The 112,879-nt window shown below is 74.2% G+C and carries 108 protein-coding genes and 1 pseudogene (2 of these 109 running past the window's edge); 46 read left to right on the forward strand and 63 right to left on the reverse strand.

What is annotated here, in order from left to right; genetic code table 11:
- From M2302_RS02450 to M2302_RS02475, 6 genes are all read left to right on the forward strand, one after another.
- Positions 1-38, forward strand: the end of a protein-coding gene (locus M2302_RS02450; RefSeq protein ID WP_280836528.1) for a hypothetical protein. It extends 931 nt beyond the left edge of the window; 38 of the gene's 969 nt are visible here — the last part of the coding sequence; its start codon lies off the left edge, out of view; it ends in the stop codon at positions 36-38.
- The gene (locus M2302_RS02455) at positions 38-895 is read left to right on the forward strand and encodes a fused MFS/spermidine synthase (protein ID WP_280836334.1); all 858 of its coding nucleotides are present in this window, start codon (positions 38-40) and stop codon (positions 893-895) included. Before M2302_RS02450 ends, M2302_RS02455 begins: the two co-directional genes overlap by 1 nt.
- An 81-nt stretch (positions 896-976) precedes the next feature.
- On the forward strand, positions 977-1,675 hold the full coding sequence (locus M2302_RS02460) for a sigma-70 family RNA polymerase sigma factor (protein ID WP_088963279.1): 699 nt from the start codon (positions 977-979) through the stop codon (positions 1,673-1,675).
- The gene (locus M2302_RS02465; protein ID WP_280836335.1) at positions 1,672-2,451 is read left to right on the forward strand and encodes a zf-HC2 domain-containing protein; all 780 of its coding nucleotides are present in this window, start codon (positions 1,672-1,674) and stop codon (positions 2,449-2,451) included. The genes M2302_RS02460 and M2302_RS02465 overlap by 4 nt, the downstream gene beginning before the upstream one ends.
- 202 nt (positions 2,452-2,653) lie before the next feature.
- Positions 2,654-3,313, forward strand: coding sequence for a hypothetical protein (locus tag M2302_RS02470; RefSeq protein WP_154942917.1), 660 nt, complete (start codon positions 2,654-2,656; stop codon positions 3,311-3,313).
- Positions 3,314-3,536: 223 nt separating this feature from the next.
- Positions 3,537-4,535, forward strand: a complete 999-nt coding sequence (locus tag M2302_RS02475) for an endonuclease/exonuclease/phosphatase family protein (RefSeq protein ID WP_280836336.1) — start codon at positions 3,537-3,539, stop codon at positions 4,533-4,535.
- A 233-nt stretch (positions 4,536-4,768) separates the two neighbouring features.
- Here the strand turns inward: M2302_RS02475 and M2302_RS02480 are convergent, their stop codons facing one another.
- The 3 genes from M2302_RS02480 to M2302_RS02490 form a co-directional block, all read right to left on the reverse strand.
- Entirely contained in the window at positions 4,769-6,535 is a 1,767-nt protein-coding gene (locus M2302_RS02480) for a stealth family protein (protein ID WP_280836337.1), read from the reverse strand.
- Between the two features lie 61 nt (positions 6,536-6,596).
- On the reverse strand, positions 6,597-9,326 hold the full coding sequence (locus M2302_RS02485) for a CDP-glycerol glycerophosphotransferase family protein (protein ID WP_280836338.1): 2,730 nt from the start codon (positions 9,324-9,326) through the stop codon (positions 6,597-6,599).
- A 72-nt stretch (positions 9,327-9,398) separates the two neighbouring features.
- Complete coding sequence (locus tag M2302_RS02490; RefSeq protein WP_280836339.1) at positions 9,399-11,318, reverse strand: stealth family protein; 1,920 nt, start codon at positions 11,316-11,318, stop codon at positions 9,399-9,401.
- Positions 11,319-11,817: 499 nt separating this feature from the next.
- On the opposite strand from M2302_RS02490, the gene M2302_RS02495 reads away from it, so the two are divergent.
- On the forward strand, positions 11,818-12,738 hold the full coding sequence (locus M2302_RS02495; RefSeq protein ID WP_280836340.1) for a DNA-3-methyladenine glycosylase 2 family protein: 921 nt from the start codon (positions 11,818-11,820) through the stop codon (positions 12,736-12,738).
- 54 nt (positions 12,739-12,792) lie between these two features.
- On the opposite strand, the gene M2302_RS02500 is transcribed toward M2302_RS02495, so the two are convergent.
- Positions 12,793-13,296 carry a DUF1990 domain-containing protein gene (locus M2302_RS02500; RefSeq protein ID WP_280836341.1) on the reverse strand — a complete coding sequence of 168 codons (504 nt, stop codon included), beginning with the start codon at positions 13,294-13,296 and terminating at the stop codon, positions 12,793-12,795.
- 206 nt (positions 13,297-13,502) lie between these two features.
- On the opposite strand from M2302_RS02500, the gene M2302_RS02505 reads away from it, so the two are divergent.
- A complete protein-coding gene (locus M2302_RS02505) occupies positions 13,503-13,994 on the forward strand; it encodes a GNAT family N-acetyltransferase (protein WP_280836529.1) in 492 nt (163 codons plus the stop codon).
- Positions 13,995-14,005: 11 nt separating this feature from the next.
- On the opposite strand, the gene M2302_RS02510 is transcribed toward M2302_RS02505, so the two are convergent.
- Positions 14,006-14,215: a hypothetical protein gene (locus tag M2302_RS02510; protein WP_088963283.1), complete on the reverse strand. Its 210-nt coding sequence runs from the start codon at positions 14,213-14,215 to the stop codon at positions 14,006-14,008.
- Positions 14,216-14,351: 136 nt separating this feature from the next.
- Between M2302_RS02510 and M2302_RS02515 the strand changes: the two genes are divergently transcribed.
- Both M2302_RS02515 and M2302_RS02520 read left to right on the forward strand, forming a co-directional pair.
- Positions 14,352-15,467 (forward strand): ATP-dependent DNA ligase, encoded by a 1,116-nt coding sequence (locus M2302_RS02515; RefSeq protein WP_280836342.1) that lies wholly within the window; start codon positions 14,352-14,354, stop codon positions 15,465-15,467.
- A 99-nt stretch (positions 15,468-15,566) separates the two neighbouring features.
- Positions 15,567-17,084 (forward strand): alpha/beta hydrolase, encoded by a 1,518-nt coding sequence (locus tag M2302_RS02520; RefSeq protein ID WP_280836530.1) that lies wholly within the window; start codon positions 15,567-15,569, stop codon positions 17,082-17,084.
- Here the strand turns inward: M2302_RS02520 and M2302_RS02525 are convergent.
- The gene (locus M2302_RS02525; RefSeq protein WP_210779537.1) at positions 17,011-17,523 is read right to left on the reverse strand and encodes a potassium channel family protein; all 513 of its coding nucleotides are present in this window, start codon (positions 17,521-17,523) and stop codon (positions 17,011-17,013) included. The genes M2302_RS02520 and M2302_RS02525 overlap by 74 nt on opposite strands.
- Positions 17,524-17,596: 73 nt before the next feature.
- Between M2302_RS02525 and M2302_RS02530 the strand changes: the two genes are divergently transcribed.
- On the forward strand, positions 17,597-18,049 hold the full coding sequence (locus M2302_RS02530) for a GNAT family N-acetyltransferase (protein WP_179803777.1): 453 nt from the start codon (positions 17,597-17,599) through the stop codon (positions 18,047-18,049).
- Between the two features lie 446 nt (positions 18,050-18,495).
- On the opposite strand, the gene M2302_RS02535 is transcribed toward M2302_RS02530, so the two are convergent.
- The 6 genes from M2302_RS02535 to M2302_RS02560 all read right to left on the reverse strand — a co-directional run bounded on the left by M2302_RS02535 (position 18,496) and on the right by M2302_RS02560 (position 26,886).
- Positions 18,496-19,218, reverse strand: coding sequence for an ABC transporter ATP-binding protein (locus tag M2302_RS02535; RefSeq protein WP_280836343.1), 723 nt, complete (start codon positions 19,216-19,218; stop codon positions 18,496-18,498).
- Complete coding sequence (locus tag M2302_RS02540; protein WP_280836344.1) at positions 19,215-20,213, reverse strand: ABC transporter ATP-binding protein; 999 nt, start codon at positions 20,211-20,213, stop codon at positions 19,215-19,217. The genes M2302_RS02535 and M2302_RS02540 overlap by 4 nt, the downstream gene beginning before the upstream one ends.
- A gap of 1 nt (position 20,214) precedes the next feature.
- On the reverse strand, positions 20,215-22,968 hold the full coding sequence (locus M2302_RS02545) for an FtsX-like permease family protein (protein ID WP_280836346.1): 2,754 nt from the start codon (positions 22,966-22,968) through the stop codon (positions 20,215-20,217).
- Entirely contained in the window at positions 22,965-26,156 is a 3,192-nt protein-coding gene (locus M2302_RS02550; RefSeq protein WP_280836347.1) for an FtsX-like permease family protein, read from the reverse strand. The genes M2302_RS02545 and M2302_RS02550 overlap by 4 nt, the downstream gene beginning before the upstream one ends.
- 88 nt (positions 26,157-26,244) lie before the next feature.
- The gene (locus tag M2302_RS02555; protein ID WP_280836348.1) at positions 26,245-26,649 is read right to left on the reverse strand and encodes a hypothetical protein; all 405 of its coding nucleotides are present in this window, start codon (positions 26,647-26,649) and stop codon (positions 26,245-26,247) included.
- A 48-nt stretch (positions 26,650-26,697) separates the two neighbouring features.
- Positions 26,698-26,886, reverse strand: coding sequence for a hypothetical protein (locus M2302_RS02560; protein ID WP_179803768.1), 189 nt, complete (start codon positions 26,884-26,886; stop codon positions 26,698-26,700).
- An 88-nt stretch (positions 26,887-26,974) separates the two neighbouring features.
- Between M2302_RS02560 and M2302_RS02565 the strand changes: the two genes are divergently transcribed.
- Positions 26,975-27,271, forward strand: a complete 297-nt coding sequence (locus M2302_RS02565) for a hypothetical protein (RefSeq protein WP_280836349.1) — start codon at positions 26,975-26,977, stop codon at positions 27,269-27,271.
- A 24-nt stretch (positions 27,272-27,295) separates the two neighbouring features.
- Here the strand turns inward: M2302_RS02565 and ligD are convergent, their stop codons facing one another.
- Positions 27,296-28,333, reverse strand: a complete 1,038-nt coding sequence (gene ligD, locus M2302_RS02570; protein ID WP_280836350.1) for a non-homologous end-joining DNA ligase — start codon at positions 28,331-28,333, stop codon at positions 27,296-27,298.
- 47 nt (positions 28,334-28,380) lie between these two features.
- Between ligD and msrB the strand changes: the two genes are divergently transcribed.
- A complete protein-coding gene (gene msrB, locus M2302_RS02575; RefSeq protein ID WP_088963296.1) occupies positions 28,381-28,794 on the forward strand; it encodes a peptide-methionine (R)-S-oxide reductase MsrB in 414 nt (137 codons plus the stop codon).
- Positions 28,795-28,830: 36 nt separating this feature from the next.
- Here msrB and M2302_RS02580 read toward each other — a convergent pair whose 3' ends face one another.
- From M2302_RS02580 to M2302_RS02590, 3 genes are all read right to left on the reverse strand, one after another.
- Positions 28,831-29,442 (reverse strand): DUF305 domain-containing protein, encoded by a 612-nt coding sequence (locus M2302_RS02580; RefSeq protein WP_280836352.1) that lies wholly within the window; start codon positions 29,440-29,442, stop codon positions 28,831-28,833.
- A 23-nt stretch (positions 29,443-29,465) separates the two neighbouring features.
- Positions 29,466-30,206, reverse strand: a complete 741-nt coding sequence (locus M2302_RS02585; protein ID WP_280836353.1) for a lytic polysaccharide monooxygenase — start codon at positions 30,204-30,206, stop codon at positions 29,466-29,468.
- A 119-nt stretch (positions 30,207-30,325) separates the two neighbouring features.
- Complete coding sequence (locus M2302_RS02590; protein ID WP_280836354.1) at positions 30,326-30,601, reverse strand: isoamylase early set domain-containing protein; 276 nt, start codon at positions 30,599-30,601, stop codon at positions 30,326-30,328.
- Between the two features lie 158 nt (positions 30,602-30,759).
- Here M2302_RS02590 and M2302_RS02595 point away from each other — a divergent pair, with 158 nt between their 5' ends.
- Entirely contained in the window at positions 30,760-31,017 is a 258-nt protein-coding gene (locus M2302_RS02595; protein ID WP_280836355.1) for a Prokaryotic metallothionein, read from the forward strand.
- Between the two features lie 71 nt (positions 31,018-31,088).
- Entirely contained in the window at positions 31,089-31,565 is a 477-nt protein-coding gene (locus M2302_RS02600) for a GNAT family N-acetyltransferase (RefSeq protein ID WP_280836356.1), read from the forward strand.
- A gap of 56 nt (positions 31,566-31,621) precedes the next feature.
- Here the strand turns inward: M2302_RS02600 and M2302_RS02605 are convergent, their stop codons facing one another.
- The 7 genes from M2302_RS02605 to hemE all read right to left on the reverse strand — a co-directional run bounded on the left by M2302_RS02605 (position 31,622) and on the right by hemE (position 40,185).
- Positions 31,622-32,395: a hypothetical protein gene (locus tag M2302_RS02605; protein ID WP_280836357.1), complete on the reverse strand. Its 774-nt coding sequence runs from the start codon at positions 32,393-32,395 to the stop codon at positions 31,622-31,624.
- A 183-nt stretch (positions 32,396-32,578) separates the two neighbouring features.
- Positions 32,579-33,955, reverse strand: coding sequence for an extracellular solute-binding protein (locus tag M2302_RS02610; RefSeq protein WP_280836358.1), 1,377 nt, complete (start codon positions 33,953-33,955; stop codon positions 32,579-32,581).
- Entirely contained in the window at positions 33,952-36,534 is a 2,583-nt protein-coding gene (locus tag M2302_RS02615) for a trypsin-like peptidase domain-containing protein (protein ID WP_280836359.1), read from the reverse strand. Before M2302_RS02615 ends, M2302_RS02610 begins: the two co-directional genes overlap by 4 nt.
- A 25-nt stretch (positions 36,535-36,559) precedes the next feature.
- Complete coding sequence (locus M2302_RS02620) at positions 36,560-36,886, reverse strand: CU044_2847 family protein (protein ID WP_280836360.1); 327 nt, start codon at positions 36,884-36,886, stop codon at positions 36,560-36,562.
- An 87-nt stretch (positions 36,887-36,973) separates the two neighbouring features.
- Positions 36,974-37,675 carry a hydrogen peroxide-dependent heme synthase gene (gene hemQ, locus M2302_RS02625; RefSeq protein ID WP_280836361.1) on the reverse strand — a complete coding sequence of 234 codons (702 nt, stop codon included), beginning with the start codon at positions 37,673-37,675 and terminating at the stop codon, positions 36,974-36,976.
- On the reverse strand, positions 37,672-39,081 hold the full coding sequence (hemG, locus tag M2302_RS02630; RefSeq protein ID WP_280836362.1) for a protoporphyrinogen oxidase: 1,410 nt from the start codon (positions 39,079-39,081) through the stop codon (positions 37,672-37,674). Before hemG ends, hemQ begins: the two co-directional genes overlap by 4 nt.
- A gap of 6 nt (positions 39,082-39,087) precedes the next feature.
- Complete coding sequence (gene hemE, locus M2302_RS02635) at positions 39,088-40,185, reverse strand: uroporphyrinogen decarboxylase (protein WP_280836363.1); 1,098 nt, start codon at positions 40,183-40,185, stop codon at positions 39,088-39,090.
- 209 nt (positions 40,186-40,394) lie between these two features.
- Here hemE and M2302_RS02640 point away from each other — a divergent pair, with 209 nt between their 5' ends.
- Positions 40,395-40,967: a DUF3000 domain-containing protein gene (locus M2302_RS02640; RefSeq protein ID WP_280836364.1), complete on the forward strand. Its 573-nt coding sequence runs from the start codon at positions 40,395-40,397 to the stop codon at positions 40,965-40,967.
- Between the two features lie 16 nt (positions 40,968-40,983).
- On the opposite strand, the gene M2302_RS02645 is transcribed toward M2302_RS02640, so the two are convergent.
- Positions 40,984-41,742, reverse strand: a complete 759-nt coding sequence (locus tag M2302_RS02645) for a hypothetical protein (RefSeq protein ID WP_280836365.1) — start codon at positions 41,740-41,742, stop codon at positions 40,984-40,986.
- A gap of 173 nt (positions 41,743-41,915) precedes the next feature.
- Positions 41,916-43,100, reverse strand: coding sequence for a S1C family serine protease (locus M2302_RS02650; RefSeq protein ID WP_280836366.1), 1,185 nt, complete (start codon positions 43,098-43,100; stop codon positions 41,916-41,918).
- Positions 43,101-43,301: 201 nt separating this feature from the next.
- On the opposite strand from M2302_RS02650, the gene M2302_RS02655 reads away from it, so the two are divergent.
- The 5 genes from M2302_RS02655 to M2302_RS02675 all read left to right on the forward strand — a co-directional run bounded on the left by M2302_RS02655 (position 43,302) and on the right by M2302_RS02675 (position 50,244).
- A complete protein-coding gene (locus tag M2302_RS02655) occupies positions 43,302-44,609 on the forward strand; it encodes a ribonuclease D (RefSeq protein WP_280836367.1) in 1,308 nt (435 codons plus the stop codon).
- Positions 44,610-44,800: 191 nt separating this feature from the next.
- Complete coding sequence (locus tag M2302_RS02660; RefSeq protein ID WP_088963308.1) at positions 44,801-45,994, forward strand: thiolase family protein; 1,194 nt, start codon at positions 44,801-44,803, stop codon at positions 45,992-45,994.
- Positions 45,991-48,060 (forward strand): 3-hydroxyacyl-CoA dehydrogenase NAD-binding domain-containing protein, encoded by a 2,070-nt coding sequence (locus M2302_RS02665; RefSeq protein ID WP_280836368.1) that lies wholly within the window; start codon positions 45,991-45,993, stop codon positions 48,058-48,060. The genes M2302_RS02660 and M2302_RS02665 overlap by 4 nt, the downstream gene beginning before the upstream one ends.
- Before the next feature lie 199 nt (positions 48,061-48,259).
- Positions 48,260-49,237, forward strand: a complete 978-nt coding sequence (locus M2302_RS02670) for a hypothetical protein (protein WP_280836369.1) — start codon at positions 48,260-48,262, stop codon at positions 49,235-49,237.
- A 167-nt stretch (positions 49,238-49,404) separates the two neighbouring features.
- Positions 49,405-50,244, forward strand: coding sequence for a hypothetical protein (locus tag M2302_RS02675; protein ID WP_280836370.1), 840 nt, complete (start codon positions 49,405-49,407; stop codon positions 50,242-50,244).
- A gap of 55 nt (positions 50,245-50,299) precedes the next feature.
- On the opposite strand, the gene M2302_RS02680 is transcribed toward M2302_RS02675, so the two are convergent.
- The 4 genes from M2302_RS02680 to M2302_RS02695 all read right to left on the reverse strand — a co-directional run bounded on the left by M2302_RS02680 (position 50,300) and on the right by M2302_RS02695 (position 53,875).
- Positions 50,300-50,686, reverse strand: coding sequence for a VOC family protein (locus M2302_RS02680; RefSeq protein ID WP_154942882.1), 387 nt, complete (start codon positions 50,684-50,686; stop codon positions 50,300-50,302).
- Positions 50,687-50,848: 162 nt separating this feature from the next.
- Positions 50,849-51,961 (reverse strand): AEC family transporter, encoded by a 1,113-nt coding sequence (locus M2302_RS02685; RefSeq protein WP_280836371.1) that lies wholly within the window; start codon positions 51,959-51,961, stop codon positions 50,849-50,851.
- Positions 51,962-51,995: 34 nt separating this feature from the next.
- Entirely contained in the window at positions 51,996-53,210 is a 1,215-nt protein-coding gene (locus M2302_RS02690; protein WP_280836372.1) for a HAMP domain-containing sensor histidine kinase, read from the reverse strand.
- On the reverse strand, positions 53,207-53,875 hold the full coding sequence (locus M2302_RS02695) for a response regulator transcription factor (protein ID WP_280836373.1): 669 nt from the start codon (positions 53,873-53,875) through the stop codon (positions 53,207-53,209). Before M2302_RS02695 ends, M2302_RS02690 begins: the two co-directional genes overlap by 4 nt.
- Before the next feature lie 131 nt (positions 53,876-54,006).
- Between M2302_RS02695 and M2302_RS02700 the strand changes: the two genes are divergently transcribed.
- On the forward strand, positions 54,007-55,272 hold the full coding sequence (locus tag M2302_RS02700; protein ID WP_280836374.1) for a C39 family peptidase: 1,266 nt from the start codon (positions 54,007-54,009) through the stop codon (positions 55,270-55,272).
- Positions 55,273-55,331: 59 nt separating this feature from the next.
- Here the strand turns inward: M2302_RS02700 and M2302_RS02705 are convergent, their stop codons facing one another.
- Positions 55,332-56,618, reverse strand: coding sequence for a PQQ-binding-like beta-propeller repeat protein (locus M2302_RS02705; RefSeq protein WP_280836375.1), 1,287 nt, complete (start codon positions 56,616-56,618; stop codon positions 55,332-55,334).
- Positions 56,619-56,734: 116 nt separating this feature from the next.
- Between M2302_RS02705 and M2302_RS02710 the strand changes: the two genes are divergently transcribed.
- Complete coding sequence (locus M2302_RS02710; RefSeq protein WP_280836531.1) at positions 56,735-58,606, forward strand: hypothetical protein; 1,872 nt, start codon at positions 56,735-56,737, stop codon at positions 58,604-58,606.
- Between the two features lie 31 nt (positions 58,607-58,637).
- Here the strand turns inward: M2302_RS02710 and M2302_RS02715 are convergent, their stop codons facing one another.
- Entirely contained in the window at positions 58,638-60,551 is a 1,914-nt protein-coding gene (locus tag M2302_RS02715; RefSeq protein ID WP_280836532.1) for a hypothetical protein, read from the reverse strand.
- A 390-nt stretch (positions 60,552-60,941) separates the two neighbouring features.
- Between M2302_RS02715 and M2302_RS02720 the strand changes: the two genes are divergently transcribed.
- On the forward strand, positions 60,942-62,135 hold the full coding sequence (locus M2302_RS02720) for a hypothetical protein (RefSeq protein WP_280836376.1): 1,194 nt from the start codon (positions 60,942-60,944) through the stop codon (positions 62,133-62,135).
- A 288-nt stretch (positions 62,136-62,423) separates the two neighbouring features.
- Here the strand turns inward: M2302_RS02720 and dxs are convergent, their stop codons facing one another.
- The 4 genes from dxs to M2302_RS02740 form a co-directional block, all read right to left on the reverse strand.
- Positions 62,424-64,373, reverse strand: a complete 1,950-nt coding sequence (gene dxs / locus M2302_RS02725) for a 1-deoxy-D-xylulose-5-phosphate synthase (protein ID WP_280836377.1) — start codon at positions 64,371-64,373, stop codon at positions 62,424-62,426.
- Between the two features lie 70 nt (positions 64,374-64,443).
- Positions 64,444-65,604, reverse strand: coding sequence for an anhydro-N-acetylmuramic acid kinase (locus M2302_RS02730; protein WP_280836378.1), 1,161 nt, complete (start codon positions 65,602-65,604; stop codon positions 64,444-64,446).
- Positions 65,605-65,616: 12 nt separating this feature from the next.
- Positions 65,617-66,882: a TRAM domain-containing protein gene (locus M2302_RS02735; protein ID WP_280836379.1), complete on the reverse strand. Its 1,266-nt coding sequence runs from the start codon at positions 66,880-66,882 to the stop codon at positions 65,617-65,619.
- The gene (locus M2302_RS02740) at positions 66,879-68,951 is read right to left on the reverse strand and encodes an APC family permease (RefSeq protein ID WP_280836380.1); all 2,073 of its coding nucleotides are present in this window, start codon (positions 68,949-68,951) and stop codon (positions 66,879-66,881) included. The genes M2302_RS02735 and M2302_RS02740 overlap by 4 nt, the downstream gene beginning before the upstream one ends.
- A gap of 165 nt (positions 68,952-69,116) precedes the next feature.
- Here M2302_RS02740 and M2302_RS02745 point away from each other — a divergent pair, with 165 nt between their 5' ends.
- Together M2302_RS02745 and M2302_RS02750 are read left to right on the forward strand one after the other, a co-directional pair.
- Positions 69,117-69,782, forward strand: coding sequence for a TrkA family potassium uptake protein (locus M2302_RS02745; protein WP_280836381.1), 666 nt, complete (start codon positions 69,117-69,119; stop codon positions 69,780-69,782).
- A gap of 2 nt (positions 69,783-69,784) precedes the next feature.
- Positions 69,785-70,474 carry a TrkA family potassium uptake protein gene (locus M2302_RS02750; protein ID WP_154942869.1) on the forward strand — a complete coding sequence of 230 codons (690 nt, stop codon included), beginning with the start codon at positions 69,785-69,787 and terminating at the stop codon, positions 70,472-70,474.
- A 162-nt stretch (positions 70,475-70,636) separates the two neighbouring features.
- Here M2302_RS02750 and M2302_RS02755 read toward each other — a convergent pair whose 3' ends face one another.
- The 4 genes from M2302_RS02755 to dut form a co-directional block, all read right to left on the reverse strand.
- The gene (locus M2302_RS02755; RefSeq protein ID WP_210775261.1) at positions 70,637-71,314 is read right to left on the reverse strand and encodes a DUF3159 domain-containing protein; all 678 of its coding nucleotides are present in this window, start codon (positions 71,312-71,314) and stop codon (positions 70,637-70,639) included.
- Positions 71,311-71,691, reverse strand: a complete 381-nt coding sequence (locus M2302_RS02760) for an OB-fold nucleic acid binding domain-containing protein (protein WP_154942867.1) — start codon at positions 71,689-71,691, stop codon at positions 71,311-71,313. The genes M2302_RS02755 and M2302_RS02760 overlap by 4 nt, the downstream gene beginning before the upstream one ends.
- Before the next feature lie 277 nt (positions 71,692-71,968).
- Complete coding sequence (locus M2302_RS02765; protein WP_280836382.1) at positions 71,969-72,646, reverse strand: DUF3710 domain-containing protein; 678 nt, start codon at positions 72,644-72,646, stop codon at positions 71,969-71,971.
- Positions 72,647-72,671: 25 nt separating this feature from the next.
- Positions 72,672-73,199, reverse strand: coding sequence for a dUTP diphosphatase (gene dut / locus M2302_RS02770; protein ID WP_280836383.1), 528 nt, complete (start codon positions 73,197-73,199; stop codon positions 72,672-72,674).
- Between the two features lie 86 nt (positions 73,200-73,285).
- Here dut and M2302_RS02775 point away from each other — a divergent pair, with 86 nt between their 5' ends.
- Positions 73,286-73,786 carry a DUF3093 domain-containing protein gene (locus M2302_RS02775; RefSeq protein WP_280836384.1) on the forward strand — a complete coding sequence of 167 codons (501 nt, stop codon included), beginning with the start codon at positions 73,286-73,288 and terminating at the stop codon, positions 73,784-73,786.
- A 4-nt stretch (positions 73,787-73,790) separates the two neighbouring features.
- Here the strand turns inward: M2302_RS02775 and M2302_RS02780 are convergent, their stop codons facing one another.
- The 3 genes and pseudogenes from M2302_RS02780 to M2302_RS02785 all read right to left on the reverse strand — a co-directional run bounded on the left by M2302_RS02780 (position 73,791) and on the right by M2302_RS02785 (position 75,635).
- A complete protein-coding gene (locus M2302_RS02780) occupies positions 73,791-74,675 on the reverse strand; it encodes a hypothetical protein (protein ID WP_348529399.1) in 885 nt (294 codons plus the stop codon).
- Positions 74,649-74,846: pseudogene (locus M2302_RS33040) on the reverse strand (hypothetical protein); the annotation flags it as partial. The pseudogene M2302_RS33040 and the gene M2302_RS02780, both read right to left, overlap by 27 nt.
- Before the next feature lie 492 nt (positions 74,847-75,338).
- On the reverse strand, positions 75,339-75,635 hold the full coding sequence (locus tag M2302_RS02785) for a DUF4193 domain-containing protein (protein ID WP_046565779.1): 297 nt from the start codon (positions 75,633-75,635) through the stop codon (positions 75,339-75,341).
- A 433-nt stretch (positions 75,636-76,068) separates the two neighbouring features.
- Between M2302_RS02785 and M2302_RS02790 the strand changes: the two genes are divergently transcribed.
- Positions 76,069-76,584 carry a LytR C-terminal domain-containing protein gene (locus M2302_RS02790; RefSeq protein WP_280836534.1) on the forward strand — a complete coding sequence of 172 codons (516 nt, stop codon included), beginning with the start codon at positions 76,069-76,071 and terminating at the stop codon, positions 76,582-76,584.
- 258 nt (positions 76,585-76,842) lie between these two features.
- On the opposite strand, the gene M2302_RS02795 is transcribed toward M2302_RS02790, so the two are convergent.
- On the reverse strand, positions 76,843-77,664 hold the full coding sequence (locus M2302_RS02795) for an inositol monophosphatase family protein (protein ID WP_280836385.1): 822 nt from the start codon (positions 77,662-77,664) through the stop codon (positions 76,843-76,845).
- Between the two features lie 288 nt (positions 77,665-77,952).
- Here M2302_RS02795 and M2302_RS02800 point away from each other — a divergent pair, with 288 nt between their 5' ends.
- Together M2302_RS02800 and M2302_RS02805 are read left to right on the forward strand one after the other, a co-directional pair.
- Entirely contained in the window at positions 77,953-79,566 is a 1,614-nt protein-coding gene (locus M2302_RS02800; protein WP_280836386.1) for an RNA polymerase sigma factor, read from the forward strand.
- A gap of 247 nt (positions 79,567-79,813) precedes the next feature.
- Positions 79,814-80,047, forward strand: coding sequence for a hypothetical protein (locus M2302_RS02805; protein ID WP_088964796.1), 234 nt, complete (start codon positions 79,814-79,816; stop codon positions 80,045-80,047).
- Between the two features lie 220 nt (positions 80,048-80,267).
- On the opposite strand, the gene M2302_RS02810 is transcribed toward M2302_RS02805, so the two are convergent.
- From M2302_RS02810 to M2302_RS02820, 3 genes are all read right to left on the reverse strand, one after another.
- Positions 80,268-82,001, reverse strand: a complete 1,734-nt coding sequence (locus tag M2302_RS02810; RefSeq protein ID WP_280836387.1) for a DEAD/DEAH box helicase — start codon at positions 81,999-82,001, stop codon at positions 80,268-80,270.
- Between the two features lie 287 nt (positions 82,002-82,288).
- The gene (locus tag M2302_RS02815; protein WP_280836388.1) at positions 82,289-82,939 is read right to left on the reverse strand and encodes a TRIC cation channel family protein; all 651 of its coding nucleotides are present in this window, start codon (positions 82,937-82,939) and stop codon (positions 82,289-82,291) included.
- A gap of 42 nt (positions 82,940-82,981) precedes the next feature.
- A complete protein-coding gene (locus tag M2302_RS02820) occupies positions 82,982-83,200 on the reverse strand; it encodes a DUF3039 domain-containing protein (protein WP_154942858.1) in 219 nt (72 codons plus the stop codon).
- An 88-nt stretch (positions 83,201-83,288) separates the two neighbouring features.
- Between M2302_RS02820 and M2302_RS02825 the strand changes: the two genes are divergently transcribed.
- Positions 83,289-84,224 (forward strand): pseudouridine-5'-phosphate glycosidase, encoded by a 936-nt coding sequence (locus tag M2302_RS02825; protein WP_280836389.1) that lies wholly within the window; start codon positions 83,289-83,291, stop codon positions 84,222-84,224.
- Complete coding sequence (locus tag M2302_RS02830) at positions 84,221-85,120, forward strand: carbohydrate kinase family protein (RefSeq protein WP_280836390.1); 900 nt, start codon at positions 84,221-84,223, stop codon at positions 85,118-85,120. The genes M2302_RS02825 and M2302_RS02830 overlap by 4 nt, the downstream gene beginning before the upstream one ends.
- A 92-nt stretch (positions 85,121-85,212) precedes the next feature.
- On the opposite strand, the gene M2302_RS02835 is transcribed toward M2302_RS02830, so the two are convergent.
- Positions 85,213-85,569 (reverse strand): DUF3099 domain-containing protein, encoded by a 357-nt coding sequence (locus M2302_RS02835; RefSeq protein ID WP_280836536.1) that lies wholly within the window; start codon positions 85,567-85,569, stop codon positions 85,213-85,215.
- Between the two features lie 106 nt (positions 85,570-85,675).
- On the opposite strand from M2302_RS02835, the gene M2302_RS02840 reads away from it, so the two are divergent.
- Positions 85,676-85,987, forward strand: coding sequence for a hypothetical protein (locus tag M2302_RS02840; RefSeq protein ID WP_246158594.1), 312 nt, complete (start codon positions 85,676-85,678; stop codon positions 85,985-85,987).
- Positions 85,977-86,288 (forward strand): hypothetical protein, encoded by a 312-nt coding sequence (locus M2302_RS02845; RefSeq protein ID WP_280836391.1) that lies wholly within the window; start codon positions 85,977-85,979, stop codon positions 86,286-86,288. The genes M2302_RS02840 and M2302_RS02845 overlap by 11 nt, the downstream gene beginning before the upstream one ends.
- A gap of 7 nt (positions 86,289-86,295) precedes the next feature.
- Here M2302_RS02845 and M2302_RS02850 read toward each other — a convergent pair whose 3' ends face one another.
- The gene (locus M2302_RS02850) at positions 86,296-87,531 is read right to left on the reverse strand and encodes a low temperature requirement protein A (protein ID WP_280836392.1); all 1,236 of its coding nucleotides are present in this window, start codon (positions 87,529-87,531) and stop codon (positions 86,296-86,298) included.
- Positions 87,532-87,556: 25 nt separating this feature from the next.
- Positions 87,557-88,132, reverse strand: coding sequence for an HhH-GPD-type base excision DNA repair protein (locus M2302_RS02855; RefSeq protein ID WP_280836393.1), 576 nt, complete (start codon positions 88,130-88,132; stop codon positions 87,557-87,559).
- Positions 88,133-88,275: 143 nt separating this feature from the next.
- Between M2302_RS02855 and M2302_RS02860 the strand changes: the two genes are divergently transcribed.
- The 3 genes from M2302_RS02860 (at position 88,276) to M2302_RS02870 (ending at position 92,011) form a co-directional block, all read left to right on the forward strand.
- Entirely contained in the window at positions 88,276-89,334 is a 1,059-nt protein-coding gene (locus M2302_RS02860) for an iron ABC transporter substrate-binding protein (RefSeq protein WP_280836394.1), read from the forward strand.
- Positions 89,335-89,405: 71 nt separating this feature from the next.
- Entirely contained in the window at positions 89,406-90,938 is a 1,533-nt protein-coding gene (locus tag M2302_RS02865; protein ID WP_280836395.1) for an iron ABC transporter permease, read from the forward strand.
- Positions 90,935-92,011, forward strand: a complete 1,077-nt coding sequence (locus M2302_RS02870) for an ABC transporter ATP-binding protein (RefSeq protein ID WP_280836396.1) — start codon at positions 90,935-90,937, stop codon at positions 92,009-92,011. The genes M2302_RS02865 and M2302_RS02870 overlap by 4 nt, the downstream gene beginning before the upstream one ends.
- Before the next feature lie 173 nt (positions 92,012-92,184).
- On the opposite strand, the gene M2302_RS02875 is transcribed toward M2302_RS02870, so the two are convergent.
- Positions 92,185-93,405 (reverse strand): S8 family peptidase, encoded by a 1,221-nt coding sequence (locus M2302_RS02875; RefSeq protein WP_280836397.1) that lies wholly within the window; start codon positions 93,403-93,405, stop codon positions 92,185-92,187.
- Between the two features lie 188 nt (positions 93,406-93,593).
- Between M2302_RS02875 and M2302_RS02880 the strand changes: the two genes are divergently transcribed.
- Positions 93,594-95,078, forward strand: a complete 1,485-nt coding sequence (locus M2302_RS02880) for a methyltransferase (RefSeq protein WP_280836398.1) — start codon at positions 93,594-93,596, stop codon at positions 95,076-95,078.
- A gap of 49 nt (positions 95,079-95,127) precedes the next feature.
- The gene (dtd, locus tag M2302_RS02885; RefSeq protein WP_280836399.1) at positions 95,128-95,550 is read left to right on the forward strand and encodes a D-aminoacyl-tRNA deacylase; all 423 of its coding nucleotides are present in this window, start codon (positions 95,128-95,130) and stop codon (positions 95,548-95,550) included.
- 124 nt (positions 95,551-95,674) lie between these two features.
- Here the strand turns inward: dtd and M2302_RS02890 are convergent, their stop codons facing one another.
- Positions 95,675-96,463 carry a sporulation protein gene (locus M2302_RS02890; RefSeq protein WP_280836400.1) on the reverse strand — a complete coding sequence of 263 codons (789 nt, stop codon included), beginning with the start codon at positions 96,461-96,463 and terminating at the stop codon, positions 95,675-95,677.
- Positions 96,464-96,697: 234 nt separating this feature from the next.
- On the opposite strand from M2302_RS02890, the gene sigB reads away from it, so the two are divergent.
- Positions 96,698-97,702, forward strand: a complete 1,005-nt coding sequence (gene sigB, locus M2302_RS02895; protein WP_280836537.1) for an RNA polymerase sigma factor SigB — start codon at positions 96,698-96,700, stop codon at positions 97,700-97,702.
- A 92-nt stretch (positions 97,703-97,794) separates the two neighbouring features.
- On the forward strand, positions 97,795-98,202 hold the full coding sequence (locus M2302_RS02900) for a VOC family protein (protein ID WP_280836401.1): 408 nt from the start codon (positions 97,795-97,797) through the stop codon (positions 98,200-98,202).
- Positions 98,203-98,210: 8 nt separating this feature from the next.
- Here M2302_RS02900 and M2302_RS02905 read toward each other — a convergent pair whose 3' ends face one another.
- Genes M2302_RS02905 through M2302_RS02915 form a run of 3 tightly spaced genes read right to left on the reverse strand, consistent with a single transcriptional unit; the run spans position 98,211 to position 102,879 of the window.
- Positions 98,211-100,766 carry a bifunctional GNAT family N-acetyltransferase/acetate--CoA ligase family protein gene (locus tag M2302_RS02905; protein WP_280836402.1) on the reverse strand — a complete coding sequence of 852 codons (2,556 nt, stop codon included), beginning with the start codon at positions 100,764-100,766 and terminating at the stop codon, positions 98,211-98,213.
- A 28-nt stretch (positions 100,767-100,794) separates the two neighbouring features.
- Positions 100,795-101,976, reverse strand: coding sequence for an acetoin utilization protein AcuC (locus tag M2302_RS02910; protein ID WP_280836403.1), 1,182 nt, complete (start codon positions 101,974-101,976; stop codon positions 100,795-100,797).
- A gap of 45 nt (positions 101,977-102,021) precedes the next feature.
- Positions 102,022-102,879 carry a sulfurtransferase gene (locus M2302_RS02915; protein WP_280836404.1) on the reverse strand — a complete coding sequence of 286 codons (858 nt, stop codon included), beginning with the start codon at positions 102,877-102,879 and terminating at the stop codon, positions 102,022-102,024.
- A 94-nt stretch (positions 102,880-102,973) separates the two neighbouring features.
- On the opposite strand from M2302_RS02915, the gene M2302_RS02920 reads away from it, so the two are divergent.
- Entirely contained in the window at positions 102,974-103,657 is a 684-nt protein-coding gene (locus M2302_RS02920; protein ID WP_280836405.1) for a metal-dependent transcriptional regulator, read from the forward strand.
- 82 nt (positions 103,658-103,739) lie between these two features.
- Here the strand turns inward: M2302_RS02920 and M2302_RS02925 are convergent, their stop codons facing one another.
- The 4 genes from M2302_RS02925 to M2302_RS02940 all read right to left on the reverse strand — a co-directional run bounded on the left by M2302_RS02925 (position 103,740) and on the right by M2302_RS02940 (position 107,675).
- A complete protein-coding gene (locus M2302_RS02925; RefSeq protein ID WP_280836406.1) occupies positions 103,740-104,288 on the reverse strand; it encodes a hypothetical protein in 549 nt (182 codons plus the stop codon).
- Between the two features lie 152 nt (positions 104,289-104,440).
- Entirely contained in the window at positions 104,441-105,712 is a 1,272-nt protein-coding gene (locus M2302_RS02930; RefSeq protein ID WP_280836407.1) for an MFS transporter, read from the reverse strand.
- A gap of 119 nt (positions 105,713-105,831) precedes the next feature.
- Entirely contained in the window at positions 105,832-106,074 is a 243-nt protein-coding gene (locus M2302_RS02935; protein ID WP_179803716.1) for a DUF5522 domain-containing protein, read from the reverse strand.
- A 50-nt stretch (positions 106,075-106,124) separates the two neighbouring features.
- Entirely contained in the window at positions 106,125-107,675 is a 1,551-nt protein-coding gene (locus M2302_RS02940) for an alpha/beta hydrolase (RefSeq protein WP_280836408.1), read from the reverse strand.
- A gap of 208 nt (positions 107,676-107,883) precedes the next feature.
- Here M2302_RS02940 and M2302_RS02945 point away from each other — a divergent pair, with 208 nt between their 5' ends.
- Positions 107,884-108,450 (forward strand): dihydrofolate reductase family protein, encoded by a 567-nt coding sequence (locus M2302_RS02945; protein WP_280836409.1) that lies wholly within the window; start codon positions 107,884-107,886, stop codon positions 108,448-108,450.
- Between the two features lie 440 nt (positions 108,451-108,890).
- Positions 108,891-109,208: a TraR/DksA C4-type zinc finger protein gene (locus M2302_RS02950; RefSeq protein WP_280836410.1), complete on the forward strand. Its 318-nt coding sequence runs from the start codon at positions 108,891-108,893 to the stop codon at positions 109,206-109,208.
- Between the two features lie 85 nt (positions 109,209-109,293).
- On the opposite strand, the gene M2302_RS02955 is transcribed toward M2302_RS02950, so the two are convergent.
- From M2302_RS02955 to M2302_RS02970, 4 genes are all read right to left on the reverse strand, one after another.
- Complete coding sequence (locus M2302_RS02955; protein ID WP_280836411.1) at positions 109,294-110,229, reverse strand: DUF2332 domain-containing protein; 936 nt, start codon at positions 110,227-110,229, stop codon at positions 109,294-109,296.
- Positions 110,230-110,308: 79 nt separating this feature from the next.
- On the reverse strand, positions 110,309-110,494 hold the full coding sequence (locus M2302_RS02960; RefSeq protein ID WP_280836412.1) for a hypothetical protein: 186 nt from the start codon (positions 110,492-110,494) through the stop codon (positions 110,309-110,311).
- On the reverse strand, positions 110,491-110,709 hold the full coding sequence (locus M2302_RS02965) for a hypothetical protein (RefSeq protein ID WP_280836413.1): 219 nt from the start codon (positions 110,707-110,709) through the stop codon (positions 110,491-110,493). The genes M2302_RS02960 and M2302_RS02965 overlap by 4 nt, the downstream gene beginning before the upstream one ends.
- Positions 110,706-110,885 (reverse strand): hypothetical protein, encoded by a 180-nt coding sequence (locus M2302_RS02970; RefSeq protein ID WP_280836414.1) that lies wholly within the window; start codon positions 110,883-110,885, stop codon positions 110,706-110,708. The genes M2302_RS02965 and M2302_RS02970 overlap by 4 nt, the downstream gene beginning before the upstream one ends.
- 305 nt (positions 110,886-111,190) lie before the next feature.
- Here M2302_RS02970 and M2302_RS02975 point away from each other — a divergent pair, with 305 nt between their 5' ends.
- Together M2302_RS02975 and M2302_RS02980 are read left to right on the forward strand one after the other, a co-directional pair.
- On the forward strand, positions 111,191-112,042 hold the full coding sequence (locus M2302_RS02975) for a DUF5753 domain-containing protein (protein ID WP_280836416.1): 852 nt from the start codon (positions 111,191-111,193) through the stop codon (positions 112,040-112,042).
- An 18-nt stretch (positions 112,043-112,060) separates the two neighbouring features.
- A complete protein-coding gene (locus tag M2302_RS02980; RefSeq protein ID WP_280836417.1) occupies positions 112,061-112,261 on the forward strand; it encodes a DUF397 domain-containing protein in 201 nt (66 codons plus the stop codon).
- Between the two features lie 227 nt (positions 112,262-112,488).
- Here M2302_RS02980 and M2302_RS02985 read toward each other — a convergent pair whose 3' ends face one another.
- A protein-coding gene (locus tag M2302_RS02985; RefSeq protein WP_280836418.1) for a ThiF family adenylyltransferase crosses the window boundary here: on the reverse strand, positions 112,489-112,879 show its 3' end. It continues 1,355 nt past the right edge of the window; the window shows 391 of its 1,746 coding nt (coding positions 1,356-1,746); the start codon falls outside the window, past its right edge; its stop codon occupies positions 112,489-112,491.

Genomic DNA, 112,879 nt, shown 5'->3' on the forward strand with positions numbered 1-112,879 from the left:
TGACGATGGCCACCCGGGCCGGCACGGCGGGCCGCTGATGGGTCGCCGCCGTGGCGACGACCGGGTCGTCGCGCCGGTCGACACCGGCGAGGCCGAGCTGGTGCCGGACCCGGACCGGCCCCGCTCGTGGACCCTGCTGCTCGACGGCGCCCCGCAGTCGCACGTGGACCTGGCCGACCCGACCCACCTGGAGTTCGAGTACGTCCGCCGGATCGGCGCGGCGCTCGACCTGCTCGCCCCGGCCGGCGCGCCGCTGCGGGTGCTGCACCTGGGCGGCGGCGCCCTGACTCTGCCCCGCTACCTCCAGGCCACCCGCCCCGGCTCCACCCAGCGGGTGTCCGAGGTGGACGGCGCGCTCGTCGAGCTGGTGCGGCGGGCGCTGCCCTGGCCTACCGACCCCCGGCTGAAGGTGCGGGTCGCCGACGCCCGCGCGACCCTCGCGTCCACCCGGGACGCCGCGTACGACGTGGTGGTCGCCGACGTGTTCGCCGGCGCGCGCACCCCGGCGCACCTCACCTCGGTCGAGTACGCCGCCGAGGTGGCCCGGGTGCTGGCCCCGTCCGGCTGGTACCTGGCCAATCTCGCCGACGGTCCGCCGCTGCGGCACGCCCGGGCCCAGGTGGCCACGGTCCGCACGGTGCTGCCCCGGGCCTGCCTGGTCGGCGACGCGGCGGTGCTGCGCGGGCGCCGCTACGGCAACCTGGTGCTGGTCGCGGGCCGGATCGAGCCGCCGGTGCCGGAGCTGACCCGGCGCGCCGCCGGGGACTGGTTCCCCGGCCGGGTGGTGGCCGGCGCGGAACTCGACCGGTTCGCCGGGGGCGCCCTGGTGGTGCGCGACGCCGACGCGACCGACTCCACCCCACCGCCGCCCGGAATTTTTTCGGTACGTCGTTGATCCGCCGGGCCGACCCGCACGTATCACGGGGCGGCCCTCCCCGTGGGCCGGCTGATGTCGAGGGGACACCAGGAGGTCTGCATGCACGCGGTCGCGGCCGGCTTGCACGGCGAGATGGCCAGGCCAGGGTGGATGTTCGCCCGGGCCCAGCCCCAGTCCCGTGCCTCGAGGTCGGGCCGGGGGGTCGACGCGGGCCCCACCGATCGCCAGAATGGCCCGGTGACGCCGCGACCGGCGCCCGGACGCCACCAGGCGGCGTCCCCCGAGGCCAGCCATTCCGACCAGCTCGTCCGGCTGCTCTACGCCGAGCACGCCGGGCCGCTGCTGATGTTCGTGATGCGGCTGACCGGCGGTGACCGGCAGCGCGCCGAGGACATCGTGCAGGAGACCCTGCTGCGGGCCTGGCGCAACGCGCACCGCCTCGGCGTGCAGGGCCAGGGTTCGCTTCGGCCCTGGCTGGTGACCGTGGCCCGGAGGATCGCCATCGACGAGCACCGCAGTGAGCAGGCCCGACCGGCGGAGACGTACGACCGGGACCTGACCGCGTTCGCCGAGGCGGACAGCACCGACCGGGTGCTGCGCACCATGACCGTGGCCGACGCGCTGCGTACCCTGAGCCAGTCGCACCGGGAGATCCTGGTGGCCACGTACTTCCGGGGCCGCACGGTGCCGGAGGCGGCCGAGGAGCTGGGCCTTCCGCTCGGCACCGCCAAGTCGCGGGTCTACTACGCGCTGCGCGCGCTGCGCACGGCTCTGCAGGAGAGGGGGGTGACGGAATGAGCCGGGCAGACCACATGGACGTTGCCGCGTACGCGCTCGGCGTGCTGGACGAGCAGGACACCGAACGGTTCGAGGAGCACCTCGCCACGTGCTGGGCCTGCGCCGCGGAGCTGGAGACGATGGTCCCGGTGGTGGGGCTGCTCTCCGACATCGACGGCGAGACGATGATGGCGATGGAGCACACCGCCACCGACCCGGCCCTGCTGGACCGTACCCTGGTCGCGGTCCGCACCCACCGGCGTCGCGCCCAGTTCCGGCGGGTCTTCGCCACCGCCGCCGCGGTGGTGGCGGTCGGCGCGCTGAGCGGCCTGGGGGTGGCCGTCCTCGACGGCAACCGCGTCGGCGACCAGGTGGTCGCCGAGCCGACGGTGACCGCGACGGTGGACGGGCCGGCGAGCCCGCAGCCGACCCGCTCCGGGCCGGCCGTCGGCGGCAACGAGATCGAGGGCGACCAGCACGACGCCACCGACCCGAGCACCGGGGTGAAGGCCACCATGTGGCTGGCCCGCAAGGAGTACGGCACCTGGATCGGGTTCAACCTGACCCGGCTGCCCGGTCCGCGCACCTGCCGGCTGGTGGTGGTGCGCAAGAACTCCACCACCGAGGTGGTCTCCACCTGGTCGGTGCCGGGCGGCGGCTACGGCACCAACCTGAACCCGCAGGACCTCCAACTGGAGGCGTCCACCTCGGCGCCGCCCGGCGACATCGCCAAGGTCCAGGTGCAGTCGGTCGACGCGAACGGGGTGGCCAGCCCGCTGGTGACCGTCGTCCCCTGACCGGCGAACTCCCGATCGGCGCCGGCCCCGCGTGGGCCGGCGCCGTTTCGGCTTTGGCCGCGGCGACGCCGACGTGCCTGCACACGTACGTAGCCCCGGAACGGTTCAACGGGTTCGAGTGAAATTGCCCACTGTCAATCGTTCAACCTTGACAGTGGACCCTCCGTACTACTCGGTGAACTGCCAAGAATGAGGAGGGCACGTGGCACAGATGAAGCGAACCGTCATCGTCGCGAGCGCGATGGTCGCACTTACGGCCTGCGCTCCCGCGGGTTACGACGGGGCGAACTCCAGCGCTGCCGAGCCGGTCGCCGTCGCCGCGGCCGAGCCCACCGCGGCGGTCGAACCGGAGGCCTCCGCCTCCGCCGAAGCGCCGGCCGCCGAGCAGGCACCGCCCCCCGCGGACGTGCGCCTGACCGACGAACTGGTCGGCAAGAAGGTCGCCCGGATGGGCAACGTGGTCACCGACCAGGACGGCTGGATCCTCTACCGCTTCGACAAGGACTCCGACGATCCGCCGTCGTCGAACTGCGTGGACAAGTGCGCCCAGGTGTGGCCGCCCGCGCTGACCGACGGCAACCCGCAGCTGGAGGGCGTCTCCGACGACAAGGTCGGCACCGTCACCCGCCAGGACGGCACCCGGCAGATCACCATCGGGGGCTGGCCTGTCTACCGCTACATCGGTGACAAGAAGCCGGGCCAGTGGAAGGGCCAGGGCGTCGGTGGCACCTGGTTCGTGGTGGACCCGAACGGCAAGAAGAACCTGACCTGCCTGCCGACCGGCACCCCGAAGGCGGTCGCTCCGCCGGCGGCCGGCGACTCGGGCGGCGCGGACGCGGGCGGCTCCGGCTACTCGTACTGATCTCCCGCCACCATCCGGGACACGGTGGCCGGTCGCAGCCGGGGAGGGCGCGGCCGGCCATCGTCATGTACGCCGTCGTACCGGTAGCGCCTCTCGTCTCGCATGGCCCCTGCCTCCGCCACCGGGCCCGCCGACCGCTAATCTGGCAGCCCAGCGGCGGCTGCGACATGGTTGTCCACGGTCGACAGCACGACAGCGCCGATATCCGGGGAAGAGAGGCGGCATGGCGCCGAAGCGGAGCCGAGCGCCCCTGCCGGTGGTGCTCGCGCTGGCCGGCTCCCTCATCGGCGCCATCGGCGCGACGGCGGCCGCGCGGTGGCCCGTGGACGACGACCGCCCCGCGATCGCGGCACCCACCCAGTCCACCTCGCCGGCTCCCGCACCGCCCGCGCTGGTTTCGTTGACGGTGCTCACCTGGAACGCGTGCGCCAACGCCAAACAGCGCTGTCCCGCCGCCAGCCGGCACCGGCAGCTCGCCGCCGCCATTGGCCAGGCGGCACGGAATCGCTCGGCCGACGTGGTGCTGCTGCAGGAGATGTGCGCCGACCTGCTGCCCGCGCTGGGGAGCAGCCTCGGCACTGACTGGAAGGTGCACTTCCGCCAGGCCACGACGGCCGCAGTCAAGCGCGGCACGAGGGTCAGCCGACCGACCACCTGCGGGGCCAACGGAGACCGGTACGGCCAGGCGGTGGCGGTGCGGGCGGCGGTCGAGCGGGGTGCCCGTGCGGCATCGCCCGTCCAGGTGTCGTGGCTGGTTCAGCTCCCGTCACCCAAACCCAGGAACAGCAGGTGGATGGAGCAGCGGTTTGCGCTGTGCGTCCGGTTGCGCGTGCCCCAGCTCCAGGTCTGTGGCGCCCACCTGTCAACGCCGGAGCAGGATCCCGACGGTGGGTTTCGGGCCGCGCAGGCCGCGCGGCTCGCCGCCGAGGCGCGCCGCGGCCGCGCACAGGGATATCTGACCATCGTGGGCGGCGACTTCAACACCACCCCGGCCGCGACGGTGACCGGCAGGCACCAGCTCGTCCTGCAACCGCTGTACGACCAGAGCGTCGACTGCGACCTGGGCAGGATGCAGGCGACGTTCGGCAAGGTCAAGATCGACTACCTGTTCTCCGGACCCGGCCTCAAGCCGCTCGGCTGCGATGCGATCCAGGCGCCGCTCTCCGACCACCGGTTGCTGGCGGCGCGCTACCATCTCTACCCCAACCCGACCGGCGCCTGATCGCCGCGAGCCGATCCGGACCGGACCGGACCGGACCGGACCAGCATGACCTCGACGGCCCAGACGATTGCTGCAGGATCGAGTCGAGGCGCTCCCGGAGGTAGGCCTGGACTCCTCGGAGTGAGGGATCACCGTTCCACCTGGCACGACTGCTGCGGGTGCGCGCCACGACCCGCAGAGCCCGCAACGGCGCCCGCCCGGAGGCGGGCCGGCGCCGCTGCGCGTACCCAGGGTCAGCCCTTCTCCCACGGGCTGGGCACCGGGAAGTAGGTGTCCAGGAAGGGCGTGAGGACCGAAAGCTGGGCCGCCAGGTCTTCCTCGGTGGAGAACGCGTCGTTCAGACAGAAGACGTGCCGGTCCCGGCGGGCGAGCAGGTGCGCCAGGCGTGCCGGTGTGTCGGGGTGGGACAACTCAGCGATGGTGTAGCGCAGGTCCCCCGGCACCGCCCGGCCCGTGTGGAACGCATAGTAGTGGTGCAGTGACGAGGCGATCGAGATGTCCGACATGCTGCGGAAGCGGCTGCCGGCGGTGACCCGGTGCGAGGCCGCAAAGGTTTCCTCGATCTCGTACAGGACGCTGCGTCGCAGCGCGTGGGGCATGTGCTTCATCTTCCGGGTGAGCACCGTGCCGAAGCGCTCGGCGATCAACGCACGGTTGTTCTTCCCGGCCGCCGAGGAGGGGATGTCCTCCGCGGTCGGGGCACCCGGCGGCACCAGAGCCGGCGACGGGAAGAACCGGGAGATGCCGTTGGCCAGGAAGAAGTCCCGGGGCAGCACCTCGGTGCCGAGGAAGACGTCGTCGTTCAGGTAGAGGAAGTGCTCGGAGAGCCCGTCGATGTGGTGCAGCTGGCTCTCGATGGCGTGCGAGTTGTAGGTCGGCAGCACGGACGGGTCGGCGAAGATCTCCCGGTGGCTGACCACCCGGATCCCTGGGGCCGACGGCTCCAACCACTCCGGCACCTGGTCGTCGGTCACCAGGTAGACCTGGCGTACCCAGGGCGCGAACTGGTGCAGCGACCGCAGCGAGTAGCGCAGTTCGTCGCGGCTGAGGAAGCGGGCCGCGCTCGCCGCCTCGGCGTGGTACGGGACGCCGGCGATCTCGGCGCGGCGGCGCAGCCACTCCGGGTCCGCGCCGTCCACCCAGGTGTAGACGACGTCGACCGGAAAGGCGACGTCGTCGGGCTGCCGTCCGGCGAACTCCTGCCGGGTGCGCGCGGTCGTCGCGCCGGTGTACGGCACCAGGCCGGTGAAGAGCGACTCGGACGTCAACACCGGCGGCGCCGACACCTGGACCCGCTCGGCCACCGGGTTCGGGCGGGGAGCGACGAGCTCGTCGCCCTGCCGGGTCCAGAACTCGACCTCGCACCCGTGGGCCTGGCCGAGCACGAGCCGGCGCCGCGGGTCGGTCCGGTACCAGGTGAGCCGGATGACCGGGGCGTCGGTCAGGCGGTCCCAGGTGCGCGACTCGAAGCCGGCCGACGGAGGTCGCTCCGCGTGGGCCCGCGGCACGGTGACGTAGCCGGGCACCCGGGCGCAGGCGGCGGCGAGCGCGGCGTACGCCCGTTTCCGGTCCGCGTCGTCGACGGCGACCACCGATGCGCAGTCGGTCCTGCCGCGGACCCGGAAGTAGGCCACGCCTGCCTCGTCAAGGGCCGCCGTGACGACGGTCAGGTTCCCCGCCCGGGCGCGCAGCGGGGTGAGGTCGGCGTCGACCTGGGCGATGCGGGGCGCGCGGTCGGCGGTGACGACCACCCGGTCGCCTCCGGCCAGCAACTGGGGCTGTCGCCGCGCCATCCGCTCGCCCCGGCGCCCGGCCACCGTGGTGTCAGCCGACGCCCGGGCGACCCACTGCTTCAGCTGGTGCCGCGCCTTCGGACTCACCTTCGTCGCGATGGCGCGGCGGGTCTGCGGGCTCAGCACCCGGCGATAGACCTCGACGAGCCCCGACGGTTCCGCGAGTGCCCGTGGCGTCTCCGACGGCGTCGGCTTCGGGTCGGTCACCGCTGTCCTCCCGGTCCGCCCGCACCGGCCGCTGACTCCCGCATGGGAACGGGTCGCCGACTCACCGCTGGGGCCCCGGCAGCGCGGCGATGGCGTCGGCGACCCGTTGGCAGTTGTTGCGGTCCTGGACGGCGAAGAAATCGGCCGCCCGGCGCGAGTACTCCTCCTCGCGGACGCACCCGTTCTCCAGGTACCTGATGATCGCGTTCACGGTCTCCTCCGCGGTCTCGCAGACCGGGCCGAACCCGTCCTCCCGGGCCTCGAAGTAGCCCTTCTTGTAACCGCCGACGGTGAAGAACTCCTCCTCGTCGAACTGGGCGTAGATCAGCGGGGTGCCGAGGTAGGCGACGTCGAAGGCGGTGGACGAGTAGTCCGTGATGAACAGGTCACACTGGCGCAGCGCGTCCTGCACCGTGCGAGTCGTCTGGTCCGCCATGGCGAAGCAGTCGTCTGCCGGGACGACATCGGTCAGCAGCGAGCGCATCTCGTAGTGCGGGAGGAACTCCAGCACGTAGCCGTGCCGGCGCAGCGCCTGCCGCAGCCGCTCGCTGCCGAACAGCTCGGCGATGAAGACCTGGTAGGCCGATCCGTCGAAGGCGACCCGAGGTCGGGCGGAGCTGTTGTACGACGGGGTCACCAGGTATGTGCGCCAGGTGGGCATGAACAGGATCCTCCGCCTGCCCCGGTCCGGGACCAGCGCGTCGAACCGGGGCATGCCGGTGGTCTTCACCATGTCCCCGTAGTCGAGCTCCTTCGCCACGTACTCGGCCTCCCGGTGCGCCGAGGCCACGAAGAGGTCGAACGAACCCCGGCCCCGGTGCAGACCGGCGCTCACGTCCTTCTCGGTCACGCCGTGCTGGAGGAAGACCCGGGACGAGGCGATCCGCCAGTTCAGGTGCTTCAGGAACGGCGACCGCTCCCAACGCTCCGGCAACATGTAGGCGTCGATGTCATACGAGTTGATCAGCTTGGTGGCGTGCAGCATCAGGAACTTGTGCCGGAAGGAGCCGTGGGTGACGACGTTGCCCAGCCCTCGCAGCCGCTGACGGTCAGCGCTCTCCTTCGCCAGCAGGTAGTAGACGTTCCGCCTGCGCTCCACCTGGCGGAGGTGCCGGAACAGGTGCGCGGAGTTGTCCTGCGCCGTGTCCCTGCGCTCGCCGATCAGCCATACGTCGCGCCGGCTCATCAGCGGAGCCGTGAGCAGGCGGAGCAGGCGCTGCTTCCAGAAGGGGGCCCGTGAGGCGATGTGCCGTAGGTCCTTGCGCACCATGAGTCGCCGCCACCGCCGCCGCCCCGCGGTCCCGCCGCCCCGCTGCACCAGCAGCGCCGCGTTCTCCCGCCCGGTGAAGGTGGGCAGGATCCGGGTGTCGCCAGCCACCTTCGTCGTGGCGTCACGCAGGAAGGCGGCGGAGATCAGGCACTGCCGGGAGGCCTGGCCGGTCTCGGTCAGGAACACGAGCCGGAGGTGGTGCTGCCCCCTGCGGAGCTTGTCCACCGGGAGCTCGGCCGAGAAGCCGCTCCACTCCCGGTTGTCGTCTCCCGCCTTGAGGTCAGCCCGTCTCTCGACGGTGACCGGCGCGGTCAGGTTGCTGCCCCGCACCCGCAGCCCGAGCGGCGTGGCCATCGGGGCCCGCATCGGCAGCCCGTTGATCACCATGTGCCCGGACACCTTGAGCGTGTCCCCCGAGGGCGAGAGAAGCACCTGCTCCACGCGCGCCCCCACGGCGGTCACCTTGGTCAGCGGCAGCAACGCCGGTGTGACCGGGTAGTCGAGGTGCAGGTCACCGCCGCATGCGACGACACCTTGCAACCGCTCCCAGGGCCGGGCGAACAGCTCGAAGTCGTACGACTTGAAGGCCAGGTACGCCACCCGGTGCCGGGTGTCCAGCGTCCAACGCGCGATGAAGGACGGGTCGATGTCGTGGTAGATCCGACTGCACCGGTCGAAGATCTTCCACAGGTCGGCGTCCTCGAAGAGGTCGTGCGCCCGCATGGCGAAGCCCTGGTAGCTGCGAACGAGAAAGCGTTCGAGGACCTCGCGGCGGAACACGTCCAGCTCGGAACGAAGCTCCGCGAGGGTCTCGCAGAGTTCCAGATGGTCCCAGAAGTTCTGTTCCCGGACGAACAGGTTGTCCATGATGGAGCTGCTGACCGCCCGCTTGCGGTACTTGTAGACCACCTCGTCGACCAGTGCGATGCGCTCCGCCTTGAGCAGCATGGGGATGGCCAGGAAGGCGTCCTCGAAGTGGACCCCCTCGCGGAACCGCAGGCCGTGCGCCCGGAGCTGGGAAAGGTCGTAGAGCTTGTGGCACGGGCCGGCGTCGAAGATCAGGTCGGGCGCGTCGACCACCGTCTCCAGCAGGCGGTCGCCCTTGCCGAAGGGCTTCTTCCAGAGGAAGGGGGTGGGCTTGGGGAACGTGTCCATGTCGCCGACGGCCATGCTCGCCTTGTTCGCCACGATCGCGTTGAGCAGCACCTCGATGGCACGCGGCGGCAGGATGTCGTCGGAGTCGACGAACGCGACGTACGGCGTGTCAGCCATGTCCAGCGCCCGGTTCCGGGCCGCGCCCGGCCCGCTGTTCTCCTGCTGGATCGCGGTCACGTTCGGGTGCTCCGCAGCGAACTGCTTCGCCAGGATCACCGAACCGTCGGTGCTGCCGTCGTCAACCAGGATGACGTTGCACTGCGCGAACACGGTCTGCGCCGCGATCGATTCGAGCGTCTCGGGCAGGTAGTCCTCGACGTTGTAGACCGGGACGATGATCGTGACCTGGGGGGCAGGGCCTACCACACTGGGCTCCACTGGGGGTTCGCAGAGATGTTGACGAGCTGGTCGAAGCGTAATGTGCGACGGGAATCAGGTTCAGGCATCGGGACGCTCGGCGGGGTACGTCCCCCACCAGCCGGGCGACACAATGTCCTCCTGCGCCTCGCGGGTGGCGGCGATGCGCATCGAGGGCAGCGTGGGCGCGTCCAGTCGCGGACCGACCCGCAGCGGGCGCGCGGTATGGGCGTCCACCTGCCGGCCGAGGGCGGGCGTGGTCGGGGCATCCACCTGCCGGCCGTACCGATCCGCGCCGCGCGACTGCCGCCACAGCGCGCTGGCGCCCAGCTTCCGCCGCTCGGCGACCACGTCGTCGGGCAGCTCGAACGGGGCGGGGAACGGCAGGTAGCGGGACAGGAAGTCGGCCAGCATCCGCTCCTGCTCGGCGAAGGCCTCCGAATCCGAGTCGGTGTCGTTGAGGCAGAACACGTCACGGTGCCGACGGGTCAGCAGCTCAGTGAGGCGGGCGGGCGTCGAGGGGTGACCGAGGTCCGCGTACTCGTACTCGATGTCGCCCGGCACCGCCTGCGCGGTCAGGTACGCCCAGTACTGGTGCAGGGAGGACGGAATCGACAGGTCGCCGTGGTGGCGGAACTGGTGCCGTGCCGTCTCGGTCACGTCCGCGTGCAACATCTGCTCGATCTGGTGCATGATGCTGCGCCGCAGGGCGAACGGAGTGTGCTTCATCTTCTGCGTGATGGTCACGCCGAAGAGCCGCTGGATGTGCCGGCGGTTGTTCTTGCCGGCCGCGTTCACCGGCGGGTCGGCGGCCCTCGCCTCGCCCAGCCCGAACTGCGCCGGGGAGAGGAAGAACTTCGCGATCCCGTTGGCATGGAAGAAGTGGGTCGGCAGCAGCGGCCGGCCGAGGAAGACGTCGTCGTTGAGGTAGAGGAAATGTTCCGCCAGGCCCTCGATGCGGTGCAGCCGGGACTCGATGGCGTGCGAGTTGAACGACGACCGGCCGCCGAGATCGGCGAAGAGTTCGGCGTGCGTGACGACGGTGATCATCGGGTGGGTCGGGTCGAGCCAGCTCGGCAGCTGGCTGTCGGTGACCAGGAAGATCCGTCGCAGCCAGGGCGCGAAGCCGTGCAGCGACCGCATGGAATACCGCAGTTCGTCCCGGTTGTGGTAGCGCGACGAGTTCGCCGCCACCGCGTGCCGCGGCGCGTCGGGAGCACGGAGCGCGGCCATCTTGCGCTTGAGCCATTCCGGATCCGAGCCGTCCACCCAGGTGTAGACGGCGTCGATCGGGAAGCCCACCCGGTCCGGGGCGCGGACGGTGAGATCGCGGCGGGTGCCGTAGGTGTGGTCGTCCGCCTCAGGAACGAAGTGGCTGAGCAGAGCCGCGGCCACGCGTACCGGCTCGGCCCGGGCCGGCGCCTCGTCGATCACCGCGTTGTGCCGGGGTGCCCGGACGACGTCACCCACCCGGGTCCAGAACTCGATCTCGCAGGCGAACTGGGCCCCCAGGACCACGCCCGCCCGGGCGTCGGTCACCGGGAACCACACCTGGATCACCTCGGCCGGGGCGAGGTCCGGCTGGTTCCGCCCGGGCTGCACCTCGACAGTGCGCACGTGCGCGCCCGACAACTCCGGTGCGGACCGGACCAGGCGACGCACCGCGTCCCGCTGGTCGACCAGGATGGCCACCGAGCTACGCAGGTAGTCGTCGTTGCGCAGGCAGTGGTATTCGATCCCGGCCGACTCCAGCGTGGACGTGACGGCCACCAGGTTGCGGTGCCACATCTCCAGCGGTGTCGCCCGGGCGACCACCTCTGCTTCGGTGCGGACGCCGCCGTCGGCGACGGTCACCCGAGCGCCGACCGGGTGCACCGTGTCACCGCCGCGCGGGCGGGTGAAGGTGCGCACGAGGCGGAGCCGCCGGTGCGCGGGAAGCAGGCCGAGCAGCCGGCGCCGAGCGGCGGGCGGGAGGAGTCGGTAGACGCGCAGGGCGATCATGCTGCTGGCCGTTCCGGTCGGACGGCCACCTCGTCGGTGACCATCGTCAGTGCTGCTGGTGGCGGGACGAAACGCCGCACCCGACCTGCCCCGGCCGAACAACCGCACGAGCAGTCATCACCGCATGCCTCTCTGCAGAGCCCCCGTTGCGCTGCCGGACGGTCGGACAGGGGTGGGCGGTGAGCCGTCTCCCGGTCAGTGTGACCCTCGCGATCCGTACCGGCGGCCGTCTCCCGAGACGGGTCTCCGGCCAGCGCAGATGGCACGTTAGCAGCGAGTTCACCGGCGAGAAACCAACCAATCGGCGGAAGGGGGCGGAAGGGCATGCTCGCATGTTGGAGATATATGGATTTGTAGCACTTGCCGGAAAAATCCTGGCCGTTCAGGTGGTGGAGCCGCACCAGGACGGGCAGGCGGAAATTGTCCGCTGAGCTCTCCCGCCGGACCGTCGGCACGTACCTCTTCCGACTGCCGACGACAGAGGTGGCAGAGTGGGCTGGTGACCTGGACCGAGCCCGCCGCGCGCCGGGCGCTGCGCCCGCCCGCCGACTACCGGCTGGCCGCCTCCGTCCGGTCGCTCACCTTCAGCCCGTACGACCCGTGCGCGCGGATCGCGGCCGGCACCTTCTGGTACGCCACCCGCACCCCGGCCGGGCCGGCCGCCCTCGCGCTGCGCGCCGGCGGCGGGGAGCTGCTGGCCGAGGGGTACGGCCCCGGGGCCGACTGGGTGGTCGAGCGCGCCGACGCGATCGCCGGGCTGCGCGACGACCTCACCGGGTTCGCCGAGCTGGCCGCCGCGCACCCGCTGGTGGCCCGGCTGGCCGCCCAGCACCGGGGGCGGCGGATGCCCGCCACCGGCCAGGTCTTCCCCCGGCTGCTGCGGGCGATCTTCGAGCAGAAGGTGACCGGCAAGGAGGCGTACCGGGCGTACGCGGCGACCGTCCGGCACTTCGGCGAGCCGGCGCCGGGGCCGATGCAGCCGCTGCTGCTGCCGCCCGGGCCGGAGGTGGTGGCCGCCGCGCCGTACTGGGTCTTCCACCCGTTCGGCGTGGAGCAGCGCCGGGCCGACACGCTGCGCCGGGCCGCCGCCGTCGCCGACCGGCTGGAACGCTGCGCGGACAGCACCGAGGCGACCCGGCGGCTGACCGCGATCGCGGGCATCGGCCCGTGGACCGCCGCCGAGGTGGTCCGGATTGCGTACGGGGACCCGGACGCGGTCAGCGTCGGCGACTACCACGTGCCGAACACGGTCGCCTGGGCGCTGGCCGGTGAGGCGCGCGGCGACGACGCCCGGATGCTGGCCCTGCTGGAGCCGTTCCGGGGGCACCGGGGGCGGGTCTGCGGGCTGCTGGAGGCCGCCGGGATCCAGGCGCCGAAGTTCGGGCCGCGCGCGCCGATCCGCTCCTTCGCCCGTTTCTGATCCGGGCCGTCTCCGGCCCTCCGGCGGGCAGCCGTCCGGCCGTGGCGGCCGGCGTCAGCGGCGGGCGCAGAGGCGGCGCAGGGTGCGGGCGAGCCAGTGCGCGTACCCGTGCTGGACGACCCGGCCGGCGGGCCCGGCGGCGCGCATGAACCAGCGGTCCGGCCGGCTGAACGCGGTCACCTCGAACCAGACCGCGCCGGCGTCGTCGCGGGTGACCAGGAAGGCCTCCTCGCCGCGCGCCGGGTGCCCGGGCAGGGTGCCGTAGCCGAATCCGGCGCTGCGCTCGTCGTCGGAGACCCAGACCACCTCGCACGGGCCCCAGACCCGCAGCGGCCCCACCCCCAGGCCCGTGGTGACCCGGACGCCCGGGGTGGCGCGCGGCGCGTCGGTACGCATCCGGAAGCCGGCCGTCCGGTGCAGCCGCCAGGTCAGCACCGCCTCGGCGGCGACGGCGTAGCACCCCTCGGGCAGCCGGTACCGGTGGCGCACCTGGTGCCAGCCGGCCGGCAGCCGCCCGTCCCGGGTCGCCCCGACCTCCTGGTAGGTCAGCTCGGACACGCGTCCAGCCTAGGGTCGGCCGCCGTCCCCCGCCCCCACCCACCCCGGGCCCCCCGGCCCGACCGACCGCGCTCCCTCACACCACAGCCTTGATCATGAAGTTGTTGTCCCGACACGCCGCGGCCGCCGACAACAACTTCATGATCAACGCGTTGGGGAGGTGGGGACGGCCTCGCGTCCGGGCGGCGGTGTGCTGGGGTGGGGTGGTGACCGAGGTGACCGTGGACCCGGCCGGCGTCGCGGACGCCGGGGAGATCCTCACCGTGCAGCGCGCCGCCTACGTCGCCGAGGCCCAGCGCTACACCGACCCGTTCCTGCCGCCGCTGACCGAGACCCTCGACGAGGTCCGGGCGGTGCTGACCGGGCCGACGATCGTGCTCGCCGCCCGGGCCGGGCACCGGCTGGTCGGCTCGGTGCGCGCCCGGGTGGCCGGCGACACCGCCCACGTCGGACGGCTCTCGATCGCCCCGGACCAGCAGGGACGTGGCATCGGCAGCCGGCTGCTGGGCGCGGTCGAGTCGGCGTGCGCCGGTCGGGCCGCCCGGCTCGAACTCTTCACAGGCGCGGAAAGCGCGGGCAACCTGCGGTTCTACGCGCGGCACGGCTTCCGGATCGTCGGGCACCGGCCGGACCCGAACGGGGTACGGCTGGCCGTACTGCAGAAGCCGCTGGTCAGCCCCGCTCGCAGCGGGCCCTGAGGGGGCGGGGGTCAGGCGGCTTCGCGGAGGTCGGCCAGGTCGAGCGGGGTACGCCGGCGCAGCAGCTCCTCCAGCTCGGTCACGGTACCGACCTCGCCGAGCACGTCCTTGCCGCCGCCGAACTCGGCCGGGTAGCGGCGGACCAGCCGATAGCGCTGCCGGCCCCGGATCAGCTCCACGCTGACCCGCCACCGCCCGCAGCAGCAGCACACCCACTCCACCCGGCGACGGTAGCTCTGACCTGCGCAAACGTGATTCGTACGGGAGGGACGGACGGGCCGGACTCCGGACACGCCGCACCGCCACCGCCGGTGATCTGCCTCACGACTGTCGGCACCGTCTGATTGACTGGTCGCCGTGGACCTGCCGATCAATCCCCCAGTGGAGCCGATGCTGGCCAAGAGCGTGGCCAAGCTGCCCACCGACCCAGGCCTGACGTACGAGCCGAAGTGGGACGGCTTCCGGTGCATCGTGTTCCGCGACGGCGACGAGGTCGAGCTGGCCAGCCGGGGCGGCAAGATGATGACGCGATACTTCCCCGAGGTGGTCGAGCAGGCCCGCCGGCAGCTGCCCGAGCGGTGCGCCGTCGACGGTGAGCTGATCGTGATCCGCCGGGACGGCCCGGGCGGCCAGCCCCGGCTCGACTTCGAGCTGCTCGCCCAGCGCATCCACCCGGCCGCCTCCCGGGTGAAGCTGCTGGCCGAGACGACCCCGGCCGACTTCGTCGCCTTCGACCTGCTCGCCCTCGGCGACGAGCTGCTGCTCGACGAGCCGTACCCGCGCCGCCGGGCCCGGCTGGAGCAGGCGCTGGCCGGCGTCCGCCCGCCGGTGCACGTCACCCAGGTGACCACCGACCCGGAGACGGCCCGCCGCTGGTTCGACGTGTTCGAGGGCGCCGGGCTGGACGGGTTGATCGTCAAGCCGGCCGAGCTGCCGTACGAGCCGGGCAAGCGGTCGATGTTCAAGGTCAAGCACGCCCGGACGGCCGACGTGGTGGTGGCCGGCTTCCGCTGGCACAAGTCCGGCCCGGTGGTCGGCTCGCTCCTGCTCGGCCTCTACGACGACGCCGGGGTGCTGCACCATGTCGGGGTCAGCGCCTCCTTCACCATGGCCCGGCGCGCGGAGCTGCTGGAGGAGCTGGCCCCCTACCGGGACATCGGCGACGAGCACCCGTGGGTGCACGGCGACCACGAGCGTGGCCAGCGCATCCCGGGCGGGGTGAGCCGCTGGACCGGCACCAAGAACCTCGAATGGGAGCCGCTGCGCCCCGAGCTGGTGGTCGAGGTGGGCTACGACGCGATGGAGGGCGACCGGTTCCGGCACACCGCCCGGTTCGTCCGCTGGCGACCCGACCGCGACCCCCGGTCCTGCCGCTACGACCAGCTCGACCGGCCGGTCCGCTTCGACGTGGACCAGGTCCTGCGCGGCGACCCGACGGCCACCGTGGAGCCGGCCGCCGCCGGCCCCGCGTAGCCTGGCCGTCGACACGATCATGGAGGCTCGCTGGTGATCCGCACTCCCCACCTCGTCCGCCGGGTCCGGCTCACCGTCGCCGGGCTCGCCGCGGCGGCGCTGCTCGCCGCCGGGTGCACGCTGCCGGCCCTCGCGCCGCGCACCGAGACGCAGGGCGGGGCCGCGGCACCGGGCAGCACCCCGACCTGGCGGGACTGCCCGGACGTCGCGGAGGACCTGGTCGGGCGCGGCGCGCCGGGGATGCGGTACGAGTGCGCGAAGATCGCCGTACCGCGCAACTGGGGCACCGGCGGCGGCGCGACCGCCGGCCCGGGCGGCGGGGAGACCTTCGAGATCTCGCTGCTGCGGGCCCGCTCGTCGAAGCAGCGGAACCGGATCGGCTCACTCGTCATCAACCCGGGCGGTCCGGGCGGCTCCGGCGTGGACACCGCCGTCTACCTCTCCTTCGGGCAGGCGTTCGGCGGGCTGCCCGCCTCGATCACCGACCGGTTCGACATCGTCGGCTTCGACCCGCGCGGGGTGGCTCGGTCCAGCCCGGTCAAGTGCATCTCCGACGCCGACCTGGACACCAGCTTCGGCTTCGACCCCGACCCGGCCAGCCAGGAGCTGTTCGACGACTACGTCGCGCTGAACCGGAAGATCGGCACCGGCTGCGGCGACAAGTACGGCGACCAGTTGCCGCTCTACGGCACCGAGCAGGCCGCCCGGGACATGGACGCGGTACGCGCGGCGGTCGGCGACGAGAAGCTGACCTACCTGGGCTACTCGTACGGCACCCTGCTCGGCGCCACGTACGCCCAGCTCTACCCGCAGCGGGTGCGCGCGCTGGTGCTCGACGGCGCGGTGGACCCGCAGCAGAAGCTGATGGCCGGCTCGGAGAGCCAGGCCAAGGGGTTCGAGCGGGCGTTCGGCAACTTCACCCGCTGGTGCGCGGCCAACGCCGGCCGCTGCCCGATCGCCCCGGACGCCCGGGCGGCGGTGACCGCCGCGATCGACAAGGCGAAGGCCTCGCCGGTGCGCGGCGCCGGCGGTCGCGAGGCCACCTCCGGCTGGGTCTTCTACGCGGTCATCTCCTCGCTCTACACCGAGTCGGGTTGGGAGGAGCTGGGCCGGGCGATCGACAAGCTGGAGGGCGGCGACCCAGCCGACGTGTTCCGGCTCGCCGACGCGTACGCCGGCCGGGAGGAGGACGGGCGCTACTCGAACCTCTTCGACGCCAACCTGACCATCAACTGCGCGGACGAGACCGAGAAGCCGAGCCTGGAGCAGATCCGGCAGATGCAGTCGCAGTGGCGGCAGAAGTACCCGCTGTTCGGGCCGGCCCTGGCGGTCGGGATGCTGGGCTGCGCCCAGTGGCCGGGGCAGCGGGATCCGTACCCGACCGGCAAGGCCGTCGGCGCGCCGCCGATCCTGGTGGTCGGCACCACCGGCGACCCGGCCACCCCGTACGAGCAGACGCCGCGGCTGGCCTCGATGCTGGGCGTGGGGCGGGTGCTGACCTGGGAGGGTGAGGGGCACACCGCCTACCCGCAGACGACCTGCGTCACGAACGCGGTGGACGCTTACCTGATCTCCTTGACCGTTCCCAGAGAGGGGCTCCGCTGTCCGGCGCGTTGAGCGGCTGACGCCGCTCCGGCTCGGGCAGGTCGATTCCGTACCGCGTGGCCAGCTCCTCCAGCAGCACCCGCATCCGGCGGACGTCGTGCTTCAGCTCCTCCTGCTCGTCGTGCTCGAAGGCGTCGTCGTCGACGATGAGCCGGCTGGCGAAGTGCGCGGTGATCAGCGGGATGACCAGCAGCACCATCGTCGAGATGAGCAGGGCGGCGAGGAAGCGCCCCGCCCAGGTGGTCGGCGAGATGTCGCCGTACCCGACGGTGGAGGCGGTGACCACCGCCCACCAGATCGCGTCGGCGGCGCTGGCGTTCTCCACCTGGCCGTAGATGACGCCGGCCACCACGATCATGAGCAGATACGAGATGATCAGCGTACGCGGCGAGTTCGCGAACCACACCAGTCCCCGGTAGATCCACCGGAAGGGCAGCAGCAGGGGCTCCATGCCGCACCATGCTGCCCGCTTAAGGCAACCCACGCCCGCACATCGTCGAGTGTCGCTGTGGCAGGCTGCGGCCATGACCGATGTGATCTTCCGGGAGGCGGTACGGGCGGACCTGCCCGCCGTCATCGCTCTGCTCGCCGACGACGTGCTCGGCAAGGCGCGGGACTTCACCGAGGTCGACGAGGCGTACGAGCGGGCCTTCGCCGACATCACCGCCGACCCGCGCAACCACCTGATCGTCGCCGACGAGGCGGGCGAGCTGGTCGGCTGCATGCAGATCACGTACATCCCGGGGCTGGGCCGGCACGGCGCCGAGCGCTCCCTGATCGAGTCCGTGCGCGTCCGCTCCGACCTGCGCGGGCGGGGGCTGGGCCGGCGGATGATGGAGTGGGCCGTCGACCAGGCCCGGCAGCGGGGCTGCGCCCTGGTCCAGCTCACCACCGACAAGACCCGCGCCGACGCCCACCGCTTCTACCGCAGCCTGGGCTTCGTCGCAAGCCACGAAGGCATGAAACTCCCCCTCTGACCCCCCGCTCCCCCACCTCACCCGCTACGAACCTGATGACCCAAACGAATCACCCCCGCTCCCCCACCTCGGTGATCAAGAGGGTTGCGTCAAAATCCATCCTTACGGCGACGCAAACTTCTTCGTCACCGGAGTTGAGTGGTGGCCGACGAGGGCCTGCGGGCGGCATGGGTCCGGGTTGCTGAGGGGCGTCGGCCAGCGGGCGATTCGTTTACGTCATCAGGTCGGTAGCGTCCGCTGACCGGGTGCTGGTCGTTCCCCGCAGGGGCCGGCGCGCACCAAGCCGGAGCGCGGCCGGGCGTGGGGCGCGCCGCCCCCGGCGGGGCGCGCAGGTCCGGCGGGGCGCGCAGGTCCGGCGGGGCGCGCAGGTCCGGCGCGGCACGCAGGTCCGGCGCGGCACGCAGGTCCGGCGCGGCACGCAGGTCCGGTCGGAGGCGCGGTGGGGGTCAGGCGTCGACCAGGTGGCCGTCGCGCAGGTTGAGGGTGCGGTCGGCCAGCTCGATGAGGGCCGGGTCGTGCGTGGCGACCAGGGCCGTCATGCCCCGGGCGTGCACCACCGCGCGCAGCAGGTCCATGATCGAGCGCCCGGTCTCCGAGTCGAGCTGGCCGGTCGGCTCGTCGGCGATCAGCAGGGCCGGCTCGTTGGCCAGGGCCCGGGCCACCGCCACCCGCTGCTGCTGCCCGCCGGAGAGCTCGTACGGCCGCTGCGCGGCGTGCCCACCCAGCCCGACCAGCTCCAGCAGCACGGCCACCCGCTCCTCCCGTTCCGCCGCCGGCACCCGGGCCAGCCGCAGCGGCACGCCGACGTTCTCCGCGGCGGAGAGGATCGGCACCAGCCCGAAGGTCTGGAACACGAAGCCCACCGTGCCCCGGCGCAGCCGCAGCAGCTCGGCCTCACCGGCGGCGGTCACGTCGTGTCCGGCCACCCGCACCCGGCCACTGTCCGGCCGGTCCAGCCCGCCGACCAGGTTCAGCAGGGTGGTCTTGCCGGCACCCGAGCGGCCCCGGACGGCCACCAGCTCGCCCCGGCCGGCCACGAAGGAGACGTCGCGCACCGCGTGCACGGCGTGCTCACCCCGGCCGAAGGTCCGACTCACCCCCTCCACCCGGACCACCTCGTCGACGAGGGCCGCGGCACCGGCCCGGCCGGCGGAAACCTGCTCGCTCATGCGTCACTCCCGTTCGGTTTCGGCGTACGGTCGCCGGGGCGGACCTCGACGTGGTCCGGTTCGAGGTTGAGGCGGACCCGGTCGCGCAGCGCCAACGCGTCGACGAAGGACGCCGGTAGCTGCATCCGGCCGGCCCGGTCGAGCACGGCGTACTCCTCGCTGACCAGCTCGGTGCTGCCGTCGGCGCCGATCCGCGCCGTCCGGCGTACCTCGGAGGCGGTCCGGCCGTCGCGGATCGCGACGGTCCGGCGGACCTGGGTGGCGACGGCCTGGTCGTGGGTGACCACCACGATCGTCACGCCCAGCTCGGCGTTGATGGTGCGCAGCGCCGCGAAGACCTCCGCACCGGTGGCCTCGTCGAGCTCACCGGTCGGCTCGTCGGCGAAGAGCACCTCCGGGTCGTTCGCCACCGCCACCGCCACCGCGCAGCGCTGCTGCTCACCGCCGCTGAGCTGGCCGGGCCGCCGGCCGGCGCAGTAGCCCACCCCGACCAAGTCCAGCAGTTCCTCGGCCCGCCGCCGCCGGGCCCGCCCGCCGCCGGCCCGACCGGCCAGCTTCATCGGCAGCTCGACGTTCTCCCGCGCGGTCAGGTACGGCAGCAGGTTCCGGCCGGTCTGCTGCCAGACGAAGCCGACCACGTCCCGGCGGTAGCTCAACCGTCGGCGGTTGGAGAGGGCGAGCAGGTCGTAGTCGGCGACCCGGGCGATCCCGGCGGTCGGGGTGTCCAGCCCGGACAGGATGTTGAGCAGCGTCGACTTCCCGGAGCCGGACGCGCCGACGATCGCCACCAGCTCACCCCGGTCGATGACCAGGTCGAGCCCCTGCAGGGCGACCACCTCCACCCCCTCGGTCTTGAAGATCCGGACCAGGCCGTCGCAGACGATGTGCCCGCGCAGGCGGTCCTGCCCGCCGGCCCGCTCGGCCGCGCGCTGCGCGGCCCGCCGCTGCAACGCGGCCAGATCCGGTACGGCGGACGTCTCGGCGGTAGCGGTCATCTCAGCTCTCCTCTCCGAGCCGGAGCACCTCGCCGAGGCGCATCCGACGGTTGTTCACGGCCTCGACCGCGACGGCGAAGGCCAGCGCCAGCAGGGCCAGCCCGAGCACCCCGGCCACCAGGCCGGGTTCGAAACGCACCGTCACCGGCGCCCCGCCGGTGAACGCGGACAACCCCAGCACCGGGTTCAGCAGCACCGGCAGCAGGGCGCCCACCACGGCACCGGTCAGCACCGAGACCACCACCAGCGGGGCGAGTTCCACCAGCAGCAGGCCCCGCCACTGCCGGCGGGACAGCCCCATCGTGCGCAGCCGGGACAGCACCTGCGCCCGGCCGCGGGCGCCCGCGAGCACCGCGAACGCCAGCGCGAGCAGGCCCAGCACGCCGCCGCCGGCCGCGCCGGTGGCGAAGCCGAAGGCGAGCAGCCCGTTGACCCCGCTGCCGCCCAGCCGCTCCCGCTCGGCCGCCCAGGTCGTCACCTGCGGGGGCAGCGGTCGCTTCCCGCCGGTCACCGCGCCGCTGGTCTGGTAGCGGGTCTGTCCCTCCTCGGCGACCCGCCCGAGCGCCGCCCGGTCGACGGTGGCGTCGCCGGCGGCGAGCAGGAACCCGGTCGGCGCGAGCGGGTGCGGGGCGTTGGCGGGCAGCCCCGGCCAGGGCAGCACCAGGAACCGTCCCGTCCCGCCCGGGATCAGCGGGAACTCCTCCGCCGTGCCGGCGACCCGGAACGGCAGCCGGTTGCCCTGCACGTCCACCCAGCCGGGCCGGCGGCCCGCGCCGTCGGCGAGCTGCGCGTCGGCGAGGGCGGCGGCGAAGTCCGGCGACACCAGCGCGGGCAACGCCGTCGCGACGTCCCCGCCGGCCCCCAGCGCGGCGGGCACCGCCAGGTCGAGCCCGGAGCGCCGGGCCACCTCCGCGAAACCGGCGGGCTCCACCAGCAGCACGTACGCCTCGCCGGCCCCGCCGGGGCGGCCGTCGGAGTCGGCGTAGAGCCGCTGCCCGGGGGTGGCCAGCACGGGGGTGACCGCCCGGATCCCGGGCAGACCGGCCAGCTCGGTCGCCGTGTCCGGGGCGAACCGGTCGCCGCTGACCAGCGCGTCGGCCGGCACCGTTCGGGCGGCCGCCCGGTCCCGCCCGTCCTCGATGCCGACGGCGACCACCCCGCAGAAGGCCGCCGTGGCAACCGCCAGCACGACCACCACCAGCGGCCCGGCCACCCCGGCCCGACCGGCGCGGGCGGTGCCGAGGAAGGCGACCGCGCCGCGCGCCCGCGCAGCCAGCCGGCTGAACAGCCGCAACGGCCACGGGTACGCGCGCAGCGCCAGCAGCGCGGCGGCGACGGCGAGCAGCACCGGCACCGACACCAACAGCGGGTCCACCTCGCCGCCGAGGACGAGACCCCGCCTACGCAGCAGGAACGCGGCGAGCGCGGCCAGGCCGAGCACGGTGACCTCGACGGTGACCCGGCCCGCTCCGCTGCGGGCGCGCAGCAGGTCTGACCGGCCGCCGCCGTCCCGCTGGCCGGTCAGCACCGCCACCGGCAGCGCCAGCGTGGCCAGCACCGCCGCCGCCACGGTCAGCCGGCTCGCCGCGTCGGGTGTGCCGGCGCCCAGCGGGTCGGCGGGGAGCAGGCCGCCGAGCAGCCACCCCGCCACCGCGGCGACCGGCACCACCAGCAGCGACTCGGCCAGGCCGCGCCGGACCACCGTGGTGGTCGAGCCGCCCCGGGCGCGCAGCAGCAGGTACTCGTCGCGGCGGCGGCGCACCGCCAGCCGGGCGGCGAGCACGGTGAGGCCGGCGAGGGTGGCGAGCACCCCGGCGGCGATGACGGTCAGCAGCGTACGGGCGGCGGCGAGCGAGTGCGCGTACTGCCGCAGCGGGATGTCGGTGCCCTGCGCGAGCAGCAGCCCGGCCGGGCGCTCCCGGTCCAGTTGGGCGACGCCGTCGACCACCGCGTCGAGGCGACCCGGGGTGAGCCGCTCGGGGTCCATCCGGTAGCGCCAGCTGAAGCCGACCGCCCAGCCGGCCGCCGCCCGGTCGTCGAAGCTGGCGTCGTCGGTCAGGCCCACCATCTCGAAGGGAAAACCGTCGGCGATCGGTGGGGTGAGCCGCAGCGCCGAGGGGAGCGCGTCCCAGGCGCCGCCCTCGGCGTCGACGGGCCGGAACAGGCCGACCACCGCGACGGTCGTGGCGGCGTACTTCCGGCCGTCGGGGGCGAGCAGCGCCAAATGCAACCGGCTGCCGGTGCGCAGGCCGGTTGACCGCGCGACCGGTTCGGCGAGCACGGTCTCCACCGGCGCGGCCCGGTCCGCCCCCTCGCCCGGCCAGCGGCCGTCGACCAGGGTGGCCGACTCCGGCAGCCCGGTCATGCTGCGCAGGCTGAGGTCAAACAGCCCCTTGTCCCACGTGAGCTCCGGCCCGGTCAGCCGGCCGAACTCGGTGTCGGCGACGTACCAGCGCTCGCCGACCACCTCGCGCACCGGCGCGGGCATCCCCGCCAGCAGGGAGTCCAGGCCGGCCCGATGGTCGGCGGCCACCCCGGGCTGGCCGGGCCGCGGCTGCGCCGGCCGGGTGTAGAGCAGGTCGCGCTGGGGTCCCGGCACGTCGGCCAACTGCTCGCGCAACCCCTGGCCGGAGAGCCGGTCGGCGATCCGCGGCATCCCGGTGACCAGCAGCGCGGTGACCAGGGCCAGCACCGCGAGGAGCAGGAAGTGCCCCCCGTACGCGCGCACCCTGCGCAGCACGGCCAGGACGCTCATCGCTCTCCCCCGATCCGCAGCCGCGCGGCTGCGACACGTTGCCGGATGCCGGTGGTCAGGACGGCGCTGCACGCGAGGGCGGCCAGCAGCAATCCGAGCGCGGTGAGCCCGATCGGCGTCCAGGGCAGGCTGAAGGCCGCCTCCGGCACCGGCCGGCCGGCGCCCGGCGTGAGGATCACCAGCGGCGCCATGGTGGCGCCCACCCCCGCGCCCACCAGCAGGCCGACGGCGACGCCGATGCCGGCCAGGAAGGTCTGCTCGGCCAACATCGCGCGGGCCAGCAGGGGCGGCCCGGCGCCGAGGGTGTGCAGGACGGCGAACTCGCCCAGCCGGTGCCGGGCGGTGGCCCACACGTCCACGGCGAGGCCGACCAGGGCGAGCAGCACCGACCCGAGGGCCGCGGCGAGCAGCCCGGTCCGCGCGCCCCGCCAGTACGGGTCTCGGCCGGCCTCCTCGGCCACGGCCCGCCGGTCGAGGACCGTCACGGCCGGCAGGTCCCGGATCGCCGCCGCCGCGGCGGCGTGCCCACCGTCGTCGGTGCGTACCCACCACTCCGGCACCGGCCGGACGACGGCGCGCTGCCGGACCAGCCACTCCGTCGCGGCGGGCAGGTCGATCAGCACGCCCCCGCCGTCGGCCACGCCCGGCAGCGCGTCCAGTTCGCCGACCACCCGCACCGGCACGGACGCCCCGGACAGCGGCAGCGGGACGACATCGCCGAGCCGGACGTTCAGGGCCGCCAGCACCTGCGGGGTGACCAGCGCCGGCACCGGCCGGCTCTCTCCCACCGGTACGACGGCGAAGCGGACCGTCGGCTGCCGGGCGAAGCGGCCGCCCTCCGTCAACGTGATCCGGTAGTCGGCGTTCACCCCGCCCGCGGTGACGGCCGTCGTCGGCACCGGCGCGTCCAGGACCGCGTCCACCATGGACCAGTCGCCGTCCAGCGCGACCGGCCGGGAGGTGCCGGCCGCGTCGGTCACCCGCAGCCCGTCGATCCGCAGCCCGTAGCCGGGGGCCGCCGCGTCACCGGCGTCGGCCTGAAATCCGGCCACCCGCCAGGCGCCAGGGGGCAGGTCGACGGCGAACGGCACCGGGCGGTCGACGAGGGAGTCGGTGGTGGCCAGCGGCAGCGCCAGGGCCAGCCCGTCGGCCCGGGTGAGCAGCACCGACGCCTCGATCCGCTGGGCGGTCACCGGCTGGCGTACCGGGGTGCGGACGGTGCCGCTGAGCTGCCGGGCGTCGGCGGGCAGCGGGACGCCGGCCGGGGCGTCGCGGTCGCGCGCCAGCCGGGCGAGCAACTCGCTCGGTGGCTGGTCGGCGAGCCGGTCGGCGATCAGGGCCACGTCCGGCGCGGCGGTCGCGTCCAGGGCGAGCACGGTGGTCGGCAGGCTGTCGCGGCCCAGCCGCACCTCGTCCCGCCAGGCCGGCAGCACCTGCCGCACCCCCGGCACGCCGGCCAGGTGGGCGGCCCGGTCCACGGGCGCGGCACCGCCGCGCTCCGTGACCCGCAGGTCGGCGCCGACGCTGTGGTCGGCCTGGTCGGTGTGCGACCGCTCCCAGGTGCTGACCAGCGACCAGGCCAGGGTGCTGCCGCCGACGGCGAGGGCGAGCAGCAGCACCGGCCCGGCGTGCGGGCGGCGGCCCGCCTGCCACATGCCGAACATGGTCGCCGTCCAGGGCCGCCGGTCGACGAGCCGTTCCGCGACCCGGGTGGCCGGGGGCAGCAGCCGCAGGGCGAGCACCGCCCCGGCCAGCACGCCGAGGGTGGGGGCGACGGCGAGCAGCGGGTCGATGCCGAGCCGGCCGCCCGCGCCGGCCAGCGGCGAGGAGTACTGGCGCAGCTGCGCCCAGGCGAGCAGGGCGAGCAGCACCAGCGCCAGGTCCACCCCGGCCCGCTGCACGGTGGCGGCCCGGGTGGGGCGGGACCGGGCGGCCATGTCGGCGACGTAGCTGCCGGCGCGGCGCAGCGCCGGCAGCACCATGGCGAGCAGGCAGCCCACCGCCGCGGCGAGGGCGACCGCCCAGACCGCCCCGGCACCGCCGCCGTCCAGCCGGAGGCCGGCCGGGCCTTCGCCGCCGCTGATCCCGCGCAGCGCCGCGCCGGCCAGCGGCGGCGCGAGCAGCGCGGCCGGCAGCACCACCAGCGTCGCCTCCCGTACGGCGAGGTTGGCGAGCTGGCCCCGGCCGGCTCCGCGGGCGCGCAGCAGCGCGGTCTGCGCCCGCCGGTCCTCGTTGAGCAGCGCGGCGACCAGCACCAGCGCGTAGCCGCCGAGCACCACGATCAGCAGCAGCGGGGTGAGCAGCGCCGAGCGGCCCACCAGGTCGGCCCGGCCGAGCCGGTCGATCAGCCGGTCCAGGCCGGTGACACTCTGCGCGGACGAGCCGAGACCGGCTTTCTCGGGCACCTCGACGGCGGCGGTGGCGACCGCCTGCTGCACCTCGGGCAGCCGGCTCGACGCGACGCTGCGCAGGTCCGGCTCGACCACCCAGGAGACCGAGGTGGAGCCGGGGAAGGTGCGGGTGAAGTCGGCCGGGTCGAGGGCGAACGGGCCGTACGAGTCGCCGTCGTCGCCGGTGCCGTGCACGCCGGGGGCGAGCTGCCAGTACGGCGCGGCCGGGTCGCGGGGGCGGAAGATCCCGGACACCACCACGTCGGCGGCGCGTCCCGAGCTGCGGTCGGTCATCGGCACCCGGGTGCCGGGGGTGAGCCGCAGCGCGCCAGCGACCCGTTCGGGCACGGTGACCTGGGTCGGGTTCGCCCCGGCGACGGGCCAGGCTCCGCCGACCAGCTCGGCGCGGCCGGCGAGGTCGTCGAGGGTGGCCAGGTCGGCGAAGACCGGGTCGTCATCGGTGCGGGCGGTGCCGAGGTCGCCGGTCAGCTCCCGGCCGGTGCCGTGGCGGGCGCCGGACACGACGACCGTCGCCCCGCCGAGCCCGCCGGCGAAGCTGTCCCGGACGGCCCGGTCCCGGCCGGCGGCCTCGGCCGCGTCCCGGCCACCGGACCCGCTGATCAGCAGGCTGCGCTCGGCGGCGGGTGCCGCCGCCAGCATCGCCCGCTGCCCGGCGTCGATCGCCCGCTGGTTGTAGTCGGACAACCCGGTGACCAGCGCGACGGCGACCAACGCGGCGACCGCCGCCGCCGCGAGCAGGCCCCGCGCCTCGTAGGCCCGCCTCCACACCAGCTTCATCCGTACGCCTCCCCCGGGGCCCTCGCTGGGCCGGTGACCAGGTAGAGGGGGTACGGGCCGGAAAAGGTTCGCGCCCTTTACATGATCGTTATCCGACGCCGTCCCAGCGCAGGCCGGCCAGCGTGGCGGCCGCGCGCAGCGCCTCGGCGAAGCGGGCGACGCTGCCGTTGAGGGCGGCCAGCTCGTCCGGGCCGAGCAGCACCACCGGGCCGCCGTCGGTCACCGCCAGCACGCAGGGGGTACGGCCCTCGCTGGCCGCCCGGACCGCCGGGCTGCGCTCGTTGAGGTGCACCAGGTCCACCGGCACCCCCAGCTCGGGCACGAGTTCCCGCCACTCCCGCTTGCGGCCGAGACCGTGGTGGGTGACGTCACACAGCGGGCACGAGGTGGTCCCCCGCACCTTGCCGACCAGGTACGCCAGTTCGCCGCGCAGTCCGCCGTCGGCGTGGTAGACGCCGACCAGTCGCCGAACCACGCCGGAAGTGGAGGTCATGGCGGTCAGTGTGCCGGAAGTCTGCTCGGACAGGAGCCGTCGGCGCGTTCAGTCGGCGAGCGAGTCCGGCCGGTGCTGCTTGATCCACTTTTCGACATCGGACTTCCGCCACACCTTGCCCATGGCCAGGACGGCGATCGGCTCCGGGAAGTTCCGTTGATTGGCGATCACGGACGCGCGCTGCCGGGAGACGCCACCGAGCATCTCGCGAATCTCCGACACGCCGACAAGCTCCACACGTTGACGATGACAGCGGCGCAGTCGCCATACGCCGACAACTACGGTGACTGTTGACGTAGACAACAGGATCGGCCAGCATGGGTGCATGGTCACGCCGCACATCTCCGCCGTACCCGACCGTCAGCGGCGGGCGGTCCGCCCGCACGTGCCGATGCGGCCGCTCTGGCTGTGCCGGGTGTGCGCCGCCGCCTGGCCGTGCCCGCCGGCGCGGCTGCTGCTCGGCATGGAGTACTGCCGGGACCCGGTGGCGCTCTCCGTCTACATGGCGGGCTGCCTCTTCGACGCCACCGCCGACCTGCTCAAGTTGAGCCCGAACCCAGCCCCGTCCCCGGCGGACCTGTTCGACAGGTTCCTTGCCTGGACGGCCCAGCGGCGGACGTAGTCGACGAGCCGTGCGGCCGCCTGTTCAGGCGGTCTCGTCGGCCTCGCGCTTCGCCCGGCTCGGCTGCACCCGCTTCGGCTCGCCGGGCATCTTCGGGTGGTCCGGCGGGTACGGCATGTCGCCCTGGCCGGCGGACGCGTCCCGCTCGGCCCACTCCAGCAGCGGGGTGATGTCGAACGGGGCGTCGTCGATGCCGGCGTGCGGGTCGCCCCGCTCGGCGAGCCGGGTGGGCACGCTGCGCAGGTCGAAGTCGTCCGGTTCGACGTCGGGCAGCTCGTCCCAGGTGACCGGGGTGGAGACGGTGGCCCGGGCGTTGGCGCGCAGCGAGTAGGCGCAGGCGATGGTGCGGTCCCGGGCCATCTGGTTGTAGTCGACGAACACCCGCCGGCCCCGCTCCTCCTTCCACCAGGCGGTGGTGACCAGGTCGGCGCGGCGGCGCTCCAGCTCGCGGGCGAGCGCGATGGTGGCCCGGCGCACCTCGGTGAACGTCCAGCGGGGCTCGATGCGCAGATAGACGTGCACGCCCCGGCCGCCCGAGGTCTTCGGCCAGCCGGTCGCACCCAGCTCGGCCAGGAGCGCGCGCACCTCGCCGGCCGCGGTCGCCGCGTCGGCGAAGTCGGTGCCGGGCTGCGGGTCGAGGTCGACGCGCAACTCGTCGGGGCGGTCCACGTCGGCGGCCCGCACCGGCCAGGGGTGGAAGACGATGGTGCCCATCTGGGCGGCCCAGGCCACGTGGGCCAGGTCGGCTGGGCACAGCTCGTCGGCGCTGCGCCCACTGGGGAAGCTGATCTTCGCCGTGCGCACCCACGGCGGGACGCCCCGGGTGGGCACCCGCTTCTGGAAGAACATCTCCCCCTCGATGCCCTCGGGGAAGCGCTGGAGCGTGGTGGGGCGGTCCCGCAGGGCGCGCATGATCCCGTCGCCGACCGCCAGGTAGTAGTGGAAGACGTCCGCCTTGGTGAAGCCGCGGCCGGGGAAGATCACCCGGTCGGGGCTGCTCAGCCGGACGGTGTGCCCGGCGACCTCGATCTCGGTCACCGTCGCCTTCGAGGAGCCGCCCATTCCGCGACCATATGCGACGCCCCCGACATCCGACGTACCGTTAGCGGGTGAGTCTTGACAAGAACGAGCTGCCCCGCACCGAGGAAGAGTGGCGGGTCCGGTTGAGCCCGCAGGAGTTCCGGGTGCTGCGCGAGGCCGGCACCGAGCCACCGTGGACGGGCGAGTACGTCGACACCAAGACCCCCGGCGTCTACCACTGCCGGGCCTGTGGCCTGGAACTCTTCTCCAGTGACACCAAGTTCGACTCGCACTGCGGCTGGCCGAGCTTCGACGACGCCATCCCCGGCCGGGTCAAGGAGATCGAGGACCGCACCCTGGGCCACAGCCGCACTGAGATCCGCTGCGCGCGCTGCGACAGCCACCTCGGGCACGTCTTCCACGGCGAGCACTTCACCCCGAAGGACACCCGGCACTGCGTCAACTCGCTGTCGATCCGGCTGGAGCCACGCACCGACGCCTGACCCGCCGGGCAACGCCGGCCGGCCGGGCGTCGTCGCCTACCGCCCGGCGGTCGCCGGCGCCGTCAGGAGCCGCACCTCGGCGGTACGGGACTGCTCGACCCGCCCGGCCAGCTCGCGTACCCGGGTGCTGGTCGCGGTCTCCCGGTGCGCCCGGGCCAGGTCGGCCGCCTCCTGCTGGTGGCTGCAGAGCAACCGCCGCAGGACGGCGTCCACCTGGCCGGCCGGGGCGTTCCGCAGGCGGGCGAGGTCCGCCGGGGCGGCGAGGTGCCCGCTGTGGTCGTGCCGCCCGGCGGTCGCGGCCGGACCGGCGTCGCGCAGCCAGGCGCGCATGGTGGTCAGCTCGTCGGCCTCGGTCACCTCGATGGCGGCGACCAGGGTGCGCAGCTCGGGGTCGGTCACCCGGTCGCGCCCCAGCCGGACGATCTCCATCGTCTGCTCGGTGTGGGCCACCATCATGGTCAGGTACACCACGTCGAGGGTGCCGAGCGCGGTGTCCGTCGGAGCCGCGGTCGCGGGACGGGTCGCCTGCGGGGTCGGGGCGTCAGCGCAGCCGGCGGCCGGCAGCAGGGCGGCGAGCGCGACGAGCACCACCGCCCGTGCCAGGCCACCCCTGGCCGGGTCGCGCCGAGGGGCGGATGCGGCCCGCACCGGCACGGGCCGTACCCGTCCGGTCAGACCTGCGACCACAGCGCCGGCACGTTCGGCGGTTCCCAGCCCGGGATCGCGGTGTGCGCCTGCCGGCACCGGTAGCTCAGCCCGTTGTAGGTGACCTGGTCACCCACCTGGTAGGCGCGACCGGCGGTCCAGCTGCCGCTCGGGGCGGGCGGGGTGGTGGGAGCCGGCGGCGTCGGGGTGGGCGAGCTGGTGGGGGTCGGCGTCGGGCTGGGGCCCGGACCGCCGCCGCCACCGATCTGCACGTCCACGCAGGAGTAGAACGCGTTGGCGGTGTCCGCGATGTTCCACACCGCGAGGATCTTCTGCCGGCCGGAGAAGCCGCCGAGGTTCACGGTGTGCGACACGGTGGCGCCGGGCTGCTGGCCGCCCCCATTGAAGACGCCCAGCCGGGTGCCGCCGATGAAGTACTCCCAGTTGCTGGTGGCGTGCCGGGCGGTGTTGACCCAGGTGAACGTCACCGAGCTGCCGACCGAGGTGGCCGGCCAACCCCGGCTGTCGTCGTTCAGGACGGCGAAGTGGGCGATGTTGGCGTGGCAGTTGCGCAGCCCCTTCGGGCCCTCCACGCTCTGCGGCTCGTACTTGATCTGCCCGCAGTCGGGCACCCGGTTCTGCGCGCAGAGCGCCTGGCGGCTGGGCGGTCCGGAGACGTAGCCGTGCGCCTGGGCGGGGGCGGCGACGGCGAGCGAGGACACGACGGCGCCCGCCGCCAGGACCGGGACGGTGACTCTTCGACGCATGATGGCAACTCCTCGGCTTCGGCCTGCTGAAGGTGCCACCAACATAATTTAAACCTTGTTAACAGTAAAGACTCCTGTCGATAAAAACCATCGACGTCCATGATGCTCCTGACCCCCGCTCAGAGCCGCAGCAGGCTGCCCTTCTCGTCGATTCGGTCGGCGGAGTCGTCGTCCAGCCAGACGCCCCCGCTGGCGAGGTACCGGAAGCGGTACTCGCCGGGGCCGAGCTTCACGGTCACCGTCCGGGTGCCGTCGCGGCGGGCGACCAGCTCGTGCCGGCCGGGCTCCCAGCCGTTGAAGCAGCCGACGACGCTGACCGGGCCGGGCGGGGTGTCCCGGGGCAGGCAGAAGGTGACCCGGGTCTGGTTGCCGAAGAGTTTGTTGCGCTTGATCACGTGGTCCTCCGGGGTCGAGGCGGTTCACCAGGCCCAACGCGCGACACGCCGGGGGCGAAACGCCGTCCGGCCGGATCCACTCGCGGCATTTCGCCCCCAACGGCCCCCGCCCTGGCGCACCCTGATGTCACATGTCCTGATTCGGGGGGTTTTTGATCGTGGCTACCTGTGAGGTCTGCGGCAACGAGTACTGGATGGCGTTCGAGGTGCGCACCGTCAGCGGTGACACGCACACCTTCGACTGCTTCGAGTGCGCGGCGCAGAAGCTGGCGCCGATCTGCGAGCACTGCGAGGTCAAGATCCTCGGCCACGGCGTGGAGGTCGGCGGCCGGTTCTTCTGCTGCGCGCACTGCGCCCGCGCCGAGGAGGCCCAGGGCGCCGAGATCCGCGACGCGGTCGGCGCCCGCCCGGCCTGACCGCGCGCCCCGGCCCGCACCGGACCGGGGCTTGCCGGGGTACGCGCCACCGCCCGGCCTACCATCGCGGGATGCCGCCGCAGACCACCCAGGTCCGGGTCGCCGCCTTCGCCGACCTGGCCGCCCGCACCTTCCACGACCTGCTCCGGCTGCGCATCGACGTGTTCGTGGTCGAGCAGCACTGCCCGTACCCGGAGCTGGACGGCCGGGACGTCGAGCCCGGCACCCGGCACCTCTGGCTGGAGCGCGACGGCGCCGTGCTGGCTTACCTGCGGATCCTGGCCGACCCGGACGGCGCGGCGCGGATCGGCCGGGTGGTGGTGGCGCCGGCGGCCCGTGGCGGCGGGCACGCCGGCCGGCTGATGAGCGAGGCGCTGCGGCTGGTCGGCGACCGGTCGTGCGTGCTGGAGGCGCAGTCCTACCTGGTCGACTTCTACGCCCGGCACGGCTTCGCGGTGACCGGCCCGGAGTACGTCGAGGACGGCATCCCGCACGTCCCGATGCACCGGGAGCGCCGAGCCGCCAACCGTCGGGGCATTGACGGATAGCGTTTTCTGCGAGACGCCCTATCCCGGCTGCTGGCCGGGTTACGGCCTCTCGCCGGTCAGGGACCGCGTTGACGGGAGCGGGGCGAGACCACTGGCTGCGGTGCACCGTCGCCCGACTCCGCGAAAAGCGACCTCTGCTCACGGGGAAATCGAATGAACCTCGGGTCGAGCAGATCGATCAGGCCGACGAGTTGGTGTTGCAGTGCGGTGAGCCTCGGCAGGGCGGGCTCCAGATCGGCCGCAACCCGGTCGACGTCGCGCAGGATCGGGGCGAACCAACTCCCGAACGACTCATCCCCGTTGAGAAGAGTGGTGAACTCGGCGTAGCCGCGACAGTGCCGCCGTTCGATCTCGCCGTCCACCTTGATCATGACTTCACCGATCGCGCGCTGGGCGGTGCGGAAGATGCAGAACTCGTTACCCGGCGCTGCCCGCTCGCCCCGGACCCTGCTCATGGTCCCGGTGATGAGCGCTATCTGCCGCATCACGTCCCGGTTCAGCTTGTTCTTCCCCAGATCGAGGAACTGCACGTCCCGACGGAGGATCTCCACCCAGGCCAGGTACTCCGCGAACACGAAAGCCGTACTGCGTCGCGCGTACTCGGCGTCCTCGGCGGTGCCGTGCACCACGAAGGCGGTCAGGAAACCGCGACTCTGTCCGATCAGGTCGACGCGGTGACCGTGCAGGATGTTGAAGATCCGGCTCTGCAGTTCGAAGGCCGCCAACGCCATGTGCGCCCCGTAGCGGTCCATGTAGCCCTGCCGGTCGAGCCGGCGCGCCCGCTGCTGGTACCAGTAGCCGAGGAATGCGGTGAGCACGGCACCGGCCACGGAGACAACGGCGGAGACGAGTCCGACTGCGTCCAACCTGAACCTCCCGCGCGCTGGCATGTGCACTGCTGACAGCAGCGATTGAAATACATGGACGCCAGCGCCCCGGGCCGAGGCGCCGCGAAGGCCGTGGTACGACACCAAGCGTCGGCCGGGGCCGCGCACGCCGTGGCCCGGCCGCCGTCAACCACCCCGCAGCGCCTGGTTGAGCCGGGCCTCGAAGTCCTCCGGCAGCGTGCCGTCCCCCTCCAAAGCGGTCCGGACGCCCTCCCGGAACACCCGGCTGAACTGGAAGTAGTGCGGCACCCGGGGCCGTACCCGGGCCTCCCGGACCGCCTCGCCGAGCAGCGCGAGGTACGGGAACCGCTGCCGCAGCGCCGCGTCGGCGTAGACGTCCGTCCGGGTCGGCGCGAAGCCACCCACCGTGAACAAGGTGCGCTGGGCCTCCTCCCGGGTCAGGAACTCGATCAGCGCCTGGGCGGCGCGCGGCTGCCGGCTCTGCTTGGCGATGGCGAGGTTCTGGCCGCCCAGCGCCGACGGGCCGGGCAGCCGGGTCACCTCGAACGGCACCCGGGGCCCCGGCGTGTCGGTGTCGGCCAGCGACCGGTAGTTGACCGGCCAGTTGCGCATGAACAGCGCGCGGCCCTCCTGGAAGTCCCGCAGGCTGCGCGCCTCGTCGCCGGGGACGGTGAAGGCGTCGCCCACCAGCAGGCCGTCGCGCCGGGCCGCGGCGACGTCGCGCAGCCGGCGCTCCCACCGCTCCCGTTGGAAGACCACCCGGTTCTCGGTCTCGTCGACGAGCCGGTCGACGCCGCCGGCCCAGAGCAGTTCCATCCCGTTGACGGTCAACCCCTCGTACGGGCCGAACTGCCCGACGTACCCGGCGGCGGGCCGCTGCGTCGCGCCGCCCGCACCGGGCAGCGCCGCGCTGCGGTCGAGGATGGCGTCCCAGTCGAAGCGGGGCGCCTCGCCCGGAGCGGCCGGCGCCCCGCCGGTCACCAGGTCCGACCGGTAGAAGAGCAGGCCGGCGTCGGTGTTGAAGGGCAGCGCCCAGAGCGAGCCCCGGTAGCGGCAGCTGTCCAGCACCTCCGGCACGAACGCGTCGAGGTGCCCGGGGGCCAGCCGCGCCTCGTCGATCGGGCGCAGGTGGCCGGCGGCGGCGAACTCCGCGGTGAAGGTGACGTCGAGGTTGTAGATGTCCACGGCGTCGTCCGGGTCGTCGCCACCGCCCGCCGCCTGCGCCTGGGCGATGCCCACCATCTCGCTGTGCTGCTGGTCGGTGGTGACCGGCGCCTCCCGGATCCGGGCCGGGCTCTGCGGGTGCAGCACGTTCCAGAGCTTGACCAGTTCCTCCCGCTGCCCGCCGGAGCTGGTGTCCTTGCCGCTGAGGACCACCAGCTCGCCGCGCTCCAGCGGCTCCTCCCGGGTGGCGACGTACCAGCCCAGCGTGGCGACGACACCGATCACCGTGCCGACGGCCACCCCGAGCAGGAACGACGCCGGCACCCGACGCCGGCGACGAGCAGTCCCGGACGCACCGCGCGGCTTCCGGTCGGTCACTGGCCGGCTCCCTTCTCCCAGAGTTGACGGAACAGCCCGGTCAGCGCCCGGTCCACGGTGCTCGCCTCGGCCTGCAGGCACTGCCCGCCGCTGGCCCTGGCGGTCTGCCGCAGGGTGCGGGTCCGCACCCGGTCGTCGCAGCTCGCCTCGCCGACGGCGATCACGTAGAGGCGTACCGGGGGGTCGCCCTCCACCCGGGGCACCAGGCCGCCGCTGGCGGTGTCCCGCCCGTCGGTGAGGACCACGACGGCCCGCAGGTGCTCGTCCCCGCCGCCCAGCCGGCGCAGCTCGCCGATCGCGGCGTCGATGGTCCGGTACAGCGGCGTGTCCCCCGCCGGCACGGTCCGCCGCAGGCGGGCGACCAGCGCCTCGTCCCGCGCCCGGTCGGCCCGCCCGACCTCCCGCAGCCGCCCGGCGTTCCCTCGGTAGGCGGTGGAGAACGCCCACACCCCGACCTCGTCCCGGCCGCCGAGGCGGCGCAGCGAGGCGGCGATGCCGTCCACCGCCACGTCGAACCGGGTGCCCCGGCCCGCCTCCGCCAGCATGGAGCCGGACGTGTCCAGCGCCAGCAGCACCCGGGCCGGCCGCCGGGCCTCCCGGTAGCGCTGGTCGGCGGTGTTCAGGGCGAGCGCGTCGGAGCCGTCGACGAGTTCCCACTGCGGGTTGTCCAGCAGCCAGCCCGGCAGCACGCCGTTCTCCTCGGTCAGCGCCCGCCCGGTCCCGTCCCGGCCGGGCACCCGGAAGCCCCGGGCCAGCAGATCGTCCCGCCCCGGCCCGGTCAACCAGCGGCGCAGGTCGTCCGCGGCGGCCCGGGCGGCGGGGCTCTGCACGGAGTCCGGCCAGCGCAGCAGGACCAGGCGGTGGTCCACCCCGGGGGTCAGCTCCGGATAGAAGGCCACCAGCGCCCGGCCGGGCGCGGGACGGCCGCGCTCGACGCAGCCGTCGCCGAGCCGCTCGCCGAGGTTGAACTGGACCAGCGCCTGCTCGGTGGTGACCACCGCGGGCGGCGCCGGGGCGGCCGGGTCGGCGGCGAGTTGCCGCTGCCGGCACAGCACGGCGGCGAGGCTGCCCAGCGGGAAGCCGCGCTCGTCCTGGGCGGCCTCCAGGCGCTGCTCGACCTGCTGGCGGATCCACGCCGTGTCGGGTGCGCCGTCGTACAGCGCCACGTCGACCATCCGGGCCTCGGGGGACACCGCCGGATCGGGGCGGACGACCTGCCAGCCGGTGCCGGTCACCCGCCGGCCCGAGGCGGTGACCGTCGGCTCCTCCCCCGGGCCCCGGCTGGCCTTGGCGAACAGCTCGGGCCAGGACAGCGAACGCTGCCGGTCGGCGTCGTCGCGGGCGGGGTCGACGAGGGCGCGCGGCACCGCCAGCACCAGCGGCGAGCGGGCCACCGTCAGGTAGTCCCGGACGGTGGTCAGGTTCAGCACCTGCTGCGACGGCAGCTCGGCGCCCGGGAACCAGGCGTCCGGGCGCGGCCCGACGTCGGCCGGGTACCAGCCCGGCGTCCCCGGGTCGCCCTCGATCGCCGGCCGGCCGGCGGACTCCGCCCAGCCGAGCTGGAGACCCTGGGCCACCTCGCGCGGCGCGGCGGGATAGACGAAGACGTTGGTCGTCCGGCAGCCCCCGGCGCGGGCCGCCGTCCACAACTCGTACGCGGCGACCACCGCCTGGTAGGTGACCAGGTCGTCCGGGGCGGCGGCGACCCGCAGCTCGACCGGCCCGGCGCAGCCGCCCAGCGGCTCGGGCACGGCGGCGAGGCCGACCGCCAGCAGCGCCACCAGGAGCGCCGCCACCCGGGCCCGGATTCGCGGCGACCAGCGGGCGGCGGCCGGGGCGGGACCGGTGCGCCACCGGCTGAACGGCTGCCGCCAGCGGGGCAGCACCCGGGGCCGGCCGAACTGGTCGGCCACCGGGAGCCGGCGGATCGGGATCATGAAGGCGGCCGGGCGGGCCGGCTGCGGCCGGACCACCTGGTCGACCGCGACGATCATGCCGATGACGCAGCGCAGCCGGCTGTCCCACACCGGCGCGCCGGAGAAACCCGGCTCGATCTGGTAGCCGGAGTCGCTGCGGTTGGCGAGCTGGATCCAGCCGCCGCCGATCGGCCCGACCACCCACCCCTCGAACCAGCGGCCCTCGGGCAGCGCGCGGGGGAAGCCGAAGACCCGGCAGACCCGGTCCCGGGTGCCGGCCTGGCCGGGGCGGGCCAGCCGGACCGGCCGGGCCCCGACCGGCGCCGGCGCGACGAGCTGGAGCACGGCGTAGTCGCCCGAGCCGTCCGGCCGCCCCGGCTGCCAGTGCTGCGGCAGGACCAGCGCGGCGAGGCGGCGGCCCGGCGCCACCAGGGGGAAACTCACCGACACCACGACGGCCTCGGCCGGCCCGGGCGCCACCGGCTCCGGGCCCAGCGCCGCCTGCACCACGTGGGCGCAGGTCAGCAGGCGGGCGGAGTCGATCAGGAAGGCCGCACCGACGACGTTCCCGGCCCGGTCGTGCACGGCCGCCACCGCGAGCGTCGCCTCGCCGGGTACGGGGCGCGAGGGCCGCTGCGGTGGACGCTCCGTCGCGCCGGGCATCACGCGGTGGTCCGACGCCGCCGGCTCACGCGGCGGGGTCGGCGCGGTTCCACTCGAGCTGCACCTTGAGGTTGGCTTCCGAGGTGCCGCTGGCCACGACGAGCCCGCCCTTGGCCGCCAGCTTCACGCCGAACTCCACGCAGACCCGGTCCGGCGGCTCGGCGGCGTCGCGCAGGTTGCGCAGCACGGCGTCGGTCACCGGCCGCAGCTGGGTCAGGGCGGACTCCAGCGTCTGTTGCGCCCGCGCCACCACCTCGCCGGCCCGACCGACCGGGACCACGCCCTCCTCGTCGGCGATCTCGACCCGGACCGCGCCACCGCCGTCCAGCGGGAACTCGACGAGCTGCGACACCGGGCCTCCAGACGGATCCGCACGGCAGCGACAGTTACCGTGATGGATCTGACACGTTACCGGGGGTACGCAATCCCGGCGAGCCCGTCACACCAGGCAGTTGACGATGTCGCCGACCGAGCGGCGCCGACCGGTGTAGAACGGGACCTCCTCGCGGACGTGCCGACGGGCGCCGGAGCCGCGCAGGTCGCGCATCAGGTCGACGATCCGGTGCAGCTCGTCGGCCTCGAAGGCGAGCATCCACTCGTAGTCGCCGAGGGCGAACGAGGCGACCGTGTTGGCCCGGACGTCCGGGTAGCCGCGCGCCATCTTGCCGTGCTCGGCCAGCATCTCGCGCCGCTCGGCGTCGGGCAGCAGGTACCACTCGTACGAGCGGACGAACGGGTAGACGCAGAGGTAGGGGCGAGGCTCCTCGTTGGCGAGGAATGCCGGGATGTGGCTCTTGTTGAACTCCGCCGGCCGGTGCAGGGCCATCTGCGACCACACCGGGGTGAGCGCCCGACCCAGGGTGGTCCGGCGGAACCGCAGGTAGGCGTCCTGGAGGGCGTCGCTGGAGGACGAGTGCCACCAGATCAACAGGTCGGCGTCGGCGCGCAGGCCGGCCACGTCGTACAGGCCGCGGACCACGACGTCCTTGCCGGCCAGCTCCTCGAAGAGCGCCTCGACCTCGCCGGTGACGTTCTCCCGCAGGGCCGGCAGCGGGCTGGTCGCCCGGAACACCGACCACATGGTGTAGCGGATGCTCGCGTTGAGCTCCTTGAGCCGCGCCGCGTTGGTCTGCTCGGTCATGAACCCGATCCTCCCAGTGCTTCGATGATCTCTCCGGCCGCCGTCTCGCCGGAGCGGACGCAGACCGGAATGCCGACCCCGTCGAGGCCGGCGCCGGCCAGGACCAGCGTCGGGTGGGCCGCGCGCAGCGCCGTCCGGGCGGCGGCGATCCGGTCGCCGTGGCCCGGGGCGTACTGCGGCAGCGCCCCGCCCCAGCGCTGCACGTGGCTGGCGAGCGGCGCGGGCAGCGTCACCCCGAGCACGCCGGACAGCTCCCGGTGCACGGTGGCCACCAGGTCGGGGTCCGCCAGGTGCAGGGACGTCTCGTCGCCGTACCGGCCCACGGAGGCGCGGACCAGGGCGATCCCGTCCGGCCGGGCCAGGTGCCCCCACTTGGTGGTGAAGAACGTGGACGCCTTGATCAGCAGGCCCTCGGTGGCCGGCACCAGGAACCCGGAGAGCGCCGGCAGCTCCGGGTCGGGCAGGGCCAGGGTGACCAGCGCGACGCTGGCGTAGTCGAGCCCGCCGATCGTCGTGGCCACCTCGGAGGTGACCGGGGCGAGCAGCCGGGCGGCCGGCCGGGCCGGCAGGGCGAGCACCACCGCGTCCGCCTCGACCAGCTCCGGGGCGCGGGTCGGGCCGACGGTCAGCCGCCAGCCCTCGGCGGTGAGCGTCAGCTCGCGGACCGCGGCGTGGAGTCGGATGGTCGCGCCGCTGGCCGTCGCCGCGGCCTCGACCAGGGTGGAGAGCCCGCCGGCCAGGGTGCCGAAGACCGGCGCGCCCGGGGCGCGCGGCGCGGCGGCCTGGGCGGCGCGGACCGCCCCGGTGAGGGTGTGCTCGACGCGGGCCGCGCGGGCCAGCGCCGGCATCGTGGTGGCCAGCGACAGGTCGTCGGCCCGGCCTGCGTAGACGCCGCCGAGCATCGGGTCGACCAGCCGGTCCACCACCTGGTCCCCGAGGCGGGCCCGGACCAGCGTCCCGACCGCGACGTCCTCGTCCGGCCCGAGCAAGGGCCGGCCGCCGTCGCGGTCGGCGTCCGCCGCCGGCTTGGCGACCGTCGCCACCCGCTCCAGATCCCCGGGTACGCCCACCAGCGTGCCGCCCGGCACCGGGCGCAGCCCGCCGTCGACGGCGAGCGCGGCCTGCCCGACGGTGGGGTGGACGACCTTCTCGGCCAGGCCGAGCCGGCGGATCAGCGTGACGGCGGCGGACTCCCCGCCGGCCGGGTCGCGCATCAGGAACGACTCGGCGCCGAACTCGACGGGCTGCCCGGCCAGCTCACCGGTGCGCAGCTTGCCGCCGAGCGCGCCGGACTGCTCGTACACGGTGATCTCGGTGCCGGCGGGGGCGCGGTCGCGCAACCGGACGGCGGCGGCCAGCCCGGCGATCCCGCCGCCGACCACCGCCACCCGCCACGGCCGCGACACGACGCCTCAGCCCTGCTCGGCCCGGCGCGCGGACATCTCGTGCACCAGCGCGACCACCCGGGTCAGCACCTCGGGGTCGGTCTCCGGCAGGACGCCGTGGCCGAGGTTGAACACGTGGCCTGGGGCCGCGCGGCCCTGCTTGACGATCCGCCGGACCTCGGTCTCCACCACCGACCAGGGGGCGAGCAGCACGGTGGGGTCGAGGTTGCCCTGCACCGCCCGGTCCGGGCCGATCCGGCGGGTGGCGACGTCCAGCGGGGTGCGCCAGTCCACGCCGACCACGTCGGCGCCGGCCTCGCCCATCGCGCCGAGCAGTTCGGCGGTGCCCACCCCGAAGTGGATCCGGGGCACGCCGGCGTCGGCCAGCCCGGACAGCACGGTCGTCGAGTGCGGCAGCACGTAGCGGCGGTAGTCGGCCTCGGAGAGCGCGCCGGCCCAGGAGTCGAAGAGCTGGACCGCGGAGACCCCGGCCTCGATCTGCACCCGCAGGAAGGACAGGGTCACCTCGGCCAGGCGGGCGCAGAGCGCGTGCCACAGCTCCGGCTGGCCGTACATCAGGGCCTTGGTCTTCGCGTGGGTCCGCGACGGGCCGCCCTCGACCAGGTAGCTGGCGAGGGTGAACGGCGCGCCGGCGAACCCGATCAGCGGGGTCCCGCCCAACTCGGCCACCAGCAGCCGGACCGCCTCGTCCACATAGGACACGTCGTCGCGGCCGATCGGACGGATCCGCTCGACGTCCTCGGCCGTGCGCACCGGCTCGGCCACCACCGGCCCGGTGCCCGGAACGATGTCCAGGTCGACCCCGGCCGCGGCGACCGGCACCACGATGTCGCTGAACAGGATCGCCGCGTCCACTCCGTGCCGGCGCACCGGCTGGAGGGTGATCTCGGCGACCAGGTCCGGGCGGCGGCAGGACTCCAGCATCCCCACGTTGGCCCGGATCTCCCGGTACTCCGGCAGCGACCGGCCGGCCTGGCGCATGAACCAGACCGGGGTGTGCGGGACGGGCTCGCGGCGGCAGGCCCGGACGAAGGGCGAGTCGGCCGGTCCGCCGGGGCGGGATTCTCCGTCTCGGGCGGCAATGCCCGTGGTGTCGGTGGTCATCGCGGCAATCGTGCCACGCGCGGGGAGGACCCCAGCGGGCAGCGCCGGCTTTTGTGACCCGCGCCCGCCGGGCCCTCCGGCCCTGGTGCGGACGGGCGGAACCGTGCCGCCGGTCCGCCGCGCCGCACCGCTGCGGCCCCTCCACCGGGGTCCCGGCGTTCGGCGCGCCGTCCGCACGGGCGGGCGGGGCGCGGCATAGGCTGCCGGGCATGGCCCCCCCGATCGCGCTCCCGGAGACCTTCGCCCGCGCGGTCGCCGGGCTGCGGTCGGTGACCCCTCGGGCGGAGATCGCGCTGGAGGAGGTCGGTGCCCCCCAGCGGCTCGCCCCGTACGCGTTCGCGCTCTCCGCCGCCGTGCTGCGCGACGAGGACGAGGTGGCCACCGGGCGGCTGATCCTGCTGCACGACCCGGCCGGTCACGAGGCGTGGCAGGGCACCCTGCGACTGGTCACCTACGTCACCGCGGAGCTGGAGGTCGACCTGGCCGCCGACCCGCTGCTGCCCGGGGTGGGCTGGACCTGGCTGGTCGACGCCCTGGAGGCGCACGACGCGCGCTACCGGGCGGCCGGCGGCACCGTCACCCAGACGATGTCGACCCGGTTCGGCGAGCTGGCCGGGCCGCCCGCCGCCGGGGACGTCGAGATCCGCGCCTCCTGGACGCCGCTCGGCGACGACCTCGCCCCGCACCTTCAAGCGTGGTGCGCGCTGCTCGCCTCGACGGCGGGGCTGCCGCCGCCCGGGGTGACCGCGCTCTCCGAGCGCCGCTCGGCCGGCGCGGCCTGACCCTGGGCGAGGACGCTCAGAGGTAGTTCTCGGCCTCGTCGCAGACCTTGTTCATACCCTTGCTGGCCTTGTCGAAGGCGCTGCGGTTGCCGGCCGCCGCCGCGCCGAGCGCCGTGGTCAGCTTGTCCAGGCAGGTGGCGATGACCTTCTTCTGCCGGGCCTGCTCGTCCCGGTCGTTCCGGGTGCCGGTGAGGTCCTGCTCGGTGTCCGCCAGCTTGTCCTGGGCGCTCTGCAGGTCGACCCGGAGCTTCTCCAGCTCCTTGGTGTTGGCGGCGATGGTGCCGTCCCGCTCGCTCACCTGACCCGACAGCCGCCGCTCGGTGTTGGCCAGCTCGCTGCTCTTCACGACGAACAGGCCGGTCATCACGCCGCTCAGCACGAAGAGCAGGCCGGCAACGAGGGCCAGGATCAGCACCGTCCGGCCCTTGCCGGCACCCGGGGCGGGCACGCCGAACGGGGGCGCCGATCCGGGCGGCGCCGACATCGGCTGCCCGTACACGGGCCCCGACACCGGCGGGGCGGACATCGGCTGCCCGTACGCGGGCCCGGAGACCGGCGGAGCCGACATCGGCTGCCCGTACACGGGCCCGGAGACCGGCGGGGCGGGCGCGTACTGGCCGGGGACCGGGGGCGCGGAGACCGGCCCGCCCGGGTGCGGCGCGCTCGGCGCGGCGGCGGCATGGGGGGCCGCCGGCGGCTGCTGACCGGGGACGGTCGGCGGCTGCGGCGGGTACGCCGGCCGGAAGCCCTCCGGCCCGGTCGGTGGCTGGGACATCTGTTCTTCCTCCAGGTGACTGTTCCGCCGCGATGCGCCGCGACGGACCGGGGATGAGCTGGGTCGATGGCCGACAGGGTGTCGGCGGGGCCGGCCGGGAACGGTCGGCGGGAACGAGGGGCGGTCGGTGGACACCGGCCGGAGCCGGGCGCAGCGCCGACCCGGGGCGGGGATCAGCAGATCCGGAATCCGTCGCAGGCGGTCTTGATCGGCACGGCGAGCCCGATGCCCTCGGCGTCGCGGGCCTTGGCCGTGGCGATGCCGACGACCTGTTTCGCGCCGTTGATCACCGGCCCGCCCGAGTTGCCGGGATTGATCGGGGCGTCGAACTGGATCACCTGTCCGGGGCCGTCCTCGTTCTTGCGGAAGGCGCTCACCACACCGGTGGTGACGCTGTCCGCCAGCCCGAGCGGGGCGCCGACCACGACGATCTGCTGCCCGGACTTCACCGGGCTGGGCGCGGTGGTCAGGCCGCTGAACCTACCGGTGGCCCGCAGATGGGCGATGTCGTTGTCCTTGTCGACCTTGACGATGGTGGCCGGGAAGCGCTGGTCGATCCGCTCCAGGAAGACCTGCCGACCGCCGCCCTCCCAGACCGACTCCACCACGTGGAAGTTGGTGAAGAGGTTCGCCGCGCCGCCGGCGGCGGGCTTGCCGACGACGAAGGCGGTGCCGGTGAACTGGCCCGCCCGGACGCGGAAGACGCTGGGCAGCACGGCGCTGGCGATGGCCTCCGGGTTGAAGGCGGCGCCCGCCTGCTTCTCCAGCGCCCCGGCCCGCTGCTCGAGGCCGTCGAGCCGGACCTCGGCGCCCTCCCGCGCCGCGGCGAGCTGACCGTCGGTGGCGGCGACGCGGTCGGAGAGCCGGTCGATCTGGTACGCCTGGACCCCCGTGACCACCGCCAGCACGCCCGCGAGCACGAGGGCGGACACGGTGAGCCCACGCCCCCGGTGCGGCGCCGACGGGCCGGGCGGCGGCAGCGCCGCGGGCGGGAAGGGGCCGAGAGCCGGCGTACCGGGGAACGGCCCCGGTGCGCCCGGGTAGGCCGGCGCGGCGGGCGCCGCAGCGCCCCACTGGCCGGGCTGCGGCGGCGGGGACCAGGTGCCGCTGGGCGGCGCGTGGGCCCCGGCCGGCGCGATGTCGATGGTCGGCTGCCCCGCGAGGCCGGGATGCTCGGTGCCGGCCGCCGACGGCGGGGTCGGCTGGCCGGGTGCGCTCGGCGGCGGGTACGCCGACGGCCAGGGCCGCTCGATCCGGGGTGCCAGCGGTCCGGGGCGGTCGTCGCCGGCCGCCTGCGGCCCGCGCTCTTCCGTGCCCTGCGTCGGTGTCCCGCCGCCCGGCCCGTACCCAGTCGTCATGATGGCCCCCGCCCTTCCCGTCGCCCCCGTGTGGCGCCACCTCGGGCACCTCGACCGGCGCGACGCCCGATGGACCGTACCTGCGCGTACGCGCTTTGTCTCCCCCGTTGTCCGGCCTTTCCCGACACCGTCCGGCCGCTTCGCCGACACACGCCCGACCGGCTGCACACACCGGATCGCGCGGCACACTAGGGTTGTCAGGTGACCGACGAACCACCCCTGCGCCGTCGGGCCGCCGAAAGCCGTACGGGAGACGACCAGCCCTCGGCCGCGCCGGAGCCGGAGGACGTGGGGACCGACCAGCCCGACGGCGGCCCCGTTCCGCTGACCGCTCCCCGCGACGGCACGCCCCAACCGGTGGCCACCCCGAGCGAACTCGACGAGATCGTGGCCCGCTTCGCCGCGGGCCAGGGCCCGGTGGCCCTGGACGCCGAACGCGCCTCCGGCTACCGCTACAGCCAGCGCGCCTACCTGGTGCAGCTGCGCCGGGAGGGCGCCGGGACGGCGTTGATCGACCCGCTGCCGCTGCCCGACCTGACCGCGCTCGACGAGGCGATCGGCGGGGCGGAGTGGGTGCTGCACGCCGCCAGCCAGGACCTGGCCTGCCTGGCCGAGGTGGGGCTGCGCCCGCGCCGGCTCTTCGACACCGAGCTGGCCGCCCGGCTGGCCAACTTCGAGCGGGTCGGCCTGGCCGCCCTCACCGAGCAGCTGCTCGGCTACACGCTGGAGAAGCACCACTCGGCGGCCGACTGGTCCAGCCGGCCACTGCCCGAGTCCTGGCTGACCTACGCCGCCCTGGACGTCGAGATGCTGGTCGACCTGCGCGACGCCCTGGACGAGGAGCTGACCCGGCAGGGCAAGTCGGAGTGGGCGGCGGAGGAGTTCGCCGCGCTGATCCGCAACGGCGCCCGCCCGCCCCGGGTCCGCGCCGAGCCGTGGCGGCGCACCTCCGGCATCCACCGGGTACGGGGAGCGCGCGCCCAGGCCCGGGTCCGCTCCCTGTGGTACGCCCGGGACCAGATCGCCGCCCGGCGGGACGCCGCCCCGGGTCGCGTGCTGCCGGACTCGGCGATCGTCGCCGCCGCCGAGCTGGACCCGAAGGACGAGAGGACGCTGCTGACCCTGCCCGGGTTCGGCGGCCGTTCGGTGCGCCGGCTGGCCCGCACCTGGCTGGCGGCGCTGGACGACGCCCGGCAACTGCCGGACGACGCGCTGCCGGTCACCCCGGCGGTCGAGGGTCCGCCGCCGCCGCACCGCTGGGCGGAGCGGGACCCGGTGGCCGCCGGCCGGCTGGCCCGCTGCCGGGAGGTGGTGGTCCGGGTGGCCGCGGAGCACAACCTGCCCGCGGAGAACCTGATCGCCCCCGACTCCGTGCGCCGCCTGGCCTGGCTGCCCCCGGACGAGATCACCGAAGCCACCGTCGCCGAGACCCTGCGCGGCTACGGCGCCCGCGAGTGGCAGCTCACCCTCCTGGTTCCCGCCCTCACCGAGGCCCTCCCCACCTCCTGACCCACCCCAACCCGCGTTGATCATGAAGTTATCGCCCGACACGTCGAGTGCAGGGGCGATAACTTCATGATCGACGGCGGGCGGGTGAGGGCGCCCGGGTGTGGGGTGGGCCACATGGGGGGGTGCTGTCGGGGTTGGTTACTGGCGAGTAGCATCCGGGGGAACATGCCCGTGCCGGCTAGGAGGCTCAAGTGCCCCGTGAAGTTCGGGATGTCGTCTTCGTCGACGGCGTCCGTACCCCGTTCGGCAAGGCGGGTGGCATGTACGCCAACACCCGCGCCGACGACCTGGTGATCCGCTGCATCCGTGAGCTGCTGCGCCGGAACCCGCAGCTGCCGCCGGAGCGGGTCGAGGAAGTCGCCATCGCCGCCACGACCCAGATCGGCGACCAGGGCCTGACCATCGGCCGCACCGCCGCCCTGCTGTCCGGGCTGCCCAAGACCGTGCCCGGCTTCTCCATCGACCGGATGTGCGCCGGCGCGATGACCGCCGTCACCTCCGTCGCCGGCGGCATCGCCATGGGCGCGTACGACATCGCCATCGCCGGCGGCGTCGAGCACATGGGCCGGCACCCGATGGGTGAGGGCGTCGACCCCAACCCGCGGATCATCGCGGAGAAGCTGGTCGACCCGTCCGCCCTGGTCATGGGCGCCACCGCGGAGAACCTGCACGACCGGGCCCCGCAGATCACCAAGGAGCGCACCGACGCGTTCGGGCTCGCCTCGCAGCAGAAGACCGCCAAGGCGTACGCCAACGGCAAGCTCCAGGACGACCTGGTGCCGGTCGCGATCCGCGACGCCGACGGCGGCTGGGGCCTGGCCACCACCGACGAGGCTCCCCGGGAGACCTCGCTGGAGAAGCTCGCCACCCTGAAGACCCCGTTCCGCCCGCACGGCAGGGTCACCGCGGGCAACGCGGCCGGCCTGAACGACGGCGCCACCGCCAGCCTGCTCGCCGACGAGGCCACCGCCCGCGAGCTGGGCCTGCCGGTCGCCATGCGCCTGGTGTCGTACGGCTTCGTGGGCGTCGAGCCCGAGGTGATGGGCGTCGGCCCGATCCCCTCGACGGAGAAGGCGCTGCGCATCGCCGGCCTCACCATCGACGACATCGGCCTGTTCGAGCTGAACGAGGCGTTCGCCGTGCAGGTGCTCGCCTTCCTCGACCACTTCGGCATCGCCGACGACGACCCGCGGGTCAACCCGTGGGGTGGGGCGATCGCCATCGGCCACCCGCTCGCCTCCTCGGGCGTACGGCTGATGACCCAGCTCGCCCGCCAGTTCGCCGAGCACCCCGAGGTCCGCTACGGCCTCAACGCCATGTGCATCGGCATCGGCATGGGCGGCACCGTGATCTGGGAGAACCCGCACTGGGAGGGCAACAAGTGAGCGCGCTCGCCGCACCGAACGAGGTCGTCACCAAGGCGCTGCTGCGCGAGGTGAAGGTACCGGGGCTGGACCGTCCCGCCGCCCTGATCACCCTGGACAACGGCTTCGACCACACCAAGCCGAACACCTTCGGCCCGGCCGGCCTGACCAGCCTGGACGAGGCGATCACCGCCGCGCTGGCCGCCGACCCGGCGTTCATCGCGGTCACCGGCAAGCCGTACATCTTCTGCGTCGGCGCCGACATCGTCGGCCTGCCGGCGCTGGCCGACCGCGCGCAGGCGCTGGAGGTCGGCCGGCTCGGCCACCGGGTCTTCGCCCGGCTCAAGGACAGCCCGATCCCGACCTTCGCCTTCGTCAACGGCGCGGCGATGGGCGGCGGCCTGGAGCTGGCCCTGCACTGCCACTACCGGACCCTGTCCCGCGGCGCGGCGGCCCTGGCGCTGCCCGAGGTCTCGCTCGGCCTGGTGCCCGGCTGGGGCGGCACCCAGCTGCTGCCGAACCTGATCGGCATCCCGGCGGCGACCCAGGTGATCATCCAGAACCCGCTGATGCAGAACAAGATGCTCAAGCCTAAGCAGGCTGCCGAGATGGGCATCGCGGACCTGCTGCTGGAGCCGGCCGACTTCCTGGAGCGGTCCCTGGAGTGGGCCGCCGGCGTGGTCCGGGGCGAGGTCACCGTGACCCGGCCCGAGGTCGACAAGGACATGTGGGGCGGCGTGCTCTACTTCGCCCGGCAGACCCTGGACCAGCGGCTGCACGGCGCGGTCCCGGCCGCGTACAAGGCGCTGGACCTGCTGGAGACGGCGAAGGACGCCGACTTCGCCACCGGCACCGCCGCCGAGGACGAGGCGCTGGCCGACCTGGTCTTCTCCGAGGAGCTGCGCAGCGGCCTGTACGCCTTCGACCTGGTGCAGCGGCGGGCCAAGCGGCCGGCCGGCGCGCCGGACAAGGGCCTGGCCCGGCCGGTCACCAAGGTGGGCATCGTCGGCGCCGGCCTGATGGCCAGCCAGCTCGCCCTGCTCTTCGCCCGCCGCCTCCAGGTGCCGGTCGTCATGACCGACCTGGACCAGGCCCGGGTGGACAAGGGCGTCGGCTACGTGCACACCCAGATCGAGAAGGCCGTCAGCAAGGGCCGGATGGACAAGGGCACCGCCGCCAAGCTGTACGGCCTGGTCAGCGGCTCGGTGGACAAGGGCGTCTTCGCCGACGCCGACTTCGTCATCGAGGCGGTCTTCGAGGACCTGAACGTCAAGAAGCAGGTCTGGGCCGAGCTGGAGAAGATCGTCAAGCCGGAGGCGGTGCTCGCCACCAACACCTCGTCGCTGTCGATCACCGCGATGGCCGAGGAGCTGGAGCACCCCGAGCGGGTCGTCGGCTTCCACTTCTTCAACCCGGTCGCGGTGCTGCCGCTGCTGGAGATCGTCCGCGGCGGGCGGACCGACGACGCCACGCTGGCCACCGCGTTCGCGGTCGGCAAGCAGCTCCGGAAGTCCTCCGTGCTGGTCTCCGACGCCCCGGCGTTCGTGGTCAACCGGCTGCTCACCCGCTTCCTCGGCACGGTCTTCGCCGCCGTCGACGCGGGCACCCCGCTGGACGTGGCGAACAGCGCGCTGGACCCGCTGGGTCTGCCGATGCGCCCGCTCGCCCTGCTCCAGCTGGTCGGGCCGGCCGTGGCGTACCACGTGGGCGGCACCCTGCACGCCGCCTTCCCGGACCGGTTCGGCGTCAGCGAGAACCTCAAGCGGATCGCCGACTCCGGTCAGCCGATCGTGGTCGACGACCAGATCAACGACGAGGTCGCCAAGCTGCTCGTGGTCGGCGACCAGCCGCTGACCGCCGAGCAGGTACGCCAGAACGCGCTGGACGCGCTGGCGCAGGAGATCCGGCTGATGCTCGACGAGGGCGTCGTCGCCGAGGCGCAGGACATCGACCTGTGCATGATCCTCGGCGCCGGCTGGCCGTTCCACCTGGGTGGCGTCACGCCGTACCTGGACCGGACCGGCACCTCCGAGAAGGTCACCGGCAAGCGGTTCCTGCCGCGCGGGGTCGCCAGCCTGCGCGGCTGATCCCTCCCGCTGCACCGCGATCGCGGTGGTCGGCACGCCCGTCACAGGGCGTCGCCGGCCACCGCGATCGCGTCTGGGGCACCGGCACGGGCCGGCCCCGCGCGCCACTTGCCCCGCCCGGGCAGACTCGGACGGGGCAGCGCGGCCGGTCCACGGCTCGCTAACATCACGCGTTCTCACCCTCGCCTGGAGCTGATGCATGTCCACACCGCCGGTCGACCCCTGGTCCACACAGCCGGAGCCCGGCTCGTACCCGCCTCCGCACCAGCCACCGCCGCCCCCGGGTACCGGGCCGACCCAGGCCTGGCCGCACGTGCCGCAGCAGGGCGGCCACCCCGACGCCACCCAGCCGTACGGCCGGCCGGCCGATCCGCAGCCCACCCAGCCGTACCCCGCGTACCAGTCGGGGCAGGCGGGGGTCCACCCGCCGGCGCAGCCGGGCGGGTACCCGGGCGTGCAGCCGGACGGCTTCGCCGGCGCCCCGGCGTACGGCCTGCCGCCGGCGCCGCCGCCGGCGAAGAAGTCCCGGCTCGGCCTGATCCTGTCGCTGGTCCTCGCCGGGCTGCTGGTGCTCTGCGCGGGCGGCGGCGGCCTGGCCTACGTCGCGCTCTCCGACGACGACCCGGACCCGAAGGCCAGCTCCAGCCCCGGCGTCTCCGCCGCCCCGACCTCGGCGGCCCCCGAGCCGAGCCCGTCGGAGGAGGAGGCCGAGCCGGCCCCGGACATCCGGCTGGTGACGCCGAAGACGCTGGCCGGCCGGCCGAGGAACACCGAGCCGCAGCTGCGCCGGATCGCCGACGACATGGTCCGGGACATGAAGTCCGGGGTACGCAACGAGACCGGCGCGGTGGGCGCCTTCTACGGCAGCGCCGGCAAGCGCAACCTGGTGATGGTGGCCGGCGCCTCCGGCCCGGTGCTCTTCCCCGAGAAGGAGCTGGACGACGCCGTCGCCGGGTTGTCCTCGTCGCTGGCGGTCAAGAAGATGTCCACGGTCAACCCCGGCCCGCTCGGCGGCGTGGCCAAGTGCGGCGCCGGCAAGAGCTCCGGCATCGCGCTCGGGGTGTGCACCTGGGCCGACGAGGGCAGCGTCGGCCTGATCGTGATGTTCTTCTCCTCCGCGGCCAAGGCCAAGGCCGAGTTCGCCACCATCCGGGGTCAGGTCGAGAAGCGCTCCTGAGGCGGAAAGCGCAGGTCACGGTGGCCGGACGCCCCGTTCGGGCGGTACCGGCCACCGTGACCGTCGACCCTGGACCGACCGGTCGTGCCCGGTGCGGACGGGGCAGCGGGTGCCGGGCGGGCTGGCTAATATCACGCGTCCTCACCTGACGATCTGGAGCTGACCTCATGTCGCAGCCGCCGTCCGATCCCTATCAGTCGCAGCCGGGAAGCGGCGCGCCCTACGGCTCGTACCCGCCGCCGCAGCAGCCGGGCGGCTACCCGGCACCGCAGCAGCAGGGCGGCTATCCCCCGCCGCAGCAGCAGCCCGGGGGCTACCCGCCGCCCCAGCAGCAGGGCGGTTACCCGGCACCGCAGCAGCAGGGCGGTTACCCGGCGCAGGGCGGCCAGCCGTACGGCGACCCGAGCCTGCCGCCGGCCAAGAAGAAATCCAACGTCGGCAAGATCGTGCTGATCTCGCTCGCCGTGGTGCTGGTGCTCTGCCTGGGCGGCGCCGCGATCACGTTCTTCGCGGTCAAGGACGAGGTCAAGGACACCGTCGACGCCACCAAGACCCGGGTGGTCGCCCCGGCGACGCTCGCCGGTCGGGCCAAGTCGACCGACCCGGCCCTGCTCAACGGCGCCAAGCAGCTCGAGACGGAGCTGAAGAACTCCCTTCCGGACGCCACCAGCACCGTTGGCGCGTTCTACGGCACGGCCGCCAAGAAGAACCTGGTGATGATCGCCGCCGCCTCCGGCCTGAACACCAACCCGACCAAGACGATGGACGACACCATCAAGGACGCCGGCCGGAGCGACGTGCAGCTCGGCGAGATGAAGAAGGTCGACGCCGGGCCGCTGGGCGGGGAGGCCAAGTGCGGCGACGCCGAGGCCGCCAACGTGCCGCTCGGGGTCTGCGTGTGGAGCGACAAGGGCAGCCTGGGCATGATCATCGTCTACTTCAAGTCCGGTGACGAGGCCGCCGCCGAACTGCCCACCATGCGCGGGCAGATCGAGCAGAAGTCCTGACCCGTACGACCTGAGGAAGGCCCCGTCCACCGAGGTGGACGGGGCCTTCCTCGGCTCAGCCGGCCGTGGCGGCCCGCTCGGCGGCGCTGCGCAGCACGCAGAACTCGTTACCTTCCGGGTCGGCCAGCACCACCCAGCCGGAGCCGTCCGGCCGGCGGTGGTCGGCGACCTGGACCGCGCCGATGCCGAGCAGGCGCTGCACCTCCTCGTCCCGGGTCCGGTCGGTGGGCTCGATGTCGAGGTGCAGGCGGTTCTTCACCACCTTCTCGTCGGGCACCGCCAGGAAGAGCACCTCCGGCCCGCCCGGGGGCAGCAGCATCGCCTCCGGGTCGCCGGGGAAGTCGTCCGGCTGGCGGGGGCACTCGAAGACCTGGGCCCAGAATCCGGCCAGGGCGTACGTGTCGCGGCAGTCGATGCCGATGTTGTGGATCCGTGCACTCACGGTGTTCCTCCGCAGTGGATGGACGCGCCCCGGGTGCGTGGGATGTCAGCGGTGAACGGGGTGGGGCGCGGCATTGATCGTGATGGACATCTGCGCACCCCCTTCCGCCCGTCGGGCCGACGCGACGATCTTGTCATCCCGGCCCGGGGCTGACAACCCCGGTCAGCCCAGCAGCGCGCCGATCAGCGCCAGCGTCCCCATCGCGCACGCGGTGGTCACCACCACCGTCTCCCGGGCCACCACCTCGGCCCGCCCGTACTCGCGGGCGAAGATGTAGGTGTTCTGGGCGGTGGGCAGCGCGGCGCAGACCACCAGGGCCAGCAGGTCCGTGCCGCTGACCCCGACGAGCCGCCCGACCGACCAGGCGATCACCGGTTGGACCAGCAGCTTCAGGCCGGACAGCAGCGCCACCTCCACCTTCGCGCCGCCCCCGCGCGACCCACCGCCGGTCGCCGGGACGCCCTCGGTGACCTCGCCGGCGGTGCTGCCCGCCGCGCCGTCGACCGCCGGCACCGCACGGACTGCCACCACGGCGCCGGTGGCGGCGACACCGCCGGAGGCCGGGGGGTCGGCCACGCGCGGTCCGGTGCCGACGGGCGGTCCGGCGTGGGGAACCGGCCGGTCGCCGGCAGGCGGCCCGGCGGCGCGCGAGCCGGCGGTGAGCGAGAGGCCGAGCGTGACCAGCGCGGTCGGCACGGCCGCGGCGCCGAGCAGGGCGAGCGGAGCGCCGATCAGCTCCGGCGGCCGCCAGTGCAGGGCCGCGCAGAGCGCGCCCAGGGCCGGCCCCGCGATCACCGGATTGCGCAGCGGCAGGGTCAGCAGCCGCCCGGGCCGCCACGCCCGCCCGGCGGACCGGTCCAGCAGGACCAGCACCACCGGGGTGACCACCAGCACCTGGAAGAGCAGCACCCCGGTGAGGAAGGTGGCGTCGCCCAGCACCTGCAGCGCCACCGGGATGCCCAGGTTCGCCGAGTTGACGTAGCCGGCCGCCATCGCCCCGATCGTCGCCTCGCCGCCCGCACGGCGGCGAGTCACCGCGCAGAGGACGAACGCCAGCGCCATGGTGGCGGCGGTGCTCGCCGCGAAGGCGCCGAGTGCGGGCAGGCGCACGTCCAGCTCGGTGCGGGACAGCGCGGTGAACAGCGCGGCGGGCATCGCCAGGTGGAAGACGAAGCCGCCGAGCACCCGCTCGGCCTCACCGCCCAGCAGCCGGCGTCGTCCGGTCAGCCAGCCGAGCCCGGTGAGCACCCAGATGGGTACGAAGGCGGCGAGCACCTGGGCAGCGTACGGACGCCCGGGCCAGCCGGCGTCACCGCCTCCGGTGCGGCTCCGACCGGACGGCCGGCGCGGCGCCGCCGGAGCGGGCCGGCGTCGCCGGGCACTCGACGTCGGCGGCCGGCAGCGCGACGGTCACCTCCAGGCCGCCGCCGGAGCGGGCGAGCACCGTCACGGTGCCCCCGTGCGCGTCACAGACCGCCCGGACGATCGAGAGCCCCAGCCCGGAGCCGCGCGCCCCGGTCCGTTCCCGCCCACCCCGCCGGAACGGCTCGAACAGCCCCGGCACGTCGGCCTGGTCCACCTCGAACCCGGTGTTCCCCACCACCAGCCGGGACGTCCGCCCGTCGGTGTCGGTGCGCACCCAGAGCCGCCCGTGCAGGTGGTTGTAGCGGACCGCGTTCTCGATCAGGTTGCCGGCCAGCCGGTCCAGCAGCCCCGGGTCGCCGACCACCGGGGCGGGCCGCAGCGAGGTCTGCACGCGCAGCCCGATCCGCTCCACCTCCCGGGCCATCGCGGACAGCGCGTTGGCGGTGCCGGTGGCGAGGTCGCACTCGGTACGCCGGGCCAGCCGGCGGCCGGTCTGCGCCTCGCTGCGGGCCAGCACCAGCAGCGCGTCCACCAGTCCGTTGGCCCGCTCCGAGGCGTCGCGCACCACGGAGGCCATCCGGCGGTACTCGGCGGTGTCCGCCTCGTCGTCGCTGAGCGTCACGTCGATCTCGGTCCGCATCACGGCCAGCGGCGTGCGCAGCTCGTGCGAGGCGTTGGCCACGAAGCGTTTCTGCGACTCGAACGCGGCGGCGATCCGGTCGAGCATCGCGTCGAAGGTGCGCGCCAGCTCGGCCACCTCGTCGTCCGCCCCGGACCAGCCGATCCGCTGGTCGAGGGTGGCCTCGCCGAGCCGCTGCGCGGTGGCGGTGACCTGGTGCAACGGGCGCAGCGCCCGGCCGGCCACCAGGTAGGCCCCGGCCACCCCGACCACGCTGATCGCCAGCAGCGCGACGAGCCCCTTCAGCAGCAGCTCCTGCGAGGCGGCGTCGACGAGCTGACGCTGCCAGTCGGCGGCGTCCAGCGACCGGCCGTCGGCCAGCAGCACGGTGGTGCCCGGCCGCAGCTCGTCGCTCGGGCGCAGCGCGTCGCGGACCAGCAGCCAGGCCAGCACCACCAGGACCGCCCCGGCGCCGACCAGCAGCACCCCGTTGAGCAGGGTCAGCCGCAGCCGCAGGGTGGGGCGCAGCCGCCGGCTCACGCCGCCACCTCGGCCGTGCGGTAGCCGGCGCCGACGACCGTCTCGATCAGTGGCGGGTCGCCGAGCTTCTTGCGCAGGGTCATCACGGTGACCCGGACGATGGTGGTGAACGGGTCGGTGTTGGCGTCCCAGACCCGTTCCAGCAGCTCCTCGCTGGAGACCACCGCGCCGCGCGCCTTGACCAGCTCGCAGAGGACGCCGAACTCCTTGTTGGTCAGGTCGACCGCCGCCCCGCCCCGGGTGACCACCCGGCGGGCCGGGTCGATCACCACGTCGGCGACCTCCAGCACCGGCGGGGCGGCCGGGGTGGCCCGCCGGCCAAGCGCCTGCACCCGGGCGACCAGTTCGTCGAAGGCGAACGGTTTGGGCAGGTAGTCGTCGGCGCCGAGGCCGAGCCCCGCCACCCGGTCGGCGACGCTGTCGCTGGCGGTCAGCATCAGCACCCGGGTCAGGGTGCCGGAGGCGGCCAGGTCGGCGCAGATTTGGTCGCCGTGCACGCCGGGCAGGTCCCGGTCGAGGACCACCACGTCGTACCGGGTGACGAAGGCGGCCTCGTGGCCGGTGTCGCCGTCGTACGCCACGTCGACCGCCATGCCGCGCTTGCGCAGCCCGCGCGCGATCGCGTCGGCGAGATTCCGCTCGTCCTCGACCACCAGCACCCGCATCCCGACCTCCTCGCCGACCTGCCCGACAACCTAGTGCCGACCGCCAAACCGGCGGCACCGCCCGCCCGGTCGTTGCAGGAAACCTCCGGGGTACGGGATGCTTTCGGCGCTGATCTACAGGGGGACGGGCCGTGACCGCGACACCGACCCGGCGGGACATCGCCTACCGGGGCTTCCGCCTCGCCGTCGACGCGCGCCTCGGCACCGGCGTCGGCGTCCGGTCGCACGCCGGCGGGCTCGAGCTGAGCGACCCGGTCGACCGGCGCACGCACGACGGCGGGACGTACGAGGTGGGGAGCTGGACCTCTCCCCCGGTGCCGGCCGGGTTCGCCGTCGCGGAGCTGGTGCCGTCCTGGACGGCCCGGACGCCGCCCGGCTGCTGGGTCGAGGTGGAGCTGCGCGGCTGGCACGCGGACGCCCCGACCACCGGCTGGTACACGCTGGCCCACTGGGCGGAGGGCGAGGAGCCGGTACGCCGCACCTCGGTGCCGGGGCAGCGGGACCCCGACGCCCGGGTGGAGACCGACACGCTGGTGGTCGGCGAGGCCACGGTGACCGGCTGGCAGGTCCGGGTGACCCTGCTGCGCCCGGTGGGCGCGACGACCGGCCCGGTGCTGCGCACGGTCGGCGCGGTCGCCTCGGGACCGGCCCGCCGCCCAGCGACCGACCCGACCGGCCAGCCCCCGCACGGGACGAACGGACAGACCGACGAGTCCGCGACCGGGCCGGCCGCCCGTGCGGCGGCCCACGGGCCGGCAACCGGCGCGGGTGTGGCCGGCGCGCGGGGCGTGGTGCTGGCCGTGCCCCGCTACTCCCAGCGCCGGCACGCCATCGGGGGCGAGTCGCGCTGGGGCGGTGGCGGGGACTCCTGGTGCAGCCCCACCTGCATGTCCATGGTGCTGGCCTTCTGGGGCGCCGGGCCGCCGGCCGAGCGGTACGCCTGGGTCGAGCCGCCCGGTCCACGCCCGGTGGTGGTGCACGCCGCCCGGCACTGCTACGACCACGCGTACGCCGGGGCCGGCAACTGGGCGTTCAACACCGCGTACGCCGGGCTGCACGGGGTGGAGGCGTTCGTCACCCGGCTGCGTTCGCTGGCCGAGGCGGAGGCGTTCGTGGCCGCCGGCGTGCCGCTGGTGGTCTCCGCGGCGTTCCGCGCCGGCCAGGTTCCCGGGCTGGACTACGACACCCGGGGGCACCTGATGGTGCTGGTCGGCTTCACCGAGGCCGGCGATCCGGTGCTCAACGATCCGTACGCGCCGGACGACGCGTCGGTGCGCCGGACCGTGGACCGGGCGCGCTTCGAGGCGGCCTGGCAGGACGGCAGCGGCGGGGCGACGTACGTGGTCCGCCCGGCGTCGGTGCCGCTGCCCGCGCCGCCCGCCCAGCCGAACTGGTGATCAGCGAGGCGGTCGGACCGGTTCGACGCCATGGCCCACCTCACCCGGGTCGATGACGGTCATCGGTTCAGCCGCCAGATGCCGAAGCCACCGCCACTGCGGCGACACAGCAGCAGCCGCGGGCCGGCCTGGCAGTCCCCGGTCACCCCGGCGAGCACCTCGAGGACCCGGGTCCGGCCGCCGGCGACGTCCAGTTCGGCGACGAACAGCCGGTCGCCGTCGGCGGGCCGTAGCCCGATCAGGCGGTCCTCGGCCGGATACCGGCCGGACACCTCCCAGGTGCCCAGGTCGGCGACGGCCCGCCCGGTGGCCGTGTCGAGGACCGCGAAGGAGTCCTGCGCGCCGCTGCCCGGGCCTCTGACCAGCATCCGGCCCTCCCGCTCGACGAGCGTCTCGTGCCAGCGGGTGGCCCGCCACCGGACGTCCCCGGTGGCCCGGTCCAGCGCCCACATCCCGCCGGTCTGCCCGTACGCGCAGAGCAGCGGCCCGCAGGCGGCGAGGTAGGCGACCAGTCCCAGCCGGATCTCCCAGCGCCGCTCCAGCTCGTCCAGGCCGTACGCGGTCACCAGGGCGGCGTTGTCCCGAAGCATCAGCAGCAGCTCGTCGACCGACTGGCTCCGCTGGTGGACGGGGAGTTCGCCGGGGCGGAGGTCGGCGCTGCGCAGCCGCACCCCGCTGCGGGCGTCCCAGACCTCGATCTGCCCGGAGGAGGGGCTGGCCACGATCCGGTCGACACCGTCGGGCCGGAACCGGTAGGTGGTGGCCTCCACCGGCGTCGCCACCGACCAGCCGACCCGCCCGGTGGCCGGGTCGACGGAGCTGACCCGCCCCGGCTCCTCGCCCTCGTTCTCCACCGCCAGCAACGCGTTCCCGGCGGGTGCGACGTGCCCTGGCCGCTCCCAGCGCAGCCGCCCGGTGCCCAGGTCGAACGCGAAGACGCGGCGCGGCCGGTCGACCGAGCCGCCGGTGACCAGCACCACGTCCCGGTGGACGAAGACCGCACCGTCGGCGCCGGCGGCCGGCAGCGGCGTGCGCCACAGCGGCGCGAGTGGACCGTCGCCCGCTTCCGGGACGGCGTACGCGGTCAACTGCCCGCCCCGCCCGGCGGGCGCGTCCGCCGGGTCCAGCAGGAACAGCCGGTCGCCCTGGAGGTAGGCCGTGGTGGTGGACCGGGCCGGGACGGTGAAGCTGGCGGGCGCCGTCACCGGGGCCGCTCCGGCCAGCGAGACCAGGGTGAGCACGAGGGCTGCCGCCACCCGCGCCGGCCGCCCGACGGTGCGCGGCGGACGCCGAGGCGGTTCCGGCGCGGGCTCCTCGCGGACGTCACCCAGATCAATGAGCGCCACGCCCGACCACCCCCCGACCACTGGCTGCCGGCCGCAGCGCACCCTGCGGGACGCCCCACCGGCCCGGCGGGTGCGTCGCGTCACCGCCTGTACGATGGCCCGTCGTGGCTGTGCCGGTGGTAGATCCCTCGTTGAACCAGACGTCCGCGCCCGAGGCGGTCGAGCCCGTCGCGGCCGATCCGGCACGGCGGCCCCGTCGGCGCCCGAGCCGGGCCGACCTGCTGGCCATCGGAGCCTATGTGCTGCTCGGCGTTTTCGTGTGCCTGAACTACTGGGTGGACGTGCAGCACCGGGTCTCGTCGCACCTGCCGACCGACCACAGCTGGTTCGAGTGGCTCTTCCAGCACGGCGCGTACTCGGTGCGCCACCTGGAGAACCCGCTGTTCAGCGCCCGGCAGAACGCCCCGGACGGGGTGAACATGATGGCCAACACCTCGCTGCTGGGCATGACCCTGCCGCTGGCGCCGGTCACCCTCCTCTTCGGTCCGCAGGTGACGTACGCGCTCTACCTGGGCGGCGCGCTGGCCGCGACCGCGGGCACCTCGTACTGGATGCTGTCGCGCCACCTGGTGCGCTCGCGGGCGGCGGCCTTCGTCGGCGGCGCCTTCCTCGGCTTCGCGCCGGGCATCGTGCACCACGCCAACGGGCAGCCGAACTTCGTCTCCAACTTCCTGCTGCCGGTGATCGTGGCCCGGGTGCTGCGCCTGGGCGAGCCGGGCCGGTGGCGGCGCGACGGGGTCGTGCTGGGGCTGCTGGTGGCGTACCAGATCTTCATCAACGAGGAGATGCTGCTGCTCACCGCGCTGGCCTGCCTGGTGGCGGTGCTGGCGTACGTGGTGCAGCGGCCCCGCGCGGCGCGGGCCCGGGCGGGCGGTTTCCTGGCCGCGCTCGGCCTCGGCGGCGGGCTGGCCCTGCTGCTGACCGCCTACCCGATCTGGTACCAGTTCAACGGCCCGCAGTCCTACCGTGGGTTGCAGGGTGGGGTCTTCCACAACTGGGGCGAGGACCTGATGGCCTTCGTCACCTTCGCCCGGGACACCGTGGCCGGTGACGAGGCGGTGGAGAAGACCATCGGCCTGACCGAGCAGAACACCTGGTTCGGCTGGCCGCTGGTGCTGGTGGCGCTGGTCGCCCTGGTGCTGCTCTGGCGTCGCTCGCTGCCGGCCCGGATCGCCGGCGTGCTGGTGCTGGTCTTCACCGTCGCGTCGATCGGCCCGAAGGTGCGCTTCGACGGCGTGGAGACGACGGTCGACGGCCCGTGGGCGTACGTCCCGGACGACCTGCCGCTGGTGGAGATGATGATGCCGACCCGGCTGGCCCTGGTGGTGGCCGCGGCGGTCGGCGTCCTGCTTGCGCTCGCCTGGGACGCGGCGGCGGGTTACGGCCGCGCCCGGGTCCCGGCGCCCCGCGCGGCGGCCGACGACGCCGGCACGACGGCGGCGAAGGCCACGCCGGCCCGGCGGCGCTGGGTGCGGCCGGTCGGGTACGCGGCGATCACGCTCGCCGTGCTGCCGCTGTTCCCGCGCCCGCTGCCGGCGCAGCCGGTCGACCCGCCGCCGCACTTCATCACCGCCGGCGGCTGGCGCCCGTACGTCCCGGCGGGCCGGACCCTGGTGCCGGTGCCGATCCCGAGCAACGTGCACGGCCTGCCCACGCTGCGCTGGAGCGCGCTGACCGGGCACGAGTTCCCGGTGCCGGGCGGTTACTTCATCGGGCCCAACCTCGACGGTGAGGGGGTCTTCGGCGCGCCGAACCGGCCCACCAGCACCCTGATCTACGCCAGCATGGACACCGGCACCGTGCCCGCGCTGACCGAGGAGAACCGCCGCCAGGCGGTCGAGGACCTGCGCTTCTGGAAGGCCTCGGTGGTGGTGCTCGGCGCGCACCCGCGCGAGGCGGTGCTGCGCGAGCTGATGACCGGCCTGATCGGGCCGGCGCAGCGGGTCGACGACGTGTGGCTCTGGGACGTGCGCCCGCTGGTCGGCTGACCGCCCACCCGGCCCGCCGAGGGCGGGGAGGTCAGGCGGTGCGGGCGGTCAGCGGCCGGACGTCCCAGACCCAGACGTCCAGCTCCCGCTTCGCCGGGCCGACCAGCTGCTCGACGGTGCGCCGCAGCGGCTCGGCGTGCTGGTGGCCCACCGGCAGCACCAGGACCGCCGCGTTCCAGTGGCGCAGCTCGTCCAGGCAGCGGCGGCGCTGCCGGTCGTCCAGCTTGGGCGTACGCCCGGTGGTGGCGACCTCGTCGAGCAGCTCGCCGATGCCGCTGGGCCGGCCGCCGAAGCGACCCGGGTCGCCGGTGTTGCCGTTGCGCGGGGCGAGGAAGTAGCCGCCGGGGATCTTGAAGTCGAGGTTGGTGGAGGCCGCCCACCGCATCCCGTGGGTGTTGCCCATGCTCGGCACGGGCACCGGCACCAGCGTCTGGTCCGGGCCGACGTACTGCCGCCAGCGGTCGGCGGTGATGAAGGTCGGCACCGGCGGGCGGGAGGTCACCTTCAACGGCATCGGCACGATCGGCAGCAGCGCGAGCACCAGGGCGCCGACGGTGACCGTCTTCGCGTGCCGCCACTCGATGCCGCGCAGCGTCCATGCCCGCTGCACGGCCAGCGCCAGCAGCATGCCGATCACCACGCTGGTGATCAGGGCGAACCGGGTCGGCACCACCGCGTCGAGCAGCGGCAGCCGGACCAGCAGGTCCCACGGTCCGGTGAAGAGGTCCCGGTCCCACCAGGACACCCGCTCACCGAGCGAGAGCACGGCGAAGAAGAACCCGGTCGCGGCGAGCGCCCGGACCAGCACCTCGCGGCGCAGCCAGGCCACGATGCCGACGGCGAGCAGCGACAGGCTCCAGCCGAAGAAGGCGTTCTCCTCGGAGTAGTTCGGGGCCAGGTTGACGTTCGCCCGCTCGTTGCCGCCGAAGGTCGGCGAGCCGGGGGCGAAGAAGGCGGCGATGTCGTTGCCGTAGTCGCGGACCGCGTCACTGAGCCCGTGGTACGCCATCGGCCCGGCGAACTGGATGTAGAGCGGGTACGCCAGCAGCGCCCCGGCCAGCACCGTGCACACCGGCAGCCCCTTGGCCAGCGGACGCCAGGCCACCGACCACAGCGCCGGGCGCTGCACCACCATCGCGGTCAGGAAGACGCCGCAGGCCAGCGCGGTGAAGAGCAGGATCTCCTCGTTGATGAACGCCTGCACGGTGACCAGCAGCGCCAGCAGCGCGCCGTCGCGCACCGGCCGGGTGGAGCGGGTCAGCACCATCACCCGCCAGACGATGAACGGCAGCAGGAACTGGGAGATGATGTTCGGGTGCCAGTTGGCGTGCGACAGCATCGCCGGTGAGAACCCGCAGAACCAGGCGCCCACCGCGGCGGCCAGCCGCCGGCGGACCAGGTGCCGGGAGAACACGTGGTACCAGGCGGCGGCGGTGCCGCCGAGACCCAGGGTGACCAGCACCACGAAGGACACGGCCGGTCCGAAGAGCAGGGTGACCGGCACCATCGGGATGCCCAGCGCCAGCACGGCCGTGTTGGCCATCAGGTTGACGCCGTCGGGGTAGTTGAACTGGTCGGTGAAGAACGGGAACTCGCCGTGCAGCACCACGCGTACCGAGTGGGCGAGGAAGAACTGCACCTGGGCGGGGTCGCTGCTGTAGAGCGAGGCGACCCGGCCGGCCGGGTCGACCCAGAGCTGGCTGGTCACCCAGAGCGCGACGAGCAGGAAGATCCCGTAGACGGCGAGGTCCTTGCGCCGGGCCGTCCAGCGCCAGCGCCGCGCGGGCGCCGTCGCGCCGTCGCCGTCCGCCGTCGCCGGCCGCTTCCCGGGTACGCCCCGCGCCGGCGCGTCGACGGCCGGCGCCGTCGGGGCGGGCGCGTCCACGACCGGTGCCGTCGGTGCGGGAGCGTCCACGACCGGTGCCGTCGGGGCGGGCGCGTCCACGGTCGGTGCCGTCGTCGCGGGTGTGTCCACGACCGGTGCCGTCGGGGCGGGCGCGTGCACGGCCGGTGCGTGCACGGCCGGCGCTTTGCCGGTCGACGCGGTGGCAGCGGGTGCCTTCGCCGCCGGCGTGTCGAGGACCCGTGCCGGGAACGCGGTCGCGGTCGCCGTGGCGCCGCGGGCGGAGCCCGGAGAGGCGTCGGGGTCCGGTGCGGAGGCGCCACGGGGCTCGACAGACGTCACAGTCGGCGGAGTCTACCGGAGCCGGAGAATAGCCCGAAATTCACACTGCTGTCCCTTGTGGCCGTCGGACACGGCCGCGAGGCGCTCCCCGACCGTTGCGTACCATGTGGGCTTCCGGCAACGACGGCGAGGCGATCGGGAGGCGTAGAGGTGGCTTCAGTCCGCCGCCGCGGCACGACGGCCACCGCACTGCTCACCATGGTGCTGGCCGCGACCGCCTGCGGCCCGGTCGCCGACCGGGGGGCTCGCGAGCTGCGGGTCGGCTACGACAGCCTGGACGGCACTCTGCCGGTCTGGCCGCCGCGCGGCTCGCTCGCCGGGGACGCCGCCGCGACGCGGGCGGTCACCGAGGCGGTGAGCGCCTGGCGGTCGCCGATCGACGACCGCGCCCACCTGCCCTCCTCCGGCATCCTCTTCTCCGGGGAGGTCGACGGCACCCGGCTGGCCCTGGTCGCCGCGGACGTGCCCGGCGAGGGCGCGTCCTGGCTGCTCCAGCTCACCGGCGACGGCGGCCGGTACACGGTGACCCGGGCCAGCGAGTACTCCGACCCCGGCTACCTCGCCTACGCCGACGTCCTGCCGGTGCAGCTGGCCGACGGCCGGCGCTACCTCGCCTCCGGGCGGGTGGAGCGCCTGCTCGGCCCGAACGGCCGGGCGCTGGTGCTCTCCGACGGGCTGAGCCGCCCGGTGCGCGTGCCGGCCTGCGCGGCCGTGCCGGTCACCGCGACGCTGCGGGCCACCGAGTCGCTGCCGCGCGGTCGCGCCGCCGAGCGCCTGCTCGACCTCGGCACCGCCACCGCCGAGCCGCGCTACCCGCTGGTGCGGGACGAGACCGGCTCGGGCCGCCGGGCCCTGGACGGGCTGGACACCTGCGTGCTCGCCGACGAGCGGGGCCCGTTCGGCAGCGTCCCGCGTCGCATCGGCGACCGGGACGCGCCCCGCTCGGTCCCGGAGTCGTGGCCGATGGAGAAGGTGAGCGTCCGGGCGATCGGCGAGATGGCGCTGGGCGGCGGCGACCCGGGCGACCTGGAGCAGCTCACCTGGGAGACGGACGCCGGCACGATGACCGCGGTGGTCTACCGGCCCGCCGACGGCGGCACCCCGGTGGTCTCCCCGGCGGACCGGTCCAACCCCCTGCAGACGTACGTGCTGCCGGTGCCCGGGCAGCCGCTGGTGGTGCTGACCTGGCGGGGCACCCGGGACGCCTCGCTCTCGGTGCCGCCGGGCACGCCCCGGCTGGTGGACCGCCCCGGCCTGGCGGTGGTGCCGATGCCGGCGGCGAGGCAGACCTTCAGCCTGGCCGGCGCGGAGAAGACCTACTACCGCTCCGTCGGCGGCCGCTGACCCACCGCGCAGGCCCCACACCGCCGGTCCCGCTCCGCACCACCCGTCCCGCTCCGCACCGGCCCCGCTCCGCACCGCGTGGGCTCGATCGACTCGGTGTCGCCGGAACGGCGGCATGAGCGCGGCCAGGAAACCGCCACGTCGCCGACACGGAGTCGATCACGCGATCAGGACACCCCCGCCTCGCCGACACGGAGTCGATCACGCGGGCGACCGGCACCCGGAACCGGGCCGGAGACGGCGGCGGGCGGCCCCGCGACTGCGGAACCGCCCGTCGGGTCGTACCGGTCAGTTGGGGCTGGCCTCGCTGGCCGGCAGCCGGACCGACTCCACCGGCTCCGCGTCCAGGCCGGAGATCCAGCCGATGACGTTGCGCGCCACGTTCTGCGCGGTGAGCCCCAGGTCGCTGAGGATCTGCGCGCGGGTGCCGTGCGGGTGCCAGCCAGCGGGCACGCCGAGGTCGCGCAGCGGCACCCGGACGTCGGCGTCCCGCATCGACTGGGCGAGCGCGTCGCCGACGCCGCCGACCCGGACGCCGTCCTCGACGGTGACCACGAGCCGGTGCCCGGCGGCCAGCTCGACCAGCTCGGCCGGGACCGGGCGGACCCAGCGCGGGTCGACCACCGTCACGCCGTAGCCCTGCTCGGCGAGGCGGGCGGCGACCTCCATGCCCAGCTGGCCGAAGGAGCCGACCGCGACCAGCAGCACGTCGGTACGCGCCGACTCGGCCAGCACGTCGACGGTGCCGATCCGGCGTACCGCCGGCAGGTCGGCGGCGACGGTGCCGGTCGGGAAGCGGACGATGGTCGGGCCGTCGTCGACGGCGACGGCCTCCCGCAGCTCCTCGCGGAGGCTGGCGGAGTCGCGGGGCGCGGCGATGCGCAGGCCGGGCACCACGCCGAAGACCGACATGTCCCAGATGCCGTAGTGGCTCGGCCCGTCCGGCCCGGTGATGCCGGCCCGGTCGAGCACGAAGGTCACCGGCAGCTTGTGCATCGCCACGTCCAGCAGGACCTGGTCGAAGGCGCGGTTGAGGAAGGTCGCGTAGACCGCCACCACCGGGTGCAGGCCGCCCATCGCCAGGCCGGCGGCCGAGGTGGCCGCGTGCTGCTCGGCGATGCCGACGTCGTACACCCGCTCGGGGTGCTTGCGGGCCAGGGTGGCGATGCCGGTGGGCTCGGCCATGGCGGCGGTGATGCCGACCACGTCGGGGCGCTCGTCGGCGATGGCCACCAGCTCGTCGGCGAAGACCTGGGTCCACTTCACCGACGGGGCGGCGAGCAGCTTGCCGGTCTCGGCGTCGAAGGCGCCCGGGCCGTGCAGGCAGTCCGCCTCGTCCTCCTCGGCGGGGCGGTAGCCGTAGCCCTTGCGGGTGACCGCGTGCACGATCACCGGGCCGCCGAAGTTCTTCGCGGCGCGCAGCGACGACTCGACGGCGGCGATGTCGTGCCCGTCGACCGGGCCGACGTACTTGATGCCGAGGTCCTCGAACATCGCCTGCGGGGCGACCGCGTCCTTGATGCCCTTCTTGACCGCGTGCAGCACCTCGTACATCGGCTTGCCGACCAGCGGGGTGGAGCCGAGGGCGTCCTTGACGGTGTCGAGGACCTTCTCGTAGCCGGGGTTGAGCCGCAGCGAGGAGAGGTGGTCGGCGAGGCCGCCGATGGTCGGCGAGTACGACCGGCCGTTGTCGTTGACCACGATCACCAGGGGGTTGCCGGCGGTGGCGATGTTGTTCAGCGCCTCCCAGCACATGCCGCCGGTGAGCGCGCCGTCGCCGACGACGGCGACCACGCTGCGCTGCTCGCCGCGCAGGGCGTACGCCTTGGCCAGCCCGTCGGCGTACGACAGGGCGGTGGAGGCGTGCGAGTTCTCGATCAGGTCGTGCTCGCTCTCGGCCTGGCTGGGGTAGCCGGAGAGCCCACCGCGCTGGCGCAGCTTGTCGAAGCCGTCCTGCCGCCCGGTGAGGATCTTGTGCACGTACGACTGGTGGCCGGTGTCGAACAGGAGCCGGTCGCGGGGAGAGTCGAAGACCCGGTGCATCGCCAGGGTGAGTTCCACCACGCCCAGGTTGGGGCCGACGTGCCCGCCGGTGCGGGAGACCTTGGCGATCAGGAAGTCACGGATCTCGGCGGCGAGGATGTCCAGCTGCTCGGCGGTCATCCGCTTGACGTCCTGCGGATCGCGGACGGCGCCCAGCAGCCGACCGTGGTTGGCCGTGCCCTCTTCAACACTCATGAGCGAAGAGTCTATCGGCCGCCCGCCGCACCGCAGCTCGGCCGTGGATCATCCCAGCTGGTTCCCAGGTTCACGCCACGACGACCAGCCGCCGCGGGGGCGCGGGCGGGGTGGCGCCGTGCGGCGGCCCGGCCGGCGTCCAGGCGCCCAGCACGGCCGCCCGGCGGGCGCCGGTGACCGAGGGGATCGCCCCGGTCAGGCCGTGCCAGGAGAGCCAGCCGAGCAGGGCGAACGCGTACGCCTCCTTGGCCTGGGCGGGGACGCCCAGCTCGTCGGTGGTGCGCAGCCGCCAGCGCCCGGCCCCGAGGGCGGTCAGCCGGCCCAGCAGGGTGGGGTTGCGCACTCCCCCGCCGGCGGCGACCACCTCGGTGACCCGGTGCCGGTCGCACGCGGCGGCGACCGTGCGGGCGGTCAGCTCGGTCAGGGTGGCCAGCACGTCGTCCGGGGCCACCGGCTCGCCCAGCGCGGCCAGCCGGTCGTCCAGGTAGCCGGCGTGGAAGAGCTCCTTGCCGGTCGACTTGGGCGGCGGCGCGGCGTAGTAGGGCTCGGCGAGCAGCGCCTCCAGCAGGCCGCTGTGCACCCGGCCGGCGGCCGCGCGGGCGCCGTCGAGGTCGCAGGGGCGGCCGAGGAGCCGCCGGGCCGCCGCGTCGAGCAGCGCGTTGGCCGGGCCGACGTCGTACCCGAGGACCGGCGCGCCCGGGGCGACGACGGTGAGGTTGGCGATGCCGCCGAGGTTGAGCGCGGCCCGGGGCCCGCCGGCCGCGTCGAGCAGCAGCGCGTCGAAGGCCGGGACCAGTGGCGCGCCCTGACCGCCGGCGGCGACGTCCGCCGAGCGCAGGTCCGCCAGGACGGGTACGCCGACCCGGGCGGCCACCCGCGCCGGCGCGCCGAGCTGGAGGGTGCCCCGGGTGGTGCCGCCCTCGACCCAGTGGAAGACGGTCTGGCCGGGCGAGACCACCAGGTCGGCCCGCCCGCCGGCCAGCTCGACGCCGAGCGCGGCGGCGGCGGCGAAGACCTCGCCGAGGGCGTTGTCCAGCCGGCAGACCGCCTCGATCGTGGTGGCCTCCGGAGGCAGCAGCGCGCCGATCGACTCGCGCAGGGCGTCGTCGTAGTCCAGCCCCCGGTGCCCGAGCGGACGCATCCGCAGGGTGTCGCCGTCGGCGGTGAACTCGGCGGCGACCACGTCCACCCCGTCGTACGAGGTGCCGGACATCAACCCGACGATCTTCATCGGGTCAGGCTGTCACCGGGCGGGCGGCAGGAGCAACCCGACCAGCTCGACGTGCTGGGTCATCGGGAACAGGTCGTACCCGCGCAGCCCGGCGAGCCGCCAGCCGAGCCCGGTGAAGGTGCGCACGTCCCGGGCGAAGGCGGCCGGGTCGCAGGCCACGTACGCGACGGCACGCGGCCGGGCGGCGACCACGTCCCGCACCACCGGCGCGCCCGCGCCGGAGCGGGGTGGGTCGAGCACCACCAGGTCGACCGGGCCGGTGACCCGGCGGCGGGCCAGCGCGGTCTCCACCCGGGCGGCGACCACCTCCACCCGGGGCAGGTCGGCCAGGTTCTCCCGGGCGGCGGCGACCCCCTGCGCGGAGGACTCGACCAGGGTGATCCGGGCCTGCGGGCCGACCCGGCCGGCGAGGGCGGCGGCGAAGAGGCCGGCCCCGCCGTACAGGTCCCAGGCGGACTCGCCGGGGCGCGGGTCGAGCAGGTCGAGCACCGCCCCGACGAGGGTGTCGGCGGCGGCCGGGTGCACCTGCCAGAAACCGGCGGCGGGCAGCGTCCACTCCCGGCCGGCGGCCACCTCGCGGACGGTCTGCGGCCCGCTGACTCCAGTGGCCACCCCCTCGGTGACGGCGGCGACGCTGACGTCCCCGCCGGTGGAGGCGACGGTCTCGACCGCCTCGGCGTCCGGCCAGTTCGCGCCGGACGGGGTGAGCACCGGCAGCTCCCGGATCGCCGGGTGGGCGATCCGGCACCAGTCGATCGGGACGACCTCGTGCGAGCGGTGCTTGAGCAGCCCGGCCCGGCCGGCGGCGTCGACGGTGTACCGGACCCGGGAGCGCCAGCCGAGCGGCCCGCCGGGCAGCGCCTCGACGGCCACCCCGAGCGCGTCCACCTCGGCGTCGGTGAGCCCGCCCAGGCGGGTGAGCTGCTCGCGCACCACGGCGGTCTTCCAGCCGAGCTGGGCGGCGGGGGTGACGTGTTGCAGGTCGCAGCCGCCGCAGCGGCCCGGCTTCGCCCACGGGCAGGGCTGCTCGACCCGGTCCGGGGAGGCGGTCAGGATCTCCACCGCGTCGGCGCGGGCGAAGCCCTTGTGCAGCTCGGTGATCTCGGCCACCACCCGCTCGCCGGGCAGCGCGTGCCGGACGAAGACCACCTGGCCGTCGACCCGGGCCACGCAGTGCCCGCCGGGGGCGACCGCGCCGACGGTCAGCTCGACCCGCTCGGCCTCCTCCAGCCCGCGCCGCTCCTCCGTGCCCGGCCCGCCGCCGGTCGGGCCGGTCACGGCCGGTCCCCGCTCGACGGGCCGCTCTCGCCCGGCGGGGCGGAGACGACGGGCGGGACGCTCGGCGGCAGGGTGCTGCGCGGGGCCACCCGCGGCCCGCGGGCCGGGGTACGGCTCAGCGTGGCGTCGAGGCGGTCCAGGTTCTTGCTGGCGGTCGAGGCGAGCTGCCAGGGCACGCTGGTCACCATCACGCCCGGCTCGAAGAGCAGCCGCCCCTTGAGGCGCAGCGCGCTCTGGTTGTGCAGCAGGTTCTCCCACCAGCGGCCGACGACGTACTCGGGGATGAAGACGGTGACCACGTCGCGGGGCGACTCCCGGCGGGTGTTGGCGACGAAGTTGAGGATCGGCCGGGTGATCTCCCGGTACGGCGAGTCGACCACGGTGAGCGGGACGGGCACCTCGCGCCGCTCCCACTCCGCCTGGAGCTGGCGGGTGTCCTTCTCGTCGACGTTCACCGTCACGGCGGTCAGCGTGTCCGGGCGGGTGGCCCGGGCGTACGCGATGGCCCGCAGGGTCGGCTGGTGCAGCTTGCTGACCAGCACGATGGCGTGGTTGCGGGCGGGCAGCACGCCCCGGACCTCGGTCGGCTCCAGCTCGGCGGCGACCCGGTCGTAGTGCCGGCGGATGGCGAGCATCACCAGGTAGATCACCGCCATCGCGGCGATCGCGATCCAGGCGCCTAGCAGGAACTTGGTGAGCAGCACGATGACCAGGACGGTGCCGGTCATCACCATGCCGAAGGTGTTGATCGCCCGGGACCGGATCATCCGCCGCCGCGCCTCCGGGTCCCGCTCGGTGCGCAGGTGCCGGTTCCAGTGCCGGATCATGCCGGCCTGGGAGAGCGTGAACGAGACGAACACCCCGACGATGTAGAGCTGGATCAGCTTGGTGACCTCGGCCTGGAAGCCGACGATCAGCACGATGGCGAAGACGGCGAGGAAGACGATGCCGTTGGAGAAGGCCAGCCGGTCGCCCCGGGTGTGGAACTGTCGGGGCAGGTAGCGGTCCTGGGCCAGGATCGAGCCGAGCACCGGGAAGCCGTTGAACGCGGTGTTCGCCGCCAGGAAGAGGATCAGCGCGGTCGCCCCGGCGACCACGTAGAGCAGGATCGAGCCGGAGCCGAAGACGGTCTCACCGAGCTGGGTGGTGACGGTCTTCTGCACGTAGCCCTCGGGGCCGGAGACGATCTGCAGCTCCGGGTTCTCCACGAACTGCAGGCCGGTCAGCCGGGACAGCCAGATGATGCCGACCAGCATGGCGACCGCGATGGTGCCGAGCAGCAGCAGGGTGGTCGCCGCGTTGCGGCTCTTGGGCGCCTTGAACGCGGGCACCCCGTTGGAGATGGCCTCCACACCGGTGAGCGCGGCGCAGCCCGAGGAGAAGGTCCGCAGCAGCAGGAAGATCAGGGCGAGACCGGTCACGCTGTGCTCGGCCTGGATCTCCAGCCCGGCGCTGGGCGCCTGCAGGTCGTCGCCCAGCACGAAGATCCGGACCAGCCCGGTGAGGATCATCCCGACCATCACGATGATGAAGCCGTAGGTGGGGATCGCGAAGGCGGTGCCCGACTCGCGAAGACCGCGCAGGTTCATCGCGGTGAGCAGCACCACCGCGATGACCGCGATGAGCACCTTGTGGGTGGCCACGAAGGGCACCACCGAGCCCAGGTTCGCCACCCCGGAGGAGACCGACACCGCGACGGTGAGCACGTAGTCGACCATCAGCGCGCTGCCCACGGCCAGGCCGGCCCGCGGCCCGAGGTTGACGGTGGCCACCTCGTAGTCGCCGCCGCCCGACGGGTAGGCGTGCACGTTCTGCCGGTAGCTGGCGACCACGGTGAGCATCACCACGACCACCGCGAGGGCGATCCACGGCGAGAAGAGGAACGCCGACGCCCCGGCGATCGACAGCGTCAGCAGGATCTCGTCCGGCGCGTACGCCACGCTGGAGAGGGCGTCGGAGGCGAAGACCGGCAGGGCGATGCGCTTGGGAAGGAGGGTGTGCTGGAGCCGGTCGGACCGGAAGGGTCGACCGACGAGGAGTCGCTTCAGCAGCGAGGTGGGACTGGCCACAAGCGCTAAGGGTACGACCACCCAACGCCGAACGTCGGGGGTGCCTGATCACCACCCCGCGCACCCGCGCGGTACGGTCGGTCCCCCGTCGGCCCGGCGGACGTGGCACGCTCGCAGAGAGCGCCGCCGTCCGCCGAACGGGCGGCACCTTTGGGAGGGACACCAGTGCATGTCGTGATCATGGGCTGTGGCCGGGTCGGCTCGACCCTCGCCCACAGCCTGGAGTCCCGGGGTCACTCGGTGGCGGTGATCGACCAGGACGCCGACGCGTTCCGCCGCCTCGGGCCCGACTTCGCCGGCATCACCGTCACCGGCGCCGGCTTCGACGGCGAGGTGCTGCGCCAGGCCGGCATCGAGCGGGCGGACGCCTTCGCCGCCGTCTCCAGCGGTGACAACTCCAACATCATCTCCGCCCGCCTGGCCCGCGAGACGTTCGGCGTCTCCCGGGTCGCCGCCCGCATCTACGACCAGCGCCGGGCGCAGGTCTACGAGCGGCTCGGCATCCCCACCGTGGCCACCGTCCGGTGGACGGCCGACCGGATGCTGCGGCACCTGGTCCCCGAGGGCAACATCGAGATCTTCCGCGACCCCACCAGCACGGTCTCTATCGTCGAGGTGCCGGTGCACAAGGAGTGGGTCGGGCGATCGCTGCACCAGCTGGAGGAGGCGGCCGGCGCGCGGGTGGCGTATCTGATCCGCTTCGGCATCGGCACGCTGCCCACCACCTCCACCGTCGTGCAGGAGGGTGACCAGCTCTACGTGCTGGTCACCGACGACATCGCCGCCTCGGTCACCGCGGTGGCCGCGGCGCCGCCCGAAGGAGGGCTCTGAGCATGCGGATCGCCATCGCCGGCGCCGGCAACGTCGGCCGGTCGATCGCCCAGGAGCTGATCGACAACGGCCACCAGGTGATGCTGATCGAGCGCCAGCCCCGGATGCTGCGCCCGGACCGGGTGCCGGCCGCCGACTGGGTACTGGCCGACGCGTGCGAGTTGACCAGCCTGGAGGAGGCCAACGTCGCCGGCTGCGACGTGGTGGTCGCGGCGACCGGTGACGACAAGGTCAACCTGGTGGTGTCGTTGCTGGCCAAGACCGAGTTCGCGGTGCCCCGGGTGGTCGCCCGGGTCAACCGGGCCGAGAACGAGTGGCTCTTCACCGAGCAGTGGGGCGTCGACGTGGCGGTCAGCAAGCCGCGGGTGATGGCCGCGCTGGTCGAGGAGGCGGTCACCGTCGGCGACCTGGTCCGGCTGATGACCTTCCGGCAGGGCGAGGCGAACCTGGTCGAGATCACCCTGCCGCCGACCGCGCCCTACGTCGGCCAGCCGATCCACGCGGTGCCGATCCCCCGGGACGCCGCGCTGGTGGCGATCCTGCGCGGCAAGCGGGTGCTGGTGCCCAGCCCGGACGACCCGATCGAGGCCGGCGACGAGCTGATCTTCGTCTGCACCGCCGAGGTGGAGGACCAGGTCCGCGCGGTGATCCTCGGCCCCGACAGCGTCGAACGGACCCGCGGCAAGGGCTGAGCCGGCCGGCGGACGACCCGACGCCCGGCCCGGCGGGCGTTCAGACCGCTGCGCGGCCGGGGCAGTCGCCGGCCCGGCGGTGCTCGGCCACTCAGGCGTCCGGCCGGTCCCAGCGATGGTGGAGACGGCCGGGAGCGCTGCCCGGCGGGTGGCCGGACGGGCTCAGGCGCCGGGCAGCGGCTGCGGCGCGCCCTGCCGGGTCACCCGGCGCACCGTCCAGACGGTGATCAGCAGCAGCAGCGCGTACGGCGGGTAGCCCAGCGCCAGCCGGGCCACGCCCAGCGCGGTGTCCTGGTGGGCCAGGTAGAGCCCGGCCTGCACGCCCACCTTGGCCAGCCAGACTACGCCCCAGAGCACGGTGAGCTGGGTGAAGGTGCGCACCAGCCGGGGATCGTCGCGCCACTCCGAGCGCCCCTTGGCGACCAGCACCGACCAGATCCAGCCGACCAGCGGCTGGCGGATCGCCGCCGAGATCAGCAGGGCCACCCCGTAGGCGATGCCGTAGAGGATGCCGGGAAGGTAGAAGTCCCGCTCGTCGCCGGTGCGCCAGGCGATGAACGCGCCGATGCCGATGCCGACGAGCCCGTTGACCGCGTGCCGGACCGGACGCCGCTGGGCCAGCCGCGCGACGGCGATCAGCACCGCCACCCCGACCGAGGCGATCACGGCGGGCCGCAGGTCGCCCACGATGTTGGCGAGCACGAAGACCAGCACGGGGATGCTGGACTCGACCAGGCCCCGCCAGCCGCCGAGCTGGTCGGCCATCTGCTCGGCGAGGCTGGGCAGCTGCCCGTCGTCCTCCGGGTGCGGCGCGGTGGCCGGCTGCTGTCCCGTCGTCACTTCGGCGACTCCAGCTCGTAGTACGGGTTGTAGATGACCTTGCGGTCGTCCCGGACGGCCACCCGGCCGCGCGCGGTGAGGTGCCGCCCCGGCTCGATGCCGGCGATGTGCCGCCGGCCCAGCCAGACCAGGGTCACCACGTCGCTGCCGTCGTAGAGGTCCGCCTCCAGGGTGGGCAGGTTGGTCCGCGGGGTGTAGACCACGGTGCGGAGCCGGCCGGTGACCGAGACCACCTGGCCGCGCGTGCACTGCCGGGCCGGCACCCCGCCGCACTCGGCGCTCTCCCGCTGCAGCTCCTGCGCCTCGATCTCGGCCTCGCTCGCGGTGAGCCGCCGCAGGATGCGCCGCAGCGACACCCGGCCCTCGTCGGTCGTCATGACCTCCGCGCCACCCTCTCCACGCTGACCGGCCCGCGCCGGCACTGGCCCGGCCCCGCCGATGCCGGAACCGTCCCGCCAGCGTACGCCGATCCCGCCGGCCGGACCGGTCGGGCGTACCCGTGCCGGCGGGCGGGCGGGCGGAGCCGGCCGGACCCGGTCCACCGGCCCCCGGCGACGGGCAGGCCCACCCGGGCGGGACCGGGCGGACACGGCACCGGGCCCGGCTCCGTCGGTGGACGGTGCCGGGCCCGGTGAGTGGTCGTTGCCGTGTCGGTCAGGCCTCGCGCGGGGCGGGTGCCGGAGCGCCACCCTCGCCGCCCTCGGCCCCCTCGGCCTGCTCGGCGACCTCGCGGGGCAGCCGCAGCGGCAGCGGCTCGCGGACCGGCTTCGCCTCCTGCCCCCGGTCGACGACCAGGCCGTCCAGGCACTCGGCCAGCGGCCCGGCCGCGACCGGGTCGGTGGCGGCGGCGCCCTGGTAGACCCCGCGGACCATCCAGCGCGGCCCGTCGATGCCGACGAAACGCAGGTCGGTCAGGCCGTCCGGGGTGCGTACCCGGGCGCGCAGCTCGGTGCCGTACTCGCCCTCGACCTCCTGGGCGGCGGCGCCGTCGGTGAAGAGGGACTGGCGGATCTCCTCACGCACCTCGTCCCAGATGCCCTCGGACCGGGGCGCGGCGAAGACCCCGAGCTGCAGGGCGTTCTCCCCGTGCACCAGCACGACCTGCTGGATCACGCCCTGCGGGTCGGCCTGCACGCGCACCTCGACGCCGGGCACCGCGGGGATGTGCAGGCTGCCCAGGTCGAGCCGCTCCACGCCGTCCGGCGCCTCCGAGCTGTCGTACGGGCCGCGCGACGGACCCGTCGGCTCGGCGTCGTACGAGTCGAGGACCTCGGCGGCCCGCTCGTCACGGGCACCCCGCCCGCCGTCGGCCCGCTTCCGGCTGAAGATCACTGCGCCCACCCTCCGCTGTTCGCACTCACCCTGCCACCTCTTCCGTCTGTCCGCCCGCCCGGTCGGGATCTTCCCGTCGACCGGTCGCGGGCGGCGGCACCAGACCGGCGTGTCCGCCGGTCGAGCCGTGTCCACCGGGCCCGCGCCGCGACCCGGGCAGCTCGGCCACCGGCTGGAAATCCGCCCGCTCCACCCGCTGGACAACGAGCTGTGCGATGCGATCGCCACGGGAGATCTTCGCCGGCGTGTCCCGATCATGGTTGATCAGGTTGACCAGGATCTCACCCCGGTAGCCGGCGTCGACCGTACCGGGCGCGTTGAGCACCGTCACGCCGAGCCTGGCGGCCAGGCCGGAGCGCGGGTGCACCAGGCCGACGTACCCCTCCGGCAGCGCCAGCGCCACCCCGGTCGGGACCAGGGCCCGGCCGCCGGGAGGCAGCTCGACGTCCGCGGCGGCCACCAGGTCGGCGCCGGCGTCACCGGGATGGGCGTACGCGGGCAGCGGCAGCTCCGGGTCGAGCTGGCGCACGGGCACGGGTACGACGTGGGTCACGGTGCTCCCTCTTCCGTCGGGTTCGTGGGGGTGGCCCTGCCATCCTGCCGGGTCGGACGGCCACCGCGCGCCGTACCCTCGCAGGTGTGAGCGTGTCGCCTTCCCCGTCCTCGCCGCCCCCGCGCACCGCGGCGGCCGCGGAGCACTCCGAACGGCTGAGTCTGCCCTGGTGGCTCTGGGTGGTCGGGCTGGCCCTGTCCGGGCTGCTGGCCGCCGAGGTGTGGATGGGCGCCCCCGGGGTGCGGGCCTGGCTGCCCTTCGTGGTCCTCCCGCCGGCCACGGCGGTCGCGCTGTGGTGGCTGGGTCGGGTCCGGGTGGCGGTGCGCGACGGCGAGCTGTTCGTGGACGACGCCCACCTGCCGGTGCGGTACGTGGCGGACGTGGTCCCGTTGGACGCCGCCGGGCGCCGCGAGGTCCTCGGCGTGGGCGCGGATCCGCTGGCCTTCGTGGTGCAGCGGCCCTGGATCGGCGGCGCGGTGCAGGTGGTGCTGGACGATCCGGCCGACCCGACCCCGTTCTGGGTGGTCAGCACCCGTCACCCGGTCGAGCTGGCCCGCGCGGTGATGGCCGCCCGCGACGCGGCCTGACTCCTCAGGGCAGCGCCAGCCGGCCGGGCAACGCCCCGCCCTTGCGGCGCAGGTCCCGGCGGATCTCGTCGGCGAGGGTCCTGGTGGCCCGCCCGTTGAGGTAGCTGGCCACGGCCGCGCCGGTGAGAAACGGCCCCAGCGTGGTCAGGTTGCGCCCGAACCGCTTGAGCAGGGTGTCGCGCAGCTCCCTGCGGGCCGCGGTGCCGAGCACCGCGCCGACGCCCACCCCGGGCGTCATCGGGTTGATCCCGCGTTGGTTGGCCCAGGACTGCATCAGGGCGATCGCCCGCTGGCTGCCGCCGGTGGACAGCGGCACGTGGTAGACCTCGTGCAGCTCGCCGATGAGCTTCAGCTCGATCGCCACCACGGCGACGGTCTCGGCGGCCAGCAGCACGGGCGCCGAGAGCAGGGTCGGGGTGGCCACCCACTCCACGGCGGCGACGCCACCGCCGGCCGCACCCACCCCGGCGGTGGCCCGGGCGGCATTGCGCACCAGCCGCTCGGCGAGCGCCTCGTCGTCCAGCCCGGGGAAGTGCCGGCGCAGCGTGGCCAGGTCCCGGACCGGGATGTGCGGCGCGACGTCGGAGACCGTGTCGGTCATCCAGCGCAGCGCGGCCTTCGGCTTGAACAGGTCGGCCAGCCCGCGGGCGCGCGCCAGCCCGACCAGCCGGGTGAGCAGTTGGCGGCGGCGGGCCGGCTCGATGTCGTCGGCGGTCAGCGCGGCGACGGTGGCACCGAGCTCCTCAGCGGCCCGCTCGGCCGATTCCGGCGTGCCCGCGTCGAGGGTGCCGCCGGCGGCGCCACCGGACGTCGGGCCGGCGGTGGACGGTGCCGCCTGCCGGGCACCGGTGGCCCCGGCGCCCGGGAGGTGCCGGCGCAGCGTGGCCAGGTCCCGGACCGGGATGTGTGGCGCCACGTTGGAAACGGTGTCGGTCATCCGGCGCAGCGCGGCCTTCGGCTTGGACAGGTCGGCCAACCCGCGGGCGCGCGCCAGCAGTTGACGGCGGCCGGCCGGCTCGCTGTCGTCGGCGGTCAGCGCGGCGACGGTCTCACCGAGCTCCTCAGCGGCCCGGTCGGCCGATTTCGGCTTGCCGGACGGCGCGTCGAGGGTGCCGCCGGCCGCTCCGGCCGCGCCACCGGACGTCGGGTCGGCGCCGGACGTCGGGCCGGCGCCGGACGTCGGGTCGGCGCCGGACGTCGGGTCGGCGCCGGACGTCGGGTCGGCGCCGGACGTCCGGGCACCGGTGGTTCCGGTGCGCGGACCGCCGGTGCCGGGGCCGTCCGGGCGGTGGGTGGCACCCGAATCCGGGCGCGTCGTGGCTCCCGGCTGCGCCGGGGCGTCCGCCCCGGCGCCGGGGCGCGGCCCGGTCGGCGTACCCCCCGCCGGCCCACCGGCCCGCTCGTCGCGTTCGCTCATGCCGCCCGACCTCCCGTGCTCCCGTCGGCGTGGTCACCGCCCGTTACGAGTCAAGCAGCTCCCCGCCGCCCCCGCACGGCAGCTCGGGCAGCGGCGGCCCCGTCGTGGCGGCCGCCGCCGATGTGCGGTTCGGGGTCAGACGCACTCGCGGCAGATCAGCTCGCCGTTGCGCTCGACCGCCAGCTGGCTCCGGTGGTGGACCAGGAAGCAGCGGCCGCAACGGAACTCGTCCTGCTGCATCGGCAGGACCTTGACGGTCAGCTCCTCGTCGGCCAGGTCGGCGCCGGGCAGCTCGAAGCTCTCGGCCACCTCGGCCTCGTCGACGTCCACGGCGCCCGACTGTGAGTCGACCCGCCGGGCCTTGAGCTCTTCCAGGCTGTCCTCGCCGAGGTCGACCTCGTCGCGACGCGGGGCGTCGTAGTCGGTGGCCATCGGTTCACTCTCCCATATCGATATTGTCGCTTCCGGTTGTAACGCCGGACGACGTTGTTTCGGTTCCCACTGGCCGGCCACCCTTTGTGTCGGTCACCCGACCCGCCGGCCGCTCTGGCCGGGGGCCTACAGGGGCCTCCCCCAGCGAGCGCGGAACCTTACCCCCCTCGGGCGAGGCATGTATACCGCCCTCGTGGCTGAGATGTACGCCCCAGCACCCCGAGTTGTTCCCAATGTGACTCAGGCGACACGAAGATAGGGGTAGTAGTACCCGCTTCCCGGATGGCGCGCCGGCATGTCGGACTGTTTCCACGCGACGGTCGGACAACCGTTAACCTCAGCGGCGTACTCGACGGCCGGCGGGGCGGCCCGACCACCGGCTGGCCGCCGCCACCCTTCACTGTCCGGGAGCGCCCAGATGAGTTTTGCGCGAGTGCGAGCACTCGTTGTCGTCGGTCTGCTGGCGGTGGTGGCCCTGGTCTTCGTCGTCGTCGCCATGGTGCGGGACACGCAGGGCAAGGCGGGCGCCGCCGGGGGCTGCCCCGAGGGCTGGCCGCTCGCCGACATCACCCTGCGCGAGCCGAAGGACGTGAAGATCAACGTCTTCAACGCCACCGACCAGATCGGTCTGGCCGGCAACATCGCCGACGACTTCCGCAACCGGAAGTTCCAGGTCAAGAAGACGGCCACCGCGCCGAAGGGCGTCGACGAGGTGGCGCTGCTGCGCTACGGCCCCAAGGGCGTCGGCTCCGCGCACCTGCTGCGGGCCTACTTCCTGAACAACGCCGAGCCCGTGTACGACGCCAAGCGCAAGGACGACAGCGTCGACGTCGTGCTGGGCAGCGGCTTCCAGCAGCTGGCCACCACCACCGAGGTGAACCAGTCCCTGGGCGACCTGGGCGCGCCCGAGGCGCCGGCCGGCTCCTGCCCCATGCCGGTCGAGAAGTGACCGTTCCGCCGGCCGGGCCGGCGGAACGACCGGACTGATCTGACCGAAACGGCGGTGTCCCCCGGGACACCGCCGTTTCGTTGTCGGAGATTCGGCCCGTTCGCGCCGGTCGCCGTGACCGCCGTCCCGGCTCCGGTCGCAGCGCCGACCGGCCCGCGTCGGCCCGGGCGGTCAGGGGCCGCCGGAGGCCCGGCGCGCGTCGGCCGGGTGGCCAAGGGCCGCCGGAGGCCCGGCGCGCGTCGGCCGGGGTCCGGGCGGTCAGGGGCCGCCGGAGGCGTCAAGGTCGGCGAGCCGGTCGTGCAGCGGCGCGAAGAGCGCCGGCGGCGCGGCGATCACCAGGTCCGGGCCGGCCGGCAGGCCACCCAGCCCGGCGACCCGCAGTCCCGCCTCGACGGCGACCAGGCCGCCGGCCGCCTGGTCCCAGGCGGCCAGCCCCTTCTCGTAGTAGGCATCCACCCGCCCCTCGGCGGCCAGGCAGAGGTCCAGCGCGGCGGCGCCGAGCCGGCGGATGTCGCGGACGTGCGGGATCAGCTCGGCGATCACCCGGGCCTGGTGCGAACGGCGCGCCGGGTCGTAGCCGAATCCGGTGGCGACCAGCGCCTGCCCCAGGTCGACCTCGGTCGAGCAGCGCAGCCGCTGCCCGTCGCGCCAGGCCCCGCCGCCCGCGGTGGCGGTCCACTCCTCGCCGGTGAACACGTTGCGCACCACCCCGGCGACCACCTCGCCGTCGACCTCGGCGGCCAGCGACACCGCGCAGTACGGCAGTCCGTAGAGGTAGTTCACCGTGCCGTCGATCGGGTCGATGATCCAGCGCACCCCGCTGGCCGCACCGCCGTCGGCCGCCCCGGCGCCGTACTCCTCGCCGAGGACGGCGTCGTCGGGGCGTACCCGGTGCAGCGCGTCGAGGACCTGGCGCTCGACGGCGCGGTCCGCGGCGGTGACCACGTCCGTGACGGTGCTCTTGGTCGCGGCGACCGACACCCCCTCGGCGTGCATCCGGTGCGCGGTGGCCGCGGCCTGCCGGGCGACATCGATCGCGATCGTGAGCAGTTCGGCCGGTGCCGGTGCCGAACGAGTCATGGTTCGTCCCCTTCCCGCACGATCGGGACGCCCCGCCGTGCGCGCGGGTATCATCCTTACAAAGTCCACATCTGCGCCGAATCGGCGGTCCCCGCCGCCGGTACGCCGTGCGCCGCAGGATGATCGCCGCAGACGGCGTTACAATTCACCCTGCCCACGCGCCACGGACCGCCGCCGGACGGCCGGCCCGGGACACGGGGGTCCCTCAAGGACATCGCCCGGCACGGTCGCCCCACGCTGCGCCGGACGACCCGGCCGTGCCCGCTCTTCGCCTCCGGAAGGTCATTCGTGACAGAACCCCGCCAGACCGGCGCCGACGTTCGCTCGCTCACCGACACCCTGATCGCCCACGCGCAGAGCGCCGGCGGCCAGTTGACGTCGGCCCAGCTCGCGCGCACCGTCGAGTCCGCTGAGGTGACCCCGGCCCAGGCCAAGAAGATCCTGCGGGCGCTCTCCGAGGCGGGGGTGACCGTGGTCGTGGACGGCTCGGCCAGCACCCGTCGCCGGGTCGCCGCGGCCCGGTCCGCCACCCCGGCCTCGCGTGCCACCACCGCCAAGACCACCAAGAAGGCCGCCGCGCCCGCCCCCAAGCAGGCGCCCGCCGCCGACGAGGCCCCGGCGCCCGCCCCGCGCAAGGCGGCGCCGCGCAAGGCCGCCGCCACCACCGGCGAGGTGGCCGCCAAGGCCGCCGCGCCGGCCGCCAAGGCGACGAAGTCCACCCGCGCCACCAAGGCGACGGTGGCCGCGGCCGGCAAGGCCACCAAGGCCGCCGCCGGCAAGGCCAAGGGCGAGGGCGCCGAGGGCGAGATCGACCCCGAGGAGCTCGCGGCCGCGATCGAGGACGTGGTGGTCGAGGAGCCGGCCGAGCTGACCAAGGCCGCCGAGGCCGACGCGGCCAGCTCCGCCACGGACAACGACTTCGAGTGGGACGACGAGGAGTCCGAGGCGCTCAAGCAGGCGCGCCGCGACGCCGAACTCACCGCCTCGGCCGACTCCGTCCGGGCGTACCTCAAGCAGATCGGCAAGGTTCCGCTGCTCAACGCGGAGCAGGAGGTGGAGCTCGCCAAGCGGATCGAGGCCGGGCTCTACGCCGCCGAGCGGCTGCGCGCGGCCGAGGAGGGCGAGGAGAAGCTCACCCGCGACATGCAGCGGGACCTGGGCTGGATCTCCCGCGACGGCGAGCGCGCCAAGAACCACCTGCTGGAGGCCAACCTCCGACTGGTCGTCTCGCTGGCCAAGCGCTACACCGGCCGCGGCATGGCCTTCCTGGACCTGATCCAGGAGGGCAACCTCGGTCTGATCCGCGCGGTCGAAAAGTTCGACTACACCAAGGGCTACAAGTTCTCCACGTACGCCACCTGGTGGATCCGGCAGGCGATCACCCGGGCGATGGCCGACCAGGCCCGCACCATCCGCATCCCGGTGCACATGGTCGAGGTGATCAACAAGCTCGGCCGGATCCAGCGCGAGCTGCTCCAGGACCTGGGCCGCGAGCCCACCCCGGAGGAGCTGGCCAAGGAGATGGACATCACACCGGAGAAGGTGCTGGAGATCCAGCAGTACGCCCGGGAGCCCATCTCGCTGGACCAGACCATCGGCGACGAGGGCGACAGCCAGCTCGGTGACTTCATCGAGGACTCCGAGGCCGTCGTCGCGGTCGACGCCGTCTCCTTCTCGCTGCTGCAGGACCAGCTCCAGCAGGTGCTGCAGACGCTCTCCGAGCGTGAGGCGGGCGTGGTACGCCTGCGCTTCGGCCTGACCGACGGTCAGCCGCGCACCCTGGACGAGATCGGCCAGGTGTACGGGGTGACCCGGGAGCGGATCCGGCAGATCGAGTCCAAGACCATGTCCAAGCTGCGTCACCCGTCCCGTTCCCAGGTGCTCCGCGACTACCTGGACTGACCCCTTCACGTCAACCAGCCGTGTCGGTTTGACCACTAGCCGTAGAACACTCAAAGGTGATCGGTCGGTTGCCTGTTTGTGATCGTTGACGTGGCACCCTTGACACACGGCACACTGTCTCCCTGCCATGTGTGACCTCGGTCGCCCGCGGGCACACAGGGAAGGCAGGGCCCGACGAGGGTGTTGCACGATGGGTGAGCAACGACCGAAGAGAGTGTTCATCGGTGACGACCAGAGGAGGAAGGCGATGACCCCGACCCTCACGCCGCCGCCCGAGACGGTGGCCCCCCCGGCCGCCGATGAACGGTGCGACCGCTGCAATGCTGCCGGCAAGCTCCGGATCACTCTGGCGGGTGGGAGCGAGCTGGTGTTCTGTGGGCACCACGCGAACAAGTACGCGGAGGATCTCGTGAAGATCACCGTGAAGTACGCGACGGACCCGGAGTTCAGCTGGCGTGGCGCCGATCTGATGGCGAACTGAATCCGCAACCACATAACGACGACATAGCCGGCCGGGAGCCCCAAGGGGCTCCCGGCCGGCTTCGTCTGCGCTCACTCCCCCGCCGCGCCCCGCGCCCCGCGCCCGAGACGGCGCACTTTCACGGAATGAGTGGCCTCGACGCGCCGAATAGCCACACTTTCCGGGAAAGTGGCTGGGATCTTGACGGCCGGGCCGGGTGGGGTCGCCGGGGCGGATGGCGTCAGAGGGTCTGCACGGTGGCGATGCGCTCTTCGAGCTGCTCGATCGTCGCCTGGGCGCTGGGCGGGCCGCCGCAGAGGCGGCGCAGCTCGGCGTGGATCTTGCCGTGCGGCTGGCCGGTGCGGTGGTGCCGGGCGGCCACCAGGGCGTTCAGCTGGCGGCGCAGGGCCACCCGACGCTGGGCGGCACTCATCGGTGCGGCCGGCGCCGCGGGGGCGTCAGCGGCCGGCTCAGCGGTCTGCGTGGCCGCCCGCCGGCGCTGCGCGGCGAGCTGTTCGGCCTGCCGCTTGGTGAGCAGCATGGAGACCTGGTCGGCGGTGAGCAGACCGGGCAGGCCGAGGTATTCCTCCTCCTCGGGGGTGCCGGCCTGTGCGGCGGTGCCGAAGGAGGCGCCGTCGAAGATGACCTGGTCCAGCTCGGCGGTCGCGGAGAGCGCGGTGAAGCGCTTCTCCAGCTCACCGCTGGCCTGGTCGTCGCGTTGGGCGCGCTCCAGCAGGTCGTCGTCGAAGCCGTCGGACTCCTTGGGCTTGCCGAGCACGTGGTCCCGCTCGGCCTCCATCTCGCTGGCCAGCCCGAGCAGGTGCGGCACGCTGGGCACGAAGACCGAGGCGGTCTCCCCCGGCCGGCGGGCCCGCACGAAACGCCCGATCGCCTGGGCGAAGTAGAGCGGGGTGCTGGCACTGGTGGCGTAGACGCCGACCGCCAGCCGGGGAATGTCGACGCCCTCGGACACCATCCGGACCGCGACCAGCCAGCGCTGCTCGGACGCCCCGAACGTCGCGATCCGCGCGGACGCCCCCACGTCGTCGGAGAGCACCACCGCTGCCTTCTCGCCGGTCACCTGCTCGATCAACTTCGCGTACGAGCGGGCGTTCTGCTGGTCGCTGGCGATGACGAGACCACCGGCGTCCGGCATGCCGGCGTTGCGCAGCACGGTCAGCCGGGCGTCGGCGGCCCGGAGCACCTGCGGCATCCAGTCCCCGGCCGGGTCCAGGGCGGTACGCCAGGCCTGCGCCACCAGGTCCTGCGTCATCGGCTCGCCCAGCCGCGCCGCCAGCTCGTCGCCGGCGTTGGTGCGCCACCGGGTCTCCCCCGAGTACGCCAGGAAGAGCACCGGCCGGACCACGCCGTCGCGCAGCGCGTCGGAGTAGCCGTAGACCGAGTCGGCGCGGGAGCGCAGCAGCCCGTCGCCGCCGCGCTCGTAGCTGACGAACGGGATGGGGTTGTCGTCGGAGCGGAACGGCGTACCGGTGAGCATCAGCCGGCGTACCGCGGGCTCGAAGGCGGCCTTGACCCCGTCGCCCCAGGACCGGGAGTCGCCGGCGTGGTGGATCTCGTCGAGGATGACCAGCGTGCGCCGGGTCATGGTGCGCCGCCGGTGCACCTGCGGGGCCATGCCGACCTGCGCGTAGGTGACGACCGCGCCGTGGAAGTCGGCGGAGGAGTGCACGTCGGCGTTGCGGAACGCGGCGTCGAGCTGGATGCCGACCCGCGCGGCGGCGCTCGCCCACTGGGTCTTCAGGTGCTCGGTCGGAGCGACCACGGTGACCGCCTCGACGGTGCCGTCCACGAGCAGCTCGGCGGCGATCCGCAGGGCGAAGGTGGTCTTGCCGGCGCCGGGCGTGGCGACCGCGGTGAAGTCGTCGGTGCGGCGGCGCAGGTACTCCACCATCGCCTTGCGTTGCCAGGCACGCAGGGGCGGGAACGTCTCTAGCGCCGGCAACCGGGCTGCCACGCGAGGCTCCTCTCCGACCGCACCATGGCGGACCCCGGCCGAGGGCCACGGGTACCGCCGCCCATGAAAACGCCTCCGCGCAGAAGATGCCGCGAAGGCCGACTCAGCATAACCAGCCCACGCCGCTCGCCCCACTCGACGCCACGCTGGTCACATCCGCCACCCCCGCCCGCTCCCCGCCCGACGCGGTTTGCGGTGTGTCGCGGCATCCCGGCCCGGGGACACCCCGACACGCCGCAAAGGGCGCGGGGGCGGGGCGGGGCGAAAGGGAGGGTTCGAGCGGGTGGTCAGGTCTGGGGGCCGCGGACCCCGGTCTTCGGGGGGCGCAGCGTGGCCACCGGGGCCGACCAGCGCCGCCGCAGCGCCACCAGCCGCAGCGCGAAGACCAGCAGGGCGGCGACGGTCAGCGGCGCCGTGCCGGCACGTCCGGTGGCGTCGAGCAGGGCCACCGCGACCGCGCCGGCCAGCGCGGCCACCGCGTAGATCTCCCGGCGCAGGACCACCGGGATCTCGGCGGTGAGCAGGTCCCGGCCCAGCCCGCCGCCGATGGCGGTGAGCATGCCGATCACGCAGGCGCCGACCGGCGGCACGTGGGCGTCGAGTGCCTTGAGCGTGCCGGTGACGGTGAACAGCGCCAGGCCCGCCGCGTCCAGCACCAGCACGGTGGTGCGCAGCCGGGCCAGCTGCGGGTGCAGCCAGAAGACGGCGGCGGCGGTCACCGCGGCGGTGGTGGCGTACCGCCAGTCGGCGAAGGCCAGCGGGGGCACCTCGTCGATGGCCAGGTCACGGAAGATCCCGCCGCCGAGGGCGGCCACGAAGCCGACGAAGACGACGCCGAAGAGGTCGAGCCGTTTGGCCACCGCCGCGGAGGCCCCGGAGGCGGCGAAGACGGCCACCCCGGTCAGGTCGGCGAAGAGCAGGGCGGTGGAGGTCGTCACACCGCCGAAGGGTACGGGGGCGGCCGGTCCGGCCGCCGCGGATCACTCACCGTACGAGTCGTAGATCTCCTTGCACTTCGGGCAGACCGGCGAGCCGGGCTTGGCGGCCTTGGTCACCGGGAACGTCTCGCCGCAGAGCGCCACCACGTAGGTGCCCATGACGGCACTTTCGGCGATCTTCTCCTTGCGGACGTAGTGGAACATCTCCGGACCGGTGTCCGCGTCCTTCAGCTCAGGGCGTTCGAGAATCTGTGTGCTCACTGTTGACACCTCCAACTTTTTAGTTTGGCAGGTCGGTGGGGGGCGGTCCACCGCAGCCCACCCGAGGGCGGCCCGTACGGTAACGGAGGTGACCAACTTTCACACCCGTCTCGGCGCTGAGGTCGCCGACGCCCTGCGTGACGGTCGACCGGTCGTCGCCCTGGAGAGCACCATCGTCTCGCATGGTCTGCCCCGACCGGACAACCTGCGAGTGGCCCGCCAGATCGAGCGGGCCGTACGGGAGGCCGGCGCGGTCCCGGCCACCATCGGAATGGTCGGCGGCGAGCTGGTGGTGGGGCTCGATGACGCCCAGCTCACCCGGCTCGCCACCGTCGACGGAGTGAGCAAACTCTCCGTACGCGATCTGGCGGTGGCCGCCGCCACCGGCGCGGACGGCGCCACCACGGTGGCCGCCACCAGCGCGGTCGCCGCGGCGGCCGGGATCGGTGTCTTCGCCACCGGCGGGCTGGGCGGCGTGCACCGGGAGGCGGCGCAGACCTTCGACGAGTCCGCCGACCTGGTGACCCTGGCCCGGACGCCGATCGCGGTGGTCTGCGCCGGGGTGAAGTCGATCCTCGACGTGGGCGCGACGCTGGAGCGGCTGGAGACCCTCGGCGTGGGCGTGGTCGGCTACCGCACCCGGCGGTTCCCCGGCTTCTACCTGACCGACGCCGGCTTCGACCTGGACTGGTCGGTGGACTCCCCGGCGCAGGTGGCGGACGTGCTGGCCGCCCGGGAGCAGCAGGGGGTGCACGGCGGCGGGCTGATCGTGGCCAACCCGCTCCCGACCGACGAGCAGCTCGACCCGGCGCTGCACGACCGGACCCTCGCCGAGGGCCTCGCCCGGCTGGGCCGCGAGGGGGTGACCGGCAAGGCGGTGACCCCGTTCCTGCTGGCCCACTTCCACTCGGCCACCGAGGGCGCCAGCCTGGCGGTGAACGTGCGGATCATCCTGCGCAACGCCGACCTGGCCGCCCGGATCGCCGTCGCCGCGGCCGCCCTGCGCGCCGACGCGCCGGCATGACCGGCCCGTCCCGCGTGGTCGTGGTCGGTGACCTGATCACCGATGTGGTGGCGGTGCTGGCCGGGCCGCTGGCCACCGGCTCGGACACCCCGGCGACGATCCAGGTGAGCGGGGGTGGCCAGGCGGCCAACACCGCGGCGTGGATCGCGGCGCAGGGCGTGCCGGTGACGCTGGTGGGCGCGGTCGGCGACGACAGCGCCGGGCGGGACCGGGTGGCCGAGCTGGAGCGGGTCGGCGTGGAGTGCGCCGTCGAGGCCCATCCGGGCTGCGCCACCGGCACGGTGATCGTGCTGGCCACCGCCGGGGAACGCACGATGGTCACCGAACGCGGCGCGAACCTGCGGCTGACCGTCGAGCACGTCGAGCGGGCGCTGGCCGCGGCGCCGGACGCCGCGCACCTGCACCTGTCCGGGTACTGCCTGCTGGACGCCGCGTCGCGGCCGGCCGGGCTGGCGGCGTTGGCCGCCGCCCGCGCGCGCGGGCTCACCACCAGCGTCGACGCGGCCTCCGCGGCGCCGCTGCGGCGGGTCGGCGCGGCGGCCTTCCTGTCCTGGGTACGCGACGTCGACCTGCTCCTGGTCAACGCGGACGAGGCCGGGGTGCTCGCCGGCGGGCTGGACCCGGGGGCGCAGGCGCGGGCGCTGTCGGTGTCGGCCCGGCGGGTGGTGGTGAAGCGGGGCGAGGCCGGGGCGGTCTGGGTCGACCGGAGCGCGACGGTGAGCGTGGCGCCCGCCCGGCGGGTCGCGGTGGTCGACGTCACCGGCGCCGGGGACGCCTTCGCGGCGGGCCTGCTGACCGCCTGGCTGGGCGGCGCGGAGCCGCGGGCGGCGCTGGGCCGCGCCGGCGATCTCGGGGCGCTGGCCGTCTCGACGGTGGGCGCCCGACCGACGGCCTGAACCGGGCGGACCCGCACGAGGCGGACCCCGCATGGCGCGACGGGCGCATGACGCGGACGGGCGCCGGACCGGACGGTCCGGCGCCCCGACGGTCAGGGTTCGACGTCGATGATCTTGTGCGGCCGCTCCTCGGCGGTCAGGCTCATCGGCGGCGTCTCGTCGCGCATCCTGGGCTGGAACTTCCCCGCCAGCCGGTGCTGCTCCTTCGGCGGGCGGTCGTTGGCCAGCAGCACTGCCAGCCACGGGATGAGCACCATCCCGACGGCGCACAGCGGCAGCCAGAGCCAGAGCAGCGGGGCCTCCACGCCGACCAGGATCGCACCGGCGATCACGCAGGCCACCCGGATGCCCATCATCAGCACGTACCGCTTCTGCCGGCTGGTGAGCTGGTCGTCCTGGCTGCGCGAGGCGTCGGTGATCAGAATCGGCTGGTACGCCTGACGCTTCACCACGGGCCTCCTCGAGGGGATTACGACCCATCCTGTCACTCCCGGGCCGTGATCAGCGAAAATCGACTCATCCCAGTGCGTGTTACGCCCGTGGTACGCTCCGCCCGTGGGCAACCGCTTCAGCTTCACCGACGAGGCGTTGACCAACCTGCGGGTCTACGACGTCACACCCGGGGAAGTCTGGGAAGCCCTGCACAGCACCCGCCGGGTGATCCGGCACCTGGGCGACGACGTCATGGTCGTCTACGCGGCGAACCGCCGCGGCAGGCGGCTGGCCGTGCTGCTCGCCGAGGCCGACGGCACCGACAACGACTGGGACATCCTCTCCGCCCGCGACCTGAGCGACGTCGAGGCCAAGCGCTACGACGAGGCCGTGCGGAGGGATCGCCGACGAGGAGGCGGTCACGATGAACCGTGACGACGCGACCAAGCAGTTCCACGGTGGCGACGACGCGTTCGCCGAGCTGATCGACGAGAGCCAGCCGGTGGAGCTGCCCACCCCCGACAGCGACGTGCCGATGGTCAGCCGCTCGGTACGCCTGCCGCTGGAGACCTACGAGCGGGTCCGGGCGGCCGCCGAGGCCCGGGGCATCGGCGTCACCACGCTGATGCGGCAGTGGATCGAGGCCGGGCTGGCCGACCTGGACGACTCCGCCACCGTCTCCCTCGCCGACGTACGGCGGGCACTGGCCTCGCTGTCCCGCCCGACCGCCGCCTGACCGTCCGTCACAACGGTGGCGGCGAGGGCTGCTCGGGCGGACGGCCGCGCGCCCGCAGCGCGTCTGCCAGCGCGATTCCCGCCACCACCGTCGAGGTGGCGGCGGCGACCGCCAGCGGGGGCAGCCGCGTCATCAGCGGCACCATCGCCACCAGCACGACCAGCCCCAGCAGCCGGGACCGGGACACCCGTCCGAACACCTCGTACTCGAAGCGCGCCCGACCGAGCACGAAGAGCGCCGGGCCGCCGATGATCACGGTGAGCCAGGCCGGGTCGGTGTGCCCGCCGGGGTGGGCGATGACGAGCTCGTAGCCGACGGCGGAGGCGACGATGCCGGCCACCATGACCAGGTGGGTGTACGTCGCCGACTCGGCGAGCCGCCCCGGCCGGGCCGACCCGGCCACCGCGTCCGCCAGCACCGTACCGGCCCGGTAGAAGTAGATGCGCCAGAGCAGCGCCGTGGTGGCAAACGTGATGGCGAAGGCGACCCACCGCGCTGGGGTGAACTCGCTCCCGCTCAGCGTGAATCCGCTGATGAGGATCATCTCCCCCAGCGCGATGATGATGAACTGCTGGTAGCGCTCGGCCAGATGCTCACCGGTGACCGTCCAGGAGGAGGCGGGCAAACGGCCACGTCCCGGCAGCGGCCAGCCCAGCCGCCCCGCACCGTAGTCGATGATCACCGCGACGGTCCACAGCGCTCCGCGGGCGTCGTCGTGCAGGATCGCTCCGGCGATCCACGGCACCCCCGCCACCACCGACCAGGCGAGGATGCGCCCGGCGACGTGCCGCTCCCGATGACCCCGCATCACCACGGTGAGGACGAGCGGGCGGCCCACCTGGACGGCGACGTAGCCGACCGCGAAGGAGAGACCACGGGTGTCGAACGCCTCCGGCAGCGACACCGCCATCACCATGCTGCCGAACATCGAACCGGCCACGACCAGCTGGAGAGCCGGCAGATCGGGGTTGTAGCGGCTCGTGGTCCACGTGGTCAGCGACCACACGAACCAGAGGGCGAGCAGGAGCAGCAGCGTCTGCCCCGCCTCGGGCAGGAAGAGCCTCCGCTCCACGGTGAAGTCGTCGACCAGCCGGTTCGACACCCGGGTGAGCGCGAAGACGAAGGCGACGTCGAAGAAGAGTTCCAGGAAGGTCGCCCGCGGCGAGGTCTCCTCGCCGCGGAGGAACTGCTTCCCCGGTTGCGCCACCATCCCCCGCCCGCCGTCGTCGCCCGACGCACTCACGATCGCGCACGGAAGGACGGCCGGGTCAGGTTTTGGCCCCCTTGGCCGCCGCCTTCATCTGCTGCTTGGACTCGCGCACCCGGCGCAGCGACTCCGGGTCGGTGATGTCGGCCACCGACCGGTACGCGTCTGCTTCGCCGTACCCGCCGGCGGCCTCCCGCCAGCCGTCCGGGCGCACGTCGTACCGCTTGCCGAGCAGGGCGACGAAGATCTGCGCCTTCTGCTTGCCGAAGCCGGGCAGCTCGCCGATGCGGCGCAGCAGTTCCCGCCCGTCGGCGGCGTCCGACCAGAGCCGGGCGGCGTCGCCGTCGTACCGGTCGACGAGCACCTGGCACACCTGCTGGACCCGGGCCGCCATCGCCTTCGGGAAGCGGTGCAGCGCCGGTGGCCGGGCGAAGATCTCGACCAGCGCCTCGGGGTCGTACCCGGCCAGCTCCCGGGCGTCCGGCTCGTGCCCCAGCCGCTGCGCCAGCACGTACGGCGAGGTGAACGCCTTCTCGAGTGGGATCTGCTGGTCGAGGACCATGCCGGTCAGCAGGGCCAGCGGGCTGCGCTCCAGCAGCCGGTTGGCCTCGGGGTCGATGGGCAACGAGAGCGTCATGCGCCCATCCTGCCGGTCGGCGCGACGGGCGCGTCGTCGACTCCCCGAGCGGGCGCCGGACCCACAGGAACACCAAGGTTAGCCTGTGCTAACTTCTCCCCGTCGGCGGGGGGCCCGCCGGCCGGAGCCGAAGGAGTGCCGCCGTGCCCGTTCCCGCCCACAGGTCCCTCGCGGTCACCGTCGCCGCCGGCCTGCTCTCGTTCGGCCTGGTCGCCTGCGGGTCCGGCGAGGACGACGCCGCCGATCCCGGCAAGCCCGGCGACAAGACCATCACCGTCTACAGCGGCCGCAACGAGGCCCTGGTCAAGCCGCTGCTCGACAAGTTCAGCCAGCAGACCGGCATCACCATCAAGACCCGCTACGCCACCACCGCCCAGCTCGCCGCCCAGCTGGTCGAGGAGGGCGGCAAGTCGCCGGCCGACGCGTTCTTCGCCCAGGACGCCGGCGCCCTCGGCGCGGTCGCCAAGCGGGACATGTTCGCCCCGCTGCCCGCCGCCGCACTGGACAAGGTGCCGCAGAGCTACCGGGCCCGCACCGGCCAGTGGGTGGGCGTCAGCGCCCGCGCCCGGGTACTCGCGTACAACGCCGACAGTGTGCCCGCCGCCGAGCTGCCGACGTCGGTCTTCGCGCTGACCGACCCGAAGTGGAAGGGCAAGATCGGCGTCGCCCCGACCAACGCCTCGTTCCAGGCGTTCGTCACCGCGATCCGGGTGCAGCACGGCGACCAGAAGGCGAAGGACTTCCTCGCCGGCCTCAAGGCCAACGAGCCGCAGATCCGGGACAACAACATCAAGATCGTGGAAGAGGTCGACAAGGGCACCATCGCGGTCGGCCTGGTCAACCACTACTACCTCGGCGAGGTGGCCAAGGAGAAGGGCACCACCCCGGACGCGCTCAAGGCCAAGCTGCACTTCTTCCCCGGCGGCGACACCGGCGCCCTGGTCAACGTCGCCGGCGTCGGCGTGCTCAAGCGTTCCGCCGAGGACCCGGACACCAAGGCCTTCGTGGACTTCCTGCTCGGCCCGGAGTCGCAGCAGTACTTCGCCGAGCAGACCTTCGAGTACCCGGTGGTCACCGGGGCCGGCACCCCGGCCGGCGTGCCGCCGCTGGCGGAACTGGACACCCCGGACATCGACCTGAACGACCTGGACACGCTCGACGCCACGATCGGCCTGATCAAGGACTCGGGGCTCGTACCCTGACCGCCCCGACCACCACGCCCGAGGCAGGGCCGGCCCGTTCCGGGCCGGCCCGCTTCGGCGTACCAGGGTCGTTGCGCCGGCTGGCGCCGCGCCCGGCGCTGCTCGCGGCCTCGACCGCCGCGGTCGCCGTGGCCCTGATCCCCCTGGTCTATCTCGCGGTACGCACCGCGGAGGCGGGCGCCGACCGGGTCGTCGCCGAGCTGTGGACCGAGCGGGTCGGGCTGCTGGCGGTCCGCAGCCTCGCTCTGGCCGCCGTGGTCACCACCGCCTGCGTGCTGCTCGGCGTGGGCGCCGCCTGGCTGGTGACCCGGACCGACCTGCCCGGCCGGCGCGCCTTCGCGGTGCTCGCCGCGCTGCCGCTGGCCGTGCCCACCTACATCGCCGCGTTCGCCTGGGTCTCGCTGTTCGACCGGTTGGAGGGCTTCTGGCCGGCCGCGCTGGTGCTGACCCTCTGCTCGTACCCGTACGTCTTCCTGCCGGTCGCGGCGGCGCTGCGCGGCGCTGACCCGGCGCAGGAGGAGGTCTCCCGCTCGCTGGGCCGGGGCGGCTGGCGCACCTTCACCGACGTCACGCTGCGCCAGATCCGGCCGGCGACCGCCGCCGGGGCGCTGCTCGTCGCGCTCTACGTGCTGGCCGACTTCGGCGCGGTGTCGATCCTGCGCGCCGACACCTTCACCCGGGCCATCTTCATCGCCTTCGACCTGGGTTTCGACCGCACCGGCGCGCTCGTGCTCTCCAGCGTGCTGGTGGCGCTGACCGTGCTGCTGCTGGCCGGGGAGACCGCCACCCGCCGGCGCGGCGCCCGGTACGCCCGGCTCGGCGGCACCCGCCGCCCCGCCGCCCGGCTGCGCCTCGGTCCGGCCCGCTGGCCCGCGCTCGCCGCGCTGCTCGCGGTGGCCGCGCTGGCGCTCGGCGTGCCGGCGCTCAGCCTGGCCCGTCGGTTGGTCAGCGGGGTGTCCCGACCTGGCGCGCTCGGCGAGGTCGCCACGGCCGCCGGCAACTCGCTCTGGCTGTCGCTGGCCGGGGCCGCGCTGACCATGCTGCTGGCCCTGCCGCTGGGGCTGCTCACCGCACGCGCCCCCGGCCCGCTGGCCACCGCGCTGGACCGGCTCGCCTACCTGGCCCACGCCCTGCCCGGGGTGGTGATCGGGCTGTCGCTGATCTTCTTCGGCATCAGCGTCGCGTATCCGCTGTACCAGACGCCGTGGCTGCTGGCGCTGGCCTACGCGACGCTCTTCCTGCCGCTGGCCGTCGGCGCGGTGGCGGGTGCCGCCGCCCAGGCGCCACCCGGTCTGGAGGAGGTGGCCCGCTCGCTGGGGCGCGGACCGCTGGCCGTGCTGCGCACGGTCACCCTGCCGCTGACCCTGCCCGGGATCGGGGCGGGGGCGGCGCTGGTCTTCCTCACCGGCATGAAGGAACTTCCAGCCACCCTGCTGCTGCGCCCCACCGGCACCGACACCCTGGCCACCGAGCTGTGGACGGCGACCTCCGTCGGGGCGTACGCGGCCGCCGCTCCCTACGCGGCGCTGCTGGTGGTCATCTCGGCGCTGCCCACCTGGTGGCTGGTCGCCCGGGGCGGCCTGCTCGACAAGGAGGACCGATGAGCGAGGTGGTGCTGACCGGCGTCGTCAAGCGGTACGGCCCGGTGACCGCGCTGGACGGCGTGGACCTGACCGTCCCGGCGGGCGCGCTGACCGCCGTCCTCGGCCCGTCCGGCTGCGGCAAGACCACCCTGCTGCGCTGCCTGGCCGGCTTCGAACGCCTGGACGCGGGAGCGATCCGGGTGGACGGGCGCGAGGTGGCCGGCCCCGGTCGGCACCTGCCGGCGCACCGCCGCCGGATCGCCGTGGTGCCGCAGGAGGGCGCCCTCTTCCCGCACCTCACCGTCGCGGCGAACATCTCATACGGGCTGGACCGCGCCGACCGGCGGGGCGACCGGGTCGACGAGGTGCTGGCCCTGGTCGGGCTCGCCGGGTACGGCGACCGGATGCCGCACCAGCTCTCCGGCGGCCAGCAGCAGCGGGTCGCGGTGGCCCGGGCGCTGGCGCCGCGCCCGTCGCTGGTGCTGCTCGACGAGCCGTTCAGCGCGCTCGACGCCGGGCTGCGCGCCGGGCTGCGGCACGACGTCCGGGAGGCGCTGCGGGCCGACGGGGCGACCGCCGTGCTGGTCACCCACGACCAGGGCGAGGCCCTGTCGGTGGCGGACCGGGTGGTGGTGCTGCGGTCCGGGCGGGTGGTGCAGTCCGCCGCGCCGGGCACGCTCTACCGGGAGCCGGCCGACCAGTGGGTGGCCGGGTTCGTCGGCGACGCGGTGCTGCTGCCGGCGGTCGCATCGGACGGCACCGCCCGCAGTCCCCTCGGCGCCCTGCCGCTCGCCGGCGCCGCGCCGGACGGTCCGGTGACCGTGCTGGTCCGGCCCGAGCAGCTGCGCCTGACCCCCGCTCTGGGCGGCGAGGAGGTGACCGCGACCGTGCTGCGGCACGACTTCCACGGCCACGACGCGCTGGTCGCCCTCCGGCTGGCCGACGGTACCCGGGTCACCGCCCGGGTCTGGGACGACTCCGAGCCCGTCCCGGTCGGCACCGAGGTCTCCCTCCGCGTGGAAGGCCCCGCCCGGGCCTGGCCCGCGGAGCCCAGCCCCGCTCCGGTCGACGAACCGGCGCTGCCGGTCTCCTGACCCGTCCGGCCGTCCCCGCACCAACCGAGATCCACTCCGTTTGCGGCGTGTGGCGGTATCCCAAGGCGCCGGGACACCGCGACATGCCGCAACCCGTGCCGATCATCGCCTGAGCACGGGACGCGGCCCGGTGGACAGGGGTGGTGTCCACCGGACCGCGCCGGACGGTGCCGTCAGTTGACGACGAAGAGCAGCCGGTTCGGCGAGCCCGTGCCCGGGTTGGTCACCCTGCCGGTGGTGGCGTTGGTGGTCAGGTAGCTGGCCACCTGCGCCGGGGTGTACGACGGGTTGGCCGAGAGCACCAGCGCCGCGGCGCCGGCCACGTGCGGCGAGGCCATGGACGTGCCGCTGATGGTGTTGGAGGCGGTGTCGCTGGTCCGCCAGGCGGACAGGATGCTCGACCCCGGCGCGAAGATGTCCACGCAGGAGCCGTAGTTGGAGTAGGACGCGCGGGCGTCGCTGCTGGTGGTGGCGCCGACGGTGATCGCGGCGGCGGCCCGGGCGGGCGAGTAGCCGCAGGCGTTGGCGCTGGAGTTGCCGGCCGCCACCGCGTACGTGACGCCCGAGTTGACCGAGTTGGTCACCGCGTTGTCGATGGAGGTGCTGGCGCCGCCGCCGAGGCTCATGTTGGCCACCGCCGGCTTGACCGCGTTGGCGGTCACCCAGTTGATGCCGCGAACCACGCCGGTGGTGCTGCCGCTGCCCGAGCAGTTGAGCACCTTCACCGCGATCAGGCGGACGGCCTTCGCCACGCCGTACCGGTTGCCGCCGACGGTGCCGGCGACGTGGGTGCCGTGGCCGTTGCAGTCGGTGTTGTTGCTGTCGACGGTGTTGGTGCCCCAGCTGGCCCGGCCACCGAAGTCGGTGTGGGTGGTCCGGATCCCGGTGTCGATGATGTACGCCCGGACGTTGGAGGCCGTGTTCGGGTACGTGTAGCTGGCGTTGAGCGGCAGGGTGCGCTGGTCGATCCGGTCCAGGCCCCACGGCGGGTTGGCCTGGGTGCCCTGGACGGTGACCACCCGGTCCTGCTCGACGTAGGCGACGGCCGGGTCGGCGGCGAGCCGGCGGGCCTGGCCGGCGCTCATCTTCGCGCTGAAGCCGGTGAGGGCGGCGCTGTAGACGTCGGCGACGCTGCCGCCGTACCGCTTGGCGAGGGTGGCGGCGCGGTCCGGCACGGCGGTGCGGGCGGCGAGGGTGTTCGCGGCGCCGACCGCGTCGGTCCGCAGCACGACCAGGTAGCTGCCGCTGATCGCGCCGGCCGCGGACGCGCCGCGGACCTCCCCGGTGGGGGCGGCGAGGGCGGGGGTGGACGCGGCGACGGAGAGCGCCGCCGCGGCGGCCGTGACGGCGAGGGCGCGGATCGCGCGGCGCCGGGGGACGGGCAGAGCTGACATCGTCTGACTCCCTACCGGTACGCCCCGGGCAGGCTGGTGGCCGCCGGGACGCCCATCGACGGATGTTGGGGCAGATGCTAGCCACACATCGATGACCATAAAAGAGATAACAACCAATCAATACAGCTCGCGGTATGGATGTCGCGGGTGCCGGCCGATCGACCGCCGTCGGGGGGCAGGATGGCGACGTGGACCGACACGACATGCTGCTCTCCCCCGCCGGCGTCGAGGCGCTGCGCACCGCGCTGACCCGGGCGGACTTCACCTCGAACGGGATCGCCGGCCGGCTCGGTGCGCAGGCCACCGGCGGGGTGGCCCGCAACGACTTCCGCGCCGCCCTGCGCGCCACCGAGGACCGCGACCCGCTCGCCACGCTGATCCGGGTCTTCATCTGCGACCAGACCGAGCCCGAGGCGGCGGTCGCCGCCGCGCTCGCCCCGCTGGACCTCGCCGAGGCGCTCGCCGGCGGGCTGGTCGAACGGCATGGCGACGGCCTGCGCGCCGGCGTCGACCTGGAACCGTACGGGGACGACTGGTGGGTCCTCGCCGACGTACCGGCCAGCGCCCGCCCCGGCCGACCGCTGCACAGCGAACACGTGCTCGGCATCGGCGGCGCCACCCAGACGCTGATCGGCGCCACCGTCCGGCGGCCGGCGCAGACCGCGCTGGACCTGGGCACCGGCTCCGGCGTCCAGGCGCTGCACCTGGCCACCCACGCCCGCCGGGTCACCGCCACCGACGTCTCCGAGCGGGCGCTGCGCTTCGCCGCCACCACCGCCGCGCTCAACGGCCAGGACTGGGAGCTGCTCCGCGGCGACCTGGTCGCCCCGGTCGCCGGACGCCGCTTCGACCTGGTGGTGAGCAATCCACCGTTCGTGGTCGGCCCGGGCACCACCACCCACGTCTACCGCGACTCCGGGCGGGTCGGCGACGCGATCGGCGCCGAGCTGGCCGCCGCCGCGCCGGGCCTGCTCACCGAGGGCGGCACCATGCAGTACCTGGCGAACTGGGTGCACGTGGCCGGCGAGGAGTGGCACGAGCGGGTGACCGGCTGGTTCGCGGGTACCGGCCTGGACGCCTGGGTGATCCAGCGCGAGGTGGCCGACCCGATGGCGTACGTCAACCTCTGGCTCACCGACGTCGGCGAGGCGGCCGACCCGCAGCGGATGGCGGCCTGGCTGGACTGGTTCGACGCGCACAAGGTGGAGGCGATCGGCTTCGGCATCGTCTCGCTGCGCCGGTCCGGGCACGCCGACCCGGTGATCCGGGTCGAGGACCTGCGCCAACGGGTGGAACCCCCGATGGGCGACCGGATCGCCACCTGGTTCGACCGCCAGGACTTCCTCCGGGTACGCGACACCGACGGGCTGCTCGCCGAGCGCTACCGGGCCGCCGAGGGGCTCCAGCTGCGGCAGGAGGCCACCATGGGCGACGAGGGGTGGGCGGTGGACCGGCAGGTCCTCACGATGCCGCACGGGCTGCGCTGGAGCGAGGAGGTCGACCCGCTGGTGCTGGCGCTGGTCGGCGGCTGCGACGGCCGGCTGGCGCTGCGCGACCAGCTCGCCCTGCTGGCCGCCGCGCACGACGTCACCCCGCAGGAGCTGGCCGAGGCGGCCGGCCCGATCGTGGCGCACCTGATCGAACGCGGCATCATCGAGCCGGTGACGGCGTGACGCGGGTCGCGCCGGCGGTGCCGGGAGGCGGCCGAAGGGGGGTCCGCTGATGCGGGCGGTGGTGCAGACGGTCGGCCGGGCGAGCGTGACGGTCGACGGCGCGGTGGTCGGCCAGATCGACGACGGGCTGCTGGTGCTGCTCGGCGTGACGCACGCCGACACGCCGCAGGTGGCCGGGACGATGGCCCGCAAGATCCACGAGCTGCGCATCCTCGACGACGACCGCAGCGCCGCCGACACCGGCGCCCCGATCCTGGTGGTCAGCCAGTTCACCCTCTACGGCGACGCCCGCAAGGGCAGGCGTCCGAGCTGGACCGCCGCCGCCCCGGCGGAGGTCGCCGAACCCCTGGTGACGGCGGTGGTGGAGGCGCTCCGCGACCGCGGCGCCAAGGTCGAGACGGGCCGCTTCCGCGCCCACATGCTGGTGGAGAGCGTCAACGTCGGCCCCCGCACCCTCCTCCTCGACCTCTGAACCCCGCCCCTCCCGCCCCGGCCCCCGGCCCCCGGCTGGTTGATCAAGAAGTTTGCGTCGGCCGAGCCCGCTTTTTCCGACGCAAACTTCTTGATCACCGGCGAGGGGCGGCCGGGAGTGGGGGTCAGAAGAAGAGGCCGCGGCGTTGGATGGACTGGCGGAGCCAGCCGTCGAGCTGGGCGGCCCAGTCGGTGCGGTCCAGGGTGGCGTGGTCGACGGTGAAGCGGCCGAAGGCGTCGCGGCCCTCGGTGAGGATCCCGCCCCGCTTGTCCATCTCCAGCACCACCTGGGTCTGCTGCGGGTCGCTGATGAAGGTCAGCTCCAGCTGGTTGATCGCGCGGGCGTACTGCGGCGCCGGGTGGAACTCGATCTCCTGGTAGAACGGCAGGCTCTGCCGTACGCCGTAGATGTGCCCCCGCTCGACGTCGGCCCGGGCGAACCGGAAGCCCAGCCGCAGCAGCGCCTCCAGCAGCCGCTCCTGCGCCGGCAGCGGGTGCACCGCCACCGGGTCCAGGTCGCCCTTGTCGACGGCCCGCGCCACCTCCAGCTCGGTACGCAGACCCATCGTCATCCCGTGCAGGTGCTGCCCGTACAGGTCGGTCAGCGGGGTCTCCCAGGGCACGTCGAAGCGGAACGGGATGTCGTACCGCTGGCCGGGCTCCAGCCGGAACGGGCCGGTGACCTGGCGGCGGCCGAACTCCTGCGTGGTGTCGTACTCGGAGTCGGCGCCCTCCACCTCGACCCGGGTGACCAGGCCGAGGGCCACATAGGAGACGTCCACCTGGTGGTCCCCGCCGGCCACCTGGATCCGTCCCTCCAGTTGACCGCCCGGACGGCAGTTCGGGTTGGCCAGAACGGTTTCCACCGAGGGACCACCCACACCCATCGCCTGCATGAGCCGCTTGAAGACCACCACGTCCTCCGTCGCCTGTTCCGGTCGGCCCCGGTGGCCGACCGCTGGCACGGTAACCGTCGCCGGCAAGCGGACCGGGCGACGACACCCGGCAACCGACCGGATTGCTGTCGGGTCCCCGATCGCCTCACTCCCGTTTCACGCCCCGGTTGGAAAGCTGTCTGTCACCGGCACCACTGGGGCCGGTACGCGGCACAGAAGCGGACACGGGGAGAGACTGAGATGGCCCTGCAGATGATCGAGAACCAGACGCGCCCGGCCGCCACCATCGACGCCGAGCACGGCACGGAGACCCTGACCGACCTGGACGCGACCGACGAGCGCGGCATCTCCACCGACCTCGTCCGGGCGTACCTGAACGGGATCGGCCGGACGAAGCTGCTGACCGCCGCGCAGGAGGTCGAGCTGGCGAAGCGGATCGAGGCGGGGCTGTTCGCCGACGAAAAGCTCTCCGCCTGCACCCCGGTCTCCGCCGAGCTGAAGAGTGACCTGGAGCTGATCGTGGCGCAGGGCCGCGCCGCCAAGGACCACCTGCTGGAGGCCAACCTCCGGCTGGTGGTGAGCATCGCCAAGCGCTACACCGGGCGCGGGATGGCGTTCCTGGACCTGATCCAGGAGGGCAACCTGGGCCTGATCCGCGCGGTGGAGAAGTTCGACTACGCCAAGGGCTACAAGTTCTCCACGTACGCCACCTGGTGGATCCGGCAGGCGATCACCCGGGCGATGGCCGACCAGGCCCGCACCATCCGCATCCCGGTGCACATGGTCGAGCAGGTCAACCGGATGGTCCGGGTCCGCCGCGAGCTGTCGGTCTCGCTGGGCCGGGAGCCCACCGTGGCCGAGGTGGCCGTCGCCCTGGAGATCCCCGAGTACCAGGTGATCGAGCTGATCTCGTACGACCGGGAGCCGGTCAGCCTGGACCAGGCCGTCGGCGAGGACGGCGAGAGCGCGCTGGGTGACTTCGTCGCCGCGGTCGACCCGCGCCAGGAGCCGGGTGACGCGGCCGCCAACGGTGAGCTGCGCAACGAGGTGAGCATCGTGCTGGCCACCCTCTCCCAGCGGGAGCAGGCGGTGATCCGGCTGCGGTTCGGCCTGGACGACGGCCGGCAGCGCACCCTGGACGAGGTGGGCAAGGAGTTCGGCCTGTCCCGGGAGCGGATCCGGCAGATCGAGAAGGTGACGCTGCTCAAGCTGCGCGCGCCGGAGCGGGCGCAGCGGCTGGAGGCGTACGCCTGCTGACCCGACCCCGATCGGAGGGCCCCGGCGGTTCGCCGGGGCCCTCCGGCGTGTGGCGCCTGGGTGATGTCGTACTCCTCGGGCAGGGTCGGCGGATGAACTGGACGCTGGAACTGGTGGTGGTACCGGTCAGCGACGTGGACCGGGCCAAGGAGTTCTACGCCGACCGGCTCGGCTTCGCCGTCGACCACGACACCCGCGTCGGCGACGACGTGCGCATCGTGCAGCTCACTCCCCCGGGTTCCGGCTGCTCGGTCGTGATCGGCCGCGGCGCGGTGCCCGACATGCCGCCGGGCTCGCTCAAGGGCCTCCAACTGGTGGTGCCCGACCTGGAGAAGGCGCGCGCGGAGCTGGTCGCGCGGGGCGTGGAGGTCAGCGAGATCCAGGTGTTGGGCGAGAATCCCCGGCCGGTGCCGCACCCGCTGGACAATGTGGGCTTCGTCTTCTTCACCGACCCGGACGGCAACGCCTGGGGCGTGCAGCAGATCTCCAGCCGCGGCTGAGCCGCGACTCAGAGGCGCCGGGGGCCGGTGTCCGGGCGGGCGCCCGCCGAGCCGACCCGGACGCCGGCGTGCAGCACCGAGATGCCGTCCGGCCGGGCCAGCACCGGGTTCAACGTCAGCGACCGGACCCGGGGCTGCTCGTCGGCGAGCCGGCCGACCCGCAGCAGCAGGTCGACCAGGGCCGCCCGGTCCACCGGCGCCGCGCCCCGGTGCCCGCGCAGCAGCGGCGCGGCCCGTGGCTCGTCGACCAGCTCGGCGGCGTCCCGGTCGGTCAGCGGCACCGCCCGCCAGGCCCGGTCGCCGAGCAGTTCGGTGGCGACGCCGCCCAGACCGAAGCCGACCACCGGCCCGAACGCCGGGTCCTCCATCAGCTCCACCACGCACGCCACGCCGGGCGGGACCATCGGCTGGACCAGCACGTCCGGGCCGAAGACCGGGGCCATCTCGGCGTACGCGCGGCGCAGCGCGACCGGGTCGGCCAGGTCGAGGCGTACCGCGCCGAGGTCGAGCCGGTGCCGCAGGCCGGCGGCGGCGGCCTTGAGCGCCACCGGCCAGCCGAGCCGGTCGGCGGCGGCGACCGCCTCGTCGGCCGTGGCGGCCGGCGCGGAGCCGACCACGTCGATCCCGTACGCGGCGAGCAGCCCGGCCGGGTCGGTGGCATCGGCGCGCAGCGCGGCCTGCCCGGCGACGGGGTCCACCCGGGGCAGGTCGGGCAGCGTGCCCGGGTCCCGGCGCAGCCAGGCCGCGTACGTGGTGACCCGGGCCAGCGCCCGCACCGCCTCCTCCACGCTCGGGTACGCCGGCACGCCGGCCGGCACCCGCCCGGCCAGGAACGTCGCCACGGTGGGCTTCCCGGCGGCGAGTGCGGTCGGCAGGGCGGCGGTGAAGTCCGCCTCCTCCATGGTGACCTGGCCGGGCAGCGGCGGGGCGAAGACGGCGACCAGCGCGTCCACCCCCGGGTCCGCGGTCGCCTCGGCCAGTGCCGTGCTGAACTCGGCGGTGCCCGCGTGCGGGCCGACGTCGCGCGGGTACCCGTCGGCGACGGTGAGCCCCTGGGCGGCGCAGGCGGTGGCGGCGAGCCCGGTCAACGCCGAGGAGTTGCCGACCACGCCGACCCGGGGCCCGGCGGGCAGCGGCTGGCGGGCCAGCAGCAGACCGACGTCGAGCAGCTCGGCGACGGTGTCCACCCGGATCACCCCGGACTGGGCGAAGAGCGCGCTGACCGCGGCGGCGTCCAGCGCCGGCCCCGCGCCGAGCCCGGCCGGGCGGGCGAGCGAGGCGAGCGCGACCACCGGCTTGTCCCGGCCGATCCGCCGGGCCAGCCGGGCGAACTTGCGCGGGTTCCCGAAGGTCTCCAGGTAGAGCAGGATCACGTCGGTGCCCGGGTCGTCCTGCCAGTACTGGAGCAGGTCGTTGCCGGAGACGTCGGCCCGGTTGCCGGCCGAGACGAAGCTGGACAGGCCGAGCCCGCGCCGCTGCGCCTCGGCGAGCAGCGCCACGCCGAACACACCGGACTGGCTGAACAGGCCGACCCGGCCGGGAGCCGGCAGGACGGGGGCGAGGGTGGCGTTGAGGCGTACCTTCTCGTCGGTGTTGGCCACGCCCAGGCAGTTCGGGCCGACCACCCGCATGCCGGCGGCGTGCGCGGCCCGGACCAACGCGCGCTGCGCCGCCGCGCCCTCGCCCCCGGCCTCGGCGAAGCCGGCGGAGATGACCACCAGGCCGTGCGCGCCGGCGGCGGCGGCGTCCGCGACCACCAGGGCCGCCGCGTCGGGGGCCACGGCGACGACCGCCAGGTCGATGTCGAGACCGGCGTCGGCCGCCGACGGGTACGCGGGCAGCCCGGCCACGGTGGCCGCGCTGGGATGCACCGGCACGATCGCGCCGGGGTAGCCGCCGTCGCGCAGGTGCCCGAGCACGGCCGCGCCGACGCCCTGCCCGGTGGCGCTGGCGCCGTAGACGGCGATGCCGCGCGGGGCGAGCAGCCGGGCGATCGAGCGGGCCTCGGTGCGGTGCTCCCGGCCGCGCTGCACCTCCAGCGTCGACTCGGTCGGGGCGATCGGGAAGCTCAGGTGCACCACGCCGTCGGCGAACTGGCGCTGGACCTGGTACCCGAAGTCGGAGAAGACCCGCAGCATCGCGCCGTTGGCGGGGAGCACCTCGGCCACGAAGTGCACGATGCCGGCCCGCCGGGCGGCGTCGGCGAGGTGCTCCAGCAGCACCGAGCCGATCCCCCGCCCCTGGTAGGCGTCCTCGACCACGAACGCCACCTCGGCCTCCGGGGCTTCCGGGCCGAGCCGCTCGTACCGGCCGACGGCGACGATCCGGTCCCCGGCGAGCACCACGAAGGCCTCCCGGTCGCGGTGGTCGACGTTGACGAAGCGCTGCAGGTCGCGGTCGGGGATGCGCGGGTACGGGGAGAAGTAGCGCAGGTAGCGGGTGCGCTCGGAGAAGCGCGAGTGCATCGCCACGATCGCCGGCCCGTCCTCGGGGCGGATCGGACGCAGCTGGCCGGTGCTGCCGTCGCTGAGCAGCACGTCCACCGGTTGGTCGACAGTGGTCACCGGTCGGTCCCCTCCCCGGGCCACCGGCTCAGTCGCGCGGGTCGTGCGGGTCGAGCCCGAGCAGCGGGAAGACCGCCTTGCGGGTGGCGGCGATCGCCCGGTCCACGGAGGTCGGCTCGCCGGTCGGCTGCCACGGCTCGTACCCCGGGTCGGCGTCGTCGGTCATCCGCAGCGGGATCTCCCGGCCGGGCAGCCGCTTGGCGACCAGTTCCCGCCAGGCCGGCGGGGTCAGGGTGGCCGGCGCGATCGGGTCGCCGCCGGCGATCGCCAGCAGGTGGGTCCAGGCCCGGGGCACCACCTCGGCCAGGGCGTACCCGCCGCCGCCGAAGGCCACCCAGCGGCCCTCGCAGAGCTCGTCGGCGAGCGCCCGCAGGGCCAGGTAGGTGGCGCGCTGCCCGTCGAGGGTGAGGTGCAGGTCGGCCAGCGGGTCCAACCGGTGCCCGTCCGCGCCGCACTGGGTCACCAGGATCTGCGGCCGGAACGCGCGCAGCACCGACGGCACGATCGCGTGGAAGGCGCGCTGCCAGCCGGCGTCGTCGATGCCGGGCGGCAGCGGCACGTTGACCGCGCTGCCCTCCGCGCCCGGGCCGCCGGTCTCGTCGGGGAAACCGGTGCCGGGGAAGAGCGCCAGCGGGGTCTCGTGCAGGCTGACCGTGAGCACCCGCGGGTCCCGGTAGAACATCTCCTGCACGCCGTCGCCGTGGTGCACGTCCACGTCCACGTACGCGATCCGCTCGGCGCCCAGGTCGAGCAGGCGGGCGATGGCCACCGCCGGGTCGTTGTAGACGCAGAAGCCGGCGGCCCGGTCCGGCATGGCGTGGTGCAGCCCACCGGCCACGTTCACCGCGCGGCGGGCCTCGCCCCGCCAGACCGCCTCGGCGGCGGCGACGCTGGCCCCGGCGATCAGCGCGCTGGACTCGTGCATCCCCTCGAAGGCGGGATTGTCGGAGGTGCCCAGCCCGTAGCCGGCGAAGAGCGGGTCGCGCGGCGCGGCCCGGACGGCGTCCAGGTAGTCCGGCTGGTGCACCCGGGTGAGCAGCGCGTCGTCGGCCGGCGTCGGCCGGACCAGGCGGACCCCGGGCCGGTCGAGGACACCCAGCTCCCGGGCCAGCGCCATGGTCAGCTCGACCCGCACCGGGTCGAGCGGGTGCTCCCCCATGTCGTAGGCGAGCAGGGCCTCGTCCCACACCACCACCGTGTCGTCCGACATGGGATTATCGTCGCACGAGCGCCCGCCGCCCACCGCACGCGCTGCTCAGCGCTGTGGTGTCTCGCCGGTGGCCACCGGCCGGTCCGGGTCGGCCACCCAGTTGCTCCACGAGCCGACGTAGAGCGCGGCGTCCGGTCGCCCCGCCAGGTGCAGGGCGAGCACCGCTTGGGCGGCGGTCACCCCGGATCCGCAGTACGCCCCGACCGGCGTGCCCTCGGTCACCCCGGCGGCGGCGAACCGCTCGCGCAGCGCCTCGGCGGCCGGGAAGCGCCCCTCGGTGACGTACTCCGGGGCGGGCAGGTTCACCGCGCCCGGCACGTGCCCGGCGACGGGGTCGATCGGCTCGGTCTCGCCCCGGTAGCGGGGCGCGGCCCGGACGTCGAGGAGGACGCCTTCGTCGGCGGCGGCGAGCGCCGCTGCGGCGGCGGTGTCCAGCACCGGCAGCGCGCCGGGGCGGACGGTCACGTCACCCGGGGGCGGGGCGGGCACCTCGGTGGAAATGGGCAGGCCGGCGGCGAGCCAGGCCGGCCACCCGCCGTGCAGCAGCCGTACCGGTCGGTGCCCGACCCAGCGCAGGGTCCACCAGGCGCGGGCGGCGGCCATGCCGTCGCCGCCGTCGTACACGACGACAGGGTGACCGGCGCGGACGCCGGCGGCCCGCAGCACGGCCTGCAGGGCGGCCGGGTCGGGCAGCGGGTGCCGGCCGGCGGCGCCGGGCGGCCCGCAGAGCGCGGTGTCCAGGTCGACGAAGACCGCGCCGGGCAGGTGACCTGCGGCGTAGTCCTCGCGGCCGGGCGGGCCGGTCAGCCGCCAGCGCACGTCGAGCAGGGTGGGCGGGTCGGGCTCGGCGAGCGCGGCGGCGAGCTGCTCGGCCTCGATCAGCGGCTCCTGAGTTCCGGACATGGCGACCAGTCAACACCATCCGGGCAGCGACCTGGCGGTTCGGCACCGGCCATTGTCGGGGCCGCGGGGTAGCATCGTGCACCGGAGGGCTGACGTGAAACACGATTTGGTCGACACGACCGAGATGTACCTTCGCACCATCCTCGAGCTCGAGGAGGAGGGTGTGCCGCCGCTGCGCGCGCGGATCGCCGAACGGCTGCGCCAGAGCGGGCCCACCGTCAGCCAGACCGTCGCCCGGATGGAGCGCGACGGGCTGCTCACCGTCGAGGGCGACCGGCACCTGACGCTGACCCCGCGGGGTCGCAACAGCGCCGTCTCCGTGATGCGCAAGCACCGCCTCGCCGAGCTGCTGCTGGTCAACGTCATCGGGATGCCCTACGAGGAGGCCCACGAGGAGGCCTGCCGGTGGGAGCACGTGATGAGCGACGCCGTCGAGAAGCGGGTCTACGACCTGCTCAACCGACCCACCCGCTCGCCGTACGGCAACCCGATCCCCGGGCTGGAGGAGCTGGGCTCGCCGGAGCCCGCGGCCGACACGGTCGAGGGTGAACGCAACCTGGCCTTCCCCGGTCTCTCCGGGACGGTCGTGGTCCGCCGGATCTGCGAGAGCGTGCAGACCGACGCCGACGTGCTGCGCCAGCTGCACGCCGCCGGGGTCGACCCGGGCGCCACGGTCACCGTCGCGCAGGAGCGGGACGGGGTGTTCATCGACCGCTCGGGCGAACGGGTCCGACTGCCCCGCGAGGTCGCCTCGCGGGTCTTCGTCGCCGCCCACTGACGGCTCGGGCCGCCTGCGCTCCGGGGCCATCGCCTCGGAGCGCGCGGGCGGCCCGCTTCCCTGACGCGCCCTGCCCCGAGCCTCACCTGGCCCGGGTGTTGATCTTCTTCGCCAGGGCGACCAGCTTGCCGGTCAGCTCCTCGGCCTCGGCCTTCGGTGCGCCACGCTCACACGTCCACTGCAGGGTGGCCAACCGGTCCTCGGTGGCCAGCCAGCCGACCTCGGCGACCGGACCGTGCTTCGCCGTCTTGGCGAGGGTGCGGCGGTAGGCGGCCTGGCCCAGCTTCGACACCTTGGCCGCCCCGTCCGGCAGCACGTCGGCGTTGAAGGTCGGCACGTCGATCGAGGTGTCGGTGACGGTCAGCGTCAGCTCGGGCAGGGTGGCCCCCTCGGCGCGGACCACGCAGGTGTGCGTGTCGCCCTTGTCGCTGGCGGCGGCCACGTCGAACCGGACGCCGAGGTGCTCCTCGATCACCGCGAAGTCCAGCAGCCGGCACGCGCCGCCCGAGGAGGCGGCGGCCACCTCCACCGTCACCGGGTCCACCGCCGGCACGGCCACCGGTCGGGGCTGGGCGCCGCAGCCGGTGGTCAGCAGGACGGCTGAGGCGGTGAGCCAGATCCGGGCGTGCACGGGGAACCTCCGCGATCGTCGGCGGGGGCCCGCCGGATGTCCGTCGGACACCGTACGGGCAACCGTGCCGACGCGAAAGTCCTTCGGCGCGTACCCGAGGCGGGCCCTCGTCGAGGGTCGCGGTCCGCGACCGCCGCGTCACCCCGGCCTCTTCAGGCCGGCGGCAGGTCGCGCATCCGGCGCAGTGGCGAGCACACCACGAACAGCGCCGCGCTCCACGTCCCCAACGCCGTCAGGACCAGCGCCGGCCGCAGCCCCCACTGGCTGCCCAGCGTCCCACCGAAGAGCGCGCCGAGCGGCACCACCCCGAAGCAGATCCACAGGAACGAGGCGTTGACCCGGCCGAGCAGTTCCGGCGGGGTGATGCGCTGTCGGTAGGACAGGATGGCGACGTTGAACAGCACCGCGTTGGCGGAGAACGCGGCGAGGCCGACGGCGTAGAGCGCCAGGCCCCAGCCGGGCCGGGCCAGCGGCACCAGCAGGTAGAGCGGCCCCGGGACGGCCATCGCGACCCAGATCACCCGCGCCGAACCGAGCCACCGGGAGAGCCGGTCGGCCAACGCGCCGGTGACCAGCCCGCCGACCGCGCCGAGCGAGAACACCACGCCGACCACCGCCGGGGAGGCGTGCAGCTCCCGCACCAGGTAGGTGACCTCCAGCGAACTGGTCGCCATGGCGAAGAAGTTGGACGCGGTGCAGCAGGCCAGGATCCGCACCAGGATCGGCTGCCGGCGGACGAACCCCAGCCCCTCGGTGAGGGCGACCCGCACCGGCACCCGATCGCCGGTGGCGGGTCGGGCGGCGGTCGGCTGCCGGATCAGCAGCAGCGTCACCGCGCTGACCACGAAGGCCAGCGCGGTGCCGAGGAAGGTCCACGCCGTGCCGACGAGCCCGGTCAGCGCCCCGCCGACCGTCGGCCCGACCAGTTGGGCCCCGTCCTGGCTGACGGTGAGCCGGGCGTTGCCCTCGACGAGCCGGTCCGCCGGCACCAGCCGGGGCAGGGTGCTCTTGTAGGCCACGGTGAACAGGACGGTCAGCACGCCGCAGAGCCCGACCACGACGTACAGGAAGGGCAGGGTGAGGCGACCGACCAGGGCGACCACCGGCAGCGACAACAGCAGCGCGGCGCGGCCGAGGTCGCAGGCGACCATCAGCCGCCGCGGATCGACCCGGTCCGCGAGCAGGCCGGCGGGGAGCGAGAAGAGCAGGTACGGCAGCCACGCCAGGAAGGTCAGCAGGGAGACCTGGAACACGCTCGCGCGCAGGGTGTCGGCGGCGAGCAGCGGTACCGCCACCCCGGAGATCCGAGTGCCGACCTCGCTGACCGTCTGACCGCCCCAGAGCAGGGCGAAGTCCCGGCTACGCCAGAGCGTCCCGGCGCGGCGGGGCCGCTCCGGCGCGACGGTCGCCAGTTGCCGGGTCACGGGTCACCACTTTCCCGCGGCGGGACGGCCGACGAGGGCCGGCACCGAACCGGCGGCTCGGCCGACCCAACCTAGGCGGCGCCACCGGTGCGGGCACCCGAATATCGCCTGGCCGGCGGTCAGTCGTCGACGTACGGGCAGTGTCGGCAGCCGCGCCCGCAGCAGGTGCCCCGGCGGGCCAGGAAGCCGGCGCTGAGCACGAAGAGCCCGCTGGCCGGGTCGAGGTAGCCGGCCTCACCGGCGGCGAGCGCGGCGGCGTGGGCCGCGAGGATCCGCTCCCGGTCGGGATGCTCCGGCGGCAGCCGGGACGGGTGCGGCTCGGTCAACGGTCGGTCCGCCAACGGTCGCCGCTCTGCACCCACCGGCGCAGTCTACGAAGCCGTCCGCCGTCTCCCGCCACCCGTCACCGCCGTCACACGCCCGGCGGGCCGGTCTCGGCACGGACCCGGGTGAGCAGGTCGACGAACGGGCCGGGCCGCTGGAACAGCGACCGGTGCCCCGCGCCGTCGAGCACCACGTGCTCCTTGCGGGGCGCCTGGAGCTGCGCGTACCACTGCCTCGCCAGCACCAACCGGCCGGGCACCTCGTGGACGCCGTCCACCAGGTACACCGGCACCTGGAGCTGGCGGACCTCGCGGCGCAGGTCGAGGTCCTGGAGCCGCGGGTAGAGCACGTCCCAACCGTCGAGCGTGCCGCCGAGCACGTGCGCCTTCTCCAGCAGCGTGTACTCGGGCACGTCCAGGTTGGTGACCGCGCCGTCCCGGCCCTCGCTGGTGCCGGTGCGGTCGTGGTCGAACGCGCCCGTCTCGTTGGCGAGCAACGGCTCGTAGGTGTACATGTCGGCGTACGGCGGCGGGCCGAGGTCGGTGAGCTGCCGCGCCAGGTCGGACCGGCCGGTGCGGCGGGCCCAGGCGATGGTGTCGGCGTACTGGCTGCGGTCGGCCGCGCGCAGGTCGACCGCCTGGCCGACTCCCACGTACGCCCGGAACAGCTCCGGGTGCCGCTGCACCGCCGTCACCCCGACCAGCGAGCCGCCGGAGTGCGCCATCAGGTAGACCTTGTCCTGCCGGAACCGCTGCCGCAGGTGGTCGACCACGGCGACGGCGTCGGCGACCTCGCTGTCCAGGGTGAACGTCGACGAGGGCGCGAAGGCGGCCCAGGACTTCGCCGCGCCGCGCCGGTCCAGGGTGGCCACCACGAAGTGCCGTTCCAGCCCGGCGAGGTGCCGGCGTACCGCGCCGATCTCGGAGCTGCCGGGCGCCCCGGGCAGGAAGAGCAGGACGGGCGCGCCGGCGTCCGCCCCGCGCAGCATCAGCCCCAGCTCGCGGTCGCCGCTGCGGACCGTGGTCAGCTCGGCGACGCCGCCGGCGATCGGTGCGGTCCTCGCCGGCAGCGCCACCGCCACCGTGACCAGCAGGAGGAACGCGGCGAGCAGGCCGACCGCGCCTCGGCCCAGCCAGACCCGCAGCCGATGCCGTGGCACGGACGGACGGGTCCCGCCGCCCGCCACGTCGTCCGGGCCGGTCGCGAGCGGACGGTCGTCGTCGCTGGCCGGGCGGTCCGCCCGGGTGGCGGTGCGACGGGCGATCCCGGCGCCGTAGGCCGCCCCGACCAGCAGCGGCAGCAGGGTCAGCAGGCCGTGCAGGCCCCGGCCCAGGACCAGCGCCCCGAGGCCGAAGCCGCTCAGGTGCGGGGCGTCCACGGAAGGCCCGCGCAGCGGCATCCGGACCACTTCGACGGCGACCGCGAAGAGCACCGGGGCGGCCAGCATCGACCAGCGGGAACAGCTGAGCCAGCCGGCGAGCAGCCCGACGGCGAGGCTGACCAGGACGGAGCTGACGGCGTCGACGTTTCCACCCGGGCCGCGCGGGGTCCACCAGCCGACGACCAGGCCCCAGGCGACCGGGGCCAGGGCCGCGAGGGCCAGGAGCAGGCGGGTACGGGGAAACGACGGCTGCGCCATGACACCTCGCCGGGGCCGAAGTCGGTTGGACCGCCAGCCTAGTGAAGATCAGGCTCACCGGCTGTCCCGTCGTGGTGACCCACCGCGTACTGCGGCGCCCGCAATCGGCGAGAGTGGACCCGGGACATCCCGGCCGACCTGATCGATCGTGTCGCAGGGCTGCGGAATGCTGGACGCCGACGGGGGTTCGACTGTGGAAGGACGGCAGATGAGGAAGATCGTCGTACACCTGAGCGTGTCGCTCGACGGGTTCTTCGAGGGCCCCGGCGGCGACCTCGGGTGGCACCAGGTCGACGACGAGCTGCACCGGCACTTCAACGCCGAGCTGCGCACCATGGGCGGCTTCCTCAACGGGCGACGCAGCTACCAGCTGATGGCCGAATTCTGGCCGACCGCCGACCAGGACCCGGCCAGCACCGCCCCGGTGGTGGAGTTCGCCGGCATCTGGCGGGACATGCCGAAGATCGTCTACTCCCGGACGCTGGACACGGTCGACTGGAACGCCACCCTGGTCCGGGACGTCGTACCCGACGAGGTGCGGCGGCTCAAGGCCGAGCCGGGCGGCGACCTGGCCCTCGGCGGGGCGGACCTGCTCAGCACCTTCCTGCGGCACGACCTGGTCGACGAGTACCGGCTCTACGTCCACCCGGTCGTGCTCGGCGACGGCCGCCAACTCTTCCCCGCGTCGGGCGACCGGCAGCCGCTGCGCCTGACCGGGACCCGCACCTTCGGCAACGGCGTCGTCCTGCTGCGGCACGAGCGCGCCCGGGCCTGACGCGATCGGCCAGCTCGCCACCCCACCTGTGGGGCGACCCGGTCCGGTGCAGATCGGCGGCCGACGAGCCCGGACGCAGCGACCGCACCGGCGGGCGGCGCCGCCCCGGCGAGAGGGCGGGAGGGCCCCGGGTAAGGGCGTTGGCTTTCCCGTCGGCCCGGCCTATGGTGGGCGACATGCGTCTGTCCGGGCAGCAGGAGAGCACCGCCGTCAGCACGACGGCGGCGCCCGCTGCTGTCCGCCGGCCTGCCCTTCGGGTCACCGTGGCGACCCGCGTCGTGCGAGTCGCCGTCGCGCCGTCGCGCGCCGGCTCGGTCGCCCCCGGCCTGCCGAGTCCCGCCGGACGTAGCCCTCCTGGACCGGTGCACACCACGTGAACGGCCACCAGGGCGAAGCTTCCACAGCTTCGGCCCTTTTTTCTTTTTCCGAGGAGCTACGCCATGACCACGCACATCCAGCCGAGCCAGCAGAACTGGATCGACGAACTGCGGTCGACCCTGACGTCCGACTTCGAGATGCACACCGCCCGGCTGACCGAACTCACCGCCGACACCGGTGATCCGGCCGAGGCCCACACCCGGGACGCGCTGCTCGCCGGGACCCGGCAGAGCCTGGAGCAGATCACCGGGGCACTGCGGCGCATCGCCGAGGGCCGGTACGGGATCTGCGAGCGGTGCACCGGGCCGATCCCCCAGGAACGCCTGGAGGTGCTCCCGCACGCCCGCTTCTGCGTGCCCTGCCAGCAGAAGCAGCGCTGACGTACCGGGCGGGGCTGCCGCACCGACGCGGCAGCCCACGCTCGTCCGGCTTCGGCCGACCGCCGCGGCACCCGGCGAGTCCAGGTCAGCCGAACCAGGTCATCGCCTGCCCGTGCGAGCGGGTCCAGGCAAGCGGCTGCCCGTCGAGCGCCAGCACGTTGTACAGCGCCTCGCCCGGCGGCTCCGGCAGCCCGTCGTGGGTCAGCACCTCCGGGGCCTCGTTCGAGATCCAGTGGCCGGGCAGCCCGCGGACCACCTCGGCGAACGCCTGCCGCCGCGGGGCCGGCACCTGGTAGAGCACGGAGGTGTGGAACACCACCAGCGTCGCCCCGGCCGGCGCCCGCGCGGCCAGTGCCGGCAGGTCGTCCACCAGGTCGCCGCGGACCAGCAGCGGCGGCTCGGCCGCGGCGACGGCCGCCGCCGCCCGCAGCCGGGCGCGGCGGTGCTCGTGCTCTGGCCAGATGAGGGCGTCGAGCCAGTCGACGTCGGCGGGATCGGTCACGTCGAGCGGGTTCAGGTCCAGGCCGGCCCGCCACACCACCTCGGGTAGGCGGTTCGGCGGCGCCATCCCGGTGACCGCGCACTCGCAGACCGGTTCGCCCGCGCCGAGCAGGTGCTCCCCGTAGCGGTAGGCGTACCGGTCGGGGTAGAGGCAGAGCCCGGCGGACGCGCCGACCTCCAGCAGCGCGAGCGGCTGCGGCAACGCGGCGAGCACCGGCAGCAGTACGGCACACCGCCCCGGCTCGTTCGTCTGGGTGGCCCGGGTGCGCAGCTCCGCCTCGACCGCCGACCAGTTCGCCACCGTGAACTCGCGGAACGCGGCCCGATCGGCGACCGGCCCGCCGAGCCACCGCACGACGCCGAACAGCAGGTTCGGCTGCCGCTTGCCCGGCGGCAGCGTGCCGAGCAGGGCGAGCAGTTCCTCGTCGCGCGAGACGGCGAGGGACAGGCGCTCGTACCCGGGCGACACCCCGCGCGCCTCGCGCGCGGCGAACTCGGCGTAGCTCGCGGCGATGGTCATCTTTCGATGATCGCAGTCCTGGAAGTACGACGCGTGCTGGGCGTCGCCCGACTGAGCCTTTCCACCAGGCTGACCAGGTTCACCCGCTAGGTCGAGGAGTTCGCGGTCCCTTCTTTCGGCTCCGCAGCTCGTCGAGGTGCCGCTCCTGATGCTGGCGGACCATCGCCTCCCAGGCTTCCTGGTCGTCGTCCGGGTCTGGCGGGATCCACCGGTGCGAGCCGTCGCTGTAGTGGAACCGCTCGTCGCCGCCCCGGATCACGCTCACCGGACCCAGCCCAGGAACCGCCGGTGCAGCAGGCCGGCCGGCATCCAGGTCAGGTCCTCGGCCGCCCACACCAGGTAGGACCCCATGTACAGCGCGAGCGACACCGGGGCGCCCTCGAACTCGGCACGCAGCTCCCGGCGCCGGGTCGTGCAGGGCCACGGGCCGCCGCAGCCGCCGCAGCTCCAGATCGGCAGGACCGGGCCGTGCGTCGTCACGGCAGGCCGTCCAGGAAGCGCCGGGTGATGGCGCGTGCACGCCAGCCAGCCGCCCATTCCGCTTGATAACAGGGGTACGGAGCCAGTCGGGCCCACCACGACCGGCAGCCGGCGCACAGGCCGTCGGCGCCGGGCAGGTGCATCGACAGGATCTGGTCAACCTGATGCTCCGTCATGGTTGTTCCTCCCCCGGCCAGTGGCCTCGACGAATCGGGATGCGGTGCCTGGTGCGGCAGGGCAGATCTCCGCCGCAACGACAGATGCGCCGCCAACGCCGCCACGACCACACCGGACGGTGGCGACGCGCCAGGGTGAGGGCGGCCGCGAGTAGGTACTCGTCGTACGACACGCGCTGCCTCATCCTGGCCCCATCTAGACTCCTATTTTGGAAGCCCACTGAAGATAAAAGTTGGACTTCTACTTTGGGAACCTCTACGCGGCGTGTCGTCATCGACTGTTCTGAAGGGGCGATAATCAGCCGATGGTCAATCCGACGATCCAGCGGCGCCGGCTTGGTCTCGCTCTCAAGCGAGCACGTGAGCGTGCCGGCAAGACGCAGGACGAGGCCGCCGCCGTCATCGACGCTGCAGCAAGCAAGATCAGCCGGCTTGAGCTTGGACAGTCGGGCATCAAACTGACCGACCTGAACCTGCTACTCGACTTGTATGGGGTCACGGGCGACGAGGCCGAGCCGCTGCGGGAACTCGCCCGAGCGGGACGCCAACGCGGCCGCTGGAGCACGTACCGCAACGCGGTGCCGGACTGGTTCCGTCAGTACCTCGATCTGGAGGGCGACGCGTCGGAGATCCGCTGGTACCAGCCGGAGGTCATCCCTGGCATCCCCCAGACCGAGCCCTACATCCGCGCGATGAATGCCACGGCCCAGCCACGGACGGCTTCGGAGGACGTGGACCGGCAGATTGCCGTACGTCTGGAGCGACAGGCGATCTTGCAACAGGACAGCGGGCCAGAGGTCAGTTTCATCCTCAGTGAGTCGGCGCTGCGGCGAAGCATCGGGGACGCAGCGACGATGCGAAACCAATTACTTCACCTCGCGGAGGTTGGCAAGCAGCCGAACGTCGTGCTCCAGGTCTTCCCGTTCGCCGCGCAGACCTACGAGACGGCGTCCTTCAACTTCATCATCCTGCGCTTCGGGGACGACGCGGCGTCGGACGTGATCTACGTCGAGACCTTCACTGACGCCGACTACCTCGATCGGCCGGACGCGGTGCGGGCCTACACTCGGTTGTGGGACCGCCTCCGGGCAGCCGCTCTCGGGCCGGTAGAGTCGCGCAAGCTCATCCTGCGGATGGCGGACGATATAAAGCGGTGACAGACCTAGGGGGTGGTCATGGAGACCTCGGATCGCCCGGTCTGGCGCAAGTCCAGCCGCAGCGACAACAACGGCGGCGCATGCGTCGAGGTCGCGAGCCTCGGAAGCAGCATCCTGGTTCGTGACAGCAAGAATCCAGCAGGAGGCATGCTGGGCTTCACCGCAGCCACCTGGGACAGGTTCATCCGGCAGATCCCCACCAGGCTCACCGGCAGATAGAGCTTGGCAGCGCACCGCATGAGATCGCACCGCCACCCGAAGACAGGCCAAGCCAGCAAGCCGGAGTGCCTGCATTTCCGGGCCCGCCGTCCCGGACTATGACCGCACAGCCTGAGCCAGCGGACGTCTTCGACTCCCTGCTTAGGCAACGCCAGTAGCGGCGCATCCCAACGCCCTCAGGTCGGGGCCGGCGGGAGTATCAGCGGTCCCGACGACACCTGCTGGCGCTAGGTCGCTGGGATAAACCGACGAAAAGGCCCTGCGGGTGAGTGCGGCAGGCCGATGAGATGCGTCCCGGATACCGGCTCAGTGCTTGCCAGGTGGCTTCCGAGCATGGAGGTCAGGCTCGCGGCAACGGCGGCGAGGTCGGCGGCTGAGCCGTGGAAGGTGGGGATGGAGCAGCCGCGGGTCGGGACGAGTTCGTCTCGCGGGGAGACCTCTTTCCAGAAGGTGTGGAACGGCTCCAGGCCACCGGCGCCCATGACGATCGCGCCGGCGGCCTGGTCGATGGCGTGGGGTCCGTTCGGGTTGGTGCGGTCGCTGACTGTGAGCAGGCCGAGGGTGCTGGTTCCGGCATCTGTGGCGGCTTGAGCGAGGAGTGGCCGAGGGGTGCTGGTG

The sequence above is a fragment of the Micromonospora sp. A200 genome (genome assembly GCF_029893845.1).
GTDB classification, from domain to species: domain Bacteria; phylum Actinomycetota; class Actinomycetes; order Mycobacteriales; family Micromonosporaceae; genus Micromonospora; species Micromonospora purpureochromogenes.

What these genes read in the sequence shown, in the direction of transcription:
- M2302_RS02455 (WP_280836334.1), top strand. Translation starts at nt 38, where the DNA reads ATGGGTCGCCGCCGTGGCGACGACCGGGTCGTCGCGCCGGTCGACACC.
- M2302_RS02460 (WP_088963279.1), top strand. Translation starts at nt 977, where the DNA reads ATGCACGCGGTCGCGGCCGGCTTGCACGGCGAGATGGCCAGGCCAGGG.
- M2302_RS02465 (WP_280836335.1), top strand. Translation starts at nt 1,672, where the DNA reads ATGAGCCGGGCAGACCACATGGACGTTGCCGCGTACGCGCTCGGCGTG.
- M2302_RS02475 (WP_280836336.1), top strand. Translation starts at nt 3,537, where the DNA reads ATGGCGCCGAAGCGGAGCCGAGCGCCCCTGCCGGTGGTGCTCGCGCTG.
- M2302_RS02490 (WP_280836339.1), bottom strand. Translation starts at nt 11,318, where the DNA reads ATGATCGCCCTGCGCGTCTACCGACTCCTCCCGCCCGCCGCTCGGCGC.
- M2302_RS02525 (WP_210779537.1), bottom strand. Translation starts at nt 17,523, where the DNA reads ATGGAGCCCCTGCTGCTGCCCTTCCGGTGGATCTACCGGGGACTGGTG.
- M2302_RS02530 (WP_179803777.1), top strand. Translation starts at nt 17,597, where the DNA reads ATGACCGATGTGATCTTCCGGGAGGCGGTACGGGCGGACCTGCCCGCC.
- M2302_RS02535 (WP_280836343.1), bottom strand. Translation starts at nt 19,218, where the DNA reads ATGAGCGAGCAGGTTTCCGCCGGCCGGGCCGGTGCCGCGGCCCTCGTC.
- M2302_RS02540 (WP_280836344.1), bottom strand. Translation starts at nt 20,213, where the DNA reads ATGACCGCTACCGCCGAGACGTCCGCCGTACCGGATCTGGCCGCGTTG.
- M2302_RS02545 (WP_280836346.1), bottom strand. Translation starts at nt 22,968, where the DNA reads ATGAGCGTCCTGGCCGTGCTGCGCAGGGTGCGCGCGTACGGGGGGCAC.
- M2302_RS02550 (WP_280836347.1), bottom strand. Translation starts at nt 26,156, where the DNA reads ATGAAGCTGGTGTGGAGGCGGGCCTACGAGGCGCGGGGCCTGCTCGCG.
- M2302_RS02555 (WP_280836348.1), bottom strand. Translation starts at nt 26,649, where the DNA reads ATGACCTCCACTTCCGGCGTGGTTCGGCGACTGGTCGGCGTCTACCAC.
- M2302_RS02565 (WP_280836349.1), top strand. Translation starts at nt 26,975, where the DNA reads ATGGTCACGCCGCACATCTCCGCCGTACCCGACCGTCAGCGGCGGGCG.
- ligD (WP_280836350.1), bottom strand. Translation starts at nt 28,333, where the DNA reads ATGGGCGGCTCCTCGAAGGCGACGGTGACCGAGATCGAGGTCGCCGGG.
- M2302_RS02585 (WP_280836353.1), bottom strand. Translation starts at nt 30,206, where the DNA reads ATGCGTCGAAGAGTCACCGTCCCGGTCCTGGCGGCGGGCGCCGTCGTG.
- M2302_RS02600 (WP_280836356.1), top strand. Translation starts at nt 31,089, where the DNA reads ATGCCGCCGCAGACCACCCAGGTCCGGGTCGCCGCCTTCGCCGACCTG.
- M2302_RS02615 (WP_280836359.1), bottom strand. Translation starts at nt 36,534, where the DNA reads ATGCCCGGCGCGACGGAGCGTCCACCGCAGCGGCCCTCGCGCCCCGTA.
- hemQ (WP_280836361.1), bottom strand. Translation starts at nt 37,675, where the DNA reads ATGACCGAGCAGACCAACGCGGCGCGGCTCAAGGAGCTCAACGCGAGC.
- hemE (WP_280836363.1), bottom strand. Translation starts at nt 40,185, where the DNA reads ATGACCACCGACACCACGGGCATTGCCGCCCGAGACGGAGAATCCCGC.
- M2302_RS02640 (WP_280836364.1), top strand. Translation starts at nt 40,395, where the DNA reads ATGGCCCCCCCGATCGCGCTCCCGGAGACCTTCGCCCGCGCGGTCGCC.
- M2302_RS02645 (WP_280836365.1), bottom strand. Translation starts at nt 41,742, where the DNA reads ATGTCCCAGCCACCGACCGGGCCGGAGGGCTTCCGGCCGGCGTACCCG.
- M2302_RS02650 (WP_280836366.1), bottom strand. Translation starts at nt 43,100, where the DNA reads ATGACGACTGGGTACGGGCCGGGCGGCGGGACACCGACGCAGGGCACG.
- M2302_RS02670 (WP_280836369.1), top strand. Translation starts at nt 48,260, where the DNA reads ATGTCCACACCGCCGGTCGACCCCTGGTCCACACAGCCGGAGCCCGGC.
- M2302_RS02675 (WP_280836370.1), top strand. Translation starts at nt 49,405, where the DNA reads ATGTCGCAGCCGCCGTCCGATCCCTATCAGTCGCAGCCGGGAAGCGGC.
- M2302_RS02695 (WP_280836373.1), bottom strand. Translation starts at nt 53,875, where the DNA reads ATGCGGGTGCTGGTGGTCGAGGACGAGCGGAATCTCGCCGACGCGATC.
- dxs (WP_280836377.1), bottom strand. Translation starts at nt 64,373, where the DNA reads ATGAGTGTTGAAGAGGGCACGGCCAACCACGGTCGGCTGCTGGGCGCC.
- M2302_RS02730 (WP_280836378.1), bottom strand. Translation starts at nt 65,604, where the DNA reads ATGAAGATCGTCGGGTTGATGTCCGGCACCTCGTACGACGGGGTGGAC.
- M2302_RS02750 (WP_154942869.1), top strand. Translation starts at nt 69,785, where the DNA reads ATGCGGATCGCCATCGCCGGCGCCGGCAACGTCGGCCGGTCGATCGCC.
- M2302_RS02760 (WP_154942867.1), bottom strand. Translation starts at nt 71,691, where the DNA reads ATGACGACCGACGAGGGCCGGGTGTCGCTGCGGCGCATCCTGCGGCGG.
- M2302_RS02785 (WP_046565779.1), bottom strand. Translation starts at nt 75,635, where the DNA reads ATGGCCACCGACTACGACGCCCCGCGTCGCGACGAGGTCGACCTCGGC.
- M2302_RS02795 (WP_280836385.1), bottom strand. Translation starts at nt 77,664, where the DNA reads ATGACTCGTTCGGCACCGGCACCGGCCGAACTGCTCACGATCGCGATC.
- M2302_RS02805 (WP_088964796.1), top strand. Translation starts at nt 79,814, where the DNA reads ATGACCCCGACCCTCACGCCGCCGCCCGAGACGGTGGCCCCCCCGGCC.
- M2302_RS02830 (WP_280836390.1), top strand. Translation starts at nt 84,221, where the DNA reads ATGACCGGCCCGTCCCGCGTGGTCGTGGTCGGTGACCTGATCACCGAT.
- M2302_RS02845 (WP_280836391.1), top strand. Translation starts at nt 85,977, where the DNA reads ATGAACCGTGACGACGCGACCAAGCAGTTCCACGGTGGCGACGACGCG.
- M2302_RS02855 (WP_280836393.1), bottom strand. Translation starts at nt 88,132, where the DNA reads ATGACGCTCTCGTTGCCCATCGACCCCGAGGCCAACCGGCTGCTGGAG.
- M2302_RS02870 (WP_280836396.1), top strand. Translation starts at nt 90,935, where the DNA reads ATGAGCGAGGTGGTGCTGACCGGCGTCGTCAAGCGGTACGGCCCGGTG.
- M2302_RS02875 (WP_280836397.1), bottom strand. Translation starts at nt 93,405, where the DNA reads ATGTCAGCTCTGCCCGTCCCCCGGCGCCGCGCGATCCGCGCCCTCGCC.
- dtd (WP_280836399.1), top strand. Translation starts at nt 95,128, where the DNA reads ATGCGGGCGGTGGTGCAGACGGTCGGCCGGGCGAGCGTGACGGTCGAC.
- sigB (WP_280836537.1), top strand. Translation starts at nt 96,698, where the DNA reads ATGATCGAGAACCAGACGCGCCCGGCCGCCACCATCGACGCCGAGCAC.
- M2302_RS02900 (WP_280836401.1), top strand. Translation starts at nt 97,795, where the DNA reads ATGAACTGGACGCTGGAACTGGTGGTGGTACCGGTCAGCGACGTGGAC.
- M2302_RS02910 (WP_280836403.1), bottom strand. Translation starts at nt 101,976, where the DNA reads ATGTCGGACGACACGGTGGTGGTGTGGGACGAGGCCCTGCTCGCCTAC.
- M2302_RS02915 (WP_280836404.1), bottom strand. Translation starts at nt 102,879, where the DNA reads ATGTCCGGAACTCAGGAGCCGCTGATCGAGGCCGAGCAGCTCGCCGCC.
- M2302_RS02940 (WP_280836408.1), bottom strand. Translation starts at nt 107,675, where the DNA reads ATGGCGCAGCCGTCGTTTCCCCGTACCCGCCTGCTCCTGGCCCTCGCG.
- M2302_RS02945 (WP_280836409.1), top strand. Translation starts at nt 107,884, where the DNA reads ATGAGGAAGATCGTCGTACACCTGAGCGTGTCGCTCGACGGGTTCTTC.
- M2302_RS02950 (WP_280836410.1), top strand. Translation starts at nt 108,891, where the DNA reads ATGACCACGCACATCCAGCCGAGCCAGCAGAACTGGATCGACGAACTG.
- M2302_RS02955 (WP_280836411.1), bottom strand. Translation starts at nt 110,229, where the DNA reads ATGACCATCGCCGCGAGCTACGCCGAGTTCGCCGCGCGCGAGGCGCGC.
- M2302_RS02970 (WP_280836414.1), bottom strand. Translation starts at nt 110,885, where the DNA reads ATGACGGAGCATCAGGTTGACCAGATCCTGTCGATGCACCTGCCCGGC.
- M2302_RS02975 (WP_280836416.1), top strand. Translation starts at nt 111,191, where the DNA reads ATGGTCAATCCGACGATCCAGCGGCGCCGGCTTGGTCTCGCTCTCAAG.
- M2302_RS02980 (WP_280836417.1), top strand. Translation starts at nt 112,061, where the DNA reads ATGGAGACCTCGGATCGCCCGGTCTGGCGCAAGTCCAGCCGCAGCGAC.